99 protein-coding genes and 1 riboswitch (2 of these 100 running past the window's edge) are annotated in these 115,343 nt (G+C 55.7%); of the genes, 59 read left to right on the forward strand and 40 right to left on the reverse strand.

The window, feature by feature from the left end; translation table 11 throughout:
- On the reverse strand, nt 1-214 hold the beginning of the coding sequence (locus tag JQR90_RS03300) for an NRDE family protein (RefSeq protein WP_434140439.1). 533 nt of this gene lie to the left of the window's left edge; 214 of the gene's 747 nt are visible here — the first part of the coding sequence; the start codon lies at nt 212-214; its stop codon lies off the left edge, out of view.
- Nucleotides 215-308: 94 nt separating this feature from the next.
- Here JQR90_RS03300 and JQR90_RS03305 point away from each other — a divergent pair, with 94 nt between their 5' ends.
- The 3 genes from JQR90_RS03305 (at nt 309) to JQR90_RS03315 (ending at nt 2,379) form a co-directional block, all read left to right on the forward strand.
- Nucleotides 309-1,091 carry a sulfite exporter TauE/SafE family protein gene (locus tag JQR90_RS03305; RefSeq protein ID WP_434140441.1) on the forward strand — a complete coding sequence of 261 codons (783 nt, stop codon included), beginning with the start codon at nt 309-311 and terminating at the stop codon, nt 1,089-1,091.
- 24 nt (nt 1,092-1,115) lie between these two features.
- Nucleotides 1,116-1,928 (forward strand): prolipoprotein diacylglyceryl transferase, encoded by an 813-nt coding sequence (lgt, locus tag JQR90_RS03310; protein WP_010796988.1) that lies wholly within the window; start codon nt 1,116-1,118, stop codon nt 1,926-1,928.
- An 88-nt stretch (nt 1,929-2,016) separates the two neighbouring features.
- Nucleotides 2,017-2,379, forward strand: coding sequence for a hypothetical protein (locus JQR90_RS03315; protein WP_010796989.1), 363 nt, complete (start codon nt 2,017-2,019; stop codon nt 2,377-2,379).
- 86 nt (nt 2,380-2,465) lie between these two features.
- Here the strand turns inward: JQR90_RS03315 and JQR90_RS03320 are convergent, their stop codons facing one another.
- The 6 genes from JQR90_RS03320 to JQR90_RS03345 form a co-directional block, all read right to left on the reverse strand.
- On the reverse strand, nt 2,466-2,717 hold the full coding sequence (locus tag JQR90_RS03320) for a YfhL family 4Fe-4S dicluster ferredoxin (RefSeq protein ID WP_010796990.1): 252 nt from the start codon (nt 2,715-2,717) through the stop codon (nt 2,466-2,468).
- 116 nt (nt 2,718-2,833) lie between these two features.
- Entirely contained in the window at nt 2,834-3,319 is a 486-nt protein-coding gene (gene coaD / locus JQR90_RS03325; protein WP_010796991.1) for a pantetheine-phosphate adenylyltransferase, read from the reverse strand.
- 212 nt (nt 3,320-3,531) lie between these two features.
- Nucleotides 3,532-4,557 carry a hydrolase gene (locus tag JQR90_RS03330; RefSeq protein WP_010796992.1) on the reverse strand — a complete coding sequence of 342 codons (1,026 nt, stop codon included), beginning with the start codon at nt 4,555-4,557 and terminating at the stop codon, nt 3,532-3,534.
- 10 nt (nt 4,558-4,567) lie between these two features.
- On the reverse strand, nt 4,568-5,140 hold the full coding sequence (gene rsmD / locus JQR90_RS03335) for a 16S rRNA (guanine(966)-N(2))-methyltransferase RsmD (protein ID WP_010796993.1): 573 nt from the start codon (nt 5,138-5,140) through the stop codon (nt 4,568-4,570).
- 2 nt (nt 5,141-5,142) lie between these two features.
- Nucleotides 5,143-6,600: a M16 family metallopeptidase gene (locus JQR90_RS03340; RefSeq protein WP_010796994.1), complete on the reverse strand. Its 1,458-nt coding sequence runs from the start codon at nt 6,598-6,600 to the stop codon at nt 5,143-5,145.
- Nucleotides 6,597-7,964 (reverse strand): M16 family metallopeptidase, encoded by a 1,368-nt coding sequence (locus tag JQR90_RS03345; RefSeq protein ID WP_010796995.1) that lies wholly within the window; start codon nt 7,962-7,964, stop codon nt 6,597-6,599. Before JQR90_RS03345 ends, JQR90_RS03340 begins: the two co-directional genes overlap by 4 nt.
- Nucleotides 7,965-8,116: 152 nt before the next feature.
- Between JQR90_RS03345 and ftsY the strand changes: the two genes are divergently transcribed.
- The 8 genes from ftsY (at nt 8,117) to JQR90_RS03385 (ending at nt 14,101) form a co-directional block, all read left to right on the forward strand.
- Complete coding sequence (gene ftsY, locus JQR90_RS03350) at nt 8,117-9,601, forward strand: signal recognition particle-docking protein FtsY (RefSeq protein ID WP_434140445.1); 1,485 nt, start codon at nt 8,117-8,119, stop codon at nt 9,599-9,601.
- Nucleotides 9,598-10,269: a cell division ATP-binding protein FtsE gene (ftsE, locus tag JQR90_RS03355; protein ID WP_010796997.1), complete on the forward strand. Its 672-nt coding sequence runs from the start codon at nt 9,598-9,600 to the stop codon at nt 10,267-10,269. The genes ftsY and ftsE overlap by 4 nt, the downstream gene beginning before the upstream one ends.
- Entirely contained in the window at nt 10,266-11,276 is a 1,011-nt protein-coding gene (ftsX, locus tag JQR90_RS03360; RefSeq protein WP_010796998.1) for a permease-like cell division protein FtsX, read from the forward strand. The genes ftsE and ftsX overlap by 4 nt, the downstream gene beginning before the upstream one ends.
- Before the next feature lie 189 nt (nt 11,277-11,465).
- On the forward strand, nt 11,466-12,320 hold the full coding sequence (gene rpoH, locus JQR90_RS03365; protein ID WP_010796999.1) for an RNA polymerase sigma factor RpoH: 855 nt from the start codon (nt 11,466-11,468) through the stop codon (nt 12,318-12,320).
- A gap of 113 nt (nt 12,321-12,433) precedes the next feature.
- Nucleotides 12,434-12,730, forward strand: a complete 297-nt coding sequence (locus JQR90_RS03370) for a hypothetical protein (RefSeq protein WP_019363964.1) — start codon at nt 12,434-12,436, stop codon at nt 12,728-12,730.
- A 38-nt stretch (nt 12,731-12,768) separates the two neighbouring features.
- Nucleotides 12,769-13,026 carry a hypothetical protein gene (locus JQR90_RS03375; protein ID WP_010797001.1) on the forward strand — a complete coding sequence of 86 codons (258 nt, stop codon included), beginning with the start codon at nt 12,769-12,771 and terminating at the stop codon, nt 13,024-13,026.
- On the forward strand, nt 13,023-13,580 hold the full coding sequence (locus tag JQR90_RS03380) for a lipocalin family protein (RefSeq protein ID WP_010797002.1): 558 nt from the start codon (nt 13,023-13,025) through the stop codon (nt 13,578-13,580). Before JQR90_RS03375 ends, JQR90_RS03380 begins: the two co-directional genes overlap by 4 nt.
- 11 nt (nt 13,581-13,591) lie before the next feature.
- Nucleotides 13,592-14,101 (forward strand): YbhB/YbcL family Raf kinase inhibitor-like protein, encoded by a 510-nt coding sequence (locus tag JQR90_RS03385; RefSeq protein ID WP_073449575.1) that lies wholly within the window; start codon nt 13,592-13,594, stop codon nt 14,099-14,101.
- A 47-nt stretch (nt 14,102-14,148) separates the two neighbouring features.
- Here the strand turns inward: JQR90_RS03385 and JQR90_RS03390 are convergent, their stop codons facing one another.
- Together JQR90_RS03390 and JQR90_RS03395 are read right to left on the reverse strand one after the other, a co-directional pair.
- Nucleotides 14,149-14,973 (reverse strand): hypothetical protein, encoded by an 825-nt coding sequence (locus tag JQR90_RS03390; RefSeq protein WP_434140449.1) that lies wholly within the window; start codon nt 14,971-14,973, stop codon nt 14,149-14,151.
- A gap of 67 nt (nt 14,974-15,040) precedes the next feature.
- Entirely contained in the window at nt 15,041-15,466 is a 426-nt protein-coding gene (locus JQR90_RS03395; protein WP_010797005.1) for a hypothetical protein, read from the reverse strand.
- 102 nt (nt 15,467-15,568) lie between these two features.
- Between JQR90_RS03395 and pip the strand changes: the two genes are divergently transcribed.
- The 4 genes from pip to mdoH all read left to right on the forward strand — a co-directional run bounded on the left by pip (nt 15,569) and on the right by mdoH (nt 21,292).
- Nucleotides 15,569-16,534, forward strand: coding sequence for a prolyl aminopeptidase (gene pip, locus JQR90_RS03400; RefSeq protein ID WP_010797006.1), 966 nt, complete (start codon nt 15,569-15,571; stop codon nt 16,532-16,534).
- A complete protein-coding gene (dtd, locus tag JQR90_RS03405) occupies nt 16,531-16,968 on the forward strand; it encodes a D-aminoacyl-tRNA deacylase (RefSeq protein WP_010797007.1) in 438 nt (145 codons plus the stop codon). The genes pip and dtd overlap by 4 nt, the downstream gene beginning before the upstream one ends.
- A gap of 231 nt (nt 16,969-17,199) precedes the next feature.
- A complete protein-coding gene (locus JQR90_RS03410; protein WP_100217696.1) occupies nt 17,200-18,699 on the forward strand; it encodes a glucan biosynthesis protein G in 1,500 nt (499 codons plus the stop codon).
- The gene (gene mdoH, locus JQR90_RS03415) at nt 18,692-21,292 is read left to right on the forward strand and encodes a glucans biosynthesis glucosyltransferase MdoH (RefSeq protein WP_010797009.1); all 2,601 of its coding nucleotides are present in this window, start codon (nt 18,692-18,694) and stop codon (nt 21,290-21,292) included. The genes JQR90_RS03410 and mdoH overlap by 8 nt, the downstream gene beginning before the upstream one ends.
- 66 nt (nt 21,293-21,358) lie before the next feature.
- On the opposite strand, the gene JQR90_RS03420 is transcribed toward mdoH, so the two are convergent.
- From JQR90_RS03420 to ubiE, 9 genes are read right to left on the reverse strand one after another with little or no spacing between them, the layout of a single operon-like run.
- Nucleotides 21,359-22,066 (reverse strand): 16S rRNA (uracil(1498)-N(3))-methyltransferase, encoded by a 708-nt coding sequence (locus JQR90_RS03420; protein ID WP_434140452.1) that lies wholly within the window; start codon nt 22,064-22,066, stop codon nt 21,359-21,361.
- Complete coding sequence (tatC, locus tag JQR90_RS03425) at nt 22,063-22,854, reverse strand: twin-arginine translocase subunit TatC (RefSeq protein ID WP_010797011.1); 792 nt, start codon at nt 22,852-22,854, stop codon at nt 22,063-22,065. The genes JQR90_RS03420 and tatC overlap by 4 nt, the downstream gene beginning before the upstream one ends.
- A complete protein-coding gene (gene tatB / locus JQR90_RS03430; RefSeq protein ID WP_010797012.1) occupies nt 22,851-23,252 on the reverse strand; it encodes a Sec-independent protein translocase protein TatB in 402 nt (133 codons plus the stop codon). Before tatB ends, tatC begins: the two co-directional genes overlap by 4 nt.
- A gap of 9 nt (nt 23,253-23,261) precedes the next feature.
- Nucleotides 23,262-23,504, reverse strand: coding sequence for a twin-arginine translocase TatA/TatE family subunit (locus tag JQR90_RS03435; protein WP_010797013.1), 243 nt, complete (start codon nt 23,502-23,504; stop codon nt 23,262-23,264).
- A 19-nt stretch (nt 23,505-23,523) separates the two neighbouring features.
- A complete protein-coding gene (locus JQR90_RS03440; protein WP_010797014.1) occupies nt 23,524-23,856 on the reverse strand; it encodes a phosphoribosyl-ATP diphosphatase in 333 nt (110 codons plus the stop codon).
- Nucleotides 23,849-24,250: a phosphoribosyl-AMP cyclohydrolase gene (hisI, locus tag JQR90_RS03445; protein ID WP_010797015.1), complete on the reverse strand. Its 402-nt coding sequence runs from the start codon at nt 24,248-24,250 to the stop codon at nt 23,849-23,851. The genes JQR90_RS03440 and hisI overlap by 8 nt, the downstream gene beginning before the upstream one ends.
- Nucleotides 24,251-24,305: 55 nt before the next feature.
- On the reverse strand, nt 24,306-25,904 hold the full coding sequence (ubiB, locus tag JQR90_RS03450; RefSeq protein WP_010797016.1) for a ubiquinone biosynthesis regulatory protein kinase UbiB: 1,599 nt from the start codon (nt 25,902-25,904) through the stop codon (nt 24,306-24,308).
- Between the two features lie 3 nt (nt 25,905-25,907).
- Nucleotides 25,908-26,525, reverse strand: a complete 618-nt coding sequence (locus tag JQR90_RS03455; RefSeq protein WP_010797017.1) for a ubiquinone biosynthesis accessory factor UbiJ — start codon at nt 26,523-26,525, stop codon at nt 25,908-25,910.
- Nucleotides 26,525-27,295: a bifunctional demethylmenaquinone methyltransferase/2-methoxy-6-polyprenyl-1,4-benzoquinol methylase UbiE gene (gene ubiE / locus JQR90_RS03460; protein WP_010797018.1), complete on the reverse strand. Its 771-nt coding sequence runs from the start codon at nt 27,293-27,295 to the stop codon at nt 26,525-26,527. Before ubiE ends, JQR90_RS03455 begins: the two co-directional genes overlap by 1 nt.
- 192 nt (nt 27,296-27,487) lie before the next feature.
- On the opposite strand from ubiE, the gene JQR90_RS03465 reads away from it, so the two are divergent.
- Nucleotides 27,488-27,766, forward strand: a complete 279-nt coding sequence (locus JQR90_RS03465; RefSeq protein ID WP_019363978.1) for a polyhydroxyalkanoic acid system family protein — start codon at nt 27,488-27,490, stop codon at nt 27,764-27,766.
- 3 nt (nt 27,767-27,769) lie between these two features.
- Here the strand turns inward: JQR90_RS03465 and JQR90_RS03470 are convergent, their stop codons facing one another.
- The 6 genes from JQR90_RS03470 to JQR90_RS03495 form a co-directional block, all read right to left on the reverse strand.
- Nucleotides 27,770-28,141: a gamma-butyrobetaine hydroxylase-like domain-containing protein gene (locus JQR90_RS03470; protein WP_010797020.1), complete on the reverse strand. Its 372-nt coding sequence runs from the start codon at nt 28,139-28,141 to the stop codon at nt 27,770-27,772.
- Nucleotides 28,142-28,204: 63 nt separating this feature from the next.
- Nucleotides 28,205-29,548, reverse strand: a complete 1,344-nt coding sequence (hslU, locus tag JQR90_RS03475; protein ID WP_010797021.1) for an ATP-dependent protease ATPase subunit HslU — start codon at nt 29,546-29,548, stop codon at nt 28,205-28,207.
- Nucleotides 29,549-29,567: 19 nt separating this feature from the next.
- The gene (gene hslV, locus JQR90_RS03480) at nt 29,568-30,095 is read right to left on the reverse strand and encodes an ATP-dependent protease subunit HslV (RefSeq protein ID WP_010797022.1); all 528 of its coding nucleotides are present in this window, start codon (nt 30,093-30,095) and stop codon (nt 29,568-29,570) included.
- Nucleotides 30,096-30,181: 86 nt separating this feature from the next.
- Nucleotides 30,182-30,877, reverse strand: coding sequence for an SPOR domain-containing protein (locus JQR90_RS03485; protein ID WP_010797023.1), 696 nt, complete (start codon nt 30,875-30,877; stop codon nt 30,182-30,184).
- Between the two features lie 10 nt (nt 30,878-30,887).
- Nucleotides 30,888-32,627 (reverse strand): arginine--tRNA ligase, encoded by a 1,740-nt coding sequence (argS, locus tag JQR90_RS03490; RefSeq protein WP_010797024.1) that lies wholly within the window; start codon nt 32,625-32,627, stop codon nt 30,888-30,890.
- Between the two features lie 129 nt (nt 32,628-32,756).
- Nucleotides 32,757-34,976: a primosomal protein N' gene (locus JQR90_RS03495; RefSeq protein ID WP_037030742.1), complete on the reverse strand. Its 2,220-nt coding sequence runs from the start codon at nt 34,974-34,976 to the stop codon at nt 32,757-32,759.
- 161 nt (nt 34,977-35,137) lie between these two features.
- Here JQR90_RS03495 and rpmE point away from each other — a divergent pair, with 161 nt between their 5' ends.
- On the forward strand, nt 35,138-35,356 hold the full coding sequence (gene rpmE, locus JQR90_RS03500; protein ID WP_010797026.1) for a 50S ribosomal protein L31: 219 nt from the start codon (nt 35,138-35,140) through the stop codon (nt 35,354-35,356).
- 514 nt (nt 35,357-35,870) lie between these two features.
- Nucleotides 35,871-37,139 (forward strand): malic enzyme-like NAD(P)-binding protein, encoded by a 1,269-nt coding sequence (locus JQR90_RS03505; protein WP_010797028.1) that lies wholly within the window; start codon nt 35,871-35,873, stop codon nt 37,137-37,139.
- A gap of 48 nt (nt 37,140-37,187) precedes the next feature.
- Here the strand turns inward: JQR90_RS03505 and JQR90_RS03510 are convergent, their stop codons facing one another.
- A complete protein-coding gene (locus JQR90_RS03510) occupies nt 37,188-39,614 on the reverse strand; it encodes a penicillin-binding protein 1A (RefSeq protein ID WP_434140457.1) in 2,427 nt (808 codons plus the stop codon).
- A gap of 181 nt (nt 39,615-39,795) precedes the next feature.
- Between JQR90_RS03510 and JQR90_RS03515 the strand changes: the two genes are divergently transcribed.
- From JQR90_RS03515 to hemE, 11 genes are all read left to right on the forward strand, one after another.
- Nucleotides 39,796-40,860: a pilus assembly protein PilM gene (locus JQR90_RS03515; RefSeq protein WP_010797030.1), complete on the forward strand. Its 1,065-nt coding sequence runs from the start codon at nt 39,796-39,798 to the stop codon at nt 40,858-40,860.
- Nucleotides 40,860-41,447, forward strand: a complete 588-nt coding sequence (locus JQR90_RS03520; RefSeq protein WP_010797031.1) for a PilN domain-containing protein — start codon at nt 40,860-40,862, stop codon at nt 41,445-41,447. Before JQR90_RS03515 ends, JQR90_RS03520 begins: the two co-directional genes overlap by 1 nt.
- Nucleotides 41,444-42,067, forward strand: coding sequence for a type 4a pilus biogenesis protein PilO (gene pilO, locus JQR90_RS03525; protein WP_010797032.1), 624 nt, complete (start codon nt 41,444-41,446; stop codon nt 42,065-42,067). Before JQR90_RS03520 ends, pilO begins: the two co-directional genes overlap by 4 nt.
- Complete coding sequence (pilP, locus tag JQR90_RS03530) at nt 42,064-42,588, forward strand: type 4a pilus biogenesis lipoprotein PilP (protein ID WP_010797033.1); 525 nt, start codon at nt 42,064-42,066, stop codon at nt 42,586-42,588. Before pilO ends, pilP begins: the two co-directional genes overlap by 4 nt.
- A 9-nt stretch (nt 42,589-42,597) precedes the next feature.
- Nucleotides 42,598-44,724, forward strand: a complete 2,127-nt coding sequence (gene pilQ, locus JQR90_RS03535) for a type IV pilus secretin PilQ (protein ID WP_010797034.1) — start codon at nt 42,598-42,600, stop codon at nt 44,722-44,724.
- Between the two features lie 5 nt (nt 44,725-44,729).
- Nucleotides 44,730-45,248 carry a shikimate kinase AroK gene (gene aroK, locus JQR90_RS03540; protein WP_037030744.1) on the forward strand — a complete coding sequence of 173 codons (519 nt, stop codon included), beginning with the start codon at nt 44,730-44,732 and terminating at the stop codon, nt 45,246-45,248.
- Between the two features lie 49 nt (nt 45,249-45,297).
- Nucleotides 45,298-46,401 carry a 3-dehydroquinate synthase gene (gene aroB, locus JQR90_RS03545; RefSeq protein ID WP_010797036.1) on the forward strand — a complete coding sequence of 368 codons (1,104 nt, stop codon included), beginning with the start codon at nt 45,298-45,300 and terminating at the stop codon, nt 46,399-46,401.
- A gap of 10 nt (nt 46,402-46,411) precedes the next feature.
- Nucleotides 46,412-48,016, forward strand: coding sequence for an SPOR domain-containing protein (locus JQR90_RS03550; RefSeq protein ID WP_010797037.1), 1,605 nt, complete (start codon nt 46,412-46,414; stop codon nt 48,014-48,016).
- 214 nt (nt 48,017-48,230) lie between these two features.
- The gene (gene gltB, locus JQR90_RS03555; RefSeq protein WP_010797038.1) at nt 48,231-52,679 is read left to right on the forward strand and encodes a glutamate synthase large subunit; all 4,449 of its coding nucleotides are present in this window, start codon (nt 48,231-48,233) and stop codon (nt 52,677-52,679) included.
- Between the two features lie 102 nt (nt 52,680-52,781).
- Nucleotides 52,782-54,200, forward strand: coding sequence for an FAD-dependent oxidoreductase (locus JQR90_RS03560; RefSeq protein ID WP_010797039.1), 1,419 nt, complete (start codon nt 52,782-52,784; stop codon nt 54,198-54,200).
- A 135-nt stretch (nt 54,201-54,335) separates the two neighbouring features.
- Nucleotides 54,336-55,403: a uroporphyrinogen decarboxylase gene (gene hemE, locus JQR90_RS03565; protein ID WP_010797040.1), complete on the forward strand. Its 1,068-nt coding sequence runs from the start codon at nt 54,336-54,338 to the stop codon at nt 55,401-55,403.
- Nucleotides 55,404-55,457: 54 nt separating this feature from the next.
- On the opposite strand, the gene JQR90_RS03570 is transcribed toward hemE, so the two are convergent.
- Entirely contained in the window at nt 55,458-56,774 is a 1,317-nt protein-coding gene (locus JQR90_RS03570; RefSeq protein ID WP_010797041.1) for an MFS transporter, read from the reverse strand.
- A 160-nt stretch (nt 56,775-56,934) separates the two neighbouring features.
- Here JQR90_RS03570 and JQR90_RS03575 point away from each other — a divergent pair, with 160 nt between their 5' ends.
- Nucleotides 56,935-57,840 (forward strand): LysR family transcriptional regulator, encoded by a 906-nt coding sequence (locus JQR90_RS03575; RefSeq protein WP_010797042.1) that lies wholly within the window; start codon nt 56,935-56,937, stop codon nt 57,838-57,840.
- Here JQR90_RS03575 and selO read toward each other — a convergent pair.
- From selO to JQR90_RS03590, 3 genes are all read right to left on the reverse strand, one after another.
- Nucleotides 57,824-59,284 carry a protein adenylyltransferase SelO gene (gene selO / locus JQR90_RS03580; RefSeq protein WP_010797043.1) on the reverse strand — a complete coding sequence of 487 codons (1,461 nt, stop codon included), beginning with the start codon at nt 59,282-59,284 and terminating at the stop codon, nt 57,824-57,826. The two genes, JQR90_RS03575 and selO, sit on opposite strands and share 17 nt — an antisense overlap.
- A 54-nt stretch (nt 59,285-59,338) precedes the next feature.
- A complete protein-coding gene (gene mscK, locus JQR90_RS03585) occupies nt 59,339-62,662 on the reverse strand; it encodes a mechanosensitive channel MscK (protein ID WP_010797044.1) in 3,324 nt (1,107 codons plus the stop codon).
- Between the two features lie 93 nt (nt 62,663-62,755).
- The gene (locus JQR90_RS03590) at nt 62,756-64,492 is read right to left on the reverse strand and encodes a potassium/proton antiporter (RefSeq protein WP_010797045.1); all 1,737 of its coding nucleotides are present in this window, start codon (nt 64,490-64,492) and stop codon (nt 62,756-62,758) included.
- Nucleotides 64,493-64,646: 154 nt separating this feature from the next.
- Between JQR90_RS03590 and JQR90_RS03595 the strand changes: the two genes are divergently transcribed.
- The gene (locus JQR90_RS03595) at nt 64,647-65,492 is read left to right on the forward strand and encodes a 23S rRNA (adenine(2030)-N(6))-methyltransferase RlmJ (protein ID WP_010797046.1); all 846 of its coding nucleotides are present in this window, start codon (nt 64,647-64,649) and stop codon (nt 65,490-65,492) included.
- Between the two features lie 56 nt (nt 65,493-65,548).
- Here JQR90_RS03595 and JQR90_RS03600 read toward each other — a convergent pair whose 3' ends face one another.
- The 3 genes from JQR90_RS03600 to aceE form a co-directional block, all read right to left on the reverse strand.
- Nucleotides 65,549-68,236 (reverse strand): putative bifunctional diguanylate cyclase/phosphodiesterase, encoded by a 2,688-nt coding sequence (locus JQR90_RS03600; protein WP_010797047.1) that lies wholly within the window; start codon nt 68,234-68,236, stop codon nt 65,549-65,551.
- A gap of 349 nt (nt 68,237-68,585) precedes the next feature.
- Nucleotides 68,586-70,580 carry a dihydrolipoyllysine-residue acetyltransferase gene (gene aceF / locus JQR90_RS03605; RefSeq protein ID WP_010797048.1) on the reverse strand — a complete coding sequence of 665 codons (1,995 nt, stop codon included), beginning with the start codon at nt 70,578-70,580 and terminating at the stop codon, nt 68,586-68,588.
- Between the two features lie 27 nt (nt 70,581-70,607).
- A complete protein-coding gene (aceE, locus tag JQR90_RS03610; protein ID WP_010797049.1) occupies nt 70,608-73,253 on the reverse strand; it encodes a pyruvate dehydrogenase (acetyl-transferring), homodimeric type in 2,646 nt (881 codons plus the stop codon).
- A 232-nt stretch (nt 73,254-73,485) separates the two neighbouring features.
- Here aceE and glnE point away from each other — a divergent pair, with 232 nt between their 5' ends.
- From glnE to JQR90_RS03680, 14 genes are all read left to right on the forward strand, one after another.
- Nucleotides 73,486-76,455 (forward strand): bifunctional [glutamate--ammonia ligase]-adenylyl-L-tyrosine phosphorylase/[glutamate--ammonia-ligase] adenylyltransferase, encoded by a 2,970-nt coding sequence (gene glnE, locus JQR90_RS03615; RefSeq protein WP_010797050.1) that lies wholly within the window; start codon nt 73,486-73,488, stop codon nt 76,453-76,455.
- A 13-nt stretch (nt 76,456-76,468) separates the two neighbouring features.
- Nucleotides 76,469-77,392 carry a branched-chain amino acid transaminase gene (locus JQR90_RS03620; protein ID WP_010797051.1) on the forward strand — a complete coding sequence of 308 codons (924 nt, stop codon included), beginning with the start codon at nt 76,469-76,471 and terminating at the stop codon, nt 77,390-77,392.
- Between the two features lie 59 nt (nt 77,393-77,451).
- Entirely contained in the window at nt 77,452-78,486 is a 1,035-nt protein-coding gene (gene waaF, locus JQR90_RS03625; RefSeq protein WP_010797052.1) for a lipopolysaccharide heptosyltransferase II, read from the forward strand.
- A complete protein-coding gene (gene waaC, locus JQR90_RS03630; protein ID WP_010797053.1) occupies nt 78,487-79,554 on the forward strand; it encodes a lipopolysaccharide heptosyltransferase I in 1,068 nt (355 codons plus the stop codon). It abuts the gene before it with no gap.
- Between the two features lie 73 nt (nt 79,555-79,627).
- On the forward strand, nt 79,628-80,749 hold the full coding sequence (locus JQR90_RS03635; RefSeq protein ID WP_037030748.1) for a glycosyltransferase family 4 protein: 1,122 nt from the start codon (nt 79,628-79,630) through the stop codon (nt 80,747-80,749).
- Nucleotides 80,746-81,552, forward strand: coding sequence for a lipopolysaccharide core heptose(I) kinase RfaP (gene rfaP / locus JQR90_RS03640; protein ID WP_010797055.1), 807 nt, complete (start codon nt 80,746-80,748; stop codon nt 81,550-81,552). The genes JQR90_RS03635 and rfaP overlap by 4 nt, the downstream gene beginning before the upstream one ends.
- Nucleotides 81,552-82,283 carry a lipopolysaccharide kinase InaA family protein gene (locus JQR90_RS03645; RefSeq protein WP_010797056.1) on the forward strand — a complete coding sequence of 244 codons (732 nt, stop codon included), beginning with the start codon at nt 81,552-81,554 and terminating at the stop codon, nt 82,281-82,283. Before rfaP ends, JQR90_RS03645 begins: the two co-directional genes overlap by 1 nt.
- Complete coding sequence (locus tag JQR90_RS03650; RefSeq protein ID WP_434140468.1) at nt 82,280-83,035, forward strand: lipopolysaccharide kinase InaA family protein; 756 nt, start codon at nt 82,280-82,282, stop codon at nt 83,033-83,035. The genes JQR90_RS03645 and JQR90_RS03650 overlap by 4 nt, the downstream gene beginning before the upstream one ends.
- Entirely contained in the window at nt 83,032-84,483 is a 1,452-nt protein-coding gene (locus JQR90_RS03655) for a lipopolysaccharide kinase InaA family protein (RefSeq protein WP_434140470.1), read from the forward strand. Before JQR90_RS03650 ends, JQR90_RS03655 begins: the two co-directional genes overlap by 4 nt.
- A 4-nt stretch (nt 84,484-84,487) precedes the next feature.
- Nucleotides 84,488-86,245, forward strand: coding sequence for a carbamoyltransferase family protein (locus JQR90_RS03660; RefSeq protein WP_010797059.1), 1,758 nt, complete (start codon nt 84,488-84,490; stop codon nt 86,243-86,245).
- Nucleotides 86,229-87,380, forward strand: coding sequence for a glycosyltransferase (locus JQR90_RS03665; protein ID WP_010797060.1), 1,152 nt, complete (start codon nt 86,229-86,231; stop codon nt 87,378-87,380). Before JQR90_RS03660 ends, JQR90_RS03665 begins: the two co-directional genes overlap by 17 nt.
- A 45-nt stretch (nt 87,381-87,425) precedes the next feature.
- Complete coding sequence (locus JQR90_RS03670; protein WP_010797061.1) at nt 87,426-88,382, forward strand: glycosyltransferase; 957 nt, start codon at nt 87,426-87,428, stop codon at nt 88,380-88,382.
- A gap of 48 nt (nt 88,383-88,430) precedes the next feature.
- The gene (locus JQR90_RS03675) at nt 88,431-89,510 is read left to right on the forward strand and encodes a hypothetical protein (RefSeq protein ID WP_010797062.1); all 1,080 of its coding nucleotides are present in this window, start codon (nt 88,431-88,433) and stop codon (nt 89,508-89,510) included.
- Between the two features lie 68 nt (nt 89,511-89,578).
- Nucleotides 89,579-90,478: a glycosyltransferase family 2 protein gene (locus JQR90_RS03680; RefSeq protein ID WP_010797063.1), complete on the forward strand. Its 900-nt coding sequence runs from the start codon at nt 89,579-89,581 to the stop codon at nt 90,476-90,478.
- Here the strand turns inward: JQR90_RS03680 and JQR90_RS03685 are convergent.
- Together JQR90_RS03685 and JQR90_RS03690 are read right to left on the reverse strand one after the other, a co-directional pair.
- A complete protein-coding gene (locus JQR90_RS03685; RefSeq protein ID WP_434140474.1) occupies nt 90,475-91,686 on the reverse strand; it encodes an O-antigen ligase family protein in 1,212 nt (403 codons plus the stop codon). The genes JQR90_RS03680 and JQR90_RS03685 overlap by 4 nt on opposite strands.
- Entirely contained in the window at nt 91,683-92,342 is a 660-nt protein-coding gene (locus JQR90_RS03690; protein WP_434135642.1) for a lipopolysaccharide kinase InaA family protein, read from the reverse strand. The genes JQR90_RS03685 and JQR90_RS03690 overlap by 4 nt, the downstream gene beginning before the upstream one ends.
- A 246-nt stretch (nt 92,343-92,588) precedes the next feature.
- Between JQR90_RS03690 and msbA the strand changes: the two genes are divergently transcribed.
- From msbA to hldE, 4 genes are read left to right on the forward strand one after another with little or no spacing between them, the layout of a single operon-like run.
- Nucleotides 92,589-94,418 carry a lipid A export permease/ATP-binding protein MsbA gene (gene msbA, locus JQR90_RS03695; RefSeq protein ID WP_037029990.1) on the forward strand — a complete coding sequence of 610 codons (1,830 nt, stop codon included), beginning with the start codon at nt 92,589-92,591 and terminating at the stop codon, nt 94,416-94,418.
- Nucleotides 94,415-95,314, forward strand: a complete 900-nt coding sequence (locus JQR90_RS03700) for a GNAT family N-acetyltransferase (protein ID WP_434140476.1) — start codon at nt 94,415-94,417, stop codon at nt 95,312-95,314. The genes msbA and JQR90_RS03700 overlap by 4 nt, the downstream gene beginning before the upstream one ends.
- On the forward strand, nt 95,314-96,762 hold the full coding sequence (locus JQR90_RS03705) for a PIG-L deacetylase family protein (RefSeq protein ID WP_434140478.1): 1,449 nt from the start codon (nt 95,314-95,316) through the stop codon (nt 96,760-96,762). The genes JQR90_RS03700 and JQR90_RS03705 overlap by 1 nt, the downstream gene beginning before the upstream one ends.
- Before the next feature lie 49 nt (nt 96,763-96,811).
- A complete protein-coding gene (gene hldE, locus JQR90_RS03710; protein WP_010797069.1) occupies nt 96,812-98,239 on the forward strand; it encodes a bifunctional D-glycero-beta-D-manno-heptose-7-phosphate kinase/D-glycero-beta-D-manno-heptose 1-phosphate adenylyltransferase HldE in 1,428 nt (475 codons plus the stop codon).
- Between the two features lie 15 nt (nt 98,240-98,254).
- On the opposite strand, the gene JQR90_RS03715 is transcribed toward hldE, so the two are convergent.
- From JQR90_RS03715 to JQR90_RS03730, 4 genes are all read right to left on the reverse strand, one after another.
- On the reverse strand, nt 98,255-99,148 hold the full coding sequence (locus JQR90_RS03715; protein ID WP_219650765.1) for a metal ABC transporter ATPase: 894 nt from the start codon (nt 99,146-99,148) through the stop codon (nt 98,255-98,257).
- A gap of 41 nt (nt 99,149-99,189) precedes the next feature.
- Entirely contained in the window at nt 99,190-99,999 is an 810-nt protein-coding gene (locus tag JQR90_RS03720; RefSeq protein WP_434140480.1) for an aldo/keto reductase, read from the reverse strand.
- Nucleotides 99,996-101,171 (reverse strand): NAD(P)/FAD-dependent oxidoreductase, encoded by a 1,176-nt coding sequence (locus JQR90_RS03725; protein WP_434140482.1) that lies wholly within the window; start codon nt 101,169-101,171, stop codon nt 99,996-99,998. Before JQR90_RS03725 ends, JQR90_RS03720 begins: the two co-directional genes overlap by 4 nt.
- Nucleotides 101,172-101,237: 66 nt before the next feature.
- Nucleotides 101,238-101,570, reverse strand: coding sequence for a DMT family transporter (locus JQR90_RS03730; protein ID WP_074823063.1), 333 nt, complete (start codon nt 101,568-101,570; stop codon nt 101,238-101,240).
- Nucleotides 101,571-101,654: 84 nt separating this feature from the next.
- Between JQR90_RS03730 and JQR90_RS03735 the strand changes: the two genes are divergently transcribed.
- Together JQR90_RS03735 and waaA are read left to right on the forward strand one after the other, a co-directional pair.
- Nucleotides 101,655-102,539, forward strand: coding sequence for a LysR family transcriptional regulator (locus JQR90_RS03735; RefSeq protein WP_434140484.1), 885 nt, complete (start codon nt 101,655-101,657; stop codon nt 102,537-102,539).
- Between the two features lie 69 nt (nt 102,540-102,608).
- Complete coding sequence (gene waaA, locus JQR90_RS03740) at nt 102,609-103,886, forward strand: lipid IV(A) 3-deoxy-D-manno-octulosonic acid transferase (protein WP_434140486.1); 1,278 nt, start codon at nt 102,609-102,611, stop codon at nt 103,884-103,886.
- Here waaA and JQR90_RS03745 read toward each other — a convergent pair.
- Nucleotides 103,875-105,335: a TolC family outer membrane protein gene (locus tag JQR90_RS03745; RefSeq protein ID WP_434140489.1), complete on the reverse strand. Its 1,461-nt coding sequence runs from the start codon at nt 105,333-105,335 to the stop codon at nt 103,875-103,877. The genes waaA and JQR90_RS03745 overlap by 12 nt on opposite strands.
- Before the next feature lie 117 nt (nt 105,336-105,452).
- A riboswitch (TPP riboswitch) is annotated at nt 105,453-105,580 on the forward strand.
- 82 nt (nt 105,581-105,662) lie between these two features.
- Between JQR90_RS03745 and thiC the strand changes: the two genes are divergently transcribed.
- Together thiC and cytX are read left to right on the forward strand one after the other, a co-directional pair.
- Complete coding sequence (gene thiC / locus JQR90_RS03750; protein WP_434140491.1) at nt 105,663-107,540, forward strand: phosphomethylpyrimidine synthase ThiC; 1,878 nt, start codon at nt 105,663-105,665, stop codon at nt 107,538-107,540.
- Between the two features lie 113 nt (nt 107,541-107,653).
- Complete coding sequence (gene cytX, locus JQR90_RS03755; protein WP_219650947.1) at nt 107,654-108,928, forward strand: putative hydroxymethylpyrimidine transporter CytX; 1,275 nt, start codon at nt 107,654-107,656, stop codon at nt 108,926-108,928.
- Nucleotides 108,929-108,969: 41 nt separating this feature from the next.
- Here the strand turns inward: cytX and JQR90_RS03760 are convergent, their stop codons facing one another.
- The gene (locus JQR90_RS03760; protein WP_122043436.1) at nt 108,970-109,719 is read right to left on the reverse strand and encodes an RsiV family protein; all 750 of its coding nucleotides are present in this window, start codon (nt 109,717-109,719) and stop codon (nt 108,970-108,972) included.
- A 195-nt stretch (nt 109,720-109,914) separates the two neighbouring features.
- Here JQR90_RS03760 and JQR90_RS03765 point away from each other — a divergent pair, with 195 nt between their 5' ends.
- The 6 genes from JQR90_RS03765 to JQR90_RS03790 form a co-directional block, all read left to right on the forward strand.
- On the forward strand, nt 109,915-110,535 hold the full coding sequence (locus JQR90_RS03765) for an NUDIX domain-containing protein (protein ID WP_010797080.1): 621 nt from the start codon (nt 109,915-109,917) through the stop codon (nt 110,533-110,535).
- Nucleotides 110,526-110,981: a DUF1249 domain-containing protein gene (locus tag JQR90_RS03770; protein WP_010797081.1), complete on the forward strand. Its 456-nt coding sequence runs from the start codon at nt 110,526-110,528 to the stop codon at nt 110,979-110,981. The genes JQR90_RS03765 and JQR90_RS03770 overlap by 10 nt, the downstream gene beginning before the upstream one ends.
- Before the next feature lie 280 nt (nt 110,982-111,261).
- Entirely contained in the window at nt 111,262-112,077 is an 816-nt protein-coding gene (cpdA, locus tag JQR90_RS03775; RefSeq protein ID WP_125887227.1) for a 3',5'-cyclic-AMP phosphodiesterase, read from the forward strand.
- Nucleotides 112,078-112,145: 68 nt separating this feature from the next.
- Nucleotides 112,146-112,754: a YqiA/YcfP family alpha/beta fold hydrolase gene (locus JQR90_RS03780; protein ID WP_074823047.1), complete on the forward strand. Its 609-nt coding sequence runs from the start codon at nt 112,146-112,148 to the stop codon at nt 112,752-112,754.
- Nucleotides 112,755-112,759: 5 nt separating this feature from the next.
- The gene (gene parE / locus JQR90_RS03785; protein WP_010797084.1) at nt 112,760-114,658 is read left to right on the forward strand and encodes a DNA topoisomerase IV subunit B; all 1,899 of its coding nucleotides are present in this window, start codon (nt 112,760-112,762) and stop codon (nt 114,656-114,658) included.
- Nucleotides 114,655-115,343: the 5' portion of an esterase-like activity of phytase family protein gene (locus tag JQR90_RS03790; RefSeq protein ID WP_074823045.1), read on the forward strand. It continues 301 nt past the right edge of the window; only the first 689 of its 990 coding nucleotides appear in the window; it begins with the start codon at nt 114,655-114,657; its stop codon lies off the right edge, out of view. The genes parE and JQR90_RS03790 overlap by 4 nt, the downstream gene beginning before the upstream one ends.

Consider the following 115,343-nt stretch of genomic DNA (forward strand, 5'->3'; position numbering starts at 1 on the left):
AATCCCTGATATTAGTCACGGTGGCAAAGCGACCATCCCTTCCTACCGCGAGCCAGGTCCCACCTGCGGTCAGGTCTCTTCCTCCAATAATGTCTGGTTGATCGTCCCATGTATCCAACGGAGCGCTGGGGCGTGCATAAAACTCGTCACGGTTGGCGGCCAGGATAAGTGACTCGTTATCTTCAGGGCGCCACGCAAAGACAATCAGACACATCAGTTGGGCTCCGTAAGGCCTTGATCATTGAGGGTTCGCTCGTTTGCGTTGGCCGATTGGGCTACCATTGCCGTTTTGTTCGGCAGGATTCGATATGGAATTCGTGCTCTATCTGATTCTTGGCGCATGTGCAGGCGTTCTGGCGGGTCTGTTCGGCGTCGGGGGCGGATTGATCATCGTACCGGTTCTGGTGTTCAGCTTCACTGCCCATGGAATGGATACCGATGTGCTGACGCATCTGGCCGTCGGTACTTCACTGGCAACAATCGTCTTTACGTCAATCAATTCCATTCTGGCGCATCATCGCCAGAAAGCGGTCCAGTGGCCACTCGTGGTGTGGATGACGGTTGGCATCATCCTGGGCAGCTTTGTCGGCGGGGTTACGGCATCTTATATTCAGGGGCCAATTCTGCAGAAAATAATCGGTACCTTTGCCATCCTCGTGTCGCTACAGATGGTGCTTGACCTTCGTCCCAAAAGCGGCAGACCGTTACCGGGCAAGCCGGTTCTGACACTCGCCGGTGTGGTCATTGGCTGGGCGTCTGCCATCTTCGGCATCGGAGGCGGCTCGCTGACTGTGCCTTTCCTGACCTGGCGAGGCGTCAGTATGCAAAGGGCGGTGGCAACCTCATCTGCGTGTGGGTTGCCGATCGCGCTCTCCGGAGCCCTTTCGTTCATGGTGGTGGGCTGGAGTGAGCCTGGCTTGCCTGAGTGGAGTCTGGGATATGTCTACCTGCCGGCCCTGGTAGGTATTGCGCTGACCAGCATGTTCTTTGCCCGTTTTGGTGCGCGTTTGGCGCACACGCTTTCTCCACGGCTGCTCAAGCGGCTATTTGCGTTGTTGTTGTTCAGTGTAGGGCTCAGCTTTCTGGTCTGAGAACCCTTTTATCAAGGAGTCGTAATGCTGCCTTATCCACAGATCGACCCGGTAGCGGTCGCGATCGGTCCACTCAAGATTCACTGGTACGGTCTGATGTACCTCATTGGTATTGGCGGGGCTTGGCTGCTGGCCTCACGTCGCTTGAACCGATTCGATCCCACCTGGAACAAAGACAAACTTTCGGATCTGGTCTTCTGGGTGGCGTGCGGCGTCATCATCGGGGGACGGTTGGGGTATGTCCTTTTCTATAACCTGGATGAGTACCTTGCCAATCCCACGCTGATCTTTGAGGTCTGGAAGGGCGGCATGGCCTTTCATGGCGGCCTGCTGGGCGTAATTCTGGCGGTGTGGTGGTTTGGTCGCCGCAACAACAAGAGCTTTTTCGAGCTGATGGATTTCATCGCCCCGCTGGTTCCAATCGGCCTGGGCGCCGGGCGGATTGGTAACTTCATCAATGCCGAACTGTGGGGCAAGCCGAGCGATGTGCCGTGGGCAATGATTTTTCCGCCCTTCAGCGATCCGGCCCAGTTGCCGCGCCATCCTTCCCAGCTCTATCAGTTTGCGCTGGAAGGCGTCGCCTTGTTCGTTATTCTCTGGTTCTTCTCACGCAAGCCACGTCCAACAATGGCGGTATCAGGGCTTTTCGTCCTGTGTTATGGCATTTTCCGTTTCCTGGTGGAATTCGTCCGTATGCCGGATGCGCAGCTGGGTTATCTGGCCTGGGGCTGGCTCACAATGGGGCAGGTCTTGTGCGTACCGATGATTCTGGGTGGGGCCTTCCTGATGGTTCTGGCCTATCGGCATCAGGGAAAGACCAGAACTCTGACGGAATGACCTGATCTTCAGGTGAAAGGTCACTGACAAGTCGAGAGGTGGTGCTTATAGTTAATGGTTAATCGCCTCTCACTTAAAGGACAGAAGTATGAGCCCGTTCCGCGCATTGGCCACCACGTTGGCCTTCTCCATGGCTTTATGGAGTGCTGCCGCACCGGCACTAGCCGATTCGGGTTATGAGACGGAAACCGTTAACAATGCCAGTGGCGATCCGAACTACCAAGCGAATGCACCAAAAGCCTTTTCGATGATCGGTGATCTGCTGATTGCCCGGCCGCTTTTGATTGCTGCCACTGCTATTGGCGCGGGTGCCTTTGTGGTCAGTCTGCCGTTTACCGCTGCAGGCGGTAATGTAGGCGAGGCAGGCAGGGCCTTGGTCGTCGAGCCGGGTAAGGCTGCTTTTGTTCGTTGCCTGGGCTGCACCCGCACAGGATATGGCCAGTCGGACTGAATCCATAAAAAAAGCCGGTCAATTGACCGGCTTTTTTTATTGGGCCTGTAAATACACTGATAGTGTCGCGCTGCCAACAGCCAGGATCAGGCCTGACCGCTAATTTTCAGATACTTTTCGTGCAGTTTTTCCTTGCTCTCGACGTTTTCCGGGTCGAGTGGGATGCAATCCACCGGGCAAACCTGCTGACACTGCGGCTCGTCGTAATGGCCTACACACTCGGTACAGAGGTTCGGGTCGATCACATAAATCTCTTCGCCCTGAGAGATGGCACCATTAGGGCACTCAGGCTCACATACATCGCAATTGATGCAGTCTTCAGTAATCTTGAGGGACATGAATTGCTCCCGCCGCTCACGGATGACGGCGATACAGAAAAGGTAAACGCGAATTGTGCCTTATCGGCGCGCGTGGTGCACGTCTGCGCCGATATATGTGCCCTAACGGCAAAATTTCAAGGGGCTGGCTTGAAACGTTCGGCCAGCGCTTCCTTGACAAGCGGGTGCACGAACTTGGTGACGTCGCCACCCAGTGCTGCAATTTCACGTACCAGCGTCGAAGAGATGTAGGAGTAATTTTCCGACGGAGTAAGAAACATGCTTTCTGCGTCAGGCGCCAGCACACGGTTCATGTTGGCCAACTGAAACTCGAATTCGAAATCCGAAACAGCACGCAATCCTCGCAGGAGGATCGTGGCTTTCTGCTCCTTGACGAGATTGGCCAGCAGGCAAGAAAAGCCAATGACCTCGACATTAGGCAGGTGTGCCGTAACCGCTCGAGCCAACTCTACCCGCCTTTCCAGCGGAAACAGCGGATTCTTCTTCGGACTGGCCGCTACGGCGACGACGACATGCTCAAACAAACGTGAGGCGCGTTCGACGAGATCACCATGACCCCTGGTGATCGGGTCGAAGGTTCCCGGGTACAGCACTCGATTCATCGCGGCGTCCTTACGGTCCGTGGGGGCTTGGATGGTAGCTCAGCCAGATCAGATGTCCAAGTCGAAAGGTGGATAAGCGGCCTGGTATTCATCAAAGGTGAGCTTTAAGCGTTGAGGAGTGTAGAAAAAATTGTCGAAAAACGCAGCCTTCTCGGGTTGCCTGTTTTCATCTGACGCGGATAGCGTTCGCTGATCGGCTATAGCCGCCACGTCTATGTCAGTCTCTCCTGCTGCCACAAGAGCCACTGCGGTATGCGGCGCTCCAGGTAGTAATCAGGGTTTCGCCATGTACCTGCGACAAAGCCTACATGCCCTCCATGAGCATGGCGCTCGAAGCATATCGTATTGGATAGCTCTCCTGGTGTTGGCAGGCTTTCACGTCCAATGAAAGGATCATCTTCCGCTTGAATCATAAGGGTCGGTATTCGGACGTCTTTCAGGTAATAACGGCTTGATGCCTGCTGGTAGTAATCGTGAGCATCCTTGAATCCGTGGAGCGGGGCGGTGATGCGTCCGTCAAAATCCCAAAAGCTCTTCATGTCCTCCAGGCTACCCAAGGCATCCAGCGAGGCTACATGGTCGTGTTGCTGGCGCTGCTGCAAAGCCTCTCGCTTGCGCTTTACATAGCTCACCAGCTCTCGCATGAAGTGCGCCTGATACACACGGGAAAACCCAATGGCGATACGGTCTGCGCAAAGGTCGAGCCGGAAAGGAACCGACACGGAGGCAGCCGCCTGGAGTGGGCAATTCAAGCCTGCTTCGCCCAGGTACTTGAGCAGCACGTTACCGCCAAGCGAGTAGCCAACAGCATAGAGCGGTGCCAAAGGGCGCTTGGCCTGAAGGTGGGCGATAACAGCGGCAAGGTCTTCGGTGACGCCTGAGTGGTAGCCCCGCGGTAACAGGTTCGGCTCGCCTGAGCACCCTCGCCAGTTCAATCCAACGCTGGCCCAGCCATGCTCGGCAAGTGCCAGTTGCAAACCCAGAATATAGTGTGACGAAGAGCTGCCTGTCAGTCCGTGGATAGCCAGTACCAGCGGCGCATAAGGATCTTCCGGTCCGTACCAGTCAAGGTCGAGAAAGTCACCGTCGTCCAGCCAGATACGCTCGCGTGGGCGCGTTATCAGGGGAAGACGACGCCAGAGTGATCCCCATAAAGTCTGCAGGTGAGGACCTGGCAGCCACCAAGCGGGCCGGAAAGCATCTGCCTGAGCTGATAGGTCCTCCACGATAGGGTGCATGGGCATCCCGTTACGCGGTTCGATGCCAGAGCGCGTAATGTACGCTTCCCGCCTTCTTTTCCCTGTGCAGGTGCCAGTTGGCGGGCATGGGAAGCGATGAGGGCTGACTTTCGCTTTCAGTGTAAATCCATGCATCCCTGGCCAGCCAGCCTTGCTCCTCGAGCAGTTGGCAGGCGGGCTCCAGCAGACCTTTCTGGAAGGGAGGGTCAAGGAACACTACGTCAAAAGGCGTGGCCTCATTGTGCTGAAGGTAGTGCAGGGCATCGTTCTGTACGACCTGAGCATTGGTGCATCCGAGTGACGCCAGATGACCGCGCAGCGAGCCTACCGCTGCAGGGTTCAAGTCCAGCCCTAGCGCCTGACTGGCACCCCGGGACAGCGCTTCAAGCAATAGCGCACCACTGCCCAGGAACGGATCCAGTACCCGTGCACCGGGCACATGGGGCATCAGCCAGTTGAACAGCGTCTCCCGGACCCGATCAGGCGTAGGTCTGAGCCCTGGTGCTTCTGGAAAGCTGAAGCGTCGGCTGCGCCAGTCGCCTCCAATGATACGCAGCTGGCTGCTGCCTTTACTCTGCGCCATGCTCAATGCTCCGGTACGCTGGGAGGCGGTGTATTGCCGCGCTCAACCGGCGCTGGCAAAGGTTGCTGGGCAACGGTTGGGCCTGCCGTCACGATGACAAAGCCATCAGGATTCAAATGCCGGGCCATGGCTTCGCGCACCTGATCCGTAGTCACGGCTTGCGTCTGCTTCATGAAGGTGTCCAGAAAGTCGAGTGGCAGGTCGTAGAAACCAATCATGCCGAGCTGGGCGACGATCGCACTGTTACTGGCGGTCGAGAGCGGGAAGCTGCCTGATATTTCACGCTTGGCATCATCCAGCTCCTTCTGTGTCGGCCCTTCCTTGAGGTATTGGCGGACGATGTTTTGCACAAGCCCCAATGTGTTCTGGCTCATCTCGGCTCGGGTTTGCAGGCCGATCGTGAAGGGGCCCGCGACCTGCATCGGCGTAAAGCCGGAATAAACACCATAGGTCAATCCGCGCTTTTCGCGGACTTCTGTCATCAGACGAGTGCCGAACCCGCCCCCACCCAGGATCTGGTTGCCCAGATATAGCGCGGCGTAATCAGGGTCCCGGCGGTCGATACCCTGCTCGGCCAGCATGAGGTGCGTCTGCTGTGAGGGAAACTCGATATGCGTAACGCCCGGTTTAGGTGGTTGCGGCTTGGCTACCGACGGCAGGGCAGGGCCCTTGGGTAGAGCGCGGGATACCTTGGCGGCAATGGCTTCGGCCTGGGGGCGGGTCAGATTACCTGTCAACGCGATGACCACATTGCCTGCTGTATACGCACGCTGATGAAAGGTGCGTAGCTGAGCAGGTGTGATCGACCTCAGCGATTCAGCCGTACCCATGCTGGGGTGCGCATAGGGGTGACTGCCGTAGAGCTGTTTCATCAGCGCATCACCTGCCTGAGCGCCGGGGTCCTGTTTCTTGTATTCGATGCTGGTCAACAATTGATTTCGAATACGCTCCAGCGGGGCGGCAGGAAACGTAGGATGACCTACCACCTTGGTGAAGAGATCGAGCGCCGGGTCACTTTTAGTCGGGTCGGACAGGGTACGCAGCCCGGCAACGGCCATGTCGCGATAGGCACCGTTTGAGAAATTGGCACCCAGATTTTCGAAGCCAATGGCTATTGCGGTAGTGTCCATTCCTGCAATGCCTTCGTTGAGCATGCCATTGGTCATCGTGGCGATGCCTGGTGTGTTGCCGTCCTGGCTGCTACCGGCTGCAAATGTCAGGCGGAGGTCATACATGGGCAGCTCATTGGCTTCTACAAACATGACGCGCGCGCCTTCTGGAGTTCTCCAGCTTTGGATATCGAGCTTGCGGGTAACCGGAGCTGTCTTGCTCAGCGCCTGCAGTGATTCCAGTTTAGGATGGGCCGCTGCACTGTCCGCCACGGGGGAAGTGTTCTGGCAGCCGCCAAGCAGCGTCAGGCTGAGCAAGGTGCCCCATGCATAAGAAAAGCGGACGTTCATGGGCGAGCCTCCTGCTGTGTCTGGGTCTCGGGAATCACGTGGGCGACTGTCAGGCGATCGCGAGTGAAGTAAGTGCGTGCAACACGCTGTAGATCAGCCGGAGTGACAGATTGCAAATCTGCAAGCTCGTTATCCATCTCGTGCCAGGACACGCCGATGCTTTCCAATTGACCAATATTGCTGGCCTGGGCTGTAATTGAGTCGCGCTCATAGACAAGGCTGGCGATCACCTGCGCTCTGACGCGCTCAAGTTCGGCGGTGCTCGGTGGCGTTTGCTTGAGCGCATCCAGTTGCGCCCAAAGGCCGGCTTCGACATCTGCCAGGGTCTTGCCCTTTTGCAGGTTGGGCATGGCGCTGAGCATGAACAGACTGTCGCCGCGAGTGTAGGACTCGTATGAGGCCGAGGCGCCGGTAACCAGCTCCTGCTCACGCTCCAGTTGAGTGGAGAGACGGGCGCTGTAGCCACCATCGAGCAGCGCTGAGATCAGGCGCAAGGCATGCACATCCCGTTGATTCTCTGCACTGGCAAAACCGGGCACGTTGAATCCCATCATGAGGCTGGGGATTTGCGTACGAACGGGAAGGATCAGACGGCGTTCACCTGGTGCCTGGAGTTCAAGCGGGCGCTTGGCAGGTGGCAGGTCCCGCTTGGGAATCTGGCCAAAGTACTGTTGAGCCATCTGTCTTACGTCTTCCCCGGTCACATCGCCCACTACAACCAGAGTCGCATTGTTGGGCGCGTACCAGGATTGATACCAGTGCCGCAGATCGTCGATGTTCATGCGTTTAAGATCAGCAGGCCAGCCAATGGTTGGCGTGCGGTAGCCACTGGCAGGATAGGCCGCCGCGCTGAAACGCTCGTAGGCCAGTGCCATTGGCTGATCGTCAGTGCGCAGGCGACGCTCCTCCTTGATGACTTCTATCTCGCGGCTGAATTCATCGGCAGGTAGGCGTAAGGTGGCCATGCGATCGGCTTCGAGCTCAAGCGCCACAGGCAAACGATCCTTGGCCATCACCTGGTAATAGGCTGTGTAATCGTCCGTGGTGAAGGCATTCTCGGTTGCTCCGAGATCACGCAGAACCAGGGAGGCCTCTCCAGGACCCATCTTGCTGCTGCCCTTGAACATCATGTGTTCCAAGGCATGGGAAAGGCCGGTCGATCCGGGCGTCTCGTAGCTTGAGCCGATCTTGTACCAGAGTTGTGAAACCACGACAGGAGCACGATGATCTTCTCGAACAACCACTTTCAAACCATTGTCGAGTGTGTATTCGTGCGTGGGTTGGGTCTCGGCGGCCAGGACGGTAAGCGGCGCGCAGAGCAGGCTGAACAGCAGACCAGTAGTACGTCGAGAGAAGACTGTCATCAATCTATGAACTCATTCCAGGGCTTGCCGGTCTTTAGCGCCAGCAAGCGATGAGGTGCTAGGATACGCATCCCTTTTCATGCCGGCCACGCCTGGCAGCACATCTTTATGGATTTGCCACAGCGTGCCCGCCCCTTGAGATAGACCTTTGCATGTTTGGTTCCGACGATAAAAAGTCCCCTCCCGCAGGGGAAAAGAAAGGGTTCTTCAGTTGGTTTCGCAAGAAGCCGCAGGAGACAACCGAGGCTAAGCCAGAAACGGCTGTCGAGCCGGTAGTACACCCGGAGCCGGTCCCCGAGCCGGCTGACGCTATTCCTTCAACCCAGCTACCTCCTGCTGAGGAGACCGAGACGCCCGCACCGGTAGCCGAGCAGGATGAAAGCGTAGAAGCCTTTCAGCCGGAGCCGATTCAGGCGCAGCCGGTCGAGCCGCCACGCCAGCCTGAAACGGTGCAGCCTTCTTTGCAAGCGCCTGCAGTTGAGCCAGAGCCTGAGCCTGCTATGCCGGCGCCTGTTGAGCCTGTATTCATTGAGCCCGAGCGGCTGGACGAATCGAGGACGGCCGAGCTCCAACCAGTTGCTGAGCCTGAGCCTGAGCCTGAGCCAGTAGCCGAGCCTGTCGTGTCGGTTGTAGAGCCAGAGCCAGAGTTAGAAGCAGAACCGGAGTCCGAACCGGAGCTGGCACCACAGCCCGCGGCACCGACAAAACTGGGCTTTTTCGCTCGCCTCAAGCAAGGGCTGAGCAAGACCAGCGCCAGCATTGGCGAAGGGATGGCCAGCCTGTTCCTGGGCAAGAAAGCCATCGACGATGATTTGCTCGATGAGCTGGAGACCCGGCTATTGATGGCTGATGTGGGGGTCGAGGCGACTACCACCATCATGAAGAACCTTACCCAGCGGGTTGCACGTAAACAGCTTGCGGACAGTGAGGCGCTTTATCAGGCATTGCAGGAAGAGTTAACTGGCTTGTTGACACCTGTCGAGCTGCCGTTGGCCATCGATAAGTCCACACAGCCATTCGTTATCCTGGTCGTTGGCGTGAACGGTGTGGGTAAAACCACCACCATTGGCAAACTGGCCAAAAAACTCCAGCTTGAGGGCAAGAAGGTCATGCTGGCTGCTGGCGATACATTCCGTGCCGCAGCGGTCGAGCAGTTGCAGGTCTGGGGGGAGCGTAACCGCATTCCCGTCATCGCACAGCACACCGGCGCTGACTCTGCCTCGGTTATCTATGATGCCGTGCAGGCTGCGAAGGCGCGTGGCATCGATGTTCTGATTGCCGATACGGCCGGTCGTCTGCACACCAAGGACAACCTGATGGAAGAGCTGCGCAAGGTGCGCCGCGTCATTGGCAAGCTGGACGAATCCGCCCCGCATGAGACTTTATTGGTGCTGGATGCAGGTACCGGCCAGAACGCCATGAATCAGGCCAAGCAATTCCATGCTGCCGTTCCGCTCTCCGGCCTTGCGCTGACCAAGCTCGACGGTACTGCCAAGGGTGGCGTCATTTTCGCGCTGGCCAAGCAGATGAGCCTGCCTATCCGTTACATCGGTGTAGGTGAAGGCATTGACGATCTGCGTGAGTTCGAAGCCAAGCCCTTCGTTCGAGCGTTGTTCGCTGAGCGGGAGACGACATGATTCATTTCGATCGGGTCAGTAAACGTTACCCGAACGGGCATATCGGTTTGCATGAGTTATCGTTCCGTGCGGAGCGCGGGGAGATCCTGTTCATTACCGGTCACTCCGGTGCCGGCAAGAGCACCCTGATGCGCCTGATCCTGGCGATGGAGCGACCCACCAGTGGCAAGCTTTCGCTGGCTGGACAGGATATTTCGCGGATCAGCAATGCGCAGATTCCATTCCTGCGTCGTCAGATCGGTGTGGTGTTTCAGAACCACCAGCTCCTGTTCGACCGTACCGTGTTCGACAATGTAGCCTTGCCTCTACAGATCCTGGGGTTGTCCAAGGCCGAGATTGCCAAACGTGTGACCATGGCGCTGGAGCGGGTCAGTCTGAAGGACAAGCTCGAAGACTATCCGTCGGACCTGTCTACCGGTCAGCAACAGCGCGTCGGGATCGCGCGGGCTGTCGTACACCGACCAGCCTTGCTGCTGGCGGATGAGCCAACCGGTAACCTCGATCCGCGGCTTGCCTCCGAAATCATGGGTGTGTTCGAGGACATCAACAGCCTTGGCACCACTGTACTGATTGCCAGCCACGACCATGCCCTGATCGCACGCCTGCGTCATCGTATGCTGACGCTGCAGCGTGGCCGTCTGATCGGGGATGAGGAGAGTCCTACATGAGTGCCAAGGAACTTCCACGCGGCGACGTACAGGGTGAAAAACCGGAAAAGCCCAAACGTCGCAAGACAGCCAAGCCGAAGCAGGATTGGCGCAGCCCGTTACATGCCTATTTCGAAGCGCATCTTATTGGCTTGCGTGACAGTCTGTGGCGGATGGGCCGACAGCCGATCGGAAGCTTTCTGACCTGCCTGGTTATGGGAATTGCCCTTGCGCTGCCGATGGGTGTATCGCTGCTGCTGAACAATGTGGAGCGGCTCGGCGGCTCATGGCAGCGCGCGGCCCAAATTTCTGTCTTTCTTGACCTTAATCTGGACGAAGCTCAAGGCAAGCAATTACAGGAACAGATTGCAGCGCTACCTGATGTCAGTGAGGTGCACTGGATCGGACGTGACGAGGCTCTGCAAGAGCTTCAACAGCAGGCTGGTCTGGGCGAAGCCTTGAAGGAACTGCCAGAAAATCCGTTGCCTTCGGTGATCTCCGTGACGCCGCAGGAGATTGATAAAGGTCGGCTGGACATGCTGCGCAGTCGTCTGGCTGAGCTATCTGGCGTACAGCAGGTACAGCTCGATATGCAATGGGTCGAGCGACTGACCGCCATTCTGAAGCTGGGTGAGCGGTTCGTGTTTGGGCTTACAATCGTTCTGATCGTAGCCCTGCTACTCGTCATCGGGAATACAATTCGTCTGGCCATCGAAAACCGCAGGACCGAAATCGAGGTCATAAAGTTGGTAGGCGGTACTGACGGTTATGTGCGGCGACCTTTCCTGTACATGGGCGCCATGTATGGGATAGGCGCCGGTATTGCAGCCTGGGCACTACTGGCTTTTGGCTTGAACTGGCTTAACGAGGCTGTCATCGAGCTGGCCGGTCTTTACGGCAGCGATTTTGCGCTGGCCAGCGTGTCCATGGATGAAGGCATCCAGTTACTTATTGGTGCAATACTGCTGGGTTACATTGGCGCCTGGCTGGCGGTGGCTCGCCATCTGAGAGAGTTGGCGCCCCGATAAGGGCGCCGATTCATGAATCAAACAACTGTCTCAAATTATGATGTAAAGCTATCGATTTGATTGATAGTGACTATTTAAGTGATTGATTTTAAAGGCTATAGGTTCTTTTTTGGGGAACTGTTAGTCTTGTTTTCTGTCTGATTCTTCAGTGATACACTGCCCTGTGCATAAGTGAATCGGAGGATTCGCATGACCAATTCTCTGCAACCTGTTCCAACATTGGTTCCTGGCGCTAGCCTGGAGGCCTATGTCAACTCTGTGAACAGCATTCCCATGCTGACGCCGGAGCGGGAGCGCGAACTGGCCGAACGCCTCTTCTATAACCAGGATTTAGAGGCGGCACGGCAAATGGTGCTCGCGCACCTGCGTTTTGTCGTACATATTGCCAAAAGTTATTCGGGCTATGGTTTGGCCCAGTCAGATCTGATCCAGGAAGGTAACGTCGGCCTGATGAAGGCTGTAAAGCGTTTCAACCCTGAAATGGGTGTCCGTCTCGTATCGTTTGCCGTCCACTGGATCAAGGCTGAGATACACGAGTTCATCCTGCGTAACTGGCGCATCGTGAAAGTGGCTACTACCAAGGCCCAGCGCAAGTTGTTCTTCAACCTGCGTAGCCAAAAGAAGCGTCTTGCCTGGCTGAACAATGACGAGGTTCAGGCGGTTGCCAGCACGCTGGGCGTCGAGCCGCGTGAAGTACGCGAAATGGAAAGTCGTCTGACGGGCCAGGATATGGCTTTTGATCCGGCTTCCGATGCAGACGACGATACGGCGTTCCAATCGCCCGCGCAGTATCTTGAAGACAATCGCTACGATCCGGCTCGTCAGCTGGAGGAGTCCGACTGGAGCGATAACTCTTCGGCCAATCTGCATGAGGCGTTGGAAGGCCTGGATGAGCGTAGCCGTGACATTCTCTACCAGCGCTGGCTGGCTGAAGACAAGGCTACACTGCACGAGTTGGCTGCCAAGTACAACGTATCGGCTGAGCGTATTCGTCAGCTCGAGAAAAATGCAATGAACAAGCTCAAGGGCAAGATCGCTGCCTAAGGGTTGATTCAAAAGCGAACCCCGCCTCAAGCGGGGTTTTTTATTGCCCGGAAATAACGAACCCCTTGTATAAGGTTAGGTTCTAAATGCTGCTGAGGGAGATGGGGACTGCTATGAAATCATTTTTACTGATGCTTTTTACATCGGTTCTTCTCGCCGGTTGTGGCAGTCATGACGATTTTGAAGGCAAGTGGAAAAGTCTCAATGCAGGTCAGGTCAAGTTGCAAATCGCGCCGGAGGAAGTCGCATGGCGTGTGACGGTCACGGGCGATGCGCTTTCCCCACAAACCTATGGTGCCACCCTGGTCGATGAGGGGCTGCGTGTCGATATGCCGCCTACTTCTGAAGTCTGGACCATAGATGACAACGGGCATTTGAAAGGGCTCGGTCAGGAGTTCATCAGAGAGTGAGGATGGTGTCAGCCCTCCGGTCCAGGTTAGGAGTCAGGATGAAGTTTCGCGTGTTCGTAGTGATGCTGAGCTGCTTGTGGCTGATCAGCTGCAGCAAGATCAATCAGGAAAATTACAATCGGCTCAAGGCTGGCCAAACCAAGGCCGAGGTCGAAGAGCTATTGGGCAAGCCTACAGAGTGTTCCGGTGCGTTGGGGTTATCAAGCTGCACATGGGGTGATCAGTCTTCCGCGTTCATCAGCGTGCAGTATGTCAACGACAAGGTTGTCATGTATGCAGGACAGGGGTTGCGATGAAAACATCTACCAAGCTTTTACTACTGGCTGGCGCGGCAGGATTGTTGGTCGCCTGTGCCAGTTCGACCAAGACACCACCGCCTGAAACCGTCGGTTCGCTTGATCTGAAGCGCTATCAGGGGACATGGTATGAGCAGGCGCGCCTGCCCATGTTTTTCCAGCGCAGCTGCGTTCAGTCCGAGGCGCATTACCATCTGCGTGACGATGGGAATGTTGCGGTGCTCAATCGCTGTCTGACGAACTCTGGCGATTGGGATCAGGCGACCGGTGTTGCCTCGCCAATGAAGCCTGGTGTAACGGACCGACTGGAAGTGCGCTTCGATACTTGGTTCAGCGGCGTATTTCCCAATATAGCCAAGGGCCCTTATTGGGTCTTTTATATTGACCCTGAATACCATAATGCCGTGGTAGGGAGCCCTGATCGCAAGTATCTCTGGTTCCTATCTCGCTCAGCCGAGATCACCCAGCAGCAGCGCGATACCTTTCTTGGCATCGCTAAAGCCAAAGGATTTGATACATCCAGGCTGGTCTGGCGAGGCCAGCCATCCAACTAAAGGGGGCAAGCATGGCCGATTCGGAGTTTCGCCTGTGGACCGATGCGTTCGCTGATAATGGTTTGATGTCAAAGCGCCAGGAATTTGATGTTGAGGCCTTTGGCGTATCGGGTGAAAATATTTCACCAGCGCTCATGTGGGAGAATCCTCCGCCGGGAACCAAGAGTTTCGCCTTGACGGTGTACGATCCCGACGCTCCAACCGGCAGCGGGTTCTGGCACTGGGTTGTGGTGAACATACCTGCCGATGTCACAAACTTGCCGGAAGGCGCAGGCTACGCGGATGGAAGCCTGCTGCCAAAAGGCGCTCTACAGCTGCGCAATGACTATGGAACCGTTGGATTTGGTGGGGCCGCGCCGCCAAAAGGCGATAAAGCGCACCGGTATATCTTTCAAATCCACGCGCTGGCAGTCGAAAGCCTGCCTGTGCCGGCAGAGGCTACCAATGCAGTAGCACGGTTCATGACGCATCTGAACCAGATCGCCTCCGCAACTTATACCGGTCTGTATGAGTTGAAATAAAGCGTATCGGCCATTGCACAAAGCGATGGCCGATCGTTATGTACGTCTTATGACGCGGCGAGTAGGGGCTCAGCCTCTTTGCTGGTCAGGCATCTGACGCCCTTGGTCTTCATTTCTTCAATAAAGCATTCCGCCAGATGTTCGAAGCCGGGTACTGCATGCGAGCAGTCGGTGAGCAGCACGAGGCGGTGAAGATTGGTCTCGCCCAAGTGATCCGCGATATCTCTTATGGTTCCTGCGACGCAGTGAGAGAGGGCTTCGCCGGCGATCAGTACAGTCTGAGCCTGTTCCAGTTGATTCAACAGATGGATATTGGATCGTGTACCTGGATCGTCAGGATCTGGCACTTCAGCGGCAATAGCGGAGTAATGCTCTGTGTTGGGATTGCTGCCCTTCGGAATGTAATGGACCGTCTTCAAGCGCGTCCTGCCCCATTCATTGAGTGCTTTGAGCAGGGGCGTATAGACATTATGCCCCCAGCTTCCGATCAGGCAATGCTCCGGCCATATGGTCAACTGATATCGCCCACGCTCGGCCAGAGCTTTCACATATTCAAGGCTATAGCTCTGCTTTTCCGACACGCAGGCTGTCCAGCGGCCCTGCTCGATATCATCCACAGAAATAACCGTGAACGGAGGAGGGGAGTGCCCTTCGGCATCCTGCCACCAGGACGGATGCGCTATGTGCAAGGGTTGGTGAGAATCCAGCGTGACATGAATGGCGTCCAGCCTGTGTCCCCACATGTGGATTAAGCTGGCAACCTTTCGGAGATCGGCACTTGCCTCTGGGACGGGAAGCGCAGCATCCGCAATATCACAAAAGTCATTTTGTGGATCGATAATCAGCAGGTGTACAGAGTCGGCTGAAGACATGGAAACGTTCCGATCAGAGAATGAGTGTGTCTCGTACGTGAGTGTACACGTGGGGTATAACAATCATTTACTGCCAATCCGCTCGCGCCAGCTTCCAGTCGTCGCCTTCTTTCCACCACTCCAGCCTTACACTGTAGTGGCGGGCCGCATCAGGCAGAAGGCCTTCAGCCCCTGTCATGCCTACCTCGGCATCCGTATAGCCTTTGTTCTGGTAAGTGGCATCGATCTGACTGTGTTTGCGGAAGGTAACGATATGGATATTGCGATATTTTAGAAACATACCTGCCATGGTTTGGCGGGCCCACGCACGATCGTTCTGTTGCTGGGCCAGAAACTGTGGGTGCAGTTGCTCATATACCGCTCCGGTTTTCTTGGCTTCCAGGCTGGCTTGCAATTGATCAGCTGCCTTGTCGAGTGCTTGCTGAGGATCGCTTTTGCAGCCCACGATAAATAACGGAAGTGAAGAAATGAGCAGACAGGTGGTCAAACGCATCACGAGAATTCCTTTTCCTGGTTAGGTTAGCGCTATGATGGCTATAGCACGGACAAACACGACGATGCTTTATCGCCACTGACAAGCCCGAAGGGGAGTAACATGCACAGCCTCTATCCGGAAATCAAGCCATACGCCCGCCACACACTTGCTGTAGATGATCCTCATGTCCTTTATCTGGACGAAAGCGGTTCACCGGATGGCCTACCTGTGCTGTTCATTCATGGAGGACCCGGTGCAGGCTGCGACGCGTTGAGCCGGCGGTTCTTTGATCCAGGTCTTTACCGGATTGTCACATTCGATCAGCGTGGGTGCGGGCGCTCAACCCCTTATGCCAGTCTGGAGCGCAATACAACCTGGGACCTGGTTGCTGACATGGAACGTATCCGTGAGCATCTGGGAATTGAAAAATGGGTACTTTTTGGCGGCTCTTGGGGATCGACTCTGGCGCTGGCCTATGCGCAGACGCACCCGGATCGTGTACATGCCCTGATCCTTCGAGGCATCTTTCTATGTCGGCCTGAGGACTTCCACTGGTTCTATCAGGATGGGGCGAGCCGTCTGTTCCCCGACTACTGGCAAGACTATCTCGCACCGATTCCTGAACAGGAGCGAGGCAACCTGATGCAGGCCTATTACAAGCGGCTCAGTTGCCCTGATGAAATTGCCCAGATGGGCGCTGCCAGAGCCTGGTCCTGTTGGGAGGGGCGTACGGCGACGCTTCGACCAAATCCTGATGTGGTCGAGCGATTTTCAGAGCACGCATTGTCCATTGCGCGCATAGAGTGCCACTACTTTGTCAACAATGCGTTTCTTGAGCCCAACCAATTGATCAGGGATATGCCCAAGATCGCCCATATTCCCGGTGTCATCGTTCATGGACGATATGACGTGGTCTGTCCGCTGGATAATGCCTGGGCCTTGCACAAGGCCTGGTCTAATAGTGAGTTGCAAATCGTGCGCGACGCAGGTCATGCCGGTGGCGAACCGGGCATCTGTGATGCCTTGGTACGTGCAACCGATGCCATGGCACGACAGTTGCTCGATGTTCCCCCGGAGGCTGAATGAAAGTCCTTATACAGCGCGTCACGCAGGCGCGTGTAGAGGTAGACGGTGAGATAGTCGGTGAGATCAACCAGGGGCTTCTGGCCTTGGTGGGCATAGAACCGACGGACAATGAAGTAACTTGCGAAAAAATGCTGCACAAAGTTCTTAATTACCGGGTTTTTTCGGACGCGGAAGGGCGAATGAATCGCTCGCTTACGGATGCAGGAGGTGGGTTGCTACTGGTTTCGCAGTTTACGCTGGTGGCGGATACGCAAAGTGGTTTGCGTCCAAGCTTCTCGACCGCAGCGCCGCCTGCACAGGGCGCGGCGGTGTTCTCGCATCTGGTAGGACTTGCGCGTTACCGCCACGCCCATGTGGCAACAGGTCGTTTTGGGGCCGATATGCAAGTTTCACTGACCAATGATGGTCCGGTAACATTTTTATTATCTATTTGAGCAACAGACTCTTACAGGTTTTCTGGAAGTGTCTATGATTGCGCAGTTTGGAACGACCGACACGCTTTGTGCGGAATCATTCGCGATCTTGTCAGTCCGACGACTGCTTATCCGTGAATGGCCATGCGTCGTTCAACGATTCGTACGCTGATTAAGGGGGCTGCGTTGTATTTGAATACTAATTCCAAGCCAGGTAAGGCTAAGGCTATCGTGCTGAGTTTTACGGCCATCATGGCAATGTTTGGGGCCAAGGCCTGGGCGTTTAGCCTCGATGACGTATCAGTGCAGGCCAAAAGCCTTGCCGAACAAAAATTCGCTGCGCCCAAGAGCAATCTGCCTGCCGTTCTCCGTGACATGAAGTTCGCTGATTACCAGCAGATCCGTTTCCGCCAGGACAAGGCGCTCTGGTCTGGAGAGAAAACGCCGTTCCAGCTGAACCTCTATCATCAGGGCATGCATTTCGACGTGCCAGTGAAGATCAATGAAGTCACGGCAACGGGTGTCAACGAGGTCAAGTACGATCCATCCTATTTCGATTTCGGCAATCTGCAGCTGGATCAGGCTGCCCTCAAGGATTTGGGATTTGCCGGTTTCCGCATAACCTATCCGCTGAACAAGCCCGACAAGCAGGATGAGTTTGTGACCATGTTGGGCGCCAGCTATTTCCGTGTAGTAGGCAAGGATCAGGTGTATGGCCTGTCTGCGCGTGGCCTGGCGATCGATACCGCCCTGCCGTCCGGCGAAGAATTCCCTCGCTTCCGTGAGTTCTGGGTCGAGCACCCACAGCCGGACCGCCGTAACCTGGTGATTTACGCCTTGCTGGATTCTCCCCGTGCTACGGGTGCCTACAAGATGGTCGTTACCCCTGGTAGCGACAGCACAGTTGATGTGCAGGCGCGCGTTTACCTGCGCGATAATGTAGGCAAGCTGGGCATTGCGCCACTCACCAGCATGTACCTGTTCGGACCCAATCAGCCAAGCCCGCAGGTCAACTATCGTCCAGCCCTGCACGATTCCAATGGCCTGGCCATTCATGCGGGTAATGACGAGTGGATCTGGCGTCCGCTGAATAATCCCAAGCGTCTTTCCATCAGCACCTATACAGTCGAAAACCCCAAGGGCTTCGGTCTTCTACAGCGCGGCCGTGAGTTCAGCCGTTACGAAGATCTGGATGATCGTTACGATCTGCGGCCAAGCGGTTGGGTTGAAACCAAGGGTGACTGGGGCAAAGGCAAAGTCGAGCTGGTCGAGATACCGACACCAGACGAAACCAACGACAACATCGTTGCCTTCTGGACACCAGACACCATACCTCAGGCCGGTGAGCCGATTGATCTGAGCTATCGTCTGCATTTCACCATGGACGAGCCTGCTCTGCACTCGCCTGATGTGGCCTGGGTTCAGCAAACTCGCCTCTCGACCGGCGACGTCAAGCAGCCCAATCTGGTTCGCCAGGCAGATGGAAGCACCGCCTTCATCATTGACTTTGAAGGCCCAGTTCTCAAGAACCTGCCGGAAAGTGCACAGGTGGCCTCGCAGGTCAGCCTTAACGACAATGGTGATCTGATTGAAAACAATGTTCGTTATAACCCTGTCACCAAAGGCTGGCGTTTGACGCTGCGTCTGAAGGTCAAGGACGCTACCAAGCCCGTAGAGATACGTGCTGCGTTGGCGGAAGGCGATAAGACGCTGACCGAAACCTGGAGCTATCAGTTGCCTGCCAATGAATAACCGTAAAGAAACAACACCCGTTCAGGACTACCTCGAGCGCTTGCCGCTCGGGGAGGCCGAGCGGCAGCAACTCGCGAGCGGTGTAGGCAGTACCGACGCTGAGGGCCTGGCTTCCCTGCATGGAAAGCTTGCGTCCACTGAGTCTGTTGGAAATGATCCTGCACTGAGTTCTGTAGAAGCACGCTTGAAAATGGGTTGGGGTGATGCCCTGTCCGAAGGTGACCTGCTTACCGTTGATACTCAGGGGCGGACCAATATCCGTACCATGCCTGCCATCACGCGGTCCCAGATGTTGCCGGAGCCATGGCGTACCAATCCCGTAGTACGTATATGGCATCGTCTGCTGGGTCGCAAACAGGAGGCTCGTCAGGTACCTGATGAGGAGGCGGACGCACACGCTCACTGGCGCAAAGTAGGGGCTTTCCGTCGTTTCATCCTGCTGGTTCTCATGCTCCTTCAGACAGGTATCGCTACCTGGTACATGAAAGCTGTTCTGCCCTATCAAGGGTGGTCACTGGTCGATCTTGGAGAGGTCTGGGATCAAGGGCTTCTGGAGTCTGCCAGGCAGGTGCTTCCCTATGTGTTGCAGACCAGTATCCTTCTGCTGTTTGCAACCTTGTTCTGCTGGGTTTCTGCCGGTTTTTGGACGGCCCTGATGGGCTTCTGGCAGCTACTGACCGGACGGGATAAGTACAGTATTTCCGCCAGTACTGTCGGGGACGAAGTGATTGCGCCTGAGGCGCGTACCGCCATTGTCATGCCGATCGCCAACGAAGACGTCGCTCGGGTGTTTGCCGGTTTGCGTGCGACCTATGAGTCTGTAGCGGCGACCGGGCAGCTTGAGCATTTCGACTTCTTTATCCTGAGTGACAGTAACAATCCGGACAAATGTGTTGCCGAGCAGAAGTCCTGGCTTGAGCTCTGCCATGCGGTAAAAGGTTACGGCAAGATTTTCTATCGCCGTCGTCGCCGCCGTGTGAAGCGCAAGAGCGGTAATATCGATGACTTCTGCCGCCGTTGGGGCAGCCAGTACCGCTATATGGTCGTGCTGGATGCTGATAGCGTCATGAGCGGTGAATGTCTCACGGGCCTTGTGCGCCTGATGGAAGCTAATCCGCGAGCAGGTATCATCCAGTCCGCACCCAAAGCTTCAGGTATGGATACGCTTTATGCGCGTCTCCAGCAGTTTGCTACCCGGGTGTACGGGCCGCTCTTCACGGCGGGCCTGCATTTCTGGCAGCTGGGTGAATCCCACTATTGGGGACATAACGCAATCATTCGCGTGAAGCCGTTCATCGAGCATTGCGCATTGGCGCCTCTACCCGGTAAAGGCTCGTTTGCAGGTGCCATCCTTTCCCACGACTTCGTTGAGGCTGCATTGATGCGTCGTGCAGGGTGGGGAGTCTGGATTGCATACGACATGCCCGGTAGCTACGAAGAGCTTCCGCCTAACCTGCTGGATGAGCTCAAGCGTGACCGCCGTTGGTGCCATGGCAACCTGATGAATTTCCGGCTGTTCCTGGTAAAGGGTATGCACCCGGTACACCGGGCCGTGTTCCTGACCGGTGTGATGTCTTATTTGTCGGCACCGCTCTGGTTCCTGTTCCTGGTGCTATCCACTGCACTTCTAGCCGTACACAAGCTCATGGAGCCGCAGTACTTCCTGCAGCCAAGGCAGTTGTTCCCAGTCTGGCCACAGTGGCATCCCGAGCAGGCAATTGCCTTGTTCTCGACCACGTTGATTCTGTTGTTCCTGCCAAAGCTGCTCAGCGTCATCCTGATCTGGGCCAAGGGGGCAAAAGAATTCGGCGGCGGTTTCAAGTTGCTGTGTTCGATGCTCTTGGAAATGCTGTTCTCGGTTCTGCTGGCGCCTGTACGCATGCTGTTCCATACGGTATTCGTGACTGCCGCCTTCCTGGGCTGGTCAGTGCAATGGAATTCGCCTCAGCGTGACGATGATGCCACGCCTTGGAGCGAGGCCTTCAAGCGTCATGGCTCACAAATGCTGCTAGGTATTATCTGGACGGCCGGTGTAGCCTGGTTGGACCCACGTTTCCTCTGGTGGCTATCGCCTATTGTGGTGTCACTGATGCTTTCCGCTCCGGTGTCAGTCATCTCAAGCCGTACCAATTACGGCATGGCGGCGCGTCGTTCCAGCTTCTTCCTGATTCCGGAAGAATACAATCCGCCTCGTGAGCTGGTGGCGACCGACGAGTACTTGCAGCAGAATAACCAAACCGTTCTTCGTCATGGTTTCCTGCAGGCCGTAGTCGATCCGCTGATTAACGCACTGGCATGTGGAATGGCCAAGGCAAGACATGCCAAGGTTGTGCCTCAGGCCGAAGCACTACGTCAGCAGCGCCTGGAAAAAGTACTAGCAGACGGTCCCGAGAAGCACTCGGATGCACAGTGGGCTATCTTGAGCGATCCTGTTGGAATGTCGCGTCTGCATCTGCAGGTGTGGCAATCAGGTGAAGCACGTGATCGTTGGGTGGAGGCGTACAGACGCATTCTGCCCGCACCTGCATCTGCCGAAACAAGTGCGCTTCCTGACGCAGACAGTGCTTCACTTGCAGTGAATCCTGCTCGCTAAGGTTGAGAAGGCATATGAAAAGCCCCAGTCAGAATATGGCTGGGGCTTTTTTATTGGCGACAGATGTTAGAACAGGCGGGCCAGGAGCGCTGTAACGGCTGTTTCTACACGCAGGATACGTTCACCCAGTTGAACAGGGTCAAGCCCTGCCTCTTGCAGCATATCCACCTCATAAGGGATCCAGCCGCCTTCCGGGCCGATTGCCAGCGTTACGGGGCCTTTTACTTCACGAGGGCAGGGTGGGTAATAGCCAGGATGGCCAGTCAGCCCAATCGTCCCTTTCGCCAATGATGGAAGACGATCCTCGACAAAGGGCTTGAACCGTTTCTCTATGATGACTTCAGGTAAAACGGTATCTCGTGCTTGCTCCAAGCCAAGAATCAGCTGCTCTCGAATAGCGGAGGGGGCAAGAAAGGGGGTTTGCCAGAAGCTCTTTTCAACCCGATAGCTGTTGATGAGAACCAACCGGGCTACACCCATCGAAGAGATGCCTTGCAATACTCGACGCAGCATCTTGGGTCGCGGCAGCGCCAAAATGAGTGTTATGGGCAGTTTAGGCGGGGCAGGTTGGTGCAGCTGAAGTTTGATGCGTGCTGAATCAGGCGTGAGGTCAAGAATTTCGCCTTCGCCCATCAAACCATTCAACATGCCGACCCTCAGTGAATCACCACGCTCAGCTTGGTGAATGTCTTTCAGGTGGGCAAAGCGCCGGTCTTTAAGGAGGACTTCATTGTCTCCGACGAAGTCCTCCTGTTCTAGCAGCAGCAGATTCACGAATGAGTCGCTGGTGGCTGATCCTCGTGCGAGGTCTTTTCTTCGTGTGGCTCACGTTTTCGAACGAAGCGTCCAAACAGGAGGCCAATTTCAAACAGGAGCCACATGGGAATCGCCAGCATGGTCTGGGAAAGCACATCCGGTGGCGTCAGGATCATGCCTACTACGAAGCATCCGATAATGACGTACGGACGTACCTTCTTGAGGTAGGCCACATCGACGATACCGATCCAGATCAGCAGAACGGTTGCGACAGGGATTTCAAAGGCAGCGCCAAATGCAAAGAATAGCGTCAGTATGAAATCCAAGTAGCTGTTCAGGTCCGGCATCATCATGGCGCCTTCCGGCGTGATGCTTGAGAAAAAGTGGAAAATCAGCGGGAAGACCAGGAAATAGGCAAACGCCATTCCAGCGTAAAACAGCAAAATACTTGAAATCAGCAAGGGAAGCGCGACGCGCTTTTCATGCTTGTAAAGACCTGGCGCAATGAATCCCCAGACCTGATAAAGGATGACGGGCATGGCCAGAAAAAGGGAAACAATAAGCGTCAACTTGAAGGGCGCAAGGAACGGCGACGTGACGTCTGTCGAGATCATCGTGGCGCCTTCGGGCAGAAACCTGCGGATAGGTTCCGACGCGAAAGCGTAGATCTTCTGGGCGAAGTAGAACAGACAGGCGAAAATCAGGAACGTCGCCAGCACACAGCGCAGCAAGCGTGACCGCAGTTCAGTCAGGTGAGAGACCAGAGGCATTTCCTGGTCTTCATATTCAGGTTTTTTTTCGCTCATGGGGCTCGCGGTGGAGAAGGCTGATCCTTTGACTCGCTGGCGGGCGGAGTCACGTTACTGGGCGGAGCCGATTTGACGACAGGTAAGTCATCCTTGACGACAGATGAGTCATCGCTAGGCGGCGTAGGTGTTTCAGCCGACGGTGCTGGATTACCTGTCTCCTGGCGGGTCTTGTCGCGTTGCTCCCAGGACAAGAGATTCTCAGTGTGAAGCTGGCGCCGTATTTCGTCGGCACCAATTTCACGTTCCACCTCTTGCCGTATGTTATTGAAGCTACGCTTGAGACGACCGATCCACAGGCCTGCAGTGCGTGCAGCGCCTGGCAGGCGCTCTGGGCCTAAAACCAGCAAGGCGACCAGGCTTATCAGGGCTAACTCACTGAAGCTGATGCCAAACATAATAGGTACTCAATCCTTACGGGCGGGCTCTTCAACCTTGTGGTGTTGAGCGTCAATCGTATGGGGCTGATTGAGTGGAGGCTTCTGCTGATCTTGCGCAGGCTTCTCCTCTTCTTCCGTATTCATCGCCTTACGGAAGCCCTTGATCGACTCGCCTACATCGGTGCCTAGGGTTTTAAGGCGTTTGGTACCAAATACCAGTACCACAACGATCAGGATGACGATCCAGTGTTTCCAGTCAAAAATACCCATAACATTACCTCATCAAGAATCAGGATTCGGATCGAGCAGCTTTTTCAGCGTGTCCAGATAGCCCAAAGCGGCGATCCAATTCATCAAGCACTGCCTGCGGATGTTGGCCTAGCGCAGCCAGCATGACCATACTATGAAACCAGAGATCTGCTGTTTCATAGATAAGGTCCGTCGAGTCTCCATTGCTGGCCGCATCTTTGGCCGCCAGGATGGTTTCTATGGATTCTTCTCCTACCTTTTCAAGGATCTTGTTCAGCCCCTTGTGGTAAAGGCTGGCGACATAGGAGCTTTCAGGCGCTGCGCCCTTGCGGGATTCAAGCACCTCTGCAATTTTGTTTAGCGTATCACTCATGGCTATGACCTGGCGTGTATATCGCGTCGGGATCTTTCAGAACCGGATCAATCGTTTTCCAGGCTCCCTCTTCAAACCGACGATAAAAACAACTTTCACGTCCTGTGTGACAGGCAATACCACCTAACTGCTCAACTATGAGGATGACGACATCAGCATCGCAGTCCAGACGCAGCTCATGCAGCTTCTGTACATGACCCGAGTCCTCCCCCTTACGCCATAGCTTACGCCTTGAACGTGACCAATAGATGGCACGATTCTCAGCTACCGTCAAAGCGAGGGACTCACGGTTCATCCAGGCCATCATCAAGACGCGCCCGCTCTGATAATCCTGAGCGATTGCCGGTACGAGTCCGTCACTGTTCCAGTTGATTTCTTCAAGCCAGTCTTTCATGGTCTACCCGGCAAATTACACACATTATTAGTCTGACAGCGCTGGCACGACCTGCCTAGCCACGAATGACCAGATAGATGCCTGTTACCAGCATGATCCAGGCGGGCCAGCCTTCAGGCGTGGACTGAAATCCAGTCTGGAAGGCACCGCCAATCAGCAGGACTCCAAATAGCCGGGGCAACCAGGCGTTGTCTCGTCTTCCCCACGGGTTGGGTGGATCATTGCGATGGGGTTGGGTGATGCGCTCCAGTGTGTCACGGGTCATCTGGGCCAGGTGCGGGATCTGCTCGATCTGCTGCTGGATATTGCGTAGTACCTGGGTAGGTCCCATGCGCTGGCGCATCCAGCGCTCAAGATAGGGTTTGGCTGTCGCCCACAGGTCCAGGTCAGGATAAAGCTGGCGTCCAAGCCCTTCAATATTCAGAAGCGTTTTTTGAAGCAGTACCAGCTGAGGCTGAATCTCCATGTTGAACCGGCGTGCCACTTGGAACAGACGCAGTAGCAATTGGCCAAACGAAATATCTTTCAGTGGTTTTTCAAAAATCGGCTCGCACACAGTTCGAATCGCTGCTTCGAACTCGTTGACCTGTGTAGTTGCCGGCACCCAGCCTGAATCGATATGGAGCTGGGCCACCTTGCGGTAGTCGCGCTGAAAGAACGCCATCAAGTTTCTGGCCAGATAATTCTGATCCTCAGGTGTAAGGCTCCCGATGATGCCGCAGTCTACCGCGATGTATTTCGGATCCCAGGGGTGCGCCGTACTGACAAAGATATTGCCAGGATGCATGTCCGCGTGGAAAAAGCTGTCGCGAAACACCTGGGTAAAAAAGATCTCGACCCCTCGCTCGGCCAGGAGCTTGAAATCTGTGCCTTGGTCTCGCAGGGCATTCAGGTCAGTCACAGGGATGCCATAGATGCGCTCCATGACCAGTACCCGAGGGCGGCACCAGTCCCAGTAAACCTGCGGAACGTAAAGCAGAGAAGAGTCTTCGAAGTTTCTTCTGAGCTGACTGGAGTTGGCTGCTTCACGTAAGAGATCGAGCTCATCGTAGATGGTCTTCTCATAATCCGTGACGACTTCGACGGGGTGCAGACGGCGCGCTTCGGCCGAAACGCGTTCTGCCATACGTGCCAGCAGAAACAGCCAGGCCAGGTCTTGAGAAATAACAGGCTTCAGGCCTGGTCGCACGACCTTGACGACTACCTCTTCACCTGTTCGGAGCTGTGCTGCATGTACCTGAGCGACGGAAGCGGAGGCCAGCGGCGTGATATCGAAGCGGCTGAAAACCTGGGCAATGGGCGCGCCCAGTTGAGACTCGATCAGCGCAATGGCTTTCTCCCCAGGAAAGGGAGGAACCTTGTCCTGGAGAAACATAAGCTCATTGGCCACGTCTTCCGGTAAAAGATCGCGGCGCGTAGAAAGAATCTGGCCAAACTTGATGAAAACAGGGCCCAGACCTTCTAGCGCAAGGCGCAACCGAGCACCTCGGGACAGCGACTTGCGAGGGCGAGGCAACCAACGCCATGGCAGAAAGTAACCTGTCAGGCGTAAATACCAGGGCAGTGGAAGCGCATAAACCAGATCATCCAGGCGGTAGCGAACAACAACCAGGAAAATACGCAGCAGGCGTCGAAGGGCAGCAAACAGCTTCATTGGTTATTTATGTCTGCGTTGAGCAAGGCGGGCGATACGCGCCTCGAGACGATCTACAGTTAGACGCAAGGCATCGATTTCCGCAAAGCGAGCATCACCTTCCCGACGTCCAACCAGGGTGCGACTTTCTTCAGATAGCCAGTCAGACAGGCTTTGACGCAAACTCTCATGGCTTTGATCCGTCCACCCGCGCCCTTTTCGGACGAATTGTCCAAGCAGTGCAGCAGGCACTGGACCCAGCCAGCGAGAGAGCTCGTATTCCCAGTCCAGCTCCAGGCTCTGCAGGATATCGGATAGCTCTATCAGTGCTGCACTATCCCCCTCAAGCGTTACATCGGTGCTGTGCAAGATCGCTGTTTTGTTCTGACTCAAGGCCAGCTGAGCCAATCGAGACGCAGGTGCTTTCAGCGTGCAGTCGACTTCTGCTTCATGGTGGGCGGCAAAATGCAGACCATCATAGGCCGGAAGGATGAACAGCGTGAAACGGGGAGCCGCACAATCTATGGCAATGACCTTGCCTTGCAGGCGTGCAAGACGGCGGCCCGCCACAGCGTCCATTGCCAGTAAGGGATTCAGGCCGCGCTCCAGCGCAGCCAGTACGGCCTGGGTCAGTAGGATCATCAGGGTTTTATGCCACGGTGCAGGGCAACAATGCCACCTGTCATATTGTGGTAGGTCACGCGCTCAAATCCAGCGGTTTCCATCATGGCTTTAAGCGTGTCCTGATCAGGATGCATGCGAATCGACTCCGCCAGGTAACGGTAACTGGCCGAATCATTGGCGATCAGCTTGCCCATGAACGGCAGAAGGCTGAAGGAGTAAGCATCATAGGCCTTGGACAGGAGCTGGCTGGTCGGCTTGGAGAACTCCAGTACCAGAAGACGCCCGCCCGGCTTGAGTACGCGTAGCATGGATGCGATAGCGGCTTCCTTGTGGGTCACGTTACGCAATCCAAAGGCGATGGTCACACAATCAAAGTGATTATTTGGGAAGGGCAGCTTTTCAGCATCTGCCTGTACGAAGCTGACATTGTTGGCAATACCTTCGTCCATCAGGCGATCACGACCGACCTTTAGCATCGAGTCGTTGATATCTGCCAGCACGACCTCACCACGTGGGCCCACCAGGCGGGAAAACTGTTTAGTCAGGTCGCCTGTGCCGCCAGCAATATCCAGCACGCGGTTACCACTTCGAACCCCGGACAGTTCGATCGTGAAACGTTTCCACAAGCGATGAACGCCTGCAGACATCAAGTCATTCATCACGTCATATTTGGCTGCAACCGAGTGGAACACTTCGGCCACTTTTTGAGCTTTCTGACTTTCCGGCACACTCTGGTAGCCGAAATGAGTGACGGGATCGGCCTCCGGGCCCTTGCGCTGATCGCTCATGACGCTTCACCTGCATTTGAATAAGCAACCATTCTAGCAGTGCTGATGCGCTGAGATGTCCATTCTTGCCGGATAAAGTCATTAGAAAATAGGTATTCCATGAGATGGGTCATCCTGACTTGGTAGTTCTCGTGCTTTTCGTGCATGACAGCCCCCGCTATAGTCGCAGGCGAATTCGCTGGAGTACTTCCTATGTCCCAAATCAGTGTCGAACGTTCCCATTCACTAGGCCTTGAAACTGCGCGTGCCAAGGCGGGGGCGCTGGCCGAAAAGCTAACGCGTGATTACGGTGTGGAGTGCCGTTGGGAGGGTGATACGCTGCAATTTTCCCGTACAGGTGTTGATGGGCGTATCGAGGTAGGCGAAGACAAGGTGCGTGTCGACGCAACCTTGGGGTTCTTCTTCTCGGCCCTGAGCTCACAGATTGAGCATGAAATCGAGAAGAAGTTGGATAAAGCGCTACAGGCTTGAGCGTTATAGCATCAGTTTGACGACGGATACATCCGGATCTCTGGACTTGCCTTCCCGGGCCAGTGCAAACAAGTACTCGGCCCACATCTGCTCCTGATTGCGGCCGAGTTCATACAGGTATTCCCAAGTGAACAAGCCACTGTCGTGACCGTCATCGAACGTAATTTTCAATGCGTACTGACCGGCTGCCTCGATTTGGCTGATGCCTACGTTCTTCTTGCCAAATTGCAGGACGGGGTTGCCGTGACCCTGTACTTCTGCAGAGGGCGAGTGAACGCGCAGAAATTCAGCAGGCAGCGTAAAGGACTCGGTATCGTATTGAACGGTGAGGGTTTTGGATGCTTTGTGCAGCTGGATGGCCGTGGGCAAACGCATGGCAATAGGTCTCGCTGATAAGCTCGCAGCCTTGAGGCTGCGAGCGATAGGTTGTCGACGTCCTTACAGAATATAGCGCGACAGATCCTCATCCTGTGCCAACTCGCCCAGATGGCCGTTGACATAGGCAGCATCGATCCGAATAGGCTCGCCATTCTGCTGGCCTGCCAGATCAGCAGCGCTGAACGAGACTTCCTCCAGCAGTCGCTCCAATAGCGTATGCAGGCGGCGCGCACCAATATTTTCCGTCTTCTCATTGACCTGCCAGGCAATTTCCGCAATGCGGCTGATCCCTTCAGGCGTGAACTCGACGTCCAGGCCTTCAGTCTTGAGCAGCTCACGGTATTGCTCTGTCAGTGAAGCGTGCGGTTCAGTGAGAATGCGCTCGAAGTCCTGAGGTGTTAGGGCCTTGAGTTCTACACGGATTGGCAGACGTCCCTGAAGCTCAGGTACCAGATCGCTGGGCTTGGACAAGTGGAACGCGCCCGAGGCGATAAACAGGATGTGGTCGGTTTTGACCATACCTAGCTTGGTATTTACCGTGCAACCTTCGATCAGTGGCAGCAGATCGCGCTGTACGCCCTCGCGGGATACGTCAGCGCCACTGGTGTTGCCACGCTTGGCAACCTTGTCGATCTCGTCGATGAAGACGATACCGTTCTGCTCGACCGCTTCCAGGGCACGTGCCTTGAGTTCTTCCTCGTTGACCAGACGAGCAGCTTCCTCGTCACGGATCAGCTTGAAGGCTTCTTTAACCTTGAGCTTGCGAGCCTTCATCTTGCCTTTGTTCAGGCCGGAGAAGAGGTTTTGCAACTGGCTGGTCATTTCCTCCATGCCGGGCGGAGTCATGATCTCGATACCTGCTGGCGCTTCAGCCACTTCGATATCAATCTCCTTGTCATCCAGCTGGCCTTCACGCAGGCGCTTGCGGAAGAGTTGACGCGTGTTGGAGTCTTCGCTGCGAGTCGGCTCTTCACTGAAACCTACTGCACGTGCAGGCGGTAGCAGTGCATCAAGAATCCGCTCTTCGGCAGCATCTTCTGCACGATGACGGACTTTGACGATTTCCTGCTCACGCAGCATTTTAACGGCAGCATCAGCCAGATCGCGGATGATGGACTCAACGTCGCGGCCTACATAGCCCACTTCAGTGAACTTGGTGGCTTCTACCTTCAGGAAGGGTGCATTCGCCAGTTTGGCCAGTCGACGGGCGATCTCGGTTTTACCTACACCTGTCGGGCCAATCATCAGAATGTTCTTGGGAGTGACTTCAGCGCGCAGCTCCAGTGGAAGCTGCATGCGACGCCAGCGATTACGCAGAGCGATGGCTACGGCGCGCTTTGCATCATCCTGGCCAATGATATGGCGATTAAGTTCGTGAACGATTTCACGTGGAGTCATAGACATGTCGTTATTCCGGCCGGACTCAGGAAGCGTCCAGCTCCTCAATAGTCAGGTTACGGTTAGTGAAGACACAAATGTCTCCCGCAATGTTCAACGCAGTCTCGGCAATTTCTCGAGCACTCAGCTCGGTATGCGTGAGCAGGGCACGAGCGGCCGCTTGTGCATAGGGGCCACCGGAGCCCATGGCAATCAGGCCTTCTTCTGGTTCGACGACATCGCCGTTACCGGTAATGATCAGCGAGGCATCCTTGTTGGCTACTGCCAGCATGGCTTCCAGGCGGCGAAGTGCACGATCGGTACGCCAGTCTTTGGCCAGTTCTACCGCGGCACGGACCAGATGGCCCTGATGTTTGTCGAGTTGCTGCTCGAAGCGCTCGAACAGAGTGAACGCATCCGCGGTGCCGCCGGCGAAACCTGCCAGCACCTGGCCGTGGTAAAGGCGACGGACTTTACGTGCGTTACCCTTCATGACGGTATTACCCAGGGATACCTGGCCATCGCCGCCAATGACGACTTTGCCGTTGCGACGCACTGAAACGATAGTGGTCAAGGGTGTTCTCCTGCTATGCCTTAAGCGATTGCCGGAGATATGGGGACGGCCTTCCAAGGCTTCAAGCCTTTTCCGGCCGCCATGTGTCATCGACCTTGGCGTTGCTGGAGCAGCAGGTTCTTGAAACCGTTGCTGGCCAGCTGGCTCTGGGCTTGGGTCAGTTGGTTGCGATCTCTGAAGGGACCGACCAGGACACGATACCATGTGTCATCCTTGACCTTGCCTGACTCTACCCGCACATCCTGACCAATCAGGATGATCTGCGCTCTCACCCGATCAGCGTCAGCCTGTGTTCTAAACGAGCCTGCCTGGAGGAAGAACAGCGTCACAGGTGGCTGTGCTGCTGTCTTGGGCTGTTGAGCAGGTGTCTGCGTAGCAGCCTGCGCAGGTGTCTGAGCTTGCTGTGGCGAGCCTGCAGGCAGCTGAGCTGTCGTCGCAGGCGACGTTTCAGGCTTGGGCGGAGTAGGGGTTGGGCTCGTCTGCGGCACGGCGTCCGGAGGCACGATTACTTCGGACTCCGGTAGCAGTGTGTAGAAGTCATACTTGGGCTTGACCGGGGTTGGCGTAGTAGGAGCCTCCTGCTTGGTCTTGGACGCAACTTGTGCCTCCTCACCCTTGGAGCGACGAACGGCATCGTTGCCCGGCTCAAGCTTCATCAGAAAGACCACGAAGCCACCAATGGCAAGACCTGAAGCCAACCATACCCAACCGGGAATAGGCTGCTTCTTGGCGGCTGGCTGATTTCGGCTTGCGCCTCGTTTAGGTGCTGCTTTCTTTGCCATATACGTCCGTTTACATACGTTCCAGTGTATTCAGGCCTAGCAGTTCGAGACCTTGTTTGAGGGTGCGTCCGGTCAGGGCGGCCAGGCGTAGGCGGCTTTGCCGTTGAGCAGGATCTTCTGCGCTGAGAATGGGGCAGTTTTCGTAAAAGCTGGAGAAGAGACCGGCAATGTCGTAGAGATAGGCGCATAGAAGATGCGGCACCCCTTTCTCCGCTACCGAATTCAGGGTTTCGCCAAACTGGGCCAGACGAGCACCCAGATCTTGCTCCTGAGGAGCTTCCAGGCGAATCTGGCCTTCGACCTCATCGTATCCCTGGCCAAGCTTGCGAAAGATACTGGCGACGCGGGTATAGGCGTAGAGCAGATAGGGTGCCGTATTGCCTTCAAAGCTGAGCATCAGCTCGAAATTGAAGCTGTAGTCACTTGTTCTGTGCTTGGACAGATCTGCGTATTTGACGGCGCCGATACCCACTGCGCGAGCAATTTCACGCAGCTCGGTTTCTTCCAGGGAGGGGTTTTTTTCCTTGACCAAGGTGTAGGCGCGCTCTTCTGCCTCATCAAGCAGGTCGATCAGCTTGACCGTGCCGCCGTCGCGCGTCTTGAAAGGGCGGCCATCTGCACCATTCATGGTCCCGAACCCCATATGTTCAAGACTCATGGATGGGGCAACGAAACCAGCCAGACGAGCAACTTCAAAGGCCATCTGGAAGTGCAATGCTTGGCGCTGGTCGACAAAGTAAAGGACTCGATCGGCATTCAGAACCTGGCTACGGTAGCGCATGGCTGCCAGATCGGTCGTGGCGTACAGGTAGCCGCCTCCTGCCTTCTGCACGATCACCGGAAGTGGATTGCCTTCCGCATTCTTGAACTCTTCAAGGAAAACGCAGCGGGCGCCATCGCTTTCGGTAAGCAGGCCCTTGGCATCGAGTTCGGTCACGATACCAGGTAGCTCGCTGTTGTAGGCGCTCTCTCCTTTTACGTCCGCAGGCGTGAGTTTGACGTTCAGGCGGTCATAGACCTTCTGGCAGTGACTCAGGGAGATCTCATTGAAGCGGTGCCATAGTTTCAGGCAGGCTTCATCGCCCGCTTGCAGCTTGACGACCAGCTCGCGAGCGCGATCGGCAAATTCAGGAGACTCATCGAAGCGCTTCTTAGCGGCTCGATAAAATGTTTCCAGGTCGGAAAGCTCGCTTTCAGCTGCCGCAGGCTGTTCTTCAAGATAGGCGAGAAGCATGCCGAACTGGGTTCCCCAGTCGCCGACATGATTTTGCCGGATAACATCATCCCCTAGAAATTCGAGTACACGTGCAACGGCGTCACCAATGATGGTGGAGCGCAGGTGACCCACATGCATTTCCTTGGCCAGGTTGGGAGAGGAGAGGTCTACAACAACCCGCTGTTTGGGCGCGGACTTCTGAATGGCCAGATGCGTATCAGCCAGCGCAGCATCCAGGCGCTGGGCCAGTTGTTCGTGATTCTGGAAGAAGTTCAAAAAACCTGGGCCCGCAATTTGCACCTGGCTGACGCTCGAGTCGGCAGGCAGGGCTGCAATCAGTTTTTCTGCAAGGTCACGGGGCTTCATGCCGGCAGGTTTTGCCAGCATCATGGCGATATTGCTCGCAAAGTCGCCGTGACTTTTGTCCTTGGTATTTTCGACCTGGATGGTCGGCGTCAGACCATCTGGCAAGATGCCTTCGGCAGTAAGGCGCTCCAAGGCGTTCTGAATAAGCTGTCGAATAGTGTCTTTCATGATCGTCTGGCCTTTGGCTCGCGCCTGGGCGCGTAATGAAAACCCTGCATTATCCGCAGGCTAGGATCACTTGCCAACGTGTAGACGTCATTGAGGCCTGCGGAGCCCGAAATTAAGGTGAAAAAAGTCCTAATAAAGATCTATGGGATCAACGTCCAGTGACCAACGCACCTGCCTTCCGGCTGGCAGACTTTCCAGACGTAAGACCCAGCTGGTCAGTAACCGGTGAAGCGGGGCCCGGAGTGATGCTTGTAATAAAAGCTGTGCACGAAAGCGGCCCGCCCGACGCTCCATGGGCGCGGGGATAGGACCGAGAAGCTCAATATGGGGCAAGTCCAGCTCTGCTGCCAGCTGATCGGCTTCAGCATAGGCCAGCTCTAGGAATTCTTCTGCCTGTCCAGGCTTGTAAGCTTCGGCACGTAACAGCGCCAGGTGAGTAAACGGGGGAAGGCCAGCTGCACGACGTTCTGCCAGGGCTTGCTGGGCGAAGGCCACGTACCCTTGCTCGGTTAGCTGTACCAGCAAGGGATGATCCGCCAGATGAGTCTGAATCAACACTTGGCCCTGTACCTCTGCACGGCCTGAGCGACCGGCTACCTGAACCACTTGTTGGGCCATGCGCTCGCTGGCACGAAAATCTGCTGAAAAGAGGCCCCCATCGGCATCCAGAATGGCTACCAGCGTGACGCGGGGGAAATGATGCCCCTTGGCCAGCATTTGTGTTCCTACCAGGATGCAGGGCTCGCCGCGCTGAATGATGGAGAAGATATTGGCCATGGCATCCTTGCGCATGGTGCTATCCCGATCGATACGCAACACTGGAAATTGCGGGAAGAGAATCCGAAGCCGCTCTTCCGCACGCTCCGTACCTGCACCCAATGGGCGTAGATCCAGCTTGCCGCAGGCAGGACAGTGTTGTGACGGGCGTTGACGATGATCGCAATGGTGACAACGCAGCTCGCCTGACCGCTGGTGAATGGTCATACGGGCATCGCAGCGTGGACACTGGGCGATCCAGCCGCAGTCATGACACAGCAGCGTAGGCGCAAAGCCACGGCGATTTAAAAAGACCAGGACCTGTTGGCCCTTGCTCAGCGTGTCGCCAATCGCTTGCGCCAATGGCTGTGAGAGACCTGAATCAAGAGGGCGGCTCCTGACATCCAGGCGCTGAAACTTTGGGGCAGTAGCACTGCCGGCACGCTGAGTGAGGCGAAGCAGGCCATAGCGACCGATTTCAGCGTTATGAAGACTTTCCAAGGAAGGAGTAGCGGAGCCTAGAAGCAGCGGGACTCTTTCAAGCCGAGCCCTGACGACAGCTAGGTCGCGGGCATGGTAGCGCAAGCCTTCCTGCTGTTTATAAGACGCATCGTGCTCTTCATCGACAATGATAAGGCCTGGGTTTTTCAGCGGAGTGAAAAGGGCGGAGCGTGTTCCTATGACGATATCGACATCGCCGTCGCGTGCAGCCAACCAGGCGTCCGTGCGCTCCCGGTCGGTAAGCGCCGAGTGGATCAGCACGATACGGGCATTGAAGCGTTTCTCGAAGCGGGACAGTGTTTGTGGTCCCAGGTTGATTTCCGGGATCAGGACCAAGGCCTGCCGTCCTGTTTCGAGTGTCCGGCGTATGAGCTGAAGATAAACCTCGGTTTTGCCGCTTCCCGTCACACCATCCAATAAAAAGCAGTGAAAGCTACCAAGTCTCGCTTTGACCGCTTCGTAGGCAATACGCTGCTCGTGGTTGAATGGGAGTTCTGCTTGTGCCAGCCAGGCGCCGTGATGTTTGGCTGGCATGATTTGGCGGGACTCGACATCGACCAGTCCCTTTGCCTGCAAGGTATCGAGTGCATCCTTGGCAAGGCCGAGCTGGCTGAGCAATTCATGGGCAACGCCATGTGGGTGCTGTTTGACGACTTTCAAGGCTTCGCGCTGGCGTGGCGCTCGTACCAGGCGTGGGTCCGATACATCAGCTTCAGGCCTGGCTATCCAGAACCGCTGGACCCGCCGCTCGGCAGGGTCGCCCTGTCGCAGGAGTCCTGGCAGGGCACACGTAAAGGTATCGCCCAGGCTGTGCTGGTAATACTGGGCTGTCCACTTGCAAAGCTCGATCAGGCTGGCCGGCATTGGGGGGGTGGTATCCAACAGCGCAATGGCGGGCTTTAGTTTATCTCGCGGAACATCGGTTTCGGACACGATCTGCACCAGAATGCCCACGATCTCCCTGCGCCCAAAGGGTACGCGTAGCCGAACACCTGGGATCAGTTCCGAGGCGTCGACGCCGGCTGGCGCTCGGTAGTCGAATAGCCGGCGTAAAGGAGAGGGCAGCGCAAGGCGCAGCAGGACTTCAGACACGTCTGGACTCGGAGGCAAAAAGAGGCAGATATTAGCAGACCATTGGTAGACGTAACGGCTTGCATCGTCGTAAGCCTCTGTTATGATGCGCGGCCTATTATCCGTGCGGTATTCGGCAATGACGCCGGGTGGCGGCACGGCACGAACTCGAGGATTTCGTAATGAAAGCCGATATTCATCCTACGTATACTAATATCGAAGCAAGCTGCAGCTGTGGCAATGTCATCAAGACGCGCTCCACACTGGCTAAGAACATCAACCTGGACGTGTGCTCTGAATGCCACCCGTTCTATACAGGTAAGCAGAAGGTGCTGGATGCAGGTGGTCGTATCGATCGCTTCAAGCAGCGCTTCGGTGTTTTCGGTACTGCTCAGAAGTAATACGTTTGATCGCTCATGTCGTACCTGAGCGATCGACCAAAAGGCGTCCATATGGACGCCTTTTTTATTGCCTTGCAAAAGACGAATTGTATCGTCAAGGTCGGCTGTGACATTGGGGCAGGTGTCAAATCCGCATTGATGACGCATAATCAGTTCACGAGCTTGGCTCACCCATCCCGTAGCCGCTCTGCAACCTCACACAATGAGAACATGTACGCGATAGGGCATTGTCGCAGTCAGGTTTGAAATGCTGGCTGTTACCCTTGCAATGCGCTGCTGGCAGAACAAACCGTTCACGCCTGTTATCGATGTTCCGATCTACCTGAGCCTGTCTTGCAAAGCACGTTTAGCCTCAAGGCGGTTCGTCTCGTTACATGTGGATGAAGGCTACACAGGATTGGCCTAAAGTCGTATACAACAGCTATTGACTATTGGGGCCATTGCTTGTGGGGCGTAATCTTCTTGCGTATCCTCCATCCACTTTTGACCCAACACGCCATAGCGGATACTTATAATGTCTGACTTGAAAACAGCCGCTCTCGAATACCATGCTCAACCCCGTCCAGGTAAGTTGAGCGTTGAACTGACCAAGCCTACCGCTACCGCTCGTGATCTATCTCTGGCTTACAGCCCGGGTGTAGCAGAGCCTGTCCGCGAAATCGCTCGTGATGCCGAGCTCGCCTACCAGTACACCGGTAAAGGTAACCTGGTTGCTGTGATCTCTGACGGTACAGCCATCCTTGGTCTGGGTAATCTGGGACCATTGGCGTCAAAGCCGGTTATGGAAGGCAAGGGTGTCCTGTTCAAGCGCTTTGCCGGTATCGACGTGTTCGATATCGAAGTCGATGCCGAAAGTCCACAGGCGTTCATTGATACCGTAAAACGCATTTCCATTACCTTCGGTGGTATCAACCTGGAAGACATCAAAGCGCCTGAGTGCTTCGAGATCGAAAAGGCTCTGATCGAGCAGTGCAATATTCCGGTTTTCCATGATGATCAGCACGGTACGGCTATCGTGACTGCGGCTGGTATGCTGAACGCGCTGGAAATTGCTGGCAAGAGTATAGAAGACGCTAAGATCGTTTGTCTGGGGGCAGGTGCGGCAGCCATTTCCTGCATGAAGCTGCTAATTAGCATGGGCGCCAAGGTCGAAAATATCTTCATGCTGGATCGTCAGGGTGTGATCCATTCTGGTCGTACCGATCTCAACCAGTACAAGGCTATCTTTGCGACCGAGACTGACAAGCGTACCTTGTCTGACGCGCTGGATGGCGCTGATGTGTTCGTTGGTCTGTCTGGTGCGAACCTGCTGAGCGCTAAGGATTTGCAGCGCATGGCGCCGAATCCCATCGTATTCGCCTGCTCTAACCCGGATCCGGAGATCAAGCCGGAATTGGCTCATGAAACCCGTTCAGATGTCATTATGGCCACTGGCCGTTCCGACTATCCGAACCAGGTGAACAACGTGTTGGGTTTCCCCTTCATTTTCCGAGGTGCACTGGATGTGCGGGCTACGGTTATCAATGAGGAAATGAAGATTGCAGCGGCTCATGCGCTACGGGATCTTGCCAAGCTTCCAGTACCGAAGGAAGTATGTGAGGCCTATGGTGTTGATGAGTTGAGCTTTGGCCGTGGATATATCATTCCAAAGCCTATGGATCCTCGTCTGATCACAGTGGTCTCCGATGCAGTCGCCAAAGCGGCTATCGAGTCGGGCGTAGCGACCCGTGCATACCCGGCACACTATCCGCTCAAGTCGGTTAGTGACGTTTTTAGTCACTAACCAGGACAATAAAAAAACCCCCGCTTAGGCGGGGTTTTTTATTGTCCTTTAGAACAGGTCCATTGGGGCAGACTCATCGGACGGAAGTGGCGTGCCAGGCGAGCTGCCTGGGCCTAGCTCATCCATAGGCGGCGGTGTGTCTTCATTCTTGAACAGCTCGAAGTACGCGTCAGGGGTACCAGGCGGAGCCGCTCGGCCACTGACAGGATCAATGCGCAGGGTGGCAATTCCCGGTGGTTCCGCTGGCAGGTGGTCGGGTTTGCCTTCCAAAGCACTGCCCATGTACTGCATCCAGATGGGAAGTGCCACATTACCGCCAAACTCATGACGACCCAGCGTGTCTGGCTGATCAAAGCCTACCCATACCGTAGTAACGTAATCAGCGTTATAGCCGGAGAACCATGTGTCTTTTGAGTCGTTTGTCGTTCCGGTTTTACCTGCTAAGTCCCCGCGCTTCAGCTCAAGCGCTCGACGACCCGTGCCGCGCTTGATCACATCCTGCAGCATGCTAGTCATGATATAGGCGTTACGCGGATCAATGATTTGCGGTGCAATGGCAGGTGTCTGACTCATCGTGCCGTCGGCGTTGGTTACGCTGGCAGGTGTTACCTGAACATTCTCCGGGGCAGCTGCCGCAGTATTTGCGTTCTGCGGAACATGTGGCGGATTAGCCTGATAAAGCAGTTGTCCGTCGCGACTCTCAACCTTCGAGATAATGTAAGAGTTGACCTTGTAGCCGCCGTTTGCAAAAGCTGTCCAGCCATTGGCAATTTCCATTGGCGTAAGGCCGGGTGTACCCAACGCCAACGAAAGGTTGCGTGGCAGAAGGTCTTTTTCAAAGCCGAAGCGGGTTACATAGTTAATCGCATAATCGATACCAATGGCTTGTAGAAGGCGAATGGAGACCAGGTTGCGCGAGCGATACAGTGCCTCACGCAGGCGTATAGGGCCCAAGAAGGTGTTCGTATCGTTCTTGGGACGCCACGCCTCGTCCATGCTGCTGTCCATAAACACGATAGGCGCGTCATTAACGAGCGAGGCTGCGGTATAGCCTTTATCCAGGGCGGCACTGTAAATGAATGGCTTGAAGCTCGAGCCCGGCTGACGACGAGCCTGGGTGGCGCGATTGTAGTTGCTTTGCTCGAACGAGAACCCACCCACCAAGGCCTGAATGGCACCGTCTTGTGGATCAAGCGATACCAGCGCGCTTTGGGCCTTGGGGACCTGAACAAATCGCAAGCTGCCATCTTCTTGACGCAGAATACGAATCAGGTCACCTACTTTGACGACATCGCCAGGCGCATTCGGTTTAGGCCCCATGCTGTTGGCACTAATATAAGGGCGAGCCCATTTCATATTTTCCCAGGCTACAGCTTCTTCCTTGTCGTTTGCTGTCAGGACCAATATGCCGCTTTTTTCGGTCTGGGTGACGATGGCTGGCTCCAATCCTCCAACAGTACGATGGGATTGCAGCAGGTTTAACCATTCACTGCGCGACTTGTTCGGATAATGCGCTTCAGCTCCACGATAGCCGTGGCGCTGGTCATAGTCGATCAAGCCGTTGCGCACGGCGGCATTGGCAACGTTCTGCAGGTGGCTATCGATAGTCGTCGTAACCTTATAACCCTCTGTATAGGCATCGCTACCATACCGTCCGACCATTTCCGCTCGAGCCATCTCAGCGACATAGGGCGCTGCGAGCTCCGGTACGGCGACGTGATGGTAGGCGTCGATAGGTTCAGCCACGGCCGTTTCGTAGGCGCGCTGATCGATATAACCCAGCTTTAGCATCCGCTCGAGAATCCAGTTTCGTCTCTCCTTGCTGCGCTCGGGGTTTACGATCGGGTTATAGCGTGACGGTGCTTTTGGCAGGCCGGCAATCATCGCTTTCTGCGCTAGCGTCAGCTCATTGATTGATTTGCCGTAGTACACCTGTGCAGCGGCCTCGATTCCATAGGCGCGGTTGCCTAGATAGATCTTGTTGACATAGAGCTGCAGAATTTCATCCTTTGTAAGCTGGCGCTCAATTTGCAAGGCCAACAGTATCTCGGTGAATTTACGTGAAAAACTGCGTTCGCTGGTCAGGAAATAGTTCTTGGCCACCTGCATGGTGATGGTGCTGCCGCCGGTCTGAATGTGACCTGTTTTGACCAATTGTGCTACGGCACGCATCAGACTTTTAACGTCTACACCGTAGTGGTTGGCAAAATTGTCGTCCTCAGCCGAAAGCAGCGCATGGATGAAATCTGGAGGGATTTCGGAGAAACGTAAAGGCGAGCGCCGCATTTCTCCAAATTCGGCGATCAGCTTTCCATCTGCGCTGTAAATGCGAAGGGGGATCTGCAACTGCACGTTCCGCAGGGCATCTACCGAGGGTAGGCTCGGGCTAAGGTAGAGGAAGGCGCCGCTAAGCCCAAGAAAGACGCTGCAGACGATGCCAAGACAAGACCACCAGATAAATTTTAACAAACGCATTGGATATGGCTTTTTCAGCTATAAAGAAGTGAATCTGGCAACAATTTTGCGAGCCAAGAAGTAGGCGCATTATAGGCAGTTTTTGGGACAGATCGCCATTTGCGCGTATGTCAAGTCTGCCAGCTAATGCCGATGAATACGAATCGCCCAATGCGTGGCGAATACAGATAGGGAAACTGTTGTGCTAGGGCTATTCAAAAAGAAGACGAATACGCTACTGGGAATCGATATCAGCTCAACGTCTGTCAAGTTGCTTGAGCTGAGTCGTGCTGGTGGACGGTATAGGGTCGAAGCCTATGCCGTTGAGCCGTTGCCGCCGAACGCCGTGGTGGAAAAGAACATTGCCGAGCTTGAAGGCGTAGGGCAAGCGCTGGGCCGGGTTCTGGCCAAGGCTCGAACGAATGCTCGAAATGCAGCAGTGGCGGTAGCGGGTTCGGCTGTTATTGCAAAGACCATCGAAATGGATGCGGGTCTTTCGGATGACGAGCTTGAAAACCAGATCAAGCTTGAGGCGGATCAGTATATTCCTTATCCCCTTGAGGAAGTGGCGATTGACTTCGAGGTTCAAGGCCAGTCGGCGCGTAATCCAGGCCGTGTTGAAGTTCTCCTTGCGGCATGTCGCAAGGAGAACGTTGAAGTTCGTGAGGCCGCGTTAGCGTTGGCCGGGCTTTCCGCCAGGGTTATTGATGTAGAAGCTTATGCTCTTGAGCGTGCTTATACGCTAATGGCCGGGCAGCTAGGCGGTAATGTCGATGAATTGACGGTTGCGATTGTTGATATTGGCGCCACGATGACTACCCTTAGCGTTCTGCATAATGGCCGTACCATTTATACGCGCGAGCAGCTCTTTGGCGGACGTCAGCTGACCGAGGAAATCCAGCGTCGTTACGGGCTGTCCATCGAAGAAGCCGGTCTTGCCAAAAAGCAGGGCGGTCTGCCTGATGATTATCAGGTCGAAGTGTTGACCCCTTTTCGGGATGCGGTTGTCCAGCAGGTTGCTCGCTCGCTGCAATTCTTCTTTGCAGCCGGACAATACAACGATGTGGACTATATCTTGCTTGCAGGAGGAACCGCGTCAATTTCCGGCCTGGATCGGCTGATCCAACAGAAAATTGGCACTCCGACCCTAGTTGCTAATCCGTTTGCTGATATGACGCTAAATAGCAAAGTCAATGCAAGTGCTCTGGCCAGCGACGCTCCGGCGCTCATGATTGCCTGCGGTCTGGCTATGAGGAGCTTCGACTGATGGCCCATATTAACCTATTACCTTGGCGTGAACAGCTAAGGGAAGAGCGCAAGAAGCGCTTTCTGGTGGTTATTGGCGGGATGTTTGTCCTGTCGGCCGCAATCATCTTTCTAGGTGATAAGTACTTTACCTCTGCAATTGAGAACCAGGACGCCCGTAATGCCTATATACAAGGCGAAATTGCCGTTCTGGACTCTCGCATCAAGGAAATCAGTGAACTGAAAACACGCAGACAGCAGCTCCTTGAGCGAATGAAGATCATTCAGGACTTGCAGGGCAACAGGCCTGTCATTGGCCATGTGTTTGATCAATTGGTGCGCACGTTGCCGGATGGCGTGTATTTCACTGGTCTTAAGATGCAGGGCGATACCATTTCCATTGTTGGTGAAGCGGAGTCCAACAACCGTGTTTCCAACCTTATGCGTAACTTCGAAAATTCCGAATGGCTGGCTTCGCCTAATCTGACAGAGGTCAAGGCGCTGACGTCAGGTGCAGTTGACCAGAACAATGCCTTCCAAATGACGGTAAAACAGACAAAGCCGGCTGTGCCAACGCCTGCGGTGCCCGCACAAGGAGGTAAGTCATGAGTTTGGCCGATACTCTGGCAAGCCTTCGCAAGATCGATCTGAATGATCTTGATATGGATAACCTGGGTGCATGGCCCCCAGCAGCCAAGGTGATTACCTGCATTCTGATTGTCGCTGTGGTGCTGGCGCTAGGCTATAACTTCTATCTGAAGGACATGCAGACAGAGCTGGAAAGCAAGCAGGCTCAGGAAGAAACCCTCAAGCAGCAGTTTGGGAGCAAGGCATTTCAAGCCGCTAACCTGGATGCCTACAAGGTTCAGATGACTGAAATGGAGGAGTCATTTGGTGCCATGCTGCGTCAGTTGCCCAGCGATACAGAGGTACCTGCACTGCTCGAAGATATTACGCGTACCGGGTTGAAAAGCGGTCTTGAGTTCGAGCAGATTCGTTTGCTTCCTGAAAACGTACAGCAGTTCTACGTTGAGTTGCCCATCCAGATTACGGTGGTGGGGAGCTATCACGATCTGGCGACATTTGTCAGCAGTGCCTCAAGCCTGCCGCGTATCGTGACGTTGCATGATTTCGATATCAGCCGTGTATCGCCTGACAGCGGAGCGCAGCTGCGAATGAACATTCTGGCCAAGACGTATCGCTATAACGACAAGGGATTGCACCAATGAGAGCCCGAATTCTGATGTGTGGGCTTTTGCTTGCTGCGCTGTCAGGGTGCGGTGGCGGGGATGATGTGTCCGATCTTCAAAGTTATATGGATGAAGTTCGGGCAAGGCCGAAGGGGAGTATAGAGCCATTGCCCCAGTTTCAGCCTTATGAGCCATTTGCTTATGGCGCGGCTGATATGCGCAGCCCATTCCAGCCACCTATAAAAATTGATTTAACGGCGAAGCAAAGAGGATCAAAGAACATCAAGCCTGATGAAACCAGGCCGAAACAATTTCTGGAAGGCTTCAATATTGAAACCTTCCAGATGGTGGGCACGCTTTCCAATGCATCAGGTCGTTTTGCCTTGATCAAGGGAGCTGGAGGAGTTCACCGCGTCAAGGTGGGTGATTATCTGGGTAGAAACGATGGGCGTATCGTTTCTATTACCGAAAGTCAGATTGATGTGATTGAGATCGTTCCTGATGGAGAGGGCGGCTGGCTCGAAAGACCCCGTACTCTTTCGCTAATAGAGAGTTCTTAAGGACGGGGCATGATGTTGCACAAAACTATTCTACAAAGGGTCTCAGGGAAGAGCGCCCTCACGCTGGCCATACTCTTGAGCGGAATCTGTCCCTCTTTGCTGCTGGCGGCAGATCTCAAGGCCTTGAACGTGGCCTCTTTGCCGGGCGACAGAGTCGAACTCAAACTATCGTTCGATCAGCCAGTAACAGCCCCCAAGGGCTATACCATTGAGCAACCTGCGCGCATCGCTTTGGATCTGCCTGGCGTTAATAACAAGCTAGGCGTTCGCAACAAGGAGTTGGGATCGGGGAATGCCAGAAGCGTTACCGTAGTCGAGGCGGGTGACCGCACGCGTCTTATCGTGAATCTGACTGCATTGGCGCCTTACTCGACCCGCGTTCAGGGTAACGACCTGTTCGTTGTCATTGGCGGCGACCAGGCTGCTCGCACGACTAGTGCTTCTGTCCCGGCACCATCCTTGCCGCGCTCCGGTGCTGCGCAAGCCCCAGCGCCTGCAACCAACCCTGCCGGCCGTGTCTTTTCCAGCGTGCCGAGATTGGCTGGGAAAGCCATCAGGAATATCGACTTCAAGCGAGGTGATGACGGAGAAGGTAACGTTATCATTGACCTTTCAGAAACAGGTATCAGCCCTGACATACAGGAGCAGGGTGGAAAGATTCGTCTTAACTTCGGCAAGACGCAGCTCCCTGATGCTCTACGTGTTCGGCTTGACGTCAAAGACTTTGCTACGCCAGTACAGTTTGTAAACGCCTCAAGTCAGGCTGGTGACACGGTCATTACAATTGAGCCTACAGGCGTATATGACTATCTGGCCTACCAGACAGATAACAAGCTGACCATTAGCGTCAAGCCACTGACTGCCAAGGAAAAGGAACAGCGTGCCGCTGAGCGTTTCACCTATACCGGTGAAAAATTGTCTTTGAATTTCCAAGATATCGATGTTCGCTCGGTCCTTCAGTTAATTGCTGACTTCACCGGTTTGAACCTGGTGGCCAGTGACACTGTACAAGGCAACATCACGCTGCGCCTGCAGAACGTGCCGTGGGATCAAGCGCTTGACCTTGTTCTGAAAACCAAGGGACTCGACAAGCGACAAATAGGCAACGTGCTGTTGATTGCGCCAGCGGATGAGATTGCGGCGCGTGAGCGCCAGGAATTGGAGTCACAAAAGCAGATTCAGGAGCTGGCGCCGCTACGCAGAGAGCTGATCCAGGTTAATTACGCCAAGGCTGCCGATATGGCCAAGCTGTTCCAGTCGGTTACTAAGGCTGATGCCGGACAAAGCGAGCGTGGCTCTATCACTGTCGATGATCGAACCAATAGCATCATTGCTTACCAGACCCAAGATCGCCTGGATGAGCTAAGACGAATTGTCTCTCAGCTCGATATTCCGGTTCGTCAGGTGATGATCGAGGCGAGGATCGTTGAGGCAAACGTCAACTACAACAAACAGCTAGGTGTTAACTGGTCAGGTTCTCGGTCTGGCAATGGCAACTTTACTATCAGTGGAGGCGCTGGCTCTACTACTGGGACGTCTTCACCTTTTGTAGATTTGGGTGTAGGTAGTGCAACGTCCGGTATTGGGATCGGGTTCTTGACGGGCAGTACTACTTTGGATCTTCAGTTGTCTGCCATGGAGGCTACTGGTAATGGTGAGATAGTCTCTCAACCCAAGGTAGTAACGTCTGATAAAGAAACAGCAAAAATCTTGCGTGGTACCGAGATTCCTTATCAGGAGGCCAGTTCGAGCGGTGCAACAAGTACCTCCTTTAAGGAAGCGGCGCTTTCGTTAGAGGTAACGCCTCAGATCACGCCTGATAATCGAATTATCATGGAAGTTAAGGTGAATAAGGATGCACCTGACTATCAGAATCGCCTGGATAATGGCGCTCCGCCTATTTCAAAAAACGAGGTGAATGCCAAAGTACTAGTGGCTGATGGTGAAACTATCGTAATCGGGGGCGTTTTCTCGAATACTCAAAGCAAGTCGACGAGTAAAGTACCTTTATTGGGCGATGTTCCCTATGTCGGTCGCCTATTTAGACGCGACTCGGTTACGGATGAAAAAGTAGAGCTGCTTGTCTTCCTCACTCCGCGTATCATGAACAACCAAGCTATTGCCGTTGGTCGTTGATTGAAGTGCTGAATGTGTTTCTCGTGGGTCCGATGGGTGCTGGTAAAAGCACCATCGGACGCCTGCTCGCTAAAGAGCTCCATCTCCCGTTCAAAGACGCTGACAGAGAAATCGAGCAGCGGACCGGAGCTAATATTCCCTGGATTTTTGATGTTGAGGGGGAGCAGGGCTTTCGTGAGCGGGAACGCCTGGTTCTGGAGGACCTTTGTAAATCATCAGGGCTGGTGCTTGCTACCGGAGGCGGCTCGGTACTGCATGAAGATAACAGGCGCATCCTGAAAGCAAGCGGGCATGTGATCTATTTACATGCCTCCGTCGAGCAGCAGATCGAAAGAACGGCCCGTGATCGGAACCGCCCCCTTTTGCAGACGCCCGATCCTGCACAGGTCTTGCGTAATCTGATGGCTGTTCGCGATCCGCTCTACCGTGAGATAGCGGCCACCATCATAGAAACGGACGAGCGGCCCCCTCGACTGGTCGTTCAGCAAATACTTGAGCGTTTAAAAGCACTCATCCCTCGTTAAAGGCTCTGGCGTTCTGCGTTATCCTAGCGGCCTTTCATTGGGGGGATTTATGCGAACACTAAACGTCAATTTGGGCGAGCGTAGTTATCCCATCTTCATAGGTCAGGACGTGCTGTCCCAGCAGCAGTACATTCTGCCCTACATAAAAGGCCGAAAGGTCGCCGTCGTTACCAACGAGACGGTAGCGCCTCTTTATTTGGAAAAGCTCAAAGCCACACTGCAGGGTAAAGAAGTAACCGCTGTCGTGCTGCCTGATGGAGAGCGCTATAAGACATGGGAAGTTCTACAAAAAATCTTTGATGCCTTGCTTGAAGACAAACATGACCGTGCCACCACTATCATTGCCCTGGGCGGGGGTGTGATCGGTGACATGGCAGGGTTTGCAGCCGCATGTTATCAACGGGGCGTTGATTTCATTCAGGTTCCAACCACTCTGTTGTCACAGGTGGATTCCTCCGTGGGGGGTAAAACCGGAATCAATCATCCGCTTGGCAAGAATATGGTAGGCGCGTTCTATCAACCCAAGGCTGTAGTGATCGATACCTCCAGCCTTGTTACGCTACCTGAACGTGAGCTGTCAGCTGGGCTTGCTGAAGTCATCAAGTATGGATTGATCTGCGATGAGCCTTTCCTGGTAAGGCTGGAAGAAAGCATCGATCAATTACGCTTGCTAGATCAATCCAAGCTGAGCGAGGCTATAGAGCGCTCCTGTGCAGCGAAGGCTGATGTGGTTGGCGCGGATGAGCGGGAGTCCGGCATTCGAGCCACGCTGAACTTGGGGCATACGTTTGGGCATGCAATCGAGGCGCACCAGGGGTATGGCTCATGGCTGCATGGTGAGGCGGTTGCTGCCGGTACGGCGATGGCGCTGGAAATGTCTTGTCGTCTGGGTTGGCTGAGCCGTGATGATCAGATTCGAGCCCTACGGTTATTCAAGCGTGCGGGGCTTCCTGTCGTTCCTCCTGCTAGCATGTCGCCTGACGATTTCATGAAATACATGGCGGTTGATAAAAAGGTTCTGGATGGCCAGTTGCGCCTTGTGCTGCTCAAGCGGTTGGGCGAGGCCGTGGTAACCAGTGATTTCCCTTATGACACCCTCAAGCAGACGCTAAGTGCCGATTATCAGGCTTTGGCGGAACAGCTCGGAGATTGAAAGAAGTCTTATGTCCAGTCTGCATGCCGACGAGGCCTTCCTCGGCCATTACGAATTTACTCACGATCCTTTTGCGCCACGCGTGCCAGGATTCAAGTTTTATCCTGCCCAGCGCAAAACGGTTCTCGGGCAGTTACATCATCTTGCTCGCTATAGCCATCTTCTGCTTGCGGTAACAGGGCCTGCCGGAAGCGGGAAAACCTTGCTGAGACAGGCGCTTGTTGCCAGTACCAAAAAGGATGCGGTCCATAATGTTGTCGTGTCGGCACGTGAGGTGCAGGACAAGAACACACTATTGCGCAAGTTAAGTCAGGGATTGGGCACGCCTCAAGCGAGCATCGAAGCGGTGCTATCTCAGGTTGGTCAAGTGACATTGACTGGCCAGGAAGTCTATTTTCTGGTCGACGATGCCCATGAGTTGGATGATGACGCACTGGAAGCCCTGTTGGCATTGGCAGAAGGTGATGAGAAGAATCGCCCTCATGTATTCCTGTTTGGGGACGCCGAGCTGACAGGTAAGCTGGAAAGCCTTGCGCAAGGCGAGGAGCGCTACCACGCCATCGAGCTTTTGCCTTATACCGAAGAGGAAACTCAAGGGTATCTGGCGCAGCGCCTGGAAGGTGCTGGCCAAAGTATTGATATTTTTACGCCAGAGCAGATCGAGACCATTCACCAGACCTCCGGTGGATGGCCGGGGGAGATCAACGAAGCTGCGCGAGACGTGTTGATCAGCGGCATGCTGAGTCAGCGTGGCGGTGGTGGTAGCAAATTCAAGGGTGGTCAACAGCTATTGGCTAACCTGCCTCGCAAGCACCTGATCATTGTGGCAGTCATCGCTGTCGGTGTCTTGGCGGCGTTGCTCATGAAGGGTAATGATTCATCGCCCAAGATGGCCTCGACTGACGGGACCGAACAATCCCAAGGGGATGGCAAGTCGGGAACGGCAATTAAGTTCGATGGTTCTTCCCAGCCTTTGCCGTTGCCTTTGGTCGGTGAGGCCCAGCCCGTCATCCGTGAGCCGCTGGCTCAGGCAGCAGGGCAGGAGGAGTCTGAAGGCAATGGCGTGAGCGGCTCTATTCAGTCTGGCGAAGACGATTTTTCCTCAACGCCACCTGAGATGCCTTCTGCCCAGGCGCCTGTCAGTGTAACGGCTCCAACGCGTCCCCTGGCGCCGGCCGCAACACCTGCTCCAGCCGAGCCTGTACATACAACACCCAGACAGGTTGCTTCTGCGCCGGTCAAGCCTGAAGTCAAGGTTGAGCCCAAGCCTGCGCCGGCAAAGCCTGCAGCTCAGGAAACACCCAAGACAGCTCAGGGCAATGGCGGTGGCTGGTACAGCACTCAGGGTGGAACGCACTATGCGCTTCAGGTGTTAGGAACCAGCTCTGAAAGCAGTGCGCAAGCCTTTATTCAGCAGCAAAGCGATAGCGCCAATTATCGTTATTTCAAAAAGCAGTACCAAGGTAAGGCGCTTTATGTTGTGACCTATGGTAGTTTCGCTAACCGTGCGGCAGCTGAGGCAGCTGTGAAACAATTGCCTGCCAAGGTTCAGTCGGCCAAGCCATGGCCTCGCACGTTTGCCAGCATCCAGCAGGATATCGCTTCAACGCGATAATTCTTTAGACAGCGCCCATGTTGCATATATCATTTTGCGACATGGGCGTATTTCATTTTTAGGACTCTAAGATTCAGGATCGCGACAAAAACTTTGTCTTGTTCTGATATCCGGTATACAATGTCATCCCTTTGCCTGCCGTAAAAGTAGCGTGCCCAAGCGCCTGGCAGTGACAAGTGGATTGACTAGAAATAGATTGCCGGTGAGAGTTCCCATGAAAGCAGGCCTGTACAATCCTGAAACGTTCAAGGATAACTGCGGCTTCGGCCTGATTGCCCATATGCAGGGCCAGGCGAGTCACCATTTGCTGCAAACGGCCATCGAGGCCCTGACCTGCATGACGCATCGCGGCGGTATCAATGCAGACGGCAAAACCGGCGACGGTTGCGGTCTGTTGATACAAAAGCCCGACGCGTTCCTTCGCGCTGTCGCTTTAGAAACATTCGGCGTTGAGCTACCCGCCCAATACGCCGTTGGCATGGTTTTCCTCAATCAGGACGACCAAAAGGCCGATGTGGCCAGAAACCACATGAATTCCGAATTTGCTGCTGCTGGCCTTACCGTGGTCGGGTGGCGCAAGGTTCCCGTGGATACCTCTGTATTAGGACCTTTGGCGCTTGAGCGCCTACCTAAGATCGAGCAGGTATTCATTAGCGGCGAAGGTCTCGATGATCAGCAGTTCGCCGTAAAGTTATTCACATCCCGCCGCCGTTCTTCGGTATTGAACAAGAACGATGCGGAGCATTATGTCTGCAGTTTGTCCAGTAAGGTCATCATCTATAAAGGCTTGATGATGCCAGCAGATCTGGCTGCGTTTTTCCCTGACCTCGGCGATGAACGTCTGCAAACTGCCATTTGCGTGTTCCATCAGCGTTTCTCGACCAACACGCTGCCCAAGTGGCCGTTGGCGCAGCCGTTCCGCTACCTGGCGCACAATGGCGAGATCAATACCATCACGGGCAACCGTAACTGGGCCCGAGCGCGGCGTACCAAGTTCGTCAATGAGCTGCTTCCTGATCTGGATAGCCTGGGTGATTTGGTCAATACCGTAGGGTCCGACTCCTCAAGCATGGATAACATGCTCGAATTGCTGGTGACCGGCGGAATGGACCTGTTCCGTGCCGTGCGCATGATCATTCCGCCAGCCTGGCAGAACGTCGAAACGATGGACTCAGGGCTTCGCGCATTCTATGAATTCAACTCCATGCACATGGAGCCATGGGATGGTCCGGCTGGAGTTGTATTGACAGACGGGCGCTATGCCGTCTGCCTGCTTGATCGCAACGGCTTGCGTCCTGCCCGCTGGGTGACAACCAAGAATGGCTATATCACCCTGGCCTCGGAAGTGGGTGTCTGGGATTACGAGCCCAGTGATGTGATTGCCAAGGGACGTGTCGGTCCGGGTCAGATCCTTGCGGTCGATACCGAAACCGGACAGGTGCTTGAGGCAGATGATATCGATAACCGTCTGAAATCACGCCATCCTTACAAGCAGTGGCTGCGCAAGAATGCCCTGCGTATTCAGGCTACATTGGACGATAAGGATCATGGATCGCCTTTCTACGATTCGGATCGTCTGCGTCAGTACATGAAAATGTTCCAGGTCACGTTCGAAGAACGCGATCAAGTGCTGCGTCCATTGGCCGAGCAGGGGCAGGAAGCCGTCGGTTCCATGGGTGACGATACGCCGATGGCCGTGCTGTCCAAGCGTATCCGTTCGAACTATGACTACTTCCGTCAGCAGTTTGCGCAGGTGACCAACCCGCCTATCGACCCGCTGCGTGAAGCCATTGTCATGTCGCTCGAGACTTGTCTAGGTGCCGAGCGCAACGTGTTCGAGGAGACGGCCGAACATGCCAACCGCGCAATCCTAAGTTCGCCGGTTATATCGCCCGCCAAGTGGCGTACCCTGATGACGCTGGAGCGTCCCGGGTTTGATCGTTTCGTCATTGATCTCAACTATGATGAAAGCGTGGGGCTGGAAGCGGCGGTACGAAATATTGCCGATCAGGCCGAGGAAGCGGTTCGTGCAGGAAAAGTCCTGATTGTACTGTCGGACCGTGCAATCGAGCCGGGCAAGCTGCCTGTGCATGCGTCCCTGGCAGTAGGTGCTGTTCATCACCGCCTGGTGCACACTGGCTTGCGCACCGACTGCAACATCCTGGTTGAAACCGCAACTGCCCGCGATCCTCATCACTTTGCGGTACTGATTGGTTTTGGCGCGACAGCGGTTTATCCCTTCCTGGCCTATGAGGTATTGGGTGACCTGATCCGTACGGGCGAAGTCCTGGGTGATCTTTATGAGGTCTTCAAGTACTACCGCAAGGGAATTACCAAAGGGCTGCTGAAAATCCTGTCCAAGATGGGCATTTCCACTGTGGCTTCCTACCGTGGCGCCCAGTTGTTTGAGGCGGTTGGTTTGTCCAGTGAGGTGACGGATCTATGCTTCCCGGGCGTCACTAGCCGCATACAGGGCGCCCGCTTTGCCGACATTGAGGTCGAGCAGAAGCTGCTGGCGAACGAAGCCTGGAGCAACCGTAAGCCGATCCAGCAGGGCGGCTTGCTGAAGTATGTCTACGGTGGTGAATATCACGCGTATAACCCGGATGTTGTCAATCTGCTCCAGGCAGCTGTTCAGCAAGGCGACTATGCACGGTTCCGTGAGTATTCCGCCCTGGTTGACCAGCGTCCCGTAGCCATGATTCGTGACCTGCTCAAGGTTAAGGTCAGCGACACGCCGCTGGCGCTTGAAGAAGTCGAGCCGCTGGAAAGCATTTTCAAGCGTTTCGATGCCGCCGGTATCTCGCTCGGTGCCCTGTCTCCAGAGGCGCATGAGGCACTGGCCGAGGCAATGAACCGCTTGGGCGGCCGCTCTAACTCGGGTGAGGGCGGTGAAGACCCGGCGCGTTACGGCACGCTGAAAAGCTCCAAGATTAAGCAAGTAGCCACGGGACGTTTCGGTGTAACACCAGAATACCTGGTCAATGCCGAAGTCCTGCAAATCAAGGTGGCCCAGGGCGCCAAGCCGGGCGAAGGTGGCCAGTTGCCGGGCGGCAAGGTGAATGGCCTGATCGCTCAGTTGCGCTATGCCGTACCGGGCGTAACCCTGATTTCCCCTCCGCCCCATCACGATATCTACTCGATTGAGGACTTGGCCCAGCTGATCTTTGATCTCAAGCAGGTCAATCCAAAGGCGCTGGTGTCCGTTAAACTGGTATCGGAGCCTGGCGTTGGTACGGTAGCGGCCGGTGTCGCCAAGGCTTATGCCGATCTGATTACCATCTCCGGCTATGACGGTGGTACAGGTGCATCACCAGTAACGTCCATCAAGTACGCGGGCAGTCCTTGGGAGTTGGGACTGGCCGAGGCGCATCAGACATTGCGTGGCAATGACCTGCGTGGAAAGGTTCGCGTACAGACCGATGGCGGTCTCAAAACCGGCCTCGACGTGATCAAGGCGGCGATTCTAGGTGCAGAAAGCTTTGGCTTTGGTACCGCGCCGATGATTGCATTGGGTTGTAAGTACCTGCGTATCTGTCACCTGAACAACTGCGCTACCGGCGTGGCGACCCAGAACGATAAGCTGCGCAAGAACCATTTCATCGGTACCGTTGAGATGGTGACCAACTTCTTCACCTTTGTGGCAGAAGAAACACGCGAGTGGCTGGCGCGCCTGGGTGTAAGAAGCTTGGGTGAGTTGATCGGCCGTACCGATCTGTTAGAGATCCTGCCTGGCGAAACGGCCAAGCAGCACAACCTGGATTTGACACCACTTCTGGGTAGCGACCATATTCCGGCAGACAAGCCCCAGCACTGCCTTGTTGAGAAGAACCCGCCATTTGACCAGGGTCTCCTGGCTGAGGAAATGGTCCGCCTGGCCCAGTCAGCTATCGAAGGTAAGACGGGCGGTGAGTTCAGTCTGAAGGTAAGCAACTGTGACCGCTCCATTGGCGCACGTGTATCCGGTGAGATTGCTCGTCAGCATGGCAACCAGGGTATGACGTCGGCGCCTATCACGTTCCGCTTTACAGGAACGGCAGGGCAGAGCTTTGGCGTATGGAATGCCGGTGGCCTGAACCTCTATCTTGAGGGTGACGCCAACGATTATGTGGGCAAGGGTATGACAGGCGGCAAGCTGGTCATCACTCCGCCCAAGGGTAGCGCCTTCAAAAGTCAGGAGTCGGCCATCATTGGTAACACCTGCTTGTACGGTGCCACGGGTGGCAAACTGTTTGCGGCGGGTACCGCGGGCGAGCGATTTGGTGTTCGTAACTCTGGTGCCCATGCGGTCGTCGAGGGAACCGGTGATCACTGCTGCGAATATATGACCGGTGGCTTCATCTGCGTTCTGGGCAAGACGGGTTACAACTTCGGCTCCGGTATGACAGGCGGCTTCGCCTACGTGCTGGACATGGATAACAGCTTTGTTGACCGTGTTAACCATGAACTCGTGGAAATTCAGCGTATCAGCAACGAGGCCATGGAGGCTTATCGCAGTCACCTGAGCCGCGTGCTGACCGAGTACGCCGAGGAAACGAGCAGTGAGTGGGGACACTATCTGCTCGAAAACCTGGATGATTATTTCCGCAAGTTCTGGTTGGTGAAGCCCAAGGCTGCCAGCCTGGCCTCACTGCTATCCACTACTCGGGCAAATCCGCAGTAATGCTATAGGCAACCAGCGCCTGACACTTTGTCAGGCGCTGGTTGCGACCGTGAGTTTTCCTGCAGCAGCGAGACTGAACGCTGCCGTGATGAGGTTTAGGTAATGGCTGAACGTCTGAATAACGACTTCCAGTTCATAGAGGTCGTCCGCAAGGACCCGAAGAAGAAACTCCTGCGTCAGCGCAAGAAAGAATTCGTTGAGATTTACGATCCGTTTAAGCCGCAGCAGGCATCTGAGCAGGCGCACCGCTGCCTGGGATGCGGCAACCCTTACTGCGAGTGGAAGTGCCCGGTTCACAACTACATACCAAACTGGCTGAAGCTGGTTTCGGAAGGCAATATCCTGGCTGCAGCCGAGCTGGTCCATCAGACCAATACGCTGCCCGAAGTTTGTGGTCGTGTGTGTCCGCAGGACCGCTTGTGTGAAGGCGCGTGTACCCTGAACGATGGTTTCGGTGCCGTTACTATCGGTTCGGTAGAGAAATATATCGCTGATACCGCTTTTGCCATGGGTTGGCGGCCGGATATGTCCAAGGTGGTGCCAACCGGCAAGCGGGTTGCCATCATTGGTGCAGGTCCTGCAGGTCTTGGCTGCGCCGATATTCTAGTCCGCAACGGCGTTACGCCTGTTGTATTCGACAAGAATCCGGAAATTGGCGGTCTGGTAACGTTTGGCATTCCCGAATTCAAGCTTGAGAAAAGCGTGATGGCGCGCCGCCGCGAGGTCTTTACCGGTATGGGGATAGAGTTCCGCCTCAATACCGAGATAGGCAAGGACATCACAGTGGAGCAGCTGCTTGAGGAATACGATGCGCTCTTCATGGGGATGGGAACTTATACCTACATGAAAGGCGGTTTCCCTGGCGAAGATTTGCCAGGTGTGCACGATGCCCTGGATTTTCTGGTGGCTAACGTCAACCGTAACCTGGGCTTCGAGAAGTCTGCTGACGAGTTTGTCGATATGAAAGGCAAGCGCGTTGTGGTTCTGGGCGGCGGTGATACCGCGATGGATTGCAACCGCACCTCGATTCGCCAGGGTGCCAAGAGCGTAACCTGTGCTTACCGTCGCGATGCCGAGAACATGCCGGGCTCGCGTCGTGAGGTGAAGAATGCCAAGGAGGAGGGTGTTAAGTTCCTCTTCAATCGCCAGCCGATTGCGATCATTGGTGAAGACAAGGTGGAAGGCGTCAAGGTTGTCGAGACGCGTCTGGGCGAGCCGGATGCCCGGGGCCGTCGCAGTCCTGAACCGATTCCGGGATCCGAAGAGATCCTGCCGGCAGATGCGGTAGTCATCGCTTTCGGTTTCCGCCCAAGCCCCGCAGAGTGGTTCGAGCAACATACGATTGCAATGGATAATCAGGGCCGTGTAGTCGCTCCTTCTGTCGGTCAGTTCAAGCATCAAACCAGCAACCCCAAGATTTTTGCGGGCGGCGATATGGTGCGAGGTTCGGATCTGGTGGTGACTGCAGTATTCGAAGGTCGTACTGCAGCTGAAGGTATCCTGGATTACCTGGGCGTTTGAAGCACCAGCCATAAGCTGCTTTGCAGTTCAAGGGCAAAGCGGTTAAGGGCTCGATAGATAAAAGGCACGGATCTCTCCGTGCCTTTTATTTTTGTGTCTGAGAAAATGACAGTACTTTCTTGACGGATATTTTCCATGACTGCTTTGAAGAACGACCGTTTTCTCCGTGCCTTGCTCAAGCAACCCGTCGATGTGACGCCCGTCTGGATGATGCGGCAGGCCGGTCGTTATCTCCCGGAGTATCGCGCTACGCGTGGCCGTGCCGGTGACTTCATGAGTCTGTGCATGAACCCTGAGTTGGCCTGCGAAGTCACACTGCAGCCGCTCGAGCGTTATCCGCTGGATGCCGCCATCCTCTTTTCAGACATTCTGACCATCCCGGACGCCATGGGATTAGGCCTCTATTTCGAGACAGGTGAGGGGCCCCGCTTCAAGAAGCGTATTGAGTCCGCTGCGGATATCGAAGCCTTACCGGTACCGGACCCGGAAGCGGATCTGGGCTATGTCATGAATGCGGTCCGCACCATTCGCCGTGAGCTCAATGGGCGTGTGCCTCTGATCGGATTCTCAGGAAGCCCTTGGACGTTGGCGACTTACATGGTCGAAGGAGGCTCATCCAAGGACTTTCGGCGTAGCAAGGCGATGCTTTATGACAATCCGCAAGCCATGCACAACCTGCTCGATAAACTGGCCCGCTCGGTAACCGCCTATCTGAATGGTCAGATTCAGGCAGGTGCCCAGGCGGTACAGATCTTTGATACATGGGGAGGCAATCTGTCTTCGGCGGCTTATCAGGAGTTTTCTCTCGCCTACATGCGCAGGATTGTTGATGGCCTGATTCGTGAGCGTGAAGGCCGCAAGATTCCTGTCATCCTGTTTACCAAGAATGGCGGTCTTTGGTTGGAGAGCATGGCGGCCTCTGGCGCAGACGCATTGGGACTGGATTGGACATGCGACATTGGCGATGCCCGTAGCCGTGTAGGTGACAAGGTGGCGCTACAAGGCAATATGGACCCAGCGGTACTGTATGCCAAGCCTGACGCGATCCGTTCAGAGGTAGCGCGAATTCTGGCTTGCTACGGTAAAGGCTCCGGACATGTTTTCAATCTGGGGCACGGAATCACGCCGGAGGTAGACCCTGCGCATGCAGGTGCCTTCATCGAAGCTGTTCATGAGCTCTCGGCGTTTTATCACGAGGCATAAGGCGGTCGACAAAGACCGGGCCATGCGCCCGATCCATTAAAAAGGCAAAGCCGCTCATCGAGCGGCTTTAACATTCAAGGGGAGGGCTGGCAGGCGAGCCAGGTGTAACGCAACAGCCAGTGCTCCGACCAGGAGTGTGGCGATGAACAGTCCGACACCATTCCATCCCGCTTCGTGCCAGAACACGCCGCCTAATGTTCCTGCGATGCTTGAGCCCACGTAGTAGCAGAACAGGTAAAGCGACGAAGCTTGTCCCTTTGCTTGCCGAGCACGGCGACCGATCCAGCTGCTGGCGACCGAATGAGCCCCGAAAAAGCCAAAGGTAAACAGCAGCATGCCCACCAGAACCAACGGCAGGGGGGTGAACAGTGTCAGCACCACGCCACCCAGCATCAGAAGAATCACCGCCCAAAAGACGCGGCGGCGACCAAGTTTATCCGCTAATGAGCCTACTTGGGCCGAGCTGTAGATACCCGACAGGTAGACGACTGACAAGACGCCCACAACGGCTTGACTGAGATGATAAGGCTCACCTAACAGGCGATAGCCAATATAATTAAACAACGTGACAAAGGCGCCCATTAACAGAAAGCCCTCGAGAAAGAGCCAAGGTAGCCCAGCGTCTCGAAAGTGTTGGGTAAAGCCATTGACCAGTGTGCGAGGCTTCAGGGGAGTCGGGCGGAAGTGACGTGACTCCGGCAAACGCCGCCAGAATACGATAGCGGCAATCAGCGCCAGACTGCCCAGGATTGCTAGAGCAATCCGCCAAGAGACAAAGTCCACCAAAACGCCGCTGATGACGCGCCCACTCATCCCACCCAGCGCGTTGCCGCTGATATACAGCCCCATGGATAGGCCGATGTGCTGGGGATGGATTTCCTCAGACAGATAGGTCATGGCAACGGCGGCCAGGCCGGATAGCGATAGACCAACCAATGCCCGCGTGACGAGAACACCTTCCCAGGTGGGCATGATGGCGCTGAGTAGCGTAAAGAAAGCGGCGGCGAAGAGTGAGACCACCATGACCGGCTTGCGGCCGATGGCATCTGAAATAGGACCTGTAACCAGTAGCCCGACCGCCATGAGCCCAGTTGATACGGAGAGCACGAGGCTGCTTTTGGCCGCCGTTATACCAAAGGCTTCGGAAAAAATGGGCATCATGGGCTGTACACAGTACAGCAGGGCAAACGTGGCGAAGCCGCCACAGAAAAGTGCAAGGGCTGTATGGATGAACTGGCGAGTGCCTTTCTCAATGTACAAATCGGCATCTTCTACTACCTGGTTGGCAGCTTCACGTGCTGCCTGAATAGGCGCAGGTTCTTCTTCAGGCTGGGCATGCTCGTGACGAGCAGGTAAAGCAGACTTACTCACGTTAAACCTCAAAATCTGGACGAACGAAAGGACGGCGCAGCGAAAGCGCTGCACAATCTGAAATTTATTATTGGTTACTGAAAGAATAAGAGCTGATCTTTATTCTTTCCAATATATTATTCGACCGGTTTGATATGTATTAAATATCAATCGAGGCGCTATGGAATTAAGACATTTACGGTACTTTGTAGCCGTCGCAGATGAGTTGCATTTTGGTCGAGCGGCTGAACTCCTGGGTATTTCACAGCCACCACTGAGTCAGCAGATACAAGCCTTGGAAGAGGAGCTGGGGGCACGCCTGTTTGAGCGCACGAACCGTCGTGTTGCATTGACTGAGGCTGGCCGGCTCTTTCTGGATGAGGCTCGGCAGGTGTTGGCGCAGGTAGATAAGGCCACCGACATTGCACGGCGAGCGCAACGCGGAGAGTTGGGTGAGTTACAAGTGGGTTTTACGGTCTCCGCGCCCTTTATTGCTACCGTGCCACGTTCTATTTTCAATTTTCGCCAGCGTTTTCCGGCGGTACATCTGGCCTTGCAGGAAATGAGCAGCCGAGAGCAGACCGAGGCGCTGATGGATCGCAAGCTTCAGGTAGGACTGATCCGGCCTATTACCATGTCGGATGCGCTGGTCTCGATAGAGCTGTTTCGAGAGCCCCTCGTCGCTGTGATGCGGGCGGACCATCCCTTGGCCCTACAAACCCACGAAAGCATTGCTATCAAACAGTTGGCCGAGGAACCCTTTGTTTACTTTCCTCGTACCTACGGTACAGGTCTATATGACCAATTGATCAGCTTGTCTCAACAAGCTGGATTCAGCCCGCGAATCGTTCAGGAAGCTCGAGAAACTACGATCATTATTGGACTGGTGGCGGCCGGATTAGGTGTTTCGGTTTTGCCAGCAACCTACCGGCGAATGCATATCGAAGGTGTTGTCTACAGAACCCTGGTGGACGAGGGCGCCACCTCCGCATTGTGGCTTATTCACCGTCGTGACGAGCGCTCATCACTTGCACGTGCGTTCATTGAGTTGTTGACGCAAGGCGCCGGTATTATGAAGAGCAGCTGATTTCCAGGTGTTTGCCCCAATCCGGTGGGCGTTGAGCGAATCGGTCGTTGCCCGGTTGCTCTTCAAAGGGCCGGGTCAGAACCTTATGAAGCTGGCGAACTTCTTCATAATTACCCGCCTCAGCCTGCTCGATCGCCTGTTGGGCCAGATAGTTACGCAGTACATAGAGTGGATTGACTGCGTGCATGCGCTCCTGGCGTGCCGGTTGATCGCCGCCTTCCTGCTCGGTGCGGCTCAGGTACTGGCGACTCCACTCATCAAATCCAGCCAAATCTACAAAGTCGTTTCGAAGAGCCGCAATCGCCTGCTCCGGAACCTCATCGCCCAGACGTCGGAAGAAGAGTGAGTAGTCAACGGCGCTGCCTTGCATCAGGCTGAGCAGCCGCTCAATCAGCTCCTTATCCGCCGCTTGCTCTGTCATAAGGCCGAGTCGACGTCGCATCAATGCCTGGTAATGCGCCTCATAAAGCGGCAAAAATAATTCGAGTATTCCTTTCAGCGTTTCGACAGGCACCCTCGGCGTCAACGCCTGCGCCAGTGCCGCCAGGTTCCAGTGCGCAATGGGGACCTGATTGCTGTAGGAGTATCGGCCACTGTAGTCAGAGTGGTTACAGATAAAATGCGCGTCAAAGTCATCCAGGAAGGCATAAGGGCCGAAATCGAATGTAATGCCGAGAATAGACATGTTGTCTGTGTTCATCACGCCGTGGCAAAAGCCGTAAGCCTGCCAGTAGGCGATCAGCTCGGCGTTGCGCTCGACGACTTCACGGAAAAAAGCCGCATAAGGATCAGGTTGCTCCAGGCATTTTGGGTAGTGCGCCTCAAGCACATGCTGGCCAAGCTTTTCCAACAAATCATTGCGCTGCGTATAGTAGAAGTATTCGAAATGCCCGAAGCGTATATGGCTTTGGGCAAGCCGTAGCAGCATGGCGCCGGTTTCGACTCGTTCGCGTATGACCTCTGTAGTGGAGCCGGTCACACACAGCGCGCGGCTTGAAGGGATACCCAGTGCATAAAGTGCTTCTGAGGCCAGAAACTCTCGAATGGACGAGCGTAAGACTGCACGTCCGTCTCCCATTCTTGAGTAGGGTGTCATGCCGGCACCCTTGAGGTGAAGATCCCAGTGCTCTCCCTTGTCGTTTATGACCTCGCCAAGCAAAAGGCCGCGGCCATCACCCAGGCGAGGATTGTAGGAGCCGAACTGATGCCCCGAATAAACCATGGCGCGTGAGTCGGCTGTATCCCAGAGCTTGTGCCCGGAAAAGATTTCCGTGAATTCCGGTCGTTGCGCCTCGGCAACATCCAGATCCAGCAGTGCCATGGCGGCCTCCGAGACGACCACCAACTTTGGATTTTCAATAGGCTTGGGTTGGATGGCCGTCGAAAAATCATCGCCCAGACGGGCAAAGCGGTTATCGAACTCAAGCGCTTCAAGGGTTTTCACGGCACTCTCCGGACTGCAAATGTATTTATCTAGACAGCGTAAAACGTGCCCTGATCATTCCTTCTGTCCAGAGTAGGTCGGAGAAGGCACTTCATCCTTGCTCAAGGTGCGCTCAGATCCTTCCCTATTCTTTACAGACACTTCCAGCTGGCGAAAGGCGATCTCTATATTGTTCTCCCTGAACAGTCGCTCGATGCTGCGGTTGATTTCATCAGTAGCAAAGCCGCGATCGCCCAACTCCCGCACGTGAACGCGTAACTCATGATTCAGTGTGTTCTCACCAAACGCCTGTAGCAGGACCATTGGTTCTGGATCATGCAAAACCCTGGGGTTGTCGTAGGCGGCCTTATAGAGCAGCTCGCGTACTTTTTCCAGATCGGAGCCGTTGGCCACATTAACCAGCAGCGTGATACGCGTCATGGTGTCTGTTAGCGTCCAGTTGATGAGCTGACTCGTCACGAACGTCTTGTTGGGCACAATGACGGATTTGTTGTCAGCATCGGTGATATGGGTCGCCCGAATCTGAATGCGTTTGACTGTGCCTGTAACATTACCGATGGTAATCAGGTCGCCGATTCGAACAGGGCGTTCGAACAGAATGATCAGGCCGGAAATGAAGTTACCGAATATCTCCTGAAGGCCAAAACCCAAACCAACCGAGAGGGCCGCTGCCAGCCACTGGAGTTTGTCCCAGCTAACGCCCAGCGTGGAGAGCGAACTGATAACACCCACGCTGATGATGACATAGGACAATAGCGTCGTGGTTGCATACGCGGTCCCTTGAGCCAGGCTCAGGCGGGAAAGTACCACAACCTCAAGCAGGCCGGGCAGGTTGCGTGCCAGTGCAAAGGTGAGGCCTGCAAAGATGACCGCTTTGATGACGTCTCGCAGGGTAATCGGCATCATGGTTGCCGACTCACCCGTACCGCTGCTGTACTGGTAAAGCGTGACGTTATCCAGGTATGAGAAGACTGCCACCACGTCCACCCAGACCCAATACAGTACTCCCAGGAAGCCTAACCATAGGGCAAGGCGGATTAGACGTAAGGACTGTTGATTGACCTGCTCCATATCCAGCGCAGGCTCTTCTATGGCTTCACCGGTTTCACCTGCCTCCTGCATGCTCTGTCGCTTGGCCAGGGCGCGATGATAGGCGAGGCGCCTTGCGGCCACGCTTAAGCCCCGCGAGAAGGCGGCTTCGAGAATGACCCAGCAGAGCAGCAGATACAGCGTATCGATAAGCCGGTCGGTCAGTTTCAGTGAGGTGTAGTAGTAGCCTAGGCAAACAGCCAGGAACAGTCCGGCCGGAATGGCGGTAATGATTAGTCCAAACATCAGCCGGAAGAAGGGCAGACGTTCTCGAGCCGCCGTGTTAAGCAAGGAGCGACCCAGCATCCAAGACATGCTGGCATAGCAGATCAGAACAATAAGAATACCCAGTACGTCTTCAGACAGGCTTGTCAGCTGACGTTGGGCAATGGCTGCTACGGCCATTAATGCCAAGGCCAAAAGGCCTAGACGCCTGACCAGGCGGCGCATGGAATCTACTTGCGCGCGTGACCAGCGGAAATGGGTCTCTGCAACACCTCCACCTTCCAGTAGGCGGTAAACGGTATAGAACACCAGCCAGCCGGCGGCCATCTCCATAAGCGCTGCGCCAATGGATGCGTTCACGCCCCGTTTGTCGCCCTCAAGGGCGACGCCGATCAAACCTAGCGACAGGCTGACAGGAAGAGTCAGCAGCACGGTCAGAAGGATCGCGAGCGGCGTGTGTAGCTGGCTGTCACGTTGGAAGTGCCCAATGCCCTTGTTCAAGGCATTGAGTTTTTCGTAAAGATACCGACGCTTCCACAGCAGCGTTGCAATAGCAAGAATGAGAGGCAGAAACAGCCAGGGGCGTTCGGCCAGACCGGCTGACAATTCGCCTGCACTGGCGCGCCAGGGCACATTTGCAATCTGTTCGACCAGCGACTTGGGCGCATCCTTGAGCCAGCCCCAATCCAGCGGGCGATTGCTGGGAATCCAGAACATCTGCTCATCAAGCGTTGAGCGGAGACTTTCGCTGGTTGCTAATAGCTGCTGCTGGTTTAGCTGAAGCGTGATTGACTCACTTAACAACGCACTTAGTTCGGTACTTAGGCGATCCTGCAGGTCCGCTCGAGTTCTGATCAGCTCCAGTAGCTTCTTGCGAAGCTCAGGTGTCGTCTGCTCGGGTGGCATCTGAGCCATGACCTTGTCCAAGTAATCCCAAGGGTTGGCGATTTGCGTGCGCTGCTGGTTCAAGTCGAACTGGTATAGACGTATATCGGCAATCTCGTCCGTCAGTCCCTTGGTTGCCTCAACCGTTGGCAGGGAGGCCCGCTGTTGATAGAGCAGTTTGGAAAGCAGCAGGCTGCCTTTCAGGACATTGATCTGCTGCTGCATGGTCTCGCCGGTCTGCTTGAGCTGATCAAGTCGCTGCTTGATTTCAAGATTGTTTCGAGTGAGCTCATTCAGGCGATCCGTCGCACGCAAGAGGTAGTCGGAAAGCTTGAGGTTAAGATTTGTTTCGCTGGTCAGGACATCGTTACTACCTGCTGTCTTCTGCGATTCACGAGACAGGGCGGCAAAGGTTTCCTCTGACTGCTGGCGACGTTTGCTGCTGATGAGGGCTTGCAGATCGAGACTTTCTTTCTCGATCAGTTTGACACGCTCCGTGTAGAGTTCACGTTGAATGGTGCCAAGATCTTGCAGCGTGCTGTTGCCCGAAAGTTCCTGCTTGCGCAGTTGAATCAGTGCGTTGCGTTCCGCCTGTTCGGCTAATAGCTGATTGCGACGTTCAGGCGTAATGGGCTTACCGCTTTCCTTGCCACTCTTGAGAATGTCGGCAATGGTCTGTACCCGCATTTGCGCATTGCTGATTTCGACCTGGGCACGCTCGGGTCGTGTTTGCGATGTGATGACCAGTGTATTGGCATCATTCAGGGCGTTCTGCCAGTCGTTGAGCTGTGAGTTGCGCTGGCTTTGAAGATTCTCCAACTCCTGGGGACTGGCGTTGGCATAGCGTTGGGTAACCGGGGGCTTGTCCTGCTCGGTCTGGAGCTTGGCCAGGTCCTTCTGAGCATCCTTGATCAGCTGCGGTGCTTGTGTGATCTTGCGTTTTACATCCGCTAGGCCCTGCTCATGCTGATCCCTCTGGTCCAGTAGCTGCAGCGTATTTTTCAGAATGTCCTGAACGGTCTGCTGATCGGAGGCAGAAAGCTTCCGGTCCGCCAACGTGTCCAGGCTATGCTGAATCTGCTTGGCATCAGGCAGGTTGGATTCTTGTGAATAAGCGAGCGGAAAGTTGAGACAAAAGCCCAACAACACGATCTTGAGCAGAATACGCAAGGCGAGCATGATCACATCTTGGCAGCAGGAAAGGCGAGGAGGTTAAATCCCCGCCTTTGCTGACGCAACCGCTCTTGTCGGTCGAGCCGACTACCGCACGAATCAGAGGAAAAGAGCAGGCCCTGAACGGCCCTCTGGGAACTTGACCCCAATTTTTCTCACACGATTGCCTTCAAGCGAAGCGACTGTCCAGGTCAGACCGCTCCATTCGATCTGGTCGCCAATGACTGGCTCGCCACCAATGCGCTGGGTAATAAAGCTTCCCAACGTCTGCTCCCCATCCAGCTCGCCAAGGTTAAGACCATACAGCGAGGCCACCGCCTTAAGCTCTGCGTTGGCTTCCAGTACGAAATCACCAAAGAAGCGTTGGCCTCGCTCCGGCGCCTGACTGAACAGCTTGCCCAGGGCGGGGAGATCATGTTCATGACCAATGACACACAGGATATCGCCTGCCTCCAGCTTGGTACTGCCGGAAGGGTGCAGGAGTTGCTCCCCGCGAAACAGCGCCGCGATACGTGTATTAGGCGGCATTTTCAACTCGCGAAGCGCCGCGCCAATACACCATTTCTCCTTGCCCAGGCGGTAGACGAAAAGCTCCCACTCACTGGTGGGATGCACCTGCAGGCCAGAGCGCGAGAACGGGGCGGGTTCGGGCGGTACAGTGACGCGTAGCCACTTTGCCGCGAGTGGGAGGCTTGAACCTTGTAGCAGCAGCGAAACCAGAACGATAAAGAAGGCTACGTTAAAAAACAGTTGAGCCTGGGGCAGCCCTGCCATCATAGGGAAGACAGCCAGAATGATGGGTACCGCTCCGCGTAAACCTACCCATGAAATGAATAACTTTTCGCGGCCGTGGAAAGCCTTGAAGGGAAGCAGACCCACGAAGACTGAAAGGGGACGTGCGATCACGATCATCCAGAGAGCCAGACCCAGGGCAGGTAGGGCAATGGGAAGCAGGTTGTGCGGCTCTACTAGAAGTCCCAGCACCAGGAACATACCGATTTGCGCCAGCCAGGCCATACCATCCAGCATATGTAACATGCCATGGCGGCTCCGAATTGGTCGATTGCCCATGACCAGACCCGCCAGATACACCGCCAGGATGCCACTGCCATGGGCTGCGTTGGTAATGGCGAAAATGAATAGACCACCACTGACTGCCAGTAGCGGATAGAGCCCATCTGCCAGCTGCATACGGTTGATAAGTTGAAGCAGCAACCAGCCGCCACCCAGTCCGAGCAGGCTGCCAATGGCAAATTCGCGAACGAAGTTCCAGACGAGCCCCCAGCTGAAGCCCGTTTGACCGCTGGCCAGAAGCTCAATCAGCGTGACGGTGAGAAAAACCGCCATGGGATCATTGCTGCCTGACTCGATTTCAAGGGTTGCGGTGACACGCTCATTGAGCCCGCGTCCGCCCAGTAGTGAAAACACCGCGGCAGCATCGGTTGAGCCGACAATAGCGCCGATCAGCAGCCCTTGCAGCAGGCTCAGGTCAAGAAGCCACGCCGCCATGGCGCCCGTTAACCCGGCAGTGATCATTACACCCACGGTTGCCAGGGACAATGCTGGCCAGAGCGCCACCCGGAAACTGGATACGCGTGTACGCATACCACCGTCCAGCAGAATGATCGCCAGGGCAAGGTTACCTACCAGGTAGGCGAGGGGGTAGTTGTTGAAATTGATATGACCAGGGCCGTCTACGCCTGCCAGCATCCCGACTGCAAGAAAAATCACAAGAATGGGAATGCCCAGGCGTGAGGAAAGCGAGCTGACCAGAATGGAGAGACCGACCAGGACCGCGCCAATCAAAAATAGGCTATTGATTGTGACGGCATCCAAATCGAAACTCCTGCATAGTGGGTAGGCGCGATGCGCTGGATTCTTGATTTAACCTGTTGATTCGGCAAGCTGTCAAAATTAATGCCAGATTCTTTTGAGCCATGCGACGAACAGGGGACTTCCAGTACACTGCGCGCCTTCACAGGAGCGAATCATGAATTACCGACACGCCTTCCATGCCGGAAACCATGCCGATGTGCTGAAGCACTTTGTACTGTCTCGCGTATTGATGTTGCTGGGGCGCAAGGAAACACCCTACGCCTATCTGGACACACATTCGGGCATAGGGCTTTACGATCTGCTGGGAGATCAGGCTAGCCGTACCGGTGAATGGCAAGGTGGAATAGGCCGACTCTGGGAGGCGAAAGACCTCCCTGATCCGCTTGTCGCTTACAAGGAGGCTGTCGCTGCTCTTAATAGTGATGGGGCGTTGCGCTTCTACCCGGGGTCACCCGAAATCGCTCGGCGCTTTTCCCGTCCCCAGGATCGTTTGCACTTGAATGAGCTGCATCCTGAAGATGCTCTGCTGCTCAAGGAAAACATGGGGCAAGAAAGACGGATCGCTGTTCATCATCGGGACGGCTGGCTGTTACCCAAAGCACTGCTGCCCGTGCAGGAGAAACGCGCTGTGCTCTTGATCGATCCGCCTTTTGAAAAGGTGGACGAGTTTGAGCGGTGTTCAATGGCATTAAAGGAAAGCATTGCCCGTATGCGGCAGATCGTGACCGCTATCTGGTATCCCATCAAGGACCAGCGTCAGCTCAAGCGGTTTTATCAGGATCTGCAAAAAAGTAATGCGCCCAAACTTTTGCGAGCCGAGCTTTGGGTGCATCCCACCGACAATCCGGTGGGACTCAATGGCTCTGGTATGGTGATTTCCAATCCTCCGTGGGGATTGGAGGACGAGCTTAGAAGCGTCTTGCCCTGGCTTGCCAAACAATTGGGACAAAGCCAGCCTGGCTGGAAGCTGGACTGGCTGATCGAGGAAAAAAGCACCTGATGTAGCCGGGGTTGGCTACCTTCTTCGATTCCAAGGCCTTACAACAGGCGGCGCGACTAGATCTTGTTGAGGTTCAGATAGCGACGAAGGCTATCAAGCAGCTCGTTACCAGGAATGGGACGGTCAAACAGATAACCCTGGCCTACGTCGCAATGATGGCGACGTAGAAAGCTCAGCTGTTGCGTCGTTTCGATACCTTCAGCCACAACTTTGAGTCGCAGGTTATGGGCCATGGCCACTACGGCCGACGTGATCTCCATATCGTCCTGATTGGCCGGAATATCCTTGATAAAGCTTCGGTCGATCTTGATGACATCGATCGGGAATTTCTTGAGGTAGCTGAGTGAAGAATAGCCTGTGCCGAAATCGTCCATGGCCAAGCTGAGCCCGATTTGCTTCATTTCCTCTAGCTGCTGGCGTGTCTCATCGGTTGCATCCAGGAGCAGGCTTTCGGTCAGTTCAAGTTCAAGGCGATGAGGAGGGAGGCGCTCTTCAATCAGAATGCTTCTGATTGAGCTGACAAGCTCCTGATCAGTGAACTGCTTGGGAGAAAGGTTGATCGCCATCTGCAAATGGCCCAGACCAGCGGCATCCAGCGCCTTGATTTGCCTGCAGGCTTCCCGAATGACCCATTTACCAATCGGGATGATCAGGCCGGTCTCTTCCGCCACGCTGATGAACTGATCGGGTCGTATCATGCCCCGTTCGGGGTGATTCCAGCGCAACAGCGCTTCAAGCCCCAACAGTTGGGCACTTTTGAGGCAGATCTTTGGCTGGTAATGAACTTCCAGCTCGTTGAGCTCGAGGGCTCGTCGAAGGTTATTCTGCATGAACAGCTTGTGACTGGCTTCGGTCACCAGCGATTGTGTATAGACCTGTACCCGGTTTCCGCCGCTAGCCTTGGCCTTGTGCAACGCCAGGCCGGCATGCTTCATGAGTGTCTGCGAGTCCTTGCCGTGATCAGGGGTGACGGTCAGACCAATCGAGCAACTGACCAGCGTTGGCTGGCTTTCAACATAAATGGGCTTTTCGAGCATGCTTAGCAGTGCGCTCGCAACATCCAACCCTTCCTGGGCATCCATCTGCTCAAGCAGCACGGCGAACTCATTGCTGGCGATCCGCGCGATCAGCGTACTTTGCCCCAGTGAGCTTTGCAGGCGCCTGGCCAGGCTGACCAGCAGGTTATCGCCGGCTTCATGGCCAAGGCTGTCATTGATGCGCTTGAAATGATCGATATCGATCAGCATCAGGCAGTTATGGATGTCTTCCCGTCCTGCCAGGCGCTTTTCCAGGCGATCGATGAAATAGTGACGGTTGGCCAGCCCTGTCAGGCTGTCACGATAGGCCAGCTTTTCCATGTTTTGCTGGGTCAGCTTTGCCTGCGTGATGTCCTCGAAGATACCAATGTAGTGGGTCAGCTCACCGTTATCTGAGTAGACTTTGGAGAGCGAAAGATGACCCCAGTAGGAGATCTGGTCCTTGCGCTGGCAGCGAAGCTCGCCTTGCCAGCTGTTCTGTTTTTCCAGAGCTGCATAGGCGTCAGGCAGGAGTTCTGACCAGTTGGTCAATGCCGGTAGCTCACTGATGGGCTGACCGCAGACTTCTTCGGCAGTGTACTGGGTAATGGTTGTAAAGCTGGGGTTGATGTATTCGATCTCTCCTTTGCGATTGACCAGCAGAAAAGCATTGGCGCTCTGCTCAACCGCCCGTTGGAACAGATGCAGGGCATGGGTGGCACTGCGGCGCTCCTGGCTATCAAGCACTTTGGCGTACTGATCGGCCAGTTCGCAGGCAAACGCAATTTCATCATTCTGCCAGATTCTGGGCTGGCCGGTTTGCTCAAGGCGAAGGATGCCTAATACCCGGCCATCTACACGTATGCAGATATCCAGAAGCGAGCGAATGTCATGGGCGAGCAGATACGGCTTGGTCCATTCGCGTGTACGAGGATCATGTTGAGCATCCTGCGCATCGATTGATCGGGCCTTATGAAGCGCCTCCACATACGCTGGAAAATCATCCAATGACCACGAGGAGACAGACGACGTATTAGGAGATTCGCCATGAATGTAGACAGAGCGTAAATGGTTTTCGCCCACCTGCCACACACTGGCTCGTTTCACGCTACAGGTTTCACTGGCTGCACGAGTGATCAGTTGGGCCGCTTCCTGAAGCGGGTCGCTGGAGCTGTAGGCGTGTTGTGTCAATTCAAGCAAAAGATTGCGGTGTGCTCTTACCCGATCAACACGAGCTTGTTCCTGTACGCAGGACTGCTCAAGAAGATCCAGCGAGGCTTTAAGATCCCTGTTTTGCGCCATCAGCGTAGTAGTCAGTCGCTCGGCCTCTGAAGCCAGCTCCACAGGAATCAGGTAGCCGTGCAGGATTTCACGACCATGGCGGGAGATTGCCTCGCCAATTTCAACCATTGACGTCGCGCCTGCCGGTGCGTGCAGGGTATAGCGAATGACGTAATGGCGGCGCTTGAGCAATTGCTGCTGTATGGCATCGTGCAGGTGATAGCGTGCCGCAGGCTCCATGAGGCTGGCGTAAGGCGACTCGAGAAGCGAGCAAAGCTCATAGGCAGGCAGCCCCAGACTTTTTTCACATGCCTGGTCTAGATCCAGCAGCGCCCAGCTGGGCTCATTGAGCCGCTCGAAGCGCAACATCCCCAGCTGTGCGGGCACAGGCGGCTGCGTAGCAACCTCGGCCACTGAGAGACTGGCAGCATCAGGATGAATCTTCATGCGGCGGTTCGCTTCCAACGGCCCTTGATAAGGGGCGCGTACTTATGGGTTATGCCAAGTCGACTTAACGAAAGGGCGTACAGTAAGCCAATCCGGTTTTATTTGCAGTGACTGTCTTCTGGATTCCGCCAGAACGAGGCACCCATAAGTCCTTTCAGGGAGCAAGGGTGCATCAAGCCAACCACACTGACAAGCGTCTCGATAAAACAGACAGCAGCTTTCTACTAAGAAGCTTTATCGATCCAGCAAGTCAAATTCTTTAAAAAAAACCCTGCCGGGGTGGCAGGGTTTCAGATGACCGAGCATTTCATCGGCCAGACGGTTGCCGGCAGAGGCCGGCATCGTCTCTTTACAGCAGCAGGCCGCGAATCTCAGCCAGCAGATCGCCCAGGCGCTTGGTGAAGCGGGCCGCAGCAGCGCCATTGATCACGCGGTGATCATAGGAGAGCGAAAGCGGCAGCATCAGGCGCGGCTGGAAGGCCTTGCCGTCCCATACCGGTTGCATGGTGGCCTTGGATACTCCCAGGATCGCCACTTCCGGTGCGTTGACGATCGGCGTGAAGCCGGTGCCGCCAATGTGGCCGAGGCTGGAGATCGTGAAGCAGGCACCCTGCATGTCGTCGCCGGAAAGCTTCTTGTTGCGTGCTTTCTCAGCCAGTTGAGCGGCTTCGGCAGCCAGCTGCAGAAGACTCTTCTGATCGACGTTGCGAATGACAGGTACCAGCAGCCCATCCGGCGTGTCCACGGCAAAGCCAATGTGCACGTATTTCTTGCGGATAATGGCCTTGCCACTGGGTGCGAGCGAGGCATTGAAGTCCGGCAGCTCTTTGAGCACATGGGCGCAGGCCTTGAGCAGGAACGGCAGAATGGTCAGCTTGACGCCCGCTTTTTCTGCCACAGCCTTCTGACCCACACGGAAGGCTTCAAGATCAGTGACATCAGACTGATCGAACTGCGTTACGTGAGGCACGTTCAGCCAGCTGCGATGCAGATTGGCAGCACCTACCTGCATCAGGCGTGTCATCGGAACTTCTTCGATTTCGCCAAACTTGCTGAAGTCCACGGTCGGGACCGGAGGAATCCCGGCGCCACCGGTAGCTGCCGCTGCGGCCGGAGCAGATTTGCTCTTTTGCAGCTGATCCTTTACGTACGACTGGACGTCTTCCTTGAGAATACGTCCCTTCGGGCCGGTTGGCGTCACTTCGCTCAGCTCGACGCCGAACTCGCGTGCCAGCATCCGTACAGCCGGGCCAGCATGCACTTTCTTGCCAGGCTGGCCGGTGGGCGTGGGCGCTTGCGGTGCCTTGGCCGGCGCTGGGCTTGGACTCGCCTGCTTTTGTGCCGGAGCTGCGTTTTGCTGAGCCGGTGCAGGCTTCTCAGCCTTTTTCTTCGGTGCTGCGCCTTGAACCTTCAAGGTCAGGATCAGATCGCCAGTTTTGGCCTGGTCACCTACCTTGATGGAAACGCTTTCCACCACGCCCGCCTTGGGCGCCGGGATTTCCATGCTGGCCTTGTCGGATTCCAGGGTAATCAGCGACTGGTCCGCTTCTACCGTGTCACCCGCTTTGACCATCACTTCGATCACATTGGCGCTACCGGTCGAGCCGATGTCAGGCACCTTGATCTCTTCAGTGCTCTCGCCAGCAGGCTCTTCGTCGGCCGTCTCGTGCAATTCAGGCTCGGCTGCCTGCACGGCAGGCTTGTCACTGGTGGATTGAGCCGGTGCAGAGGAAGCGTTGCCGCTTCCCTTGAGTACCAGAATCAGGTCACCTGTACCTACTTCATCACCCACCTTGACGGCGATACTTTCAATCACGCCGGCAGCAGGTGAGGGGATCTCCATGCTGGCCTTGTCAGACTCCAGGGTAATCAAGGTCTGCTCGGCTTCGATACGATCACCAACCTTGACCGGAAGCTCGATAATGTTGGCCTTGCCACTGGTGCCGATATCCGGCACATGGATTTCCTGAGCAGTGCCTGTTCCAGCTTGGTCGTCTTCCTTGGCAGACGCGGACGGGTCCTCGTCGCCTGGAGGCGTCGGCATTTCAACTTCTTCGTCAGCAGAGCCGGCCGCAACTGCCATGGGCTCGGCTGCATCGGTTTCACCCGATGCGCCATCTTCCATGTCCAGCAGCAGGTCGCCGGTTTTCAGCGTATCGCCCAGCTTGACGTGCAGCGCAGCGATCTTGCCGGCTTTCGGGGCCGGGATCTCCATGCTGGCCTTGTCGGATTCGAGCACGACGAGGCTTTGTTCAGCCTCGACGGTGTCGCCCACCTTGACCAGAATTTCGATGATCTCGCCTTCGCCACTGCCGATATCAGGTACGCGAATGGTTTCACTCACAATAATTTCTCCTTTTCACCGTCGGCATCAGCAATCAAGCGGGTTGCGCTTGAGCGGATCGATACCGAACTTGGTGATGGCATCCGCTACGACCTGACGCTCGATAGCGCCACGATCGGCCAGGGCTTGCAGAGCAGCCAGGGCGACCCAGTGGCGATCCACTTCGAAGAAGTGACGCAGTTTTTTGCGCGAGTCGCTGCGGCCGAAACCGTCAGTGCCCAGCACTTGGTATTCCTTGGATGGAACCCACTGGCGAACCTGGTCGGCGAACAGCTTCATGTAGTCGGTAGAGGCAATGACCGGGCCTTCACGTCCTTCCAGACACTGCTGGATATAGGCCTTGCGGGGCTCCTCCAGCGGATGCAGGCGGTTCCAGTGATCAACTGCCAGGCCATCACGGCGCAGCTCGTTGAAGCTGGTGACGCTCCAGATGTCTGCACCGATACCCAGTTCGCGCAGTAGGGCTTTTGCTTCGCGAACCTCACGCAGGATGGTGCCCGAGCCCAGAAGCTGAACGCGATGCTTGAAATCGCCGGTTTCTTCTTCCAGGAGATACATACCCTTGATGATGCCTTCCTCGGCACCTTCAGGCAGCGCGGGCTGCTGGTAGTTCTCGTTCATGACCGTGATGTAGAAGAACACGTTCTTCTGCTCTTCGGTCATCTGGCGAATGCCTTCGCGAATGATGACCGCCAGCTCGTAGGCATAGGTGGGGTCGTACGTGCGGCAGTTCGGAATGGTTGCTGCCAGGATATGGCTGTGACCGTCTTCGTGCTGCAGACCTTCACCGTTCAGCGTAGTACGACCGGCAGTACCACCAATCAGGAAGCCACGCACCTGGCTATCACCAGCGGCCCAGGCCAAATCGCCGATACGCTGGAAGCCGAACATCGAATAGTAGATGTAGAACGGCAGCATCGGCTGGTTGTAAGTGCTGTAGGACGTACCGGCTGCAATGAAGGAGCTCATGGCGCCTGCTTCGTTGATGCCTTCCTCGAGGATCTGGCCTTTCTTGTCCTCGCGGTAGAACATCACCTGATCCTTGTCGACAGGCTCGTAGAGCTGACCGACGGAGGAGTAAATGCCAAGCTGACGGAACATGCCTTCCATACCAAAGGTACGGGCTTCGTCCGGGATGATCGGGACGATGCGGCTGCCCAGATCCTTGTCCTTGACCAGCTGGGACAGGATGCGTACGAAGGCCATGGTGGTGGAGATCTCGCGATCGCCAGAGCCGTCCAGGATAGCTTTCAGCGTATCCAGCGGTGGTGTCGGAATGCTGATGCTGGTAGTACGACGCTGCGGTACCGAGCCGCCCAGCGCTTCGCGACGCTTGCGCAGGTACTTCATTTCCGGGCTGTCTTCGGCAGGACGGAAGAAGGGCAGGTCGGCCAGCTGATCATCGTTCAGCGGAATGTCGAAGCGGTCGCGGAATTTCTTCAGGCTCTCCACATCGATCTTCTTGGTGTTGTGGGCGATGTTCTTCGCTTCACCCGCACCGGTGCCATAACCCTTGATGGTCTTGGCAAGAATGACCGTCGGCTGACCCTTGTGGTTGACCGCCTGATGGTAGGCTGCATACACCTTATACGGATCATGACCGCCGCGGTTGAGCTTCCAGATGTCCTCATCGGACATGTCCTCAACCATCTTCAGCAGCTCAGGGTTGGCGCCGAAGAAGTGCTTACGAACGAACGCGCCGTCCTTAGCCTTGTAGTTCTGGTATTCACCGTCGATGGCTTCATCCATGCGCTGCTGCATGAGGCCGTTTTCGTCACGGGCGAACAGGGGATCCCAGAGGCGACCCCAGATAACCTTGTTCACGTTCCACTGGGCGCCGCGGAAGACGCCTTCCAGTTCCTGGATGATCTTCGCGTTACCACGAACCGGACCGTCCAGGCGCTGCAGGTTGCAGTTGATCACGAAGATCAGGTTGTCCAGCTTTTCACGACCTGCCAGAGAGATGGCGCCCAGGGTCTCTGGCTCGTCAGTCTCGCCGTCACCGATAAAGCACCAGACCTTCTGCTTGCCGGCCGGGATGAAGCCGCGGTCTTCCAGGTACTTCATGAAGCGTGCCTGATAGATTGCCGTGATCGGACCTAGACCCATGGATACGGTCGGGAACTGCCAGAAATCGGGCATCAGGTGCGGGTGCGGATAGCTCGACAGACCGTTGCCATCTACTTCCTGGCGGAAGTTGTTCATCTGGTCTTCGGTCAGGCGGCCCTCAAGGAAGGCACGTGCGTAAACGCCAGGAGAAGCGTGGCCCTGGTAATACACCAGGTCGCCGCCATGCTCTTCGGTTGGCGCTTTGAAGAAGTAGTTAAAACCAATGTCGTATAGCGTAGCGGACGAAGCAAAGGTAGAAATGTGGCCGCCAAGGTCCGGGTCGCGGAGGTTGGTACGAACCACCATGGCCAACGCATTCCAGCGTACCAGCGAGCGAATCCGCCGCTCCATGAAGAGGTCGCCCGGCATCTGGACTTCTTTGGTAACCGGGATCGTGTTGCGATACGGGGTGGTGATCGCGTAGGGAAGCTGTGTACCTGTCCGAGTGGCCAGCTCACCCATACGGGTCAGCAGATAATGAGCTCGGTCTTCACCTTCGCAGTCTAGTACGGACTCCAGGGCGTCCAGCCATTCCTGGGTTTCGACGGGATCAAGGTCTTGCATGGCTTGCTCCAGGGCGGAAAGGCTTCCAGAATCGGTTGCCTCGGTATCGCCGCCATCCTCTTGGGGGCAGCGTGAATTCTTGGATTATGACCGGGTGGTTCCCGGCCGGCGTGTAGTTTTACTACAAAACGGCGGTCGTTTCAGCTGCTCAGGTCAATGTCCGTTATAAAACAACGACAAATTGTCGTGCGGTTTGACCTTCTCCTCAGCCGTTGACTCCACAGGATAGACCATGAGCCTGCCTTCTCTCACTGCTATTCCTGATTCACTTGCCGAACCTGTAAGGTGTGCGCAGGCACGCCTCATGGAGGCATTGAACGCACAGCCTGAACGTTTGCAATATTTTTCAGCATGGCCGCCAGCGCGGCGCAGCGACCTGTCACGGGTGATAGCGGCCAGCGAGTTTGTCGCTGAGCAGATTCAGCGCGATCCGGCATTAATGCTGGATCTGGCAGACGAGGGCCTATTCGAGCGATCGCTGCCAGCCGGCACTATTCACCAACAACTGACCGACTGTCTAGCCGGATGTTCGGATGAAAACCAACTCGGACAGCGCTTACGCCGCTTTCGGCTGCGGCACCAGGTTCGCATTATCTGGCGCGATCTGACACGTCAGGCCGACCTGCTCGAGACGTGCCGTGACCTGACCGAACTGGCCGATGCCTGTATCGATGAGGCCTACCAATGGCTGTACAAGGACCAATGCCGTCAATCCGGGGTCCCGACGGGGCATCGGACTGGAGAGCCGCAGCATATGGTTATCTTGGGGATGGGCAAGCTGGGAGCGGGCGAGCTTAACCTTTCGTCCGATATCGATCTCATTTTTGCCTACCCCGAGGGTGGCGAGACAGTAGGGGCGCGTCGTGCACTGGACAATCAACAGTTCTTCATTCGCCTAGGCCAACGGCTTATCAAGGCCCTTGATACGATTACCGTAGATGGCTTTGTCTTCAGGGTTGATATGCGCTTGCGTCCCTATGGCTCGTCAGGCGCGCTGGCGCTGAGCTTTTCGGCCATGGAGCAGTATTACCAGGACCAGGGTCGGGACTGGGAACGTTACGCCATGATCAAGGCGCGCGTTGTGGGAGGCGATCAGCAGGCCGGAGCGCAGCTGCTCAGCATGTTGCGCCCCTTCGTCTACCGGCGTTACCTGGACTTCTCGGCGATTGAAGCGCTGCGCAACATGAAGCAACTGATCCAGCAGGAGGTCAGGCGCCGTGGGATGGATGACAACATCAAGCTGGGCGCAGGCGGCATTCGAGAGGTGGAATTTATTGCACAGGCCTATCAGCTGATTCATGGCGGACGGGAGCTAAGCCTGCAGCAGCGCCCATTGCTGGTAATCCTGAGCGTACTGAAGGATCTGGGCTATCTTCCCGCCGAGGCAGCCGAGGAGATGCGAGAGGCATACTGCTTTCTCCGCTACGTGGAACATGCGCTACAGGCGATTGGAGACCGACAAACACAGAAATTGCCTGACAGCGAGCTGGATCGTGAGCGGGTAGCTTTCATGATGGGCTTCGATAGCTGGACTGCTTTTTTAAGCCGGCTGACCCATTGGCGCACCCGTATCAACTGGCATTTTCAGCAGGTTATTGCTGACCCGGACGAGGGAGCGGACAGTCAGTCAGAAATTGGGCAGGAGTGGCTACCCCTCTGGGAAGGCAGCCTTGAGGATGCAGCAGCTATCCAGCAGTTGAAGGAAGCAGGCTTGAGCAGTCCTGAGTCAGCCTGGTCACGGTTGTGTGCGCTACGCAGCAGCAGTCAGGTTCGGACCATGCAGCGAATGGGGCGGGAACGGTTGGATGCCTTTATGCCTCGGCTGTTGACTCAGATTGTTTCTCATGACGAGCCCGACCAAGCCCTGGATCGCGTTCTACCATTGATCGAGGCCGTCGCCAGACGCTCGGCATACTTAGTGCTGCTCACCGAAAACCCCGGAGCACTGGAGCGTCTGCTCCAGCTCTGCAGTGCAAGTGTATGGATTGCAGAGCAAATCACGCGTTTCCCCGCCTTGCTGGATGAGTTGCTTAACGAGGGCCGCTTGTATCGCCCACCTCAAAAGCCTGAGCTGGTCGCGGAGCTGCGGGAGCGGATGGCACGCATCCCTGAGGATGATCTGGAGCAGCAGATGGAAATGCTCCGGCATTTCAAGCGCGCTCATGGACTGCGAGTGGCAGCGTCCGAGATTGCAGGCACGCTAGCCTTGATGAAGGTCAGTGATTACCTGACCTGGATGGCGGAGGCGATTCTTGATCAAGTGCTTGAGCTGGCCTGGCGACAGATGGTTCAGCGCCATGGCCGTCCGCAACGTGCCGATGGGTCGCCATGTGATCCGGACTTCGTGATCGTAGGCTACGGCAAGGTGGGCGGTATTGAGTTAGGGCACGGTTCCGACCTTGATCTTGTCTTCATTCACGATGGTGATCCGTTAGCCGAGACGGATGGCGGCAAGCCTATTGATGGTGCTCAGTTCTATACACGTCTCGGTCAGCGCATCATCCACTTCCTGACCACATCGACCACCGCCGGAACGCTGTATGAAGTCGACATGCGCCTAAGGCCTTCTGGTGCTGCCGGGCTTCTGGTCAGTACGATCAAGGCGTTCGAGCAGTACCAGCAGAACGAGGCCTGGACTTGGGAGCACCAAGCATTGGTGCGGGCGCGGGTGCTGGCCGGCTGTCCAGTCGTCACGGCACGGTTCGAGGCTGTACGGGCTGCTGTCCTGAGCCGGCGCCGCGATGAGGTTACACTGCGCCGTGAGGTCGGTGAGATGCGGATGAAGATGCGGGAAAACCTGGGAACCAAGGCTACCTCCGGTGGATCGTCGCCGATTGCCTTCGAGGCAGGCAGGGCATTTGACCTCAAGCAGGATGCAGGCGGTATCGTCGATATTGAATTTATGGTGCAATATGCGGTTCTTGTCTGGTCCTGGCAGCATCCTGATCTGCTGCGCTTCACCGACAATATCCGCATTCTGGAAGAACTGGAGCGGGCTGGATTGATCTCGAGTCCAGATGTCCATCTGTTGCAAGAGGCTTACAAAGCCTACCGTGCTGCCGCACACCGCCAAGCCCTGCAGAAGCAGGCAGGCGTAGTGGATGGCAGCCTCTTCCATGACGAGCGACACGGCGTCATGCGGATCTGGAAGTCGCTTGCGCTCGACCCACTCGCTGCGCAGCAGTACGAATCGAATTCTTGAGGAGCTGCAAATTATGTCGATGTCCGATCGTGACGGTGTGATCTGGTATGACGGTGAAATGGTGCCGTGGCGCGATGCGACCACCCATGTTCTGACCCATACGCTGCATTATGGAATGGGTGTGTTCGAAGGCGTTCGCGCTTACAACACCCCTCAGGGCACAGCAATCTTCCGTCTACAGGCGCACACGGATCGTCTGTTCGACTCCGCCCACATCATGGGCATGAAGATGCCTTTCACCAAAGACGAGATCAACGAAGCGCACCGTGCGGTGATTCGTGATAATAACCTTGAAAGCGCCTATCTGCGTCCGATGGTGTTCTACGGATCGGAAGGCATGGGACTGCGTGCGACCGGTCTGAAGGTGCATGTGATCGTGGCTGCCTGGCACTGGGGCGCCTACATGGGTGAGGAGGCGCTGGAACAGGGCATCAAGGTACGTACCAGCTCCTATACCCGTCACCACGTGAACATCTCCATGACCCGTGCAAAGGCCAACGGACACTACATCAACTCGATGCTGGCACTGCAGGAAGCCATTTCCGGCGGTGCAGACGAGGCCCTACTGCTGGATCCGGAAGGTTATGTGGCTGAAGGCTCCGGTGAGAATATCTTCATCATCAAGGACAATGTCATCTACACGCCTGAAGTAACGGCATGCCTCAACGGCATCACCCGTAACACCGTGCTGACACTGGCCAAGGAGCATGGCTACGCATTGGTTGAAAAGCGTATTACGCGTGACGAAGTCTATATTGCGGATGAAGCATTCTTTACTGGTACTGCCGCTGAAGTGACCCCCATCCGTGAAGTCGATGGACGCACCATCGGAGCCGGCCGCCGTGGTCCGGTGACCGAAACGCTGCAAAAGGCCTACTTCGATCTGGTCACCGGCAAGACTGATAGCCATGCCGAGTGGCGTACCGCAGTGAAATAAGCCGCACGTACAAGGCTCATGGTAGATACTATGAGCCTTGTACGTTGTAGCGTGAGCCTATGAGAATTCTGATAATCGGTCCTTCCTGGGTCGGCGACATGGTGATGGCGCAGACGCTGTTCAAGAGTCTGCAGGCGCTTCATCCCGGTTGTGCCATTGATGTGCTGGCGCCTGATTGGAGCCGTCCTCTGCTTGAGCGGATGCCCGAAGTACGCTCGGCGCTGAGTTTTCCGCTTGGGCATGGTGCTTTTGAGCTGGCAACGCGTCGGCGTATCGGTCGTAGTCTGCGCGGTCAGTACGATCAGGCCATTCTGCTGCCAAATTCGCTCAAGTCGGCCCTGGTTCCCTATTTTGCGGGCATTCCCAAGCGCACCGGCTGGCGCGGCGAGATGCGTTTCGGCCTGCTCAATGACATACGAACACTGGATAAGGCGCGCTACCCGCTGATGATTGAGCGCTTTATCGCACTGGCCTATCCGCCTGGGGCTGAGTTGCCCAAGCCTTATCCACATCCCCAACTGCGAATCGAGTCTGCCAGCCGCGACGCGGCACTTGGCAAGTTTGGCCTGGAGCTGGACAGGCCGGTGTTGGCGTTATGTCCAGGTGCCGAGTTTGGTGAATCCAAGCGCTGGCCAGCGGCTCACTACGCTGAGGTGGCCAATGTAAAGATCAGGGCAGGGTGGCAGGTCTGGCTGTTCGGCTCGCAAAAGGATAATGCAGGCTGCGAGGAAATCCGCGAGCGGTTGATTCCAGGCCTGCGCGAAGAGGTCATGAACCTGGCGGGTCAGACGGCACTGGCCGAGGCTATCGACCTTATGTCCTGCGCGTCGGCAGTAGTCAGCAACGATTCTGGCCTCATGCATGTCGCCGCCGCACTGGATCGCCCACTGGTGGCGGTCTATGGATCGACGTCCCCAGGTTTTACACCACCCCTGGCCGAAGAGGTTGAGGTCGTACGGTTGGGTATTGAGTGCAGCCCGTGTTTTGATCGGACCTGTCGATTCGGACACTACAACTGCATGCGTCTTCTGGAGCCTGCTGCCGTGCTGCGTGCACTGGATCAACTGGTTGCTGATCCTGTCGAGGTGGAATAAGTGCGGGTGCTTTTGATCAAGACATCGTCATTGGGCGATGTGATTCATACGTTGCCGGCTCTGACGGATGCCAGTCGCGCGTTTCCGGGAATCCGCTTCGACTGGGTTGTTGAAGAAGGCTTTGCCGAGATTCCATCCTGGCACCCAGCGGTGTCTCAAGTCATTCCTGTAGCGATTCGCCGGTGGCGTAAAAACCTTTTCCAGACACTGAAAAACGGAGAGTGGTCGCGCTTTAAGGAGCGTCTGCGAGATACTCACTACGATGTGGTGATCGATGCCCAGGGGCTTCTGAAAAGTGCATGGTTGACTCGGTACGTCAAAGCGCCGGTGGTGGGGCTTTCGCGCGAGTCGATTCGCGAGCCGCTCGCAAGCCGGTTTTATGACCGAACCTGCCAGGTTGCCTGGGGGCAGCATGCCGTCGAACGACTCAGGCAACTGTTTGCTCAGGCCCTGAGCTATCCCTTGCCAGAGTCCACTGGCGATTACGGCCTGGATCGCACACGTCTTGCCGAGCCCCAGGCAAGCGGACCTTATGTATTGTTTCTGCATGGAACGACCTGGGCGACCAAGCACTGGCCGGAGCGCTATTGGCGTGAGCTGGCTGAAGCGGCTCGGCAGCTCGGAGTGCTGGTAAGCTTACCGTGGGGAAATGATGTCGAGCGAGAAAGAGCAGAACGTATCGCCTCGGGACTTGAACATGTGTCAGTTCTCCCCAAGATGTCATTGGCTGGGGTGTCCCGCGTACTGGCTGGCGCCAGCGCTTGCGTGGCAGTCGATACAGGACTGGGGCATCTGGCTGCTGCGCTGGATGTGCCGACACTGTCACTGTTCGGGCCGACCGATGCCAGACTGACGGGTGCCTATGGTCGTTCCCAGGTGCACCTCACCAGCGACTGGGTCTGTGCGCCTTGCCTGCAGAAGCAGTGTACCTACGCTCCCACTGAGGACGACCGGAGACTGTTTGATATTTCCGAAGAACAGCCCTTGTGCTTCTCGCGTGTCAATCCGGCACGGGTTTTCGCCTCTCTGGAAGCGATGCTGTCCAGCAAAGGACAGCGTTTGTGCTGAGTTATCATGGTTCGACAGGTTTGAACATCATCACCTGCCACGGTGATCCGCTATTTTTTATGGGCATATGCTGATGCGTCTGGCTTTTGTTCTTTACAAATACTTTCCCTTCGGGGGGCTACAGCGTGACTTCATGCGCATTGCCCAGGAGTGCCAGCGTCGTGGTCACTCCATTCGTGTCTATACGTTGATCTGGGAGGGTCCTGTACCTGACGGATTCGACGTGCGCGTTGGATCGGCCAAGGCGCTGTTCAACCACAAGCGCAATGAAAAGTTTACAGCCTGGTTCCAGCGCGATCTGACCAATGATCCAGTGGATCGCATCATTGGCTTCAACAAGATGCCTGGTCTGGACGTGTATTACGCGGCCGATCCCTGCTTTGAGGAAAAGGCGCAGACACTGCGTAACCCGCTGTACCGCAAGTGGAGTCGCTATCGTCATTTTGCCGAGTACGAGCGGGCCGTGTTTGCGCCCGAGTCCAAGACCCAGGTTCTGATGATCTCGGAGGTCCAGCAGCCGTTCTTCGTCAAGCACTACGGGACGCCTGCCGAGCGTTTTCATCTGCTTCCGCCTGGTATCGCAGCAGACCGCCGCGCACCGCCCAATGCCGAAGAAATACGCAAGGCGTTTCGCCAGGAGTTCGGTCTGGACGCTACGTCACTGCTGGTTGTGCAGATCGGTTCGGGCTTTAAGACCAAGGGGCTGGATCGCTCTCTGCGAGCAGTCGCCTCGCTTCCCAAGGCACTCAAGAAACGGGTGCGCCTGATTGTTATCGGGCAGGACGATCCCAAGCCGTTTCTGTTGCAGACCAAGGCGCTGGGCATTTCCGATCAGGTGGATATCCTCAAGGGACGCAGCGATATCCCGCGTTTTCTTTTGGGGGCGGATCTGTTGATTCACCCAGCTTATAACGAGAACACGGGAACGGTACTGCTGGAGGCATTGGTGGCCGGTTTGCCTGTGCTGGTGACCGATGTCTGTGGCTATGCTCACTACATCACGGACGCCGACTGCGGCCGGGTAGTGCCTAGCCCATTTGAGCAGGAGCAGCTCAATACCCTGTTGGCCGACATGCTAAGCGATGATTCGCAGCGCACTGCATGGTCCCGTAATGCCCTCGCTTATGCCGAGACTGCCGATCTGTACAGCATGCCCGAGCGGGCGGCTGATGTCATTCTGGAGCCGCGCTTGTGAAGCTTGTGCTTGAAGAGCCTTTTCGCTCCCTGTGGGCGGGTCGCGATGCCTTTGAAGCGGTAGAAGCGCTTCAGGGAGAAGTTTTTCGGGAGTTGGAAGGGCGACGTACCCTGCGTACCGAAGTCAATGGCAAGGGGTATTTCGTCAAAATCCATCGAGGGATTGGATGGGGTGAAATTGCCAAAAACTTGTTGCAGTTGAAACAGCCGGTACTGGGTGCGGGGCAGGAGTGGCAGGCTTTGCAGCGCCTGCATGAGGCTGGTGTGCCTACCATGAACGCCGTGGCTTTTGGTGAGCGAGGCAGTAACCCGGCCGAGCAGCACTCTTTCATTATCACGGAGGAATTGGCACCTACCGTCAGCCTGGAAGACTACACGCTGGCTTGGCCTGTTCAGCCTCCCAAGGCGAGTACCAAATGGGCTCTGATCGATGAGGTGGCCAAGATGACAGGCACGATGCACCGTGCAGGGGTCAACCATCGAGACTGCTACATCTGTCACTTTCTATTGCATACCGATCGGCCCGTTGAGCCGGGTACATTGAGGCTGTCACTCATCGACCTGCATCGCGCTCATACGCGAGACCAGGTGCCTAGACGCTGGCGCGACAAGGACCTGGCTGGTCTGTATTTCTCTGCACTGGGTATCGGGCTGACTCAGCGGGATTTCCTGAGGTTTCTTCGTGTGTATTTTCAGCGGCCATTGCGGCAGATTCTGCGAGAAGAGGCCGCGCTCCTGCAGCGATTGCAGCGCAAGGCCGAACGGCTCTACGAACGCAAGCAGCGTTACGGAGACAGGCTCTGATGGCCCAGTGGCGTATTGATCCCTCTGTAGAGCATATAGCGGAGTTTGCCAGTCTTGAACGGGTATTCACCTTGCAAGGCGAGCATTTGACCAATGACCCTCTGTCTGAAGTGATACGTGTCACTTATGAGGGGATTCGTTATTACGTTAAGCGCTATACCGGCGCAGGCAAGGGCCTGCGTCGGTATATGGGCCGTCCTCGCGTCAAGTCTGAGTGGCAAAATCTTAAACGCTTTGCCAGATGGGGTATTCCAACAGCGCCTGTCGTGGCCTGGGGACTTGAGCGCTCAGGCGGACAATTTACCCGCGGCGCCATGATAACTCGTGAAATTCCCCAGACCGATGACCTGGCTGTCATGGCCAATCACGATGATCCGCGCTTGAGTGATCCGGCCTGGGTCGATCAGTTGAGCCTGCAGTTAGCACGTGCTACTCGCACCATGCATGACCATCACTTCGCTCATAATGATTTGAAGTGGCGCAATCTGCTGGTTGATCAAGCCGGTACGCTGTACCTCATCGATTGTCCGGCAGGGGCCTTTTGGTTTGGTTCCTGGCTCAGGCGACGCATCATCAAGGATTTGGCCTGCCTGGATAAGGTCGCTAAATACAAGCTTTCACGTACGCAGCGGCTGCGATTCTACTTGCGTTACAAGGGGCGGCAGCGGCTAAGAGACTCCGACAAGGAGCGAATCGTACATGTATTGAATTACTTCAAGGGGCGCGAATGAGCGATTTCCTGTCTGCCAAAGATGCCGCCATACTAGAGCGGCACGGGCTCTCAACGTTCGAAGCGCTCTGGTCGCTTCAGCTGGAGGCGGTCGACGAGCCTAACGCCAGGCGTGGCGGCTGGAGCACCGTCTACCGGCTCGATCTCGACGAGGCGTCCTATTTCCTCAAGCGTCAAAGCAATTACCTGACGCATGAACTGCTTCACCCCCTGGGAGAGCCCACCTTTGCTCGGGAGTTTCGTAACATCCAGCGTTACAGCACGCTCGGTATTCCGGCACTGGAAGCTTCGTTCTTTGGCGAGCGCAAGGTAGGGAATGAACGGCAGGCCATTCTGCTGACGCGAGCATTGGATGGATGGCGGGATCTGGATAGCTGGCTGGCCGAATGGCCAGAGCTACCCGAGCGGACACGCCATACGCTCCTGGCGGCTATAGGCGTACTTGCCAGAACCCTGCATGCAGCGGGGCGTATTCATGGCTGTTTTTATCCCAAGCACATCTTTCTTCAGGAGCAGGAAAGCGGGTTTCTAACGCGCCTAATTGACCTTGAAAAAACACGCCTGTTGCTATTAGGGCGTAAGGACAGGGTTAAGGACCTGGAGCCGTTACTAAGGCGCGCACCGGTCTGGAGCGAGGCGGAAGTCCGGCTGTTCCTGGCGGCTTATCTACAGATGGCGCCTGATAGCCGTGAAGTCGATACTTGGTTACGCAAGCTCAGCGTGCGTCGTCGCAGCAAGGAAGCGCGTCCATGAAACTGGATGAGCTAGCCCGGTCTGGGCGAGCCCCAGCGCTGCCTGTTCAGATTGAATTGCCTGAGGGCTCGCTGACTCTGATATCACTCCTGCGCGTGTTACCTGGACAACGCTATGTAGGTGAGGCTCGGTGGCAGGGCCGCTCGGTGCTGGCCAAGCTGTTTGTAGGCGCTCGCTCGGAGCGACACTATACGCGTGAGCGTGAAGGTTGCCGTTTACTGATCGACAACCAGCTGACAACGCCGGCTGTTGTGGCTGAAGGCTTCGAGGCCGACAAGGGCGGCTGGTTGCTGTTTGAGTTTCTGGAGAACGCAGTGAGCCTGGATGCCTTGTGGCGAAGGGTCGATCAGGAACCTCCTCTTTCTGATAGTCAGCAGGACGTCTTGGGGATGTCGCTGGCTGCCATTGGCGAGTTACATGCCAAGGGTCTCTGGCAGGACGACTTGCATCTGGACAACCTTCTTCAACAGGACGGGAACATCTACGTTATAGATGGGGCTGACATTCACGCCGAGTCCCAGGGAAAGCCCCTTCCTCAAAAGCAGGTTATGCAAAACCTAGGCGTCTTTTTCGGACAGCTGCCTGCCCGGTTTGACGCCTATATCGAAGAGTTGCTGGTGCATTACCTGCTGGTGAATGGCGAGCATGCCCTGAGACCGGAAGCGATCCAGCAGGAAGCGATCCGCATTCGCACATGGCGCCTAAAAGACTTTCTGGAAAAAGCCGGACGAGATTGCAGCCTGTTCAAAGTGAGCCGATCCAGTGAAGGCATCCTGGCCATGCGCCGGGACAGCGAGGCGGTGGTGGAACCGCTGTTGGCCGATCCAGACCGTTTCATTGCCCAGGGACACCGCTACAAGGATGGCGGCGCCGCCACGGTGGCGCGTGTGGAGCATGCTGGGAATATTTATATTCTGAAGCGCTATAACATCAAGGGCTTTGGGCATTGGTTGACGCGCTTTTGGCGGCCCAGCCGCGCCTGGCATAGCTGGATCCAGGGGAATCGCCTGCGCTTTCTGGGCATCGACACGCCTAAACCCTTGGGCGTAATGGAAAAGCGCTGGCTAGGTTTGCGCCGGCGTGCCTACCTGATTACCGATTATGCGTCAGGGCAGGATATACTGGCGCGCTTTGAGCCGTACCGGGATAGCGCCCCACCTGAGCAAGACTTGGCCGCGCTGGATGTTCTTTTTGAGGGACTGATTCGCGAACGAATCAGTCATGGCGATTTAAAAGGGAATAATGTGCTCTGGAATGGTGATCACTGGTCATTGATCGACCTGGATGCCATGACTCAGCACACGAGCCAGCAGCAATTTGAGAAAGCCTTTGCACGAGATCGTGAGCGCTTTCTGCGGAACTGGCCCAAGAGCAGTGCCCTGTACCGGCTGCTTGATGAACGCATTCCATCCCTGCCTGGGCGCAGGGATGATTACTCTAGAGGTTGAACCTGTGGCATTGACGATTCTGGGCCTGTCCGGCGCCCTGAGCCATGATCCTTCCGCTGCACTTTATATCGACGGCAAGTTGATCGCGGCGGCTGAAGAAGAGCGCTTCGTGCGTGACAAGCATGCCAAGAACCGCATGCCCTATGAGTCGGCCAAATTCTGCCTGGAGCAGGCCGGTATCAAGCCAAAGGATGTAGATGTCGTAGCTATTCCATTTGCGCCGATTAGCCTGTTTGGTGAGGCTCGCTGGCATTATGCCAAACGCTATGCCTATGCCCCTGATCGCGCATTGGATGCCATTCTCTTTGGTAATCGCCGCTACAAGCGCTACCACAAGCGCATCCAGTGGTGCCTGCAGCAGTTGGGCTTTGATTTGAAAAAAATCAAGATCGAGCCTGTCGAGCATCACCTGGCCCATGCCTCCAGTGCCTACCATTGCTCCGGTTTTACTGAAAAGACCGCCATTCTAGGCATTGATGGCAAGGGTGAGTACGCGACTACCTTTTTTGGCTATGGCGAGAACGGTAGGATCCACAAAATCAAGGAGTTCTATGATCCGGACTCCCTGGGTGGGCTCTACGGTGCGATTACTGAATTCCTCGGCTTTGAAATGCTTGATGGCGAATTCAAGGTCATGGGGATGGCACCCTATGGCGACGCAAGCAAGTATGATTTCTCCAGGCTGGCGAAATTCGAGAACGGCGAGCTGATCATCAATACCGATTACGCTAACGTCATCGGCTTCCGTCGCTATAAAGAAAAGGGCAAGGGCTACTACTTCTCGCCCAAGCTGATCGAGTGGCTTGGCCCGAAGCGGGAAGGGGATATCGCCGATGATCCCTATATTCATTATGCAGCCAGCATGCAAGCGCTCTTCGAAAAGCTGGCGCTGGAGATGATGGATTACTACCTGGGCGATATCATCAAGGAAGCCGGCAAGATTGCCTTTGCTGGCGGCTGCGCCTTGAACGTCAAGCTCAACCAGAAGATTATTGCGCGTCCAGAGGTCAAGGAGCTGTTCGTTCAGCCGGCGTCTGGTGATGCAGGAACGGCAGTCGGTGCGGCAGCCTACGTATCGCACCAGCGCGGTGTGCCGGTCGAGAAAATGGAACACGTCTACCTCGGGCCGTCCTATAGTAACGAGGACGTAATTGCCGCCTGTGCCCGTCACCCTAATGCACCCAAGTGGCGCAAGCTCGACGACGTCCCCCAGCGTATCGCTAAAATCATGGTGGACGGCAATCCGGTGGCCTGGTTCCAGGGCCGCATGGAGTTCGGCCCGCGTGCGCTGGGCGGCCGTTCCATCATTGGCTGCCCGAGCGTTCCGGGTGTGGCCGACCGTATCAATGAGCAGATCAAGTTTCGCGAACGGTGGAGACCTTTCTGCCCTTCGATGCTCGACACCGTGGCACATGAGATGCTCAAAGTCGACCATCCTTCACCCTTCATGACGTTTACCTTTGAGGTCAACGAAGAGTGGAAAAACCGTGTAGGCGAGGTTGTCCATGAGGACGGTACTTCCCGCGCCCAGGTGCTGGAGCGTCGACACAATCCACGCTGGTATGACCTGATGAAGGAGCTGGAAAACCTGACGGGCAACGGCGTTTCGTTGAACACCTCATTGAATCGTCGTGGTGAGCCGATGATCTGCTCACCGACTGATGCGCTCGATATGTTCTACGGATCGGATTTGCAATACCTGATCATGGAAGACATCCTCGTAGTCAAAGACGGTGCGGATGCCTATGACTCGATCAGCTGAACCAAGGGTTTTACAATTTTGCCATGGCTATGATGGTCCCTTTCTGGATTGTGCCCGGCAATACGCAAGCCTGTTCAAGGGAACAGGCTATCGGGTCACGACAGTCTTTCTGACCGGCGCTGCCGATGCCGAGGTTGCCACCCAGTGCGCCTCGGATGAGGTGCTGTTCATGGAGTACAGCTCCAAGGATATTCGTGGATTGAAGCTTGGTGCTATCCGTGCACTGCGAGAGATTGTTCGCTCCAGAGGCATACGGTTCATCATTGCCCATCGCTTCAAGCCGATCTGGATTGCCTGCCTGGCTACCAAACTACCTGTCATCGGCGTCCATCACGCCTTTGGAGATTACGATCGCTTGGGGCGTAGGCTCTTCGCCAATGCCATGAGCAAACGGCTAAGACTTCTGGCGGTTTCCGATGCCGTTCGTGATGAGCTCCGACAGCGTTTGACCAAATGGCCAGCCGATTACATTGAAACGCTATACAACCGTATCGATGTTGCTGCGATACAGGGCCAGGTACTACATGGTGAGCAGGCGCGAGAGGCTTTGAAGTTACCTCAGGATGCCTGGATTGTAGGAAACGTAGGGCGGCTGCATCCGGACAAGGATCAAGCCACTCTACTAAAGGGCTTTGCCCAAGCGCTTCCTTCTCTCCCCGCACACGCTCTGCTGGCTATTGTGGGGAAGGGCCGACTGGAGGAAGAACTCAAAGACCTGGCTCGTGAACTTGCTATTGCTGATCGTGTAGTGTTTCTGGGGCAGGTAGCCGATGCGCGATGCTATTTCAAGGCCTTCGATGCGTTTGCATTGAGCTCCGATCACGAACCCTTTGGGATGGTACTGCTGGAAGCCATGGCGGCAGGCGTACCCATTATTGCAACCGCTTGTGGCGGCGCACGTGAAATCATCGATGGTGTCGGTTTGCTATTCCCTCTGCGGGATACCGAAGCGCTGAGTGGCGGGTTGATGCACTTATCACGCCTAAGTCCAAGTCAGCAGAGTGCGTGTGTTCAGCATATGCGGGAGCGGTTGGATGATCGTTTCAGTGACGAAGCGGGTAGGGCTGCTTTCTGGCGTTTGCCTATGATCAGGCAGCTTTCAAAAGATATAGAACTGGCTGCAATACACTCATGATGTGTTCTCTGTTTATCGCCAACAGTCATTGACCGGCGCTCTCGTATGAAAGTATTGATGCTTGTACAAAAAGAGCAGCGTGTCATCCTGGATGCGCTATACCAGGCTATAGCCGAGCAGTGCGACTGTGATCTACGGTGGTTGGACAGTGAGGAGCAAGCCAACCTCAAGCGCTACTTCCGTGAGCATGTCGATCTGGCGCGCTATGAGCGGGTAGTTCTTTTTCTGCGCTTCAAAAAACAACTCAAGCAAGTCGGTTTTATCCGGACTTTGCCCAACCTTGTCGAACTGGAGCATGACGCCTACCAGAACTATATTCGCTGTAAGTACACCGGCAAGTTCAGCGCGTATTACCGGCGGATGCCCTGGGTCCGGGTACTTTGCTCGGGTGCTGGCGTGACCCAACGCTTGCAACAGGAAAATGTAGATGCTGTCTTTGCTCCCAAAGGCTATGACGCAGCAGGACTCTGGAATATGGGTGTGCCCAGGGACATTGAGCTCGGTTTTGTCGGAAGTCTTAAAAGCGTTGCCTATAGTGGACGTAAACAGCTTTTGGAAGAGCTGGGTAAGGTTGAACCGCTCACCGTTACGCGTACTGAGTCAGGCGATGAATACCGAGAAATGCTGAATCGCATCCGGTTCTTCGTCAGTGCTGATGTAGGTATGGGTGAATACATGATCAAGAACTTCGAAGCCATGGCGTGTGGCTGTGTTCTGTTCGCTTACGATCAGGGGAGCGTAGAAAACAATGCGCTTGGTTTCGTCGACATGCAGAATGTTGTGCTGTATTCATCCGTTGATGAGCTCAGACAAAAGCTTGCCTTGCTTAGACAAAACGCCGAGCTTGCCGAGCGTATTGCCCAAGAGGGTCAGGCTCTCGCACAAACCCATTACAGTTTTCAGGCCTTAGGCAGGCATATTGTCAAAGCTTTGGAAGCTCCGTTGCGTGAACGGCAGCCAGCTAACTGGCGCGATCGCTGGCTACCTTGGTTTCAACGCTGAACCGGCGTTCTGCTTCTAGATTTGCGGGTACAGTAATTGGAGCCCTCTATGTCCTCATTCTTCGAGCCCAACCGCTTGGTATACCTGGCGTTCGGCTCAGAAACCTATCATCAGGAAGCTTTTTTCAGCATCGTCAGTGCATTGTCTCGCCTTGATAAAACGAACCTGTCGAAGCTGGCAATTCATGTATACAGTGATCGTGAATTCATCTATGACGAGCTGCCTGTTACCGTCCATATCATTTCAGCAGAGCAGTTGGCTGAGTGGGCGCGTCCTATCGATTATCACTTCCGTGCCAAACATGTATTGCTGAGACAAGTGCTGGATACAAGCGAGAAAGCCATCTTAATCGATACAGACACCTTTTTTCGTCAATCTCCACAGGCATTGTTTGATCGTGTTGCGCCAGGAGCGTTGCTCTGTAACGCCATCGGTCCCTGCTTTGGCGAGGATCGGTCAGGGTTGCTTTACCAGACATTGGCAAGTCCACTGCAGCAGGAGGGGCTGGCCGATGATGACATGCCTATGACCAACTCGGGCGTTATAGGATTATGCCGTTCCGACGCTGACTTGCTGGATCATTCGATTTTTCTAATGGACCATTACCGAGCCCAGTCTCCTAAGGCATACACGCTAGAGGAGTTCATGCTGGCAGTGGCCGCGCGTAAGAAGCAGCTCCGACTGGCTGAGTGTACCGACATCATTCATCACTACTGGAGCCGCAAGCGGCTTTTTCGCGCTAAGGTTTGCGCTTGGTATGCCAAACACAGGAGTGATCCGCTTGGCCAGGCTGCGCTAGCAGATATCGATAATGTCTCGGATAAGTTACCGCGCCCGCCTGGTTTGCAGCGATTGCTCTATAAAATCCGAACCTCATATCTGAAGCCTGAGCAACGGCAGTTCGCACGTGAATTGCTTTACGGCTGCTATCCTTACTCCAATGAATTTGACCGTGCTTGCGGACCTGCCTGGTGGGAAAAGGCATTTGAAAACGCATGTGAGCGCTCTCGAATAGAAGTACCGCAGGACATGCTTTGGAAGTGGCTTGATGAGCCGGCCTTATGCAAGGCTGTTGGCGAAAAAAACCTATCGAAGATCAAAAAGCATCTGAGTAGGGTGAATAAATAAACAATGCGCTTTCTTGGCTTTGAGGGAGGCTCAAGAAACAAGGCGCTTTGAATACGGAGCTATCAGCTATGAGCAGTCAGGAAGGGCTATCAGAGGAAAACTGTCCGTTAGTGACAGTCATTATCGCATCCTACAACCATGCCCCATATATAGAGGCAAGCATTCTTAGCGTCCTCAAGCAGAGCTATCCTCATATTGAGCTCTTAGTGATTGATGACGGTTCTACGGACGATAGCGTTCAAAGAATTTTGCGTCTGCAAAAAGAGTACGGATTTGATTTCAGGCAGCAGCAAAACATCGGACTTAGCCGTACGCTAAACGGTGCGATTGAGCGGGCTTCTGGCGGCTTGATTGTTCCTTTTGGGTCGGATGATATCATGCTGCCCCAGCGCATCGAGCAACAGGTTACGTACATCAAAGATAAGCCCGAGGTGGGAATCTGTGCCGCTAATATCGACCTGATTGACGCGCACGGGCAACTCTATCCAGAAAAGCAGCAGAAGCATCGATATTTACCGTTCAGAAGGCTTAATTTCGAAGACCTTTTTTTGGATCTCAAGCCAGGCCCAATGGCTGCTACGCTCATGTTTCGCCGGGAAGCATTATTGAGAGTGGGCTGTTTCGACCCTAGCATCCGTCTTGAAGATCTCTATATCACGCTCAAAATTACGCAGGCGGGATATTACATTGATATTCTGGATGAGGTGCTTGCGCTTTATCGAAAGCATGAAAGCAATACATACAAGAATTTGCCGTTCATGGTCGAGAATGTACTGAAAACTTATGAGCGATTCAGTGATCATCCTGCTTATGGGCAGGTTAAAACGCAATTCCTGAATTCCATGTTTCTCAAGGCATCCAGCCGAAACAAGCCATTGGCCAGGGCGCTGCTACGAGACATTCCCATTCAGGCCTGGACACGCAAGACGGTGCGTGGCCTTTTGCGGCTGATGGTTCCAACTCACTAGACTTCATTCACTGCCTGAGGCTTTCGGGCAGTGAGGTGATAAATGACGGCTACGTTAAGTAAAGCCAGCGGGATCCATACTAGAAACCAGTGCTCCTTGGGGCGAGAAAGAAAAGAGCTTCCTTCTGTCATACCTGCCGCCAAGCCAAATACTACAAGCGTGCCGGTGATGAGTACGGCAGGCTCACGGCGTAAACGCCAGCCTTGTACCAGCGCAGTTAGATAAAGCACCATCCACAACGCAAGGCCGGTCAGGCCAGTTTGATACATGACGCCAAGGCTCAGGTTATGTGGATCCGCCAACATATGACCTACTTCTGGCAAGTCAATACGCATGGCTGCATCGAAGCCGTGCCCGAGCCAGAAGTCCTGCTGAATTTGCCGCCAGGCATCAGCCCATATGGCGGGCCGGAAAGAGGCTCCGCGCTGGGTGACTAGGCTTGGGTCAATCAATATCAGTCCAACAAATCCTATAATGACGCTGCCGACGATAAAAAGCGTTCGCCGGTTGGGATGTGCGAAACTGAGCCAGAGCATACTCATCGCAAGCGCAAACAAGGGAGTCCGCGAGCCCGTACAAAGAATCAACAAAAGTACCACTGCAAGGGCGGGCAGTGTGATCCAGGAGCTTATGCGTATCTTGGAGCACCAAGTGGCCAGCCAGAAGGCTGCGTAGAAGCCATAAATGTGAGTTGTCAGTAGCGGATTATAAAGCGCTCCATAACCTTCAAGACGGCCATGCGCGCCCTCTTTAACGTACCAAAGTAATGTCAGTAGGGCGCTAAGCGAAGCCAGTACGGCGCCCAGGAGCGTGGTTTTTATCATAAGGTCTGGGTAATGCCTTGCCATCAGGGCTGTGGCGAGAAGCATCATGAGCACATAGAGCGGGTACTTGATCAACGACAGCTCACCGCTGTTGGGCGACCAAGCCAGACTGAGCGACACATAGAGTGCAAAAAGCACATACGCCCGTAGCAATGGGCTTTGGAATAGTTGACGCAACTGAGAAGGAGTCAACGAAACGGCTACCAATGTCGGGAAAGCCAGAAAAACATAGAACAACTTGTGATAAAGCGAGCGATCGCCAATCCAGAACATGCCTGTCAAAAGTGCTAGCCAGCCCACGGGCAGTACGAAGCGGACAATCCAGAGAGAAAGTTTCTCAGTACGAGGTGGTGGCGCTACGGTTCCTGATACATGAGAAGTCACTGGAAGAACTCTCTGGGCAGGTTTAACTGATGTCTGAGGGTCTTGCGTGTAAAAACGATGGATGAGTGAGCCAGATAGGCATTGAAAAAGGCTCGGCCATCATCCGTCATCAACCAAGCCCTGTCGTTTTCATAGCGCAACAGATGGTTGAAATTGCGTAGTCGCAAACGCTGTGACAATGAGCGTGACTGGCAGCGCAGGTCGGCTATATCGATCAGGCCCAATTCATATGCTGGCGTCTGAACAATGTTGCCTAGGTGGAGCGAGCGGAAATAAACACCTTGCTCATGTAACAAGGCTACAAAGCGACCCAGTTCGGTTTTGAGCTTTTCTGGCTCATCATTATTGAATAGCTGTCGGATCGTTTGTCCAGGTAATGGTAAATAGTGAACGATATCCCGCTCGATCGCGGCGACGCGATATACCCCGATAATGGTAGGCGTTTGAATATGACGTCGTTGCAACTGGCTGGCATTGTCTGCAAACCGTTGTGCGTAGGGATAAAACGCAGCTGAAGTCAGTAACCGCTTGCGCCTGAATAGCTTAAGGAAGCTGCCATCGGTCAATTGCAACACCTTGTCACCGTACTGGTCCGCTTCTATGACGTGCGCCGCCTCGCGGAGTTTCAGGTAGTCTGTCTTTTCAAGCTGTTGCATGTTGCTTCCGTCAAGTCTGGGACGTGCATCTTAACTCATCTTCTAGTGATGCCTAGCCGCAATGAAGGTAAGGAAATCGCAAGAAGTCCAAGAAGCTGTGCCATGTAAGGTATTGGTATCTCATGCCAATACTATCGATCTTATTACGTACCGATGCTCCTATTTGGAGTACTACCATGTTCGTTTCTGATATGCAGAGTTGGACGTGATAATATCGGCCGTTTACTCAAGACAGTTATTTCAATCATGCAGACGACTCCTACGTCCCCGCGTGCAGAGCATTCAAGTCTCAAAATCTATCTACGCCTCTTAGGCTATGTGCGTCCCTACATCGGACAGTTTGCCCTCAGTATCGTAGGCTTTCTGATCTTTGCCTCGACTCAGCCCATGCTGGCCGGAATTCTCAAATATTTCGTCGATGGCCTGAACAACCCGAACGCGTCGATGTTTCCTGGCTGGCCTGTTATCGGCGAGCTGCATCTGCTGCAGGCTGTTCCGCTTCTCATTATCCTGATTGCTGCCTGGCAGGGCATCGGCTCGTTTCTGGGCAACTATTTTATTGCAAAGGTTTCGCTGGGGTTGGTTCACGATCTCCGTGTGGCACTGTTCAATCATCTGTTGATACTGCCCAACCGGTATTTCGACGCGAACAACTCTGGTCACCTGATCTCTCGTATCACCTTCAACGTCACCATGGTAACTGGCGCAGCGACTGATGCGATTAAGGTGGTGATCCGAGAGGGGATGACGGTAGTGTTCCTGTTCGCATCCCTACTATGGATGAACTGGAAATTGACCCTCGTGATGCTGGCTATCCTGCCTATTATTGCCATGATGGTGACATCCGCCAGTCGCAAGTTTCGCAAGCAGAGCAAGAAAATCCAGTCGGCCATGGGAGATGTTACCCATGTAACGTCCGAGGCCATTCAGGGCTACCGCGTGGTTCGCAGCTTTGGTGGTGAGGCGTACGAGCGTAAGCGGTTCTTCGAGGCCAGCGAAAGCAATACTCAAAAGCAGCTGACCATGAACAGAACCGGTGCGGTTTATACGCCGATGTTGCAGCTGCTGATCTATACCGCCATGGCCGCCTTGATGTTCCTGGTGCTTTATCTTCGTGGTGATTCATCGGCCGGTGATCTGGTCGCCTACATCACCATGGCGGGACTGCTGCCCAAACCCATTCGCCAGTTATCCGAGGTGAGCTCGACGATCCAGCGTGGCGTCGCAGGTGCTGAAAGCATTTTCGAGCAGTTGGATGAAGTCCCGGAAGTGGACGAAGGAACTGAAGAGCGAGCTCGAGCGCAAGGGCGTCTGGAAGTCAGGAATCTGAACTTCACCTATCCCGGTACCGAAAAGCCGGTTCTGGACGATATCTCGTTCGTGGCGGAACCTGGGCAAATGGTGGCGCTGGTAGGACGCTCGGGCAGCGGAAAGTCGACACTGGCCAACCTGATTCCCCGTTTCTATCAGCACACGCAGGGCCAGATTCTGCTGGATGATCTGGACATCCAGCGTTATCGGTTGCCCAATCTGCGTCGGCACATTGCTCTAGTGACACAGCAGGTCACGCTGTTCAACGACACGGTCACCAATAATATTGCTTATGGTGATCTGGCTGGTGCGCCATTCGAGCAGGTGCTCGAAGCTGCCAAGGCCGCCTATGCCGACGAATTCATCCAGCGTTTGCCTGAGGGTTATGAAACACTGGTCGGTGAGAACGGTGTACTGCTTTCGGGCGGTCAGCGTCAGCGTCTGGCCATTGCACGGGCGCTTTTGAAGAATGCGCCCCTGCTGATCCTGGATGAAGCCACCTCTGCATTGGATACCGAATCCGAGCGGCATATCCAGGCGGCGCTGGACAGGGTTATGACTGGCCGAACCACATTGGTGATTGCGCACCGGCTGAGCACCATTGAAAAGGCCGATCTGATTCTAGTCATGGATCAGGGGCGTATCGTGGAACGTGGTACGCATGCCGAGCTATTGGCGCAGAATGGCTATTATGCCCGCCTGCATAACAGTCAGGTTGAAAAAGGCGCAACGACACTCGATGAAGAAGGCACACACGTTTCATGATGGGGTTGTTTAGGGCGTGGCGTGAGCGGGGCTGGGTTGAGATTGATGCGCCAGCCTATGCCCGGGCGTGGCAAACATGGGGAGGCAGTGTTGCCACCCATCCAGAGATCGTTGCACGCCTGTCTGATCTGGTTGGGCTTCCGGTCCGCTATCTGGGATGGCCAGCCAGCGGCGAGCTGCAGATGGCGGTAGCGTGCTGGGATGGGCACATTGCGCTGTCTCGCGATGTGCTCAAGCGCAAGGGTAAACGTGACTACTTCGACCTGGGGAACGCAGAAATCATTCTGCCAGCTCAGGAGAATGCTCAGGCTCCGCTGCGCCAGAAGGCCCGGTATTTATCTTCGCTAAGTGCCGCGCATATCTCGACTGCACGTCAGCAAAAAGAATGTCTGGCAATTGCACGTGCGCCGGAGGAGCTTTCAAAGAAGTTTCGTTACAACCAGCGCCGCGAGTTGCGTCTGCTGGAAGAGGCGGGTGGGCAGGTTCGGCCTGTCAGTGACTTCACACCAGCAGAACTGGCAGCGTTCTATGCCGATCTGTTCGAGCGCCGTTGGGCCTTCGAGGTGCCTGCCAAAGCTCATCTGGTTGACGTTTTTTCGCTGTTACGCGAATTCATGATGGGTTCCGTCATCTTTCTGGACGATGCTCCAGCTGCCATTCAGGTGCTTTACCGTGTCGAATCCCCTCGGTGGATCAGTGTTGAATACGTTAATGGTGGTGTGGCGCCGGAAAGTCGAGACTTCAGTCCGGGCAGTGTACTGAGCTTCCTCAATACCCAGGCGGCCTGGGAGGAGGCTCGTGCGCTAGGCAAGGACTTGCGCTTTTCGTTTGGCCGTGCGGATCGTGAGTACAAGGATCGCTGGTGCAACCGAGTGCCGGTCCACAAGGTGAAGTGATGAGTGCGCGTAAACAAAGGTTACTCAAGCGGCACCGGCGCCATAAGCGGATCGCACTAGGTATCATTGCGTTGTTTCTGCTTGCTTTGCTCGGTGCTGCGTTTGTACAGGTGCTGCCTTGGTGGCTGGTACCTCTTGCGATAGTGGCTGTCTGGATTGTTCATGAGGCCTGGTTCGCGGATCATCTGTTCTATGCGCCACATGATGATTACCGGTATGACTTTCCTGAGAGCAGTGTACGCCTGCCGATCGAGATCACGGACAACGTCTTGACGTTGAAAGGACATGAGCTTTCAGATGAGTTGCAATCCCTGGTATTGGAATGCGAAATCAAGGCAGGCTTTTTAGGCCACTTGTTCGACCCTTACGTTGTGATTCGTGCCGGTAGCCAGGAGGATCGTCAGGATTTCGAGCGGGGCGTACAGGGTCGCCGCTACCTTAACCTGTCAGGCTTTTCCGAGGCCTTGCGTGAAGGGCGAGTATCTGTCCGGGGCCGTTTTTGCCGGGTCGTTGGTTCTATGACACTGCATGGGTTTTCAAATCCAGATTATGCCTCCAAACGTGTAATGGTAATTGCGCCCCATGCGGACGATGCGGAGTTGGCTGCGTTCGGCCTTTACAGTGGTTGTGCCGAGGCTTCGATTGTTACCTTGACGCAAGGAGAGATCGAGGCCGAGTACTATGAGCGACTTGGCCTCAGTACTGCTGAAGCAGCCAGGCTCAAAGGACGCTTGCGGACATGGGACAGCCTGGCTGTACCGCTATGGGGCGGTGTACCCATGACGCGTTGCGTTCAGCTGGGCTATTTTTGCCTTCAGCTACCGGCCATGCATGCTGCGCCAGAGCAGGCGTTTGGCTCACGCGAGTCAGGTGATGTAGATATTCGTCCGGTACGGCGCTTTAATCCGTTGCGTCTTCCGGGTGACACGGACGGGCAACCCTCCTGGAATAATCTGATTGCCGACCTGGTTGCGCTCATCGAACATTTTCAGCCGGAAGTAATGGTGTTTCCCCATCCCCAGCTGGACCCTCATGCGGACCATGTTCAGGCAGCCCAGGCGGTAGAGGAGGCCATCCAGTTCAGTAGCTGGAAGCCAGATACGGCGTTGCTTTATGCGAACCACCTGCACGACAACGACCGCTGGCCCATGGGACCGTCGGGTAACGGTATCGCATTGCCGCCGGCCATCGAGCCTTTGCCGATGCTACCTGTCTGGAGTCCAGTGTTGAGTGCGGAGACTCAGCTCGATAAGGCCATGGCGCTGGGCATGCAGCATGATCTGCTTGTTCCGCCACCACTCAAGAAACGTTTGCGCCGACTGCTTCAGTCTGTTTTGACAGGGCGTCGATGGCCAGTGACGGGAGAGGACGAATTTTTTCGTAAAGCTGTTCGCCGTCATGAGCTGTTTTTCGTAAAAGATCTGAGGCATGGGCCGCTCGGGGACTGATTTAACCCTGTGGTATCATCGCCGCCGTTTTGACGTTTGGAGTCTTTCCATGAAGCTGACCATGCCCCGTTTTGATCAAGCCCCCGTGCTCGTGGTCGGCGATGTCATGCTCGATCGTTATTGGCATGGTGCAACGTCGCGAATCTCGCCCGAGGCGCCTGTGCCTGTCGTACGGGTTGATCAGAATGAAGATCGCCCCGGTGGTGCTGCCAACGTGGCGCTCAATATTGCTGCCTTGGGGGCACCGGCTTATCTGGTCGGTGTAACAGGCCAGGACGAGGCCGCCGACGCCTTGGCTGACAGCCTGAAGGCCGCCAAGGTCGAGGCACGTTTTCAGCGTATTGCCGGACAGCCGACCATCGTCAAGCTGCGGATCATGAGCCGTCACCAGCAACTACTGCGTGTCGATTTTGAAGAATCATTCAAGACCGATACCCAAGCGTTAGCAGCAGATACGCGCTCCATGCTGGCAGGTGTAAAGGTGCTGGTCCTTTCCGACTACGGCAAAGGCGCGCTCAGAAACCATCAGGACCTGATCCAGCTGGCCCGTGCTCGCAATATTCCGGTACTGGCAGATCCCAAAGGCAAGGATTTTTCGATCTACCGGGGCGCCAGCCTGATTACGCCCAACTTAAGCGAGTTCGAGGCGATTGTAGGACCTTGCACCGACGAAGCTGATCTGGTCGCCAAAGGCTGCAAACTGATCGCTGACCTGGAGCTGGGGGCACTGCTGGTAACCCGTGGCGAAAACGGGATGACGCTGCTGCGGCCTGACCAGCAGCCGTTCCATCTGCCCGCTCGTGCACGGGAGGTCTTCGATGTAACCGGCGCGGGCGATACCGTTATTTCGACTCTGGCGGCCGCGCTGGCTGCGGGTGAGGAGCTGCACAATGCGGTCGCTCTGGCGAACCTTGCTGCAGGTATTGTAGTGGGCAAGCTGGGCACTGCTGCAATCAGCGCTCCAGAGCTTCGCCGTGCGGTGCAGCGAGAGGAAGGCTCGGAGCGAGGGGTATTGGCTCTGGAACAGTTGCAGGTTGCTATTGAGGATGCACGTGCCCATGGCGAGAAAATTGTTTTCACCAACGGCTGCTTCGATATCCTCCATGCTGGTCATGTAGCTTATCTTGAGCAGGCACGTGCACTGGGTGACCGCCTGATTGTAGCGGTGAACGATGACGCATCCGTAACCCGCCTGAAGGGGCCGGGCCGGCCTATCAATACTGTCGATCGTCGAATGGCGGTGTTGGCCGGCTTGGGCGCGGTGGATTGGGTCATTCCTTTCAGCGAAAGCACTCCCGAGGAGCTGCTCAAGCAGGTAAAGCCCGATGTACTGGTAAAGGGCGGAGATTACAAGAGCGTCGATGAGGTAGTAGGAGCACCCCTGGTTCAAGCCTATGGTGGTGAAGTAAAGGTATTGGGCGTCGTCGAAAACAGTTCAACCACCGCGATTGTCGAGCGAATTCGCGGAAGCTCCTGATACAAACGGCGTCCGTCAGGACGCCTTCTCCTTGACTGTGCCCAGGCGGCTCAGCCAATCCTGCCAGCGTACCCGTTCTTCATGCACGAGCCAGCCGCGCTGTTCGGCAAAGCTTTCCGAGAGCCAGAGGCCTCGGGTGCTTACAGGCTGGCGTTGCCCCTCGTGTAAGGTAAACAGCTCGCCGGTAGGACGACCCTGATCCACTGCCAGCAGATAAATATCCGGGCGGCGCCTGTCCAGGCGTGCGATGAGCTGTCCATCCTCCACCTTGTCATCCACATGGAAAAGACTGGGCGTGCGGATATCCTTGGGTAGCTCCATCTGCATGTCATAGACCAGCTGCAGCGATGCGGTAGGCGTATGCACGTAAGCGCGTGGCCGCTCGATCAGCGCTAGACTGCCGCACTGGACAGGACGTGCGGCCCCGGTACGAGGGGTGAGGGTGAAATGGCCGTTTTCCCGGTACTTCAGTGCTCCCTCGTAAGGCGTAGGCAACCAGGTTTCGGTAAAACGGCCCTGTAGCCAGCCGTCGGGGGTTTCAAATAGGCATTCTTCAGCCACTTCTTGAACGGCCGTAAGCAGTGGAAGGTTAAGCTCATGGGCAGGTACGTAACCGGATATCAGTTTCAGTACGGTATCGCCACGATCGACCCGCTTCTGACGGACCAATAGCCAATGATCATGCCCTTGCCAGTTCAGCGTGATCCTGACCGAAACGCCCAGGTTTGCCAGCTCAAGTGAAAAGCGTTGTTCATCTTCGACGACAATCGGACGGCGGCGCTCCAGCACCTCGTTGAAATTCAGGGGTTGGCCCAAGGCCTGGTAAACCAGCTTTTCCGGGCTGCCTTCAACCAGCAGCGGCAGGGTCTTGAATGCCTTGGGGTTCTGACGCGCAATGAGTTGAGGCATGGCAGACTCCTGAAATTGTTATCATGGATGCCCCGTGCGCGTTAACGTCTGGACTCGATCACGCTAGCAGCGACACGGACATTATGCGACAGGTGCAACGGATTGATGGTTCCGATGATAGCGCTGGCCACTCCTGGATGACCAAGTACCAGTTCAAAACTGGCCTGGACGGGGTCCACGCCACTCCCAAGACAGACATGTCCGCTGGCCAGCGCCTTTTTGATGAGAATCGCCTTGCCAATAGCGGTCGCATGGTCGATGACCGGCCGCTCGCTCTGCTCGTTGAGGTTGTACGTCACCATGGCGCAATCGCCTTTGTCGAGCGCCAGCAGGCCACCCTCTACTGTCTTGCCGGAAAGGCCGAAAGCGCGAATGGAGCCCTCGCGCTTGAGCGTCTCCAGGGTCGTGTAGACATCTGAGTGCTCCAGAATATCGAGATCGTGTCCGTTGGAGTGTACGAGTACCAAGTCAATGCAGTCGGTCCCCAATCGCCTCAGGCTGCGCTCGACGGAAAACCGAGTGTGCTGAGCACTGAAGTCGTATCGTGATTGGCCGGACTCGAACTCTTCTCCCACTTTGCTGACGATAACCCAATTGTCGCGTTGCCCCTTGAGCAGCTTGCCAAGGCGTTCTTCGCTATGACCATAGGCGGGAGCAGTATCGATGAGGTTGATACCAAGCTCATGGGCAAGGGTCAGTAGGTCAGCAGCTTCACGGTCATCAGGAATCGTGAAGCCATTAGGATATTTCACACCCTGATCACGGCCCAGCTTCACGGTACCAAGCCCCAGTGGTGAAACCATGAGTCCGGTCGCGCCCAGGGGGCGGTAGTAATCGTGCAAGGTTTTCATGGCAACAGCGCCTCCCAAACTGGGATACCCATCGGTGGCATAGGGTGCGGAGGAAGGGCGGGGTGCGTACCGGGGCGAATACCTTCTCGCTCAAGGACCGCAAAGACTCGATCAGAAAAATCGGGCGCCAGGGCCAGTTTGGTTGGCCAGCCGACCAGTAAATTGCCGTGTTCCGCCACAAAGGCATTATCTGGACGGGCCATGCTGGATTGTGCCGGCTCTGCACGGTCTACCCGCAAGGTGGCCCACCGCGCTTGGGAGAGGTCTATCCAGGGCAGCAGCTTTTCCAGTTCATGACGAGCCACTGCAATCTGCTCGTCTTCTGAACGTGCTACACCTTCGGCTTCAGCCAGTTCACCTCCCAAGTACCAGACCCATTGCCCGTCAGCTGAGGGGTGTGTGGTCACTGTAATACGGGGCTTCGAACCGCCGCCCAGGCAGTGGGCATAAAGTGGTTTGAGTGTAGGCGCCTTGACCAGCACCATATGCAATGGGCGGCGCTGCATGGCCGGTTGCTCAAGGCCCAGGTCACGTAGCAGGGCTTCGGTGCCTCCGCCTGAGCTCAGTACTACTCGCTGAGCGCGGATAGGCTGGCCGTCCACGATCAGCCCCACCAGTTGCCCATCCTCAAGGATGGGGTCAAGGCGTTGTCCTTTCATCACGCTGTCACCTGCCAGCTCTGCCAGACGCGCAATGAGGCTCGGCACATCCAATACCAGCTCTGCCAAGCGATAGGCCTTGCCCTTGAAGGCACGATCCTGCAGGGCAGGAGGCAGGTCCGATCCCTTGACGGGCTCGACTCGACCGCGAACGGCCTTGCTTGCAAAAAAGCTGGTGAGGTTGCCGGCGAGCGTGCCGGGAGACCAGAGATAATGTGCTTCCGAAAGGATGCGGACACCCTGCAGATCCAGCTCGCCCGTCCCGGCCAAGCTGTCGCGCCAGCGGCGAGGCATTTCGGCAATGGCCTCCGAAGCACCTGTCAGCGCGCCGTGCAGGGCATATTTGGCACCGCCATGGATAATGCCCTGGGACTTCATGCTTTGCCCGCCCCCCAGGGTGCCCGACTCGATCAGGATTGTGGCAAAACCCGCTCGGCGTAGACGGGCGTTCAGCCACAGGCCGGCAATGCCTCCGCCGACGATCAGAATATCGGTGCTCAGTGCTGGGCTCATGTGCAGGACTCTTTCAAAAACAGGCGTGCAGTATAACGTGAGGCGATTGCAGGCGTAGGTCTCAGGTCAATGTCCTGTACTCTTTGAAAACAGTTGAATGACGATAACGCCCAGGATGATAAGACCCATGCCCAGTATGGCGGCCAGATCAAGTGTCTGCTTGTAGATGACGGCAGCCGCTATGCTGACCAACACGATTCCCATGCCTGACCAGATGGCGTAAGCAATACCGACTGGAATGATTTTGACCACCTGAGAAAGAAAACCAATGGCAACGGCGTAGCCAACGATAACCAGCACCAGCGGGAGCGGTTTGTTGAAGCCATCCAAAGCCTTCATTGCGGTTGTCGCAACGATTTCAGCGGCGATAGCAATAGCCAGATAAATGTAGCCGATCATAAGAAGCATCCTGATTGAAAACGCCCAGTCTAGTTTTTCTTGTGATGGGATAAAGTGATTACCTATCTGTAATGGAGATAGGTAATGCAGTGGAGCCTGGATCAGGTCCGTCTGTTTGTGAGTGTGGCCGAGACGTGTTCGTTCTCTGCGGCGGCCCGTCGATTAGGGCGCGCCCAGTCAGCTATCAGTAGCTCAATTGCCTTGCTGGAAGCAGACCTTGGGGTCCTGCTGTTCGAGCGCAGCAGCGGACGGCAGCCTCGGCTGACCGAGTCGGGACGGGCGCTGCTTGATGAGGCGCGGGAAATTCTGAGGCATTGTGAACGCCTCGAAAGTCGGGCGCTAGGGCTGACGCAGGGCGAGGAAACTCGCTTGCGCTTGGCTCATGATGAAGCGATGCCGTATCAGCCTATCGTCAACAGCCTTGAGACCCTGGCAGCGATCTATCCTTTTCTGGATGTACAGCTTGCCAGTGGCGCCCAGGGAGAGGTTGCGCGAAAGCTGCTTGATCGCCGAGCTGACCTTGGCCTCATGTTCCATCACGAGCACATGCCTGATGCCCTGGAGCGCAGGCGGCTTAGTCTGGTGGAGATGGTTACGGTGTGTGGGGCAGGTCATCCCTTAGCTCACTATGCTCGCATCACGCGTCAGCAACTGGCTCAGCACCGGCAGATTCTCATTGCGCCTTATCAGAGCGGTTACCCGGGCGGCGAGCCGATCAGTCCACACGTCTGGCGAGCCGACAGTTTCTATGTGACAGCAGAACTGGTCATGCGTGACATTGGTTGGGCCTGGCTGCCTCGTCATGTGGCCCGCTATCCTACTTACTTGAATCACTTGGTGGAGCTGGCCAGTGACTGGACGCCACCTCCGCTGGTAGTTGAGCTGGTCTGGCGGCGTGACGAGCCCCAGGGGCCTGCGGCGCGCTGGTTGGGTGAGCACTTTGCCGAGCAGCTGCAAGCCATTGGTTAAGGCCGTCCTAGGATCAACAGAGGGCTTTGCCATCGCCTTTCCATGCAAAGCGGGCTAAGCTCCGCCGCCATGAACAGAATTCTCTATAGCCTGCTTTTCTATATTGCTCTTCCTTTCATTGCCGTGCGCTTAGTGCTCCGCTCGCGTAAGGCGCCGCTCTATCGTCAGCGCATGGGGGAGCGGTTTTCCCTTGGCCTTCCGCCCATGCGGCCTGGTGGTCTTTGGATACATGCGGTTTCAGTGGGAGAAAGTATTGCCGCTGCGCCAATGGTACGGGCTCTGATCGAACGGCACCCCGATTTGCCCGTCACGGTAACTTGTATGACGCCTACCGGTTCAGAGCGAATTCGGGCGCTGTTTGGTGACCAGGTCCAGCATTGTTATCTACCTTATGATGTGCCCTGTGCAGTCGCACGATTTCTGGATCATGTACGACCGACGCTAGCTGTCATTATGGAGACTGAGCTCTGGCCCAACTATATCTATCAGTGCTCCCGTCGAGGGATTCCGGTAGCACTGGCCAATGCCCGCCTGTCTGCACGATCGGCAAAAGGATATGGTCGTCTGGAGGGTGTCACGCGCCCCATGCTGTCATCCATGGACTGGATCGCGGTCCAGACACCGGCGGAGGCCGGGCGGTTTACCTCGCTTGGGGCCCGGCCTGAGTGTGTCACTGTGACAGGATCCATCAAATTCGACCTGAGTATCGATCCGGCGCTGATTAGTCGTGCAGAGGTGTTGCGAGAGGCCTGGGGACATCGCCCTGTCTGGATTGCAGCCAGTACCCATGCCGGCGAGGACGAGATTCTTCTGGCGGCCCATACGCGGTTACGCCAGCACTTGCCTGACGCGCTGATGATACTGGTGCCGCGTCATCCTGAGCGTTTCGATGATGTTTACAAGCATTGTCAGCAGAGCCAGTTGAGCACTGCGCGCCGCTCGAAGGACGAGCCGGTTGCTCACGACACGGCCGTTTACCTAGGCGATACGATGGGCGAGTTGCTCTTCTTATATGCCGCAGCGGATGTCGCTTTTGTAGGAGGTAGCCTGATCGAGCGGGGCGGGCATAATCTTCTGGAGCCGGCAGCCCTGGGTAAGCCGGTTCTTTCCGGACCGCATGTATTTAACTTTCTGGACATCGCGGCGCAACTGCGCGATGCGCAGGCCTTGCGTGATGTAAGGAGCGCCGAGGATATTGCTGAGGCGCTCCAGCTGCTGCTGATGGATGAGCATGTAGCCGGCCAGATGCGGCAGGGCGGACTGGCTGTACTCAAAGCCAACCAGGGCGCCTTGCAGCGCCTGCTGGATGGGCTGGATCGGTTGATCAGGCATTCGTCAGGGTCTTAACGAGGGGCGCTGCGTCATACTGATGGGTTTGGCCAGATCCGGAGGCAGGAAGTCACGGTCCGGATCGTAGTCAGGTTTCAAATAGCGCGACAGCTCAAGCAGGTCGTTCGGGCTCAGAAGGCCGGCTGACTGCTTCAGGCGCAGGTTATCCAGGATATAGTCATAGCGAGCATTGTTGTATTCACGAACGGCGTTATAGAGCTGGCGCTGTATGTCGAGTACATCAACGATACTGCGTGTGCCTACTTGATAAGCGATCTGGGTCGCTTCGAGAGCGCGCTGGCTGGACGCAATGTTCTGCTTGCGTGCCGCGATCTGTTCGACATCGGTGTTGATGGCACGATGATAATTGCGCGTATTTTGCACCACTTCACGGCGCATGCTCTCGCGCTGCTGCTCGCTCTGGTCCAGCCGCTGATAGGCTTCGCGTACCTGGGAGCTGGTCAGTCCGCCGGTATAAATAGGTACGTTTATCTGCACGCCTATGCTGCGCTGGCTGACGGGGCTGTCGAAAATATCGACACCCGGGTTGGGCAGGTTGAAAGCGTCATTGTCGCCGCGCTGGTAGCGCGCCACCGCATCTACGGTGGGTAAGTGTCCGGCCTTGCGCTGGCGCAAGGTTTCCTGCGCCGTGTCTACGGCTGAGTTGGAGGCCAGCAGCTGGAGGTTCTGCGCCACGGCGCGATCGACCCAGGCCTTGGCATCGTTGGGCATGGGTGGCAGGATCGGCAGATCGTGGCGAATACCTTCGAGCGCGTTGTACTCCCGGTTGGTCAGACGGACCAGCCCCTGAAAGGCATCCTGGACATTACGCGAAGCCAGAGAGCTGTTGGCCTTGGCTGTGTCATAACTGGCCTGGGCCTGGAGTACATCGGTCTCGTCCGTTAGCCCCACCTTGAACCGCTCCCGGGTCTGGTCGAGCTGGCGGAAGAGGGCTGCCTCCTCAGCCCTGGCAGTCGCCAGGGCATCTTGGGCACGCAAGGCGCTGAAGTAACCCTCCGCCGTTTGCAGGATCAGGTTCTGCTGGGCAGCTGAAAACTGGTACTCGGCCTGTTCCGTACCGGCCTTGGCTGCCTGGAGTTGAAACCAACGATCTGCCCGGAACAGCGGCTGGCTGAGGTTGGCCTGGATCATCTGACTGCTGCGATCACTCTTATAGCGACCTTCTGCAATCCCTAATGTGTCGTTCTGTTTCAGCCCCAGACTCATATGGGTGTCATTGACTTGAGCGCCCAAGCTGAGCTGTGGTAGCAGGCCTGCACGGGCTTGCGGAATGGCTTCCCGCTGCGCGGCAAGGCCGGCACGCTCGGCTGCCAGATCGGAGTTGTTGCTGAGGGCTTCCTGGTAAACCGCGACCAGTCCGTTCTGTGTGGTAGCCGGCTCTACTGACTGAGCCATGACCAGGCTGCAGGCACAGCTCAGGGTTGAAAAGAGAACGATACGCAGCATGTGAGGTCCTGGCATAGCTTTCCATGTTGTAGGGCGAGTGTAGCCGTATCGGCCATACGAGAGAAAATATGCTGTGAAGTTTCCTGGCGGGTAACGCATTCTGTGTTTACACTGCAGACGTTCTTGTCGGGGTGCGTCATACGAAGCGCTGAGATCGGGTAGTCCCGGATCCCGTTGAACCTGATCGGGCTAGACTCGTCGCGTGCGACGTGCCAACCCGCGTAGGGAACAAGAGGTCTGTTCGCTCGAACAGACCACCTTGCAGGCATCCGCCTGTTCCTGTGTATCAGGTTCTTCCCCGGCACCGTGCCTACCAGGAGAGCCTCGATGAACAAGCAGAACAATGTCACCGATTTCACTCAGGTCGATCGCCAGTCCACCCAGCCGTTTCCCAATTCCCGAAAGGTCTACCTGACCGGCTCCCGGCCGGATATCCGCGTGCCGGTTCGTGAGATCCGTCTGGCTGACACGCCAACCGCGTTCGGCGGCGAGAAGAATGCGCCGGTATTTGTCTACGACACATCAGGCCCGTATACGGACCCTGACGTACGCATCGATCTACGCAAGGGACTGCCGGATGTTCGCTCGCGCTGGATCGATGAGCGTGGTGACACCGAGATTCTACCGGGGCTTTCCTCCGAGTTCGGGCGTGCTCGCCTGGATGATCCGGCCCTTGACGCCCTGCGGTTCGCCCATGTTCGGACTCCACGACGGGCCAAGGCAGGGCACAACGTCAGTCAGATGCATTACGCCAGGAAAGGCATCATCACGCCGGAAATGGAATACATTGCCCTTCGCGAGAGCATGAAGCTTCAGGTGGCTCGGGAGGCGGGTCTTTTGACGCAGCAACACGGCGGGCAAAGCTTTGGTGCTGCCATCCCGAAAGAAATTACCGCGGAGTTCGTCCGGGACGAAGTGGCCCGTGGCCGCGCCATCATCCCTGCAAACATCAACCATATTGAACTGGAGCCGATGATTATCGGCCGCAACTTCCTGGTGAAGATCAACGGCAACATCGGTAACAGTGCGCTGGGGTCCTCAATCGAGGAAGAGGTGGAAAAACTGACCTGGGGCATCCGCTGGGGCGCTGATACGGTGATGGACCTGTCTACCGGTAAGCATATTCACGAGACGCGTGAGTGGATCCTGCGTAACAGTCCGGTCCCGATCGGGACGGTTCCGATCTATCAGGCGCTGGAAAAAGTCGGTGGTGTAGCCGAGGACCTGACTTGGGAGATCTTCCGCGACACGCTTATCGAGCAGGCCGAACAGGGCGTGGACTACTTCACCATTCATGCGGGGGTACTGTTGCGCTACGTGCCGCTGACGGCCAAGCGCGTGACCGGTATCGTTTCGCGCGGCGGTTCCATCATGGCCAAGTGGTGTCTGGCGCATCACCAGGAGAACTTCCTGTATACGCATTTCGAAGAAATCTGCGAAATCATGAAGGCTTATGACGTCAGCTTCTCCCTGGGGGATGGCCTGCGGCCTGGCTCTATTGCGGATGCCAATGATGCCGCCCAGTTTGGTGAGCTGGAAACGTTGGGCGAGCTGACCAAGCTGGCCTGGAAGCATGACGTCCAGTGCATGATCGAAGGTCCGGGCCATGTGCCGATGCAGCTGATCAAGGAAAACATGGACAAGCAGCTCGAATGCTGCGACGAGGCGCCGTTCTACACACTTGGCCCCCTGACCACCGACATCGCCCCCGGCTATGACCACATTACTTCTGGTATCGGCGCCGCCATGATCGGTTGGTTCGGCTGTGCCATGTTGTGCTATGTCACGCCCAAGGAACACCTGGGCTTGCCCAACAAGGACGACGTCAAAACCGGCATCATCACTTATAAGATCGCTGCCCACGCCGCTGACCTCGCCAAGGGTCATCCTGGCGCCCAGATCCGAGATAACGCACTAAGCAAGGCACGCTTCGAATTTCGCTGGGAAGACCAGTTCAACCTGGGCCTGGACCCGGACACAGCGCGTGCTTTCCACGACGAGACCCTGCCCAAGGACTCTGCCAAGGTGGCGCACTTCTGCTCGATGTGCGGGCCCAAGTTCTGTTCCATGAAGATCACTCAGGAAGTGCGTGATTACGCCAAGGAGAATGGATTGACCGATGAACAAAGAGCCATCGAAGCCGGGTTTCAGGAGCAGGCAGCACGGTTCAAGGAAGAGGGCAGTGTGATTTACAAGCAGGTTTAACGCGCGGGTCGTTGTTGTGTAGTGCCAAGCCGCGTCCCTGGGCGCGGCTTCTTGTTATGTTCCGGGCGACTCAAAAGCGCGCCTGTCCCCGTTGATTACCCGAGATATCGTTTATCGTGAGTACGACTAGCACCTATTCACCCGACATCGTGGTGCCTGACGCACGCCGTGTATTAGGCGGGCGTGATTTCTTTTCCCTGTGGTTTTCGCTCAGCGTCGGGCTCATGGTGGTTCAGACCGGGGCGCTTCTGGCTCCCGGACTTGGCCTTGCCCAGGGCTGGCTTACGATTCTATGTGGTTCGGTTGCCGGCTCACTGCTCCTGGCCGTTGTTGGGACCATCGGGAGCCGCACCGGCCTTTCAGCCATGTCGGCGCTCAAGCTGAGCCTTGGGCGTTACGGTGCGGTAGTTCCTGCCGTACTAAACATCCTGCAGCTGGTAGGATGGGGCAGCTTCGAGCTGGTGGTTATGAGAGATGCAGCCCTTCTCCTAACGGACCGTTACCTGGGGGCGGGTGGCTGGCTGGCCAATCCGGTCTTCTGGACGCTGACATTCGGCGTACTGGTCACGATTCTGGCGGTCGCCGGTCCGCTTACCTTCGTTCGCCGCATTCTGCGCCGCTGGGGTATTTGGCTGCTCCTGGCCGCCTGCATTTGGCTGACCTGGAATTTTTTCTCCAAGGCAGATCTGGCTGCGCTGTGGGCGCGTCCTGGTGATGGATCGCTGAATTTTGCAGCCGGATTCGATATCGCTATTGCCATGCCGCTGTCCTGGTTACCACTGATTGCCGACTATGCTCGGTTTGGCCGCGGGCAGGCTGGCGTGTTTGGCGGCACGGCCATTGGTTACTGCCTGGGCAACTTCTGGCTGATGGGACTGGGTGTGGCCTATACCCTGGCTTTCGCTGATGCAAGCCAGACCAATGCTCTGTTACTGGCCCTGGCGGGCGCAGGCGTAGGCATACCCCTGCTGCTGATCCTGCTGGATGAGTCGGAAAATACATTTGCGGCTATTCATTCAGCTGCCGTGTCTTCCGGCATTTTGGTTCGGCTCAAGGTCGAGCATCTGTCACTGGCTTTCGGCGTGCTGTGTACACTCATCGCGTGGCAGGTTGCCCTGGCTGAATACGAGCACTTTCTACTGCTCATCGGGTCGGTATTCGCCCCACTTTTTGGCGTGGTACTGGTCGACCATTTTATCCTTCGTACCCAGCACGCCGATCATGTAGCCATGACGACGCTGCGCTGGGATACCCTCATCGCCTGGGGCTGCGGTGTAGCGATCTATCATCTGCTTGCTGCTTTCTGGCCCGTACTGGGGGCAACCCTGCCGGCGCTGATCCTGGCGGGTCTACTTCAGTTGGTGCTGGGGAGACTGATTGCACGGTAGGAGTCGGTAGCCTGGCGATTCGCATCGCCAGGCTAGCAGGCTTACAGCGCGCGGCGGCCTGGAAAGTATTCAGGGCGCACGATGCCGTTCAGCTTGGGATAGGGAATCTTGATAAGCGGATGGCCCATGGAGTAGGGCGCAATGCTGGTGACATCATACTTCAGCGTGACGGCACCGAAATCCAGTGCAATGTTGGATGTCTTGACGAAGGGCCATTCTTTCTCGAAGGCACCGTCGTCCTTGAGTCCGTTGGCTATCAGCCATGCCTGGTGGGCGGTTTTGGCTACATCCCAGAAAGCCTGTTCCTGTCCTGGCACCAGGATGTCCTGAAGCGTCAGGACTTTCTTTTGCTGACGATCATAATTGATGATGCTGCGGCCCGGCTGGCCGTGGGCACCGCCTGTGTCCAGATAGGATGACAGCTCGACAATCACCAGCCCGTCATGCTGCTCGCGTATGTTGGCCTGCAGGTAACTGCTCCAGCGCGGCTGCGCATTGCGCAGGAAGTCCTGCTCGTAAGCGTCCAGCGACTGTGCTACCGGGGCTCCCGGTTCCGGTCGGGTTTCCTCAAGCAAGGCTTGCTCGATGATCGCATTAAGGTGTTCATCGTCGAACTTCAGCGTATCGACATTGACGAAGGGGCAGTCAGCATTGGCGCAGCCCGCCGGACGGTGCTCCCACGCCACACGCTTGGGCTTGAGCGGTTCGTTCAGGTCAGGCTTGAAAAAGCTTTGGCAGGCACTCAATAAAACGGCCGTGCTGGCGATAACGAGTAGTTTGGACAGTCGCATGGGGCTCCTTGGTAGGTAGAGGGGCTGTGCTCAGGATGTGCTTCGAGTGCATCCGGTGCAATGAGTTCGGCATCAAACCGTTCAGTCATCCGCATATCTTCCTGTCTTCCGGGCGGTACTGCCAAGGGGCTGCATCCTTCAAGCGGTCACGCTAGGATGGCGCGATTGTCACGACTGAAGTCCGGAGAGGCTTAGATGAGCGAAAACGTAAAGTCAGCCCCAGGCGACTTCGAAATTGAGCGCCGCGAAGAGTGTTTCAAAGGGTTTTATCGCGTAGACCGTCTATATTTACGGCATCGGTTGTTTTCCGGCGAAATGGGTCGCCGGTTGGATCGGGAGCTTTTTGTTCGGCACGATGCGGTCTGCGTACTGCCCTACGATCCCAAGCGGGATAAGGTAGTGCTGGTAGAGCAGTTCAGGGTTGGGGCCATCGATAAAAGTGATAATCCGTGGCTGCTTGAGCCGATAGCCGGGCTGATCGACAAGAGCCATGAGGTGCCCGAAGAGGTCGCTCATCGCGAAGCGCAAGAAGAGGCTGGTCTGGCCTTGCAATCGCTATGGCCCATCTCCACTTACTTCCCCTCTCCAGGTGGCAGTGACGAGCTGGTGCATCTCTTCCTGGCCCGTGTGGACAGCGACGAGGCTGGCGGTGTGCACGGCTTGCCTGAAGAAGGGGAAGATATTCGTGTTCACGTCATGCCTTTCGAGGATGCGCTGGACGCCGTCAAGAATGGAAAAATCAATAACGCAGCGGCAATGATTGCCTTGCAATGGCTGGCGCTCAATCGCGCCGAGGTACGTGGTTTATGGGTTTGAAAGGGCGGGATCGCTACCGAGTTGACTTGCCGGGGCTGCAGGCCACGTGCGAGTCCAACTATCTGCGACTGATGCAGCTTCTTCCCAAGATGCGCGAGGCACTGATTTCCCGTCGTGTGGCGCTTTCGCAGGGAGAAAAGCTGTTGGGCATACTGGCCTTGGAAGTGACCGAGGCGTGTCCATATACAACAACACTGCAGGTCAGCCAGGAGCTTGGGCTTCCCTGGTTGCCTGTGCCCAGGCTTGAAGTGCGTGTTTACCATGATGCACGCATGGCAGAGGTCATCAGCGCGGGGCCGACCCGCCGGTTACAGGCAATCTATCCGTATCCGAACGAGCTGATGAACCATCCTGACGAAAAGACGCAGCTGAATTTGTTTCTAGGCGAATGGTTGAGCCACTGCATGGCATGCGGACACGAGTCCGAACCTGTCCTGCAACGCTGATTACTGCTTTGTCCTCCGGCGCGCGTGTCTCGCCGCCATAGAAACTCCCAGCCACGGATCGATACGCAAATAATGGCTTTGTGCTAGCATTTAATTTGATGCTGCTACCGTCGCCTGCTGCCGTAAAACGACCTTTTGTCGCTGCGTGATGTAATACCTTGTCAAACAGGGGTCGGCATACAGTTCATCGGTTACAAGTGTGAACTGTGCACCATCTGTTAGGTGCGCTTACATGCACTCTCTACACTTTGATTTGTTGTAGACGCCGCGATTCAAGGAGATGGCTTTGGCTACGTCGCCAGATTTCCTCGCTGCACCGCTTGTGGTCCAGCTTACCGATAGTCACCTGTTTTCCTCTCCCGAGGGGCGCCTGTTGGGGTTGGATACCCGCTATAGCCTGGAACAGGTTGTAGAGCGCGTACGAGCCGAGCAGCCGACGATAGACCTGATACTGGCCAGCGGAGACCTGGCACAGGAAAGTACGCCCGAGGCCTACCAGTCCTTCAAGGAGCTTACGGCTTGCCTTGATGCGCCTGCCCGCTGGTTGCCGGGCAACCATGACAAGGTCAAGGTAATGCAAACCTTCTGTGCCGGAACAGACCTCATGGACCCCGTGCTCGATATGGGGCAGTGGCGGCTGATCATGCTGGATTCGACTATTAATGGTGCCGTGCCCGGGCGGTTCGACCAGGAGCAGCTCGAGCTGCTCGAAAAGGCACTGAGCGAAGCACCGGATCGACACGTGCTGGTGTCTTTCCATCACCACCCTGTTCAGGTGGGCTGCCAGTGGATGGAGCCGTTAGGGGTTCTCAATCCTGAGGCGCTTTTTGAAGTGCTGGATCGGTATTCGCAGGTGCGCGTCATTCTCTGGGGCCATATCCATCAGGAATTCGATCAGATACGTAACGGCGTACGCCTGTTGGCATCACCGTCAACAGGGCTGCAGTTTGAGCCGAACAGCATTGATTTCAAAGTGGGCATGCAAGCCCCGGGCTACCGCTGGCTCAGGCTATTACCGGACGGTACGATTGAAACCGGCATCTCGCGGGTAGAAGGTGTGGATTTCAATGTGGATTTCCAGGGCAGTGGTTATTAGCCGATAGGCCTTCAAGAGGAGGCAAAAAAAGGTTAATATAGCACTGGTTATTTATACAGGATTAACCAGTGCCTTCTGTACTGTATATCCACGGCTTCAATAGCTCGTCGGCTTCCCTCAAAGCCCGCCAGCTCCATGCCTGCATGCAGCGGCTCGGCCTGCAGGGGTGCGTTCGCGTGCCTGATCTTCATTATGACCCTGTCATTGCCATGTCTCAGCTTGAGACATCTCTGGCTGCTTTGGACCAGCCTTTACTGGTCGGCAGTTCATTAGGCGGCTACTATGCCACCGTTCTTGCCGAGCGTTATGGCCTGAAGGCCCTACTGGTTAATCCGGCAGTGCGCCCCTGGCGTTTGATCGATGCTTATCGGGGGCCGCAGAAAAACTATTACAGCGGTGAGGAGTGGGTATTGACGGACGCTCACGTTGACGCGCTGGCGGCGCTCGATGTGGGCGCGCCTCAGGATCCTTCCCGCTACCAGGTGTGGCTGCAGACGGCTGACGAGACGCTCGACTATCGCGACGCCCAGGCGCTTTATCAAGGATGTGCATTGCGCATCGAAGCGGGTGGAGACCATGGTTTCCAGAACTTCGCTGAAAAGCTGCCTTCGCTATTGTCCTTTGCCGGTTTCTCGCCTGTCTTGTGGCATGGCATCGATTTTTCGACTTTCAAATAGAGATTATGGCCCAGCAAAACGCCTATACCGCAGAAGCTATCGAGGTCCTGTCCGGACTGGATCCGGTGCGCAAGCGCCCGGGCATGTACACCGACACGACTCGTCCCAATCACCTGGCGCAGGAAGTGATCGACAACAGTGTCGACGAGGCGCTGGCCGGTCATGCCCGTAGTGTGCAGGTCATCCTTCATGAGGATAACTCCCTGGAAGTGCTCGATGACGGCCGTGGTATGCCGGTCGACATCCATCCGGAAGAAGGCGTTTCAGGCGTCGAATTGATTCTGACCAAGCTGCACGCCGGCGGTAAGTTTTCCAACAAGAACTACCAGTTCTCCGGTGGCTTGCACGGGGTGGGTATTTCTGTAGTGAATGCGCTGTCCACCCGTGTCGAGATCAAGGTCAAGCGTGATGGCAGCGAGTATGCCATGGCATTTGCCGATGGCTTCAAGGCGAGTGAGCTGGCCGTAGTGGGCAGTGTCGGCAAGCGCAACACCGGCACCAGCGTTCATTTCTGGCCTGACCCCAAATACTTTGACTCGCCAAAGTTTTCTGTCAGCCGGTTGAAGCATATTCTCAAGGCAAAGGCCGTGCTCTGCCCTGGCCTTGCGGTCAGTTTCGAGGACAAGGCCAGCGGTGAGCGCATCGAGTGGCATTATGAAGATGGCCTGCGCTCCTATCTGGTTGATGCGGTAGGTGACGCCTTACGCCTGCCGGAGGCTCCGTTCTTCGGCAGCCTGGCGTCAGACAAGGAAGCCGTCGATTGGGCGCTTTTGTGGCTGCCCGAAGGCGGCGAGTCGGTTCAGGAAAGCTACGTCAACCTGATTCCTACAGCCCAGGGCGGAACGCACGTCAATGGTCTGCGTCAGGGGCTGCTCGACGCCATTCGTGAGTTCTGCGAGTTTCGCAATCTTTTGCCGCGTGGTCTCAAGCTTGCGCCCGAGGATATCTGGGAGCGCATCGCCTTCGTCCTGTCGATGAAGATGCAGGAGCCTCAGTTCTCTGGTCAGACCAAGGAGCGTCTCTCCTCGCGTGAGGCTTCGGCGTTCGTCTCGGGCGTCGTTAAGGATGCCTTCAGCCTTTGGCTCAATGCCAATCCGGAGCTGGGTCTGCAAGTCGCTGAGCTGGCCATTAATAATGCCGGGCGTCGTCTGAAGGCTGGCAAGAAGGTTGAGCGTAAGAAGATCACTCAAGGCCCCGCACTGCCCGGTAAGCTCGCGGACTGCGTAGGGCAGGAGCCGCTGCGCTGTGAGCTGTTCCTGGTTGAAGGGGACTCAGCAGGCGGTAGCGCCAAGCAGGCTCGCAATAAGGAGTTTCAGGCGATCATGCCGTTGCGCGGCAAGATCCTGAACACCTGGGAAGTCGACGGTGGTGAGGTTCTGGGTAGCCAGGAGGTTCATGACATCGCGGTTGCGATTGGCGTGGACCCCGGTGCTGCGGACCTTTCCCAGCTACGGTACGGTAAAATCTGCATCCTGGCGGATGCCGACTCTGACGGTCTGCATATCGCCACGCTGCTGTGTGCACTGTTTGTGCGCCACTTCCGACCGTTGGTGGAGGCCGGGCATGTCTATGTCGCCATGCCTCCCCTGTATCGGATTGACCTGGGTAAGGAGGTCTACTATGCGCTGGATGAGGCCGAGCGAGACGGTATCCTTGATCGCCTTGCGGCCGAGAAGAAGCGTGGCAAGCCACAGGTGACCAGATTCAAGGGACTGGGTGAGATGAACCCGCTTCAGTTGCGTGAGACCACGATGGATCCCAATACGCGACGGCTGGTGCAGCTTACCCTCGAGGACACCCCTGGGACGCTCGAAATCATGGATATGCTGTTGGCAAAAAAACGCTCTGGGGATCGCAAAAGCTGGCTGGAGAGCAAGGGGAACCTGGCTGAGGTGCTTGTTTGAGTAAGCATTGGCGCCTGTGGGCTCTATTAATACTGCTAGGTCTCGGTTTGCAGCAGGCCAGGGCAGCGGAAGAGCTGCGCCTGGAAGCAGAATATCCTGTGGAAGGGATGCGAGGCGGCAATCTGTCCGGTCTGGCACTGTGCAAGGGTGAATTCTGGACGGTATCGGATCGCGACGATGACCAATATTATCGTCTGGACTCGAGCGGCGAGATCTGGAAGGCCGAAGCTCATCCGATTTCGGCGGGCCCTCCGCCTTCAGCAGGGCTGCCTTGGAACCTTCGCCTGTTTGTCCGCCTAGCGGAGTACAAGCGAGGCGGGACGGTCGATCTTGAGGGCATCACCTGTGATGAGGCGGGTAACCGTTATCTGGTCAGCGAAGGATACGCGGCAGTATTGCTCGATCCTGTGCAGGGTGGTCAGTCCTGGCTGAAGCTGCCTTGGAACCTGATGTCACAGGCAAACCGTCATGGTCTTCTTACACACTTCAATTCCATTTATGAAGGTGTCTCTGTAAGCCCGGATGGCCAGCAGATCTGGCTGGCAGCAGAGCGGCAGCGCCGCGGAATCCTGACGCTGTTCAAGCAGGGCGATAAGTGGGTCTGCCATGGTAGCTGCGTCATGTTTGCCGAGGGGGGGACCACACCGATTCCGCCTGCGTTGGGTAAGCGCGGCCCGTTACCTGT

It is taken from the genome of Pseudomonas sp. JZ114 (assembly GCF_051027705.1).
GTDB classification, from domain to species: Bacteria; Pseudomonadota; Gammaproteobacteria; order Pseudomonadales; family Pseudomonadaceae; genus Chryseomonas; species Chryseomonas luteola.

What these genes read in the sequence shown, in the direction of transcription:
- hslU (WP_010797021.1), bottom strand. Translation starts at nt 29,548, where the DNA reads ATGTCTATGACTCCACGTGAAATCGTTCACGAACTTAATCGCCATATC.
- JQR90_RS03435 (WP_010797013.1), bottom strand. Translation starts at nt 23,504, where the DNA reads ATGGGTATTTTTGACTGGAAACACTGGATCGTCATCCTGATCGTTGTG.
- tatB (WP_010797012.1), bottom strand. Translation starts at nt 23,252, where the DNA reads ATGTTTGGCATCAGCTTCAGTGAGTTAGCCCTGATAAGCCTGGTCGCC.
- hldE (WP_010797069.1), top strand. Translation starts at nt 96,812, where the DNA reads ATGAAGCTGACCATGCCCCGTTTTGATCAAGCCCCCGTGCTCGTGGTC.
- JQR90_RS03330 (WP_010796992.1), bottom strand. Translation starts at nt 4,557, where the DNA reads ATGCACCCTATCGTGGAGGACCTATCAGCTCAGGCAGATGCTTTCCGG.
- JQR90_RS03385 (WP_073449575.1), top strand. Translation starts at nt 13,592, where the DNA reads ATGGCCGATTCGGAGTTTCGCCTGTGGACCGATGCGTTCGCTGATAAT.
- JQR90_RS03770 (WP_010797081.1), top strand. Translation starts at nt 110,526, where the DNA reads ATGGGTTTGAAAGGGCGGGATCGCTACCGAGTTGACTTGCCGGGGCTG.
- JQR90_RS03705 (WP_434140478.1), top strand. Translation starts at nt 95,314, where the DNA reads ATGAGTGCGCGTAAACAAAGGTTACTCAAGCGGCACCGGCGCCATAAG.
- JQR90_RS03575 (WP_010797042.1), top strand. Translation starts at nt 56,935, where the DNA reads ATGGAATTAAGACATTTACGGTACTTTGTAGCCGTCGCAGATGAGTTG.
- lgt (WP_010796988.1), top strand. Translation starts at nt 1,116, where the DNA reads ATGCTGCCTTATCCACAGATCGACCCGGTAGCGGTCGCGATCGGTCCA.
- JQR90_RS03550 (WP_010797037.1), top strand. Translation starts at nt 46,412, where the DNA reads ATGTCCAGTCTGCATGCCGACGAGGCCTTCCTCGGCCATTACGAATTT.
- JQR90_RS03765 (WP_010797080.1), top strand. Translation starts at nt 109,915, where the DNA reads ATGAGCGAAAACGTAAAGTCAGCCCCAGGCGACTTCGAAATTGAGCGC.
- ftsE (WP_010796997.1), top strand. Translation starts at nt 9,598, where the DNA reads ATGATTCATTTCGATCGGGTCAGTAAACGTTACCCGAACGGGCATATC.
- JQR90_RS03465 (WP_019363978.1), top strand. Translation starts at nt 27,488, where the DNA reads ATGTCCCAAATCAGTGTCGAACGTTCCCATTCACTAGGCCTTGAAACT.
- pilO (WP_010797032.1), top strand. Translation starts at nt 41,444, where the DNA reads ATGAGTTTGGCCGATACTCTGGCAAGCCTTCGCAAGATCGATCTGAAT.
- JQR90_RS03730 (WP_074823063.1), bottom strand. Translation starts at nt 101,570, where the DNA reads ATGATCGGCTACATTTATCTGGCTATTGCTATCGCCGCTGAAATCGTT.
- waaA (WP_434140486.1), top strand. Translation starts at nt 102,609, where the DNA reads ATGAACAGAATTCTCTATAGCCTGCTTTTCTATATTGCTCTTCCTTTC.
- thiC (WP_434140491.1), top strand. Translation starts at nt 105,663, where the DNA reads ATGAACAAGCAGAACAATGTCACCGATTTCACTCAGGTCGATCGCCAG.
- tatC (WP_010797011.1), bottom strand. Translation starts at nt 22,854, where the DNA reads ATGAGCGAAAAAAAACCTGAATATGAAGACCAGGAAATGCCTCTGGTC.
- JQR90_RS03665 (WP_010797060.1), top strand. Translation starts at nt 86,229, where the DNA reads ATGACTCGATCAGCTGAACCAAGGGTTTTACAATTTTGCCATGGCTAT.
- ftsX (WP_010796998.1), top strand. Translation starts at nt 10,266, where the DNA reads ATGAGTGCCAAGGAACTTCCACGCGGCGACGTACAGGGTGAAAAACCG.
- JQR90_RS03745 (WP_434140489.1), bottom strand. Translation starts at nt 105,335, where the DNA reads ATGCTGCGTATCGTTCTCTTTTCAACCCTGAGCTGTGCCTGCAGCCTG.
- JQR90_RS03735 (WP_434140484.1), top strand. Translation starts at nt 101,655, where the DNA reads ATGCAGTGGAGCCTGGATCAGGTCCGTCTGTTTGTGAGTGTGGCCGAG.
- ftsY (WP_434140445.1), top strand. Translation starts at nt 8,117, where the DNA reads ATGTTTGGTTCCGACGATAAAAAGTCCCCTCCCGCAGGGGAAAAGAAA.
- JQR90_RS03595 (WP_010797046.1), top strand. Translation starts at nt 64,647, where the DNA reads ATGAATTACCGACACGCCTTCCATGCCGGAAACCATGCCGATGTGCTG.
- ubiB (WP_010797016.1), bottom strand. Translation starts at nt 25,904, where the DNA reads ATGAAGCTGTTTGCTGCCCTTCGACGCCTGCTGCGTATTTTCCTGGTT.
- waaF (WP_010797052.1), top strand. Translation starts at nt 77,452, where the DNA reads ATGAGAATTCTGATAATCGGTCCTTCCTGGGTCGGCGACATGGTGATG.
- argS (WP_010797024.1), bottom strand. Translation starts at nt 32,627, where the DNA reads ATGAAAGACACTATTCGACAGCTTATTCAGAACGCCTTGGAGCGCCTT.
- rsmD (WP_010796993.1), bottom strand. Translation starts at nt 5,140, where the DNA reads ATGGCGCAGAGTAAAGGCAGCAGCCAGCTGCGTATCATTGGAGGCGAC.
- JQR90_RS03440 (WP_010797014.1), bottom strand. Translation starts at nt 23,856, where the DNA reads ATGAGTGATACGCTAAACAAAATTGCAGAGGTGCTTGAATCCCGCAAG.
- ubiE (WP_010797018.1), bottom strand. Translation starts at nt 27,295, where the DNA reads ATGAGCGATCAGCGCAAGGGCCCGGAGGCCGATCCCGTCACTCATTTC.
- JQR90_RS03720 (WP_434140480.1), bottom strand. Translation starts at nt 99,999, where the DNA reads ATGAAAACCTTGCACGATTACTACCGCCCCCTGGGCGCGACCGGACTC.
- JQR90_RS03680 (WP_010797063.1), top strand. Translation starts at nt 89,579, where the DNA reads ATGAGCAGTCAGGAAGGGCTATCAGAGGAAAACTGTCCGTTAGTGACA.
- JQR90_RS03670 (WP_010797061.1), top strand. Translation starts at nt 87,426, where the DNA reads ATGAAAGTATTGATGCTTGTACAAAAAGAGCAGCGTGTCATCCTGGAT.
- JQR90_RS03505 (WP_010797028.1), top strand. Translation starts at nt 35,871, where the DNA reads ATGTCTGACTTGAAAACAGCCGCTCTCGAATACCATGCTCAACCCCGT.
- JQR90_RS03560 (WP_010797039.1), top strand. Translation starts at nt 52,782, where the DNA reads ATGGCTGAACGTCTGAATAACGACTTCCAGTTCATAGAGGTCGTCCGC.
- JQR90_RS03655 (WP_434140470.1), top strand. Translation starts at nt 83,032, where the DNA reads ATGAAACTGGATGAGCTAGCCCGGTCTGGGCGAGCCCCAGCGCTGCCT.
- JQR90_RS03600 (WP_010797047.1), bottom strand. Translation starts at nt 68,236, where the DNA reads ATGAAGATTCATCCTGATGCTGCCAGTCTCTCAGTGGCCGAGGTTGCT.
- JQR90_RS03690 (WP_434135642.1), bottom strand. Translation starts at nt 92,342, where the DNA reads ATGCAACAGCTTGAAAAGACAGACTACCTGAAACTCCGCGAGGCGGCG.
- JQR90_RS03485 (WP_010797023.1), bottom strand. Translation starts at nt 30,877, where the DNA reads ATGGCAAAGAAAGCAGCACCTAAACGAGGCGCAAGCCGAAATCAGCCA.
- JQR90_RS03305 (WP_434140441.1), top strand. Translation starts at nt 309, where the DNA reads ATGGAATTCGTGCTCTATCTGATTCTTGGCGCATGTGCAGGCGTTCTG.
- JQR90_RS03370 (WP_019363964.1), top strand. Translation starts at nt 12,434, where the DNA reads ATGAAATCATTTTTACTGATGCTTTTTACATCGGTTCTTCTCGCCGGT.
- JQR90_RS03395 (WP_010797005.1), bottom strand. Translation starts at nt 15,466, where the DNA reads ATGCGTTTGACCACCTGTCTGCTCATTTCTTCACTTCCGTTATTTATC.
- JQR90_RS03635 (WP_037030748.1), top strand. Translation starts at nt 79,628, where the DNA reads ATGCGTCTGGCTTTTGTTCTTTACAAATACTTTCCCTTCGGGGGGCTA.
- parE (WP_010797084.1), top strand. Translation starts at nt 112,760, where the DNA reads ATGGCCCAGCAAAACGCCTATACCGCAGAAGCTATCGAGGTCCTGTCC.
- dtd (WP_010797007.1), top strand. Translation starts at nt 16,531, where the DNA reads ATGAAAGTCCTTATACAGCGCGTCACGCAGGCGCGTGTAGAGGTAGAC.
- JQR90_RS03760 (WP_122043436.1), bottom strand. Translation starts at nt 109,719, where the DNA reads ATGCGACTGTCCAAACTACTCGTTATCGCCAGCACGGCCGTTTTATTG.
- JQR90_RS03470 (WP_010797020.1), bottom strand. Translation starts at nt 28,141, where the DNA reads ATGCGTTTGCCCACGGCCATCCAGCTGCACAAAGCATCCAAAACCCTC.
- JQR90_RS03455 (WP_010797017.1), bottom strand. Translation starts at nt 26,525, where the DNA reads ATGATCCTACTGACCCAGGCCGTACTGGCTGCGCTGGAGCGCGGCCTG.
- gltB (WP_010797038.1), top strand. Translation starts at nt 48,231, where the DNA reads ATGAAAGCAGGCCTGTACAATCCTGAAACGTTCAAGGATAACTGCGGC.
- JQR90_RS03320 (WP_010796990.1), bottom strand. Translation starts at nt 2,717, where the DNA reads ATGTCCCTCAAGATTACTGAAGACTGCATCAATTGCGATGTATGTGAG.
- JQR90_RS03650 (WP_434140468.1), top strand. Translation starts at nt 82,280, where the DNA reads ATGAGCGATTTCCTGTCTGCCAAAGATGCCGCCATACTAGAGCGGCAC.
- JQR90_RS03645 (WP_010797056.1), top strand. Translation starts at nt 81,552, where the DNA reads ATGGCCCAGTGGCGTATTGATCCCTCTGTAGAGCATATAGCGGAGTTT.
- hisI (WP_010797015.1), bottom strand. Translation starts at nt 24,250, where the DNA reads ATGAAAGACTGGCTTGAAGAAATCAACTGGAACAGTGACGGACTCGTA.
- JQR90_RS03725 (WP_434140482.1), bottom strand. Translation starts at nt 101,171, where the DNA reads ATGAGCCCAGCACTGAGCACCGATATTCTGATCGTCGGCGGAGGCATT.
- mdoH (WP_010797009.1), top strand. Translation starts at nt 18,692, where the DNA reads ATGAATAACCGTAAAGAAACAACACCCGTTCAGGACTACCTCGAGCGC.
- JQR90_RS03715 (WP_219650765.1), bottom strand. Translation starts at nt 99,148, where the DNA reads ATGCCTCAACTCATTGCGCGTCAGAACCCCAAGGCATTCAAGACCCTG.
- JQR90_RS03675 (WP_010797062.1), top strand. Translation starts at nt 88,431, where the DNA reads ATGTCCTCATTCTTCGAGCCCAACCGCTTGGTATACCTGGCGTTCGGC.
- JQR90_RS03700 (WP_434140476.1), top strand. Translation starts at nt 94,415, where the DNA reads ATGATGGGGTTGTTTAGGGCGTGGCGTGAGCGGGGCTGGGTTGAGATT.
- glnE (WP_010797050.1), top strand. Translation starts at nt 73,486, where the DNA reads ATGAGCCTGCCTTCTCTCACTGCTATTCCTGATTCACTTGCCGAACCT.
- coaD (WP_010796991.1), bottom strand. Translation starts at nt 3,319, where the DNA reads ATGAATCGAGTGCTGTACCCGGGAACCTTCGACCCGATCACCAGGGGT.
- JQR90_RS03410 (WP_100217696.1), top strand. Translation starts at nt 17,200, where the DNA reads ATGGCAATGTTTGGGGCCAAGGCCTGGGCGTTTAGCCTCGATGACGTA.
- msbA (WP_037029990.1), top strand. Translation starts at nt 92,589, where the DNA reads ATGCAGACGACTCCTACGTCCCCGCGTGCAGAGCATTCAAGTCTCAAA.
- pip (WP_010797006.1), top strand. Translation starts at nt 15,569, where the DNA reads ATGCACAGCCTCTATCCGGAAATCAAGCCATACGCCCGCCACACACTT.
- rpoH (WP_010796999.1), top strand. Translation starts at nt 11,466, where the DNA reads ATGACCAATTCTCTGCAACCTGTTCCAACATTGGTTCCTGGCGCTAGC.
- JQR90_RS03340 (WP_010796994.1), bottom strand. Translation starts at nt 6,600, where the DNA reads ATGAACGTCCGCTTTTCTTATGCATGGGGCACCTTGCTCAGCCTGACG.
- JQR90_RS03345 (WP_010796995.1), bottom strand. Translation starts at nt 7,964, where the DNA reads ATGACAGTCTTCTCTCGACGTACTACTGGTCTGCTGTTCAGCCTGCTC.
- cpdA (WP_125887227.1), top strand. Translation starts at nt 111,262, where the DNA reads ATGGCTTTGGCTACGTCGCCAGATTTCCTCGCTGCACCGCTTGTGGTC.
- aceE (WP_010797049.1), bottom strand. Translation starts at nt 73,253, where the DNA reads ATGCAAGACCTTGATCCCGTCGAAACCCAGGAATGGCTGGACGCCCTG.
- rpmE (WP_010797026.1), top strand. Translation starts at nt 35,138, where the DNA reads ATGAAAGCCGATATTCATCCTACGTATACTAATATCGAAGCAAGCTGC.
- JQR90_RS03620 (WP_010797051.1), top strand. Translation starts at nt 76,469, where the DNA reads ATGTCGATGTCCGATCGTGACGGTGTGATCTGGTATGACGGTGAAATG.
- pilP (WP_010797033.1), top strand. Translation starts at nt 42,064, where the DNA reads ATGAGAGCCCGAATTCTGATGTGTGGGCTTTTGCTTGCTGCGCTGTCA.
- JQR90_RS03315 (WP_010796989.1), top strand. Translation starts at nt 2,017, where the DNA reads ATGAGCCCGTTCCGCGCATTGGCCACCACGTTGGCCTTCTCCATGGCT.
- aroB (WP_010797036.1), top strand. Translation starts at nt 45,298, where the DNA reads ATGCGAACACTAAACGTCAATTTGGGCGAGCGTAGTTATCCCATCTTC.
- JQR90_RS03520 (WP_010797031.1), top strand. Translation starts at nt 40,860, where the DNA reads ATGGCCCATATTAACCTATTACCTTGGCGTGAACAGCTAAGGGAAGAG.
- JQR90_RS03375 (WP_010797001.1), top strand. Translation starts at nt 12,769, where the DNA reads ATGAAGTTTCGCGTGTTCGTAGTGATGCTGAGCTGCTTGTGGCTGATC.
- mscK (WP_010797044.1), bottom strand. Translation starts at nt 62,662, where the DNA reads ATGCTCGCCTTGCGTATTCTGCTCAAGATCGTGTTGTTGGGCTTTTGT.
- pilQ (WP_010797034.1), top strand. Translation starts at nt 42,598, where the DNA reads ATGATGTTGCACAAAACTATTCTACAAAGGGTCTCAGGGAAGAGCGCC.
- hemE (WP_010797040.1), top strand. Translation starts at nt 54,336, where the DNA reads ATGACTGCTTTGAAGAACGACCGTTTTCTCCGTGCCTTGCTCAAGCAA.
- JQR90_RS03390 (WP_434140449.1), bottom strand. Translation starts at nt 14,973, where the DNA reads ATGTCTTCAGCCGACTCTGTACACCTGCTGATTATCGATCCACAAAAT.
- JQR90_RS03510 (WP_434140457.1), bottom strand. Translation starts at nt 39,614, where the DNA reads ATGCGTTTGTTAAAATTTATCTGGTGGTCTTGTCTTGGCATCGTCTGC.
- JQR90_RS03380 (WP_010797002.1), top strand. Translation starts at nt 13,023, where the DNA reads ATGAAAACATCTACCAAGCTTTTACTACTGGCTGGCGCGGCAGGATTG.